At 65.6% G+C, this 94,752-nt stretch carries 94 protein-coding genes and 1 riboswitch (1 of these 95 cut by a window edge); of the genes, 43 read left to right on the plus strand and 51 right to left on the minus strand.

Annotated features, from left to right (window positions below):
* Positions 1 to 692: the 5' portion of a LysR substrate-binding domain-containing protein gene (locus KYC_RS00260; protein WP_081477962.1), read on the minus strand. Its footprint begins 241 nt before the window's first position; 692 of the gene's 933 nt are visible here — the first part of the coding sequence; the start codon lies at positions 690 to 692; its stop codon lies beyond the left edge, outside the window.
* A gap of 171 nt (positions 693 to 863) precedes the next feature.
* Between KYC_RS00260 and KYC_RS00265 the strand changes: the two genes are divergently transcribed.
* The 6 genes from KYC_RS00265 to KYC_RS00290 all read left to right on the plus strand — a co-directional run bounded on the left by KYC_RS00265 (position 864) and on the right by KYC_RS00290 (position 6,138).
* A complete protein-coding gene (locus tag KYC_RS00265; protein WP_008157546.1) occupies positions 864 to 1,775 on the plus strand; it encodes an amino acid ABC transporter substrate-binding protein in 912 nt (303 codons plus the stop codon).
* 97 nt (positions 1,776 to 1,872) lie between these two features.
* On the plus strand, positions 1,873 to 2,640 hold the full coding sequence (locus KYC_RS00270) for an amino acid ABC transporter permease (protein ID WP_008157548.1): 768 nt from the start codon (positions 1,873 to 1,875) through the stop codon (positions 2,638 to 2,640).
* A gap of 1 nt (position 2,641) precedes the next feature.
* Positions 2,642 to 3,331: an amino acid ABC transporter permease gene (locus tag KYC_RS00275; protein ID WP_008157552.1), complete on the plus strand. Its 690-nt coding sequence runs from the start codon at positions 2,642 to 2,644 to the stop codon at positions 3,329 to 3,331.
* A gap of 64 nt (positions 3,332 to 3,395) precedes the next feature.
* Positions 3,396 to 4,130, plus strand: a complete 735-nt coding sequence (locus KYC_RS00280) for an amino acid ABC transporter ATP-binding protein (protein WP_008157554.1) — start codon at positions 3,396 to 3,398, stop codon at positions 4,128 to 4,130.
* Between the two features lie 5 nt (positions 4,131 to 4,135).
* On the plus strand, positions 4,136 to 5,194 hold the full coding sequence (locus KYC_RS00285; RefSeq protein ID WP_008157555.1) for a threonine aldolase family protein: 1,059 nt from the start codon (positions 4,136 to 4,138) through the stop codon (positions 5,192 to 5,194).
* 38 nt (positions 5,195 to 5,232) lie between these two features.
* On the plus strand, positions 5,233 to 6,138 hold the full coding sequence (locus KYC_RS00290) for an EamA family transporter (protein ID WP_043517140.1): 906 nt from the start codon (positions 5,233 to 5,235) through the stop codon (positions 6,136 to 6,138).
* A 75-nt stretch (positions 6,139 to 6,213) separates the two neighbouring features.
* Here the strand turns inward: KYC_RS00290 and KYC_RS00295 are convergent, their stop codons facing one another.
* Positions 6,214 to 6,510: an acylphosphatase gene (locus tag KYC_RS00295; protein ID WP_008157559.1), complete on the minus strand. Its 297-nt coding sequence runs from the start codon at positions 6,508 to 6,510 to the stop codon at positions 6,214 to 6,216.
* A gap of 161 nt (positions 6,511 to 6,671) precedes the next feature.
* Between KYC_RS00295 and KYC_RS00300 the strand changes: the two genes are divergently transcribed.
* Together KYC_RS00300 and KYC_RS00305 are read left to right on the plus strand one after the other, a co-directional pair.
* Positions 6,672 to 7,568: a phytanoyl-CoA dioxygenase family protein gene (locus tag KYC_RS00300; RefSeq protein WP_008157561.1), complete on the plus strand. Its 897-nt coding sequence runs from the start codon at positions 6,672 to 6,674 to the stop codon at positions 7,566 to 7,568.
* Between the two features lie 207 nt (positions 7,569 to 7,775).
* The gene (locus KYC_RS00305; protein ID WP_008157562.1) at positions 7,776 to 8,939 is read left to right on the plus strand and encodes an alpha-hydroxy acid oxidase; all 1,164 of its coding nucleotides are present in this window, start codon (positions 7,776 to 7,778) and stop codon (positions 8,937 to 8,939) included.
* Between the two features lie 74 nt (positions 8,940 to 9,013).
* Here KYC_RS00305 and KYC_RS00310 read toward each other — a convergent pair whose 3' ends face one another.
* Positions 9,014 to 9,856 carry an IclR family transcriptional regulator gene (locus KYC_RS00310; RefSeq protein WP_008157563.1) on the minus strand — a complete coding sequence of 281 codons (843 nt, stop codon included), beginning with the start codon at positions 9,854 to 9,856 and terminating at the stop codon, positions 9,014 to 9,016.
* A 211-nt stretch (positions 9,857 to 10,067) separates the two neighbouring features.
* Here KYC_RS00310 and KYC_RS00315 point away from each other — a divergent pair, with 211 nt between their 5' ends.
* The 9 genes from KYC_RS00315 to KYC_RS00355 all read left to right on the plus strand — a co-directional run bounded on the left by KYC_RS00315 (position 10,068) and on the right by KYC_RS00355 (position 19,017).
* Positions 10,068 to 11,138, plus strand: coding sequence for an ABC transporter ATP-binding protein (locus KYC_RS00315; protein WP_043517143.1), 1,071 nt, complete (start codon positions 10,068 to 10,070; stop codon positions 11,136 to 11,138).
* Position 11,139: 1 nt separating this feature from the next.
* On the plus strand, positions 11,140 to 12,033 hold the full coding sequence (locus KYC_RS00320; protein ID WP_008157568.1) for an ABC transporter permease: 894 nt from the start codon (positions 11,140 to 11,142) through the stop codon (positions 12,031 to 12,033).
* Positions 12,034 to 12,052: 19 nt separating this feature from the next.
* Positions 12,053 to 12,847 (plus strand): ABC transporter permease, encoded by a 795-nt coding sequence (locus tag KYC_RS00325; RefSeq protein WP_008157571.1) that lies wholly within the window; start codon positions 12,053 to 12,055, stop codon positions 12,845 to 12,847.
* A 37-nt stretch (positions 12,848 to 12,884) separates the two neighbouring features.
* Positions 12,885 to 13,226, plus strand: coding sequence for a (2Fe-2S)-binding protein (locus tag KYC_RS00330; RefSeq protein WP_008157573.1), 342 nt, complete (start codon positions 12,885 to 12,887; stop codon positions 13,224 to 13,226).
* Entirely contained in the window at positions 13,223 to 14,608 is a 1,386-nt protein-coding gene (locus tag KYC_RS00335) for an FAD/NAD(P)-dependent oxidoreductase (protein ID WP_008157574.1), read from the plus strand. The genes KYC_RS00330 and KYC_RS00335 overlap by 4 nt, the downstream gene beginning before the upstream one ends.
* Positions 14,605 to 15,777: an NAD(P)/FAD-dependent oxidoreductase gene (locus KYC_RS00340; protein WP_008157576.1), complete on the plus strand. Its 1,173-nt coding sequence runs from the start codon at positions 14,605 to 14,607 to the stop codon at positions 15,775 to 15,777. The genes KYC_RS00335 and KYC_RS00340 overlap by 4 nt, the downstream gene beginning before the upstream one ends.
* Positions 15,774 to 16,844, plus strand: coding sequence for an ABC transporter substrate-binding protein (locus tag KYC_RS00345; protein WP_167310229.1), 1,071 nt, complete (start codon positions 15,774 to 15,776; stop codon positions 16,842 to 16,844). Before KYC_RS00340 ends, KYC_RS00345 begins: the two co-directional genes overlap by 4 nt.
* Before the next feature lie 89 nt (positions 16,845 to 16,933).
* A complete protein-coding gene (locus tag KYC_RS00350) occupies positions 16,934 to 17,869 on the plus strand; it encodes a 2-hydroxyacid dehydrogenase (protein ID WP_008157579.1) in 936 nt (311 codons plus the stop codon).
* Between the two features lie 314 nt (positions 17,870 to 18,183).
* Entirely contained in the window at positions 18,184 to 19,017 is an 834-nt protein-coding gene (locus tag KYC_RS00355) for an AraC family transcriptional regulator (protein WP_008157581.1), read from the plus strand.
* A 119-nt stretch (positions 19,018 to 19,136) separates the two neighbouring features.
* Here KYC_RS00355 and KYC_RS00360 read toward each other — a convergent pair whose 3' ends face one another.
* Genes KYC_RS00360 through KYC_RS00380 form a run of 5 tightly spaced genes read right to left on the minus strand, consistent with a single transcriptional unit; the run spans position 19,137 to position 25,076 of the window.
* Positions 19,137 to 20,417, minus strand: a complete 1,281-nt coding sequence (locus tag KYC_RS00360) for an amidohydrolase family protein (RefSeq protein WP_008157583.1) — start codon at positions 20,415 to 20,417, stop codon at positions 19,137 to 19,139.
* 17 nt (positions 20,418 to 20,434) lie between these two features.
* Positions 20,435 to 21,385 (minus strand): ABC transporter permease, encoded by a 951-nt coding sequence (locus KYC_RS00365; RefSeq protein ID WP_008157585.1) that lies wholly within the window; start codon positions 21,383 to 21,385, stop codon positions 20,435 to 20,437.
* Between the two features lie 10 nt (positions 21,386 to 21,395).
* Entirely contained in the window at positions 21,396 to 22,469 is a 1,074-nt protein-coding gene (locus KYC_RS00370) for an ABC transporter permease (RefSeq protein ID WP_008157587.1), read from the minus strand.
* Between the two features lie 49 nt (positions 22,470 to 22,518).
* Positions 22,519 to 24,048 (minus strand): ABC transporter ATP-binding protein, encoded by a 1,530-nt coding sequence (locus KYC_RS00375; protein WP_008157589.1) that lies wholly within the window; start codon positions 24,046 to 24,048, stop codon positions 22,519 to 22,521.
* The gene (locus KYC_RS00380) at positions 24,045 to 25,076 is read right to left on the minus strand and encodes a BMP family protein (protein ID WP_008157591.1); all 1,032 of its coding nucleotides are present in this window, start codon (positions 25,074 to 25,076) and stop codon (positions 24,045 to 24,047) included. The genes KYC_RS00375 and KYC_RS00380 overlap by 4 nt, the downstream gene beginning before the upstream one ends.
* 487 nt (positions 25,077 to 25,563) lie before the next feature.
* Between KYC_RS00380 and KYC_RS00385 the strand changes: the two genes are divergently transcribed.
* The 6 genes from KYC_RS00385 (at position 25,564) to KYC_RS00410 (ending at position 30,019) form a co-directional block, all read left to right on the plus strand.
* On the plus strand, positions 25,564 to 26,478 hold the full coding sequence (locus KYC_RS00385) for a DedA family protein/thiosulfate sulfurtransferase GlpE (protein WP_008157593.1): 915 nt from the start codon (positions 25,564 to 25,566) through the stop codon (positions 26,476 to 26,478).
* Between the two features lie 117 nt (positions 26,479 to 26,595).
* Positions 26,596 to 27,522: a 2-dehydropantoate 2-reductase gene (gene panE / locus KYC_RS00390; protein WP_008157595.1), complete on the plus strand. Its 927-nt coding sequence runs from the start codon at positions 26,596 to 26,598 to the stop codon at positions 27,520 to 27,522.
* Between the two features lie 260 nt (positions 27,523 to 27,782).
* Positions 27,783 to 28,394 (plus strand): NAD(P)-dependent oxidoreductase, encoded by a 612-nt coding sequence (locus tag KYC_RS00395; RefSeq protein ID WP_008157598.1) that lies wholly within the window; start codon positions 27,783 to 27,785, stop codon positions 28,392 to 28,394.
* An 82-nt stretch (positions 28,395 to 28,476) separates the two neighbouring features.
* Positions 28,477 to 28,935, plus strand: coding sequence for a nuclear transport factor 2 family protein (locus KYC_RS00400; protein WP_043517145.1), 459 nt, complete (start codon positions 28,477 to 28,479; stop codon positions 28,933 to 28,935).
* An 8-nt stretch (positions 28,936 to 28,943) separates the two neighbouring features.
* Complete coding sequence (locus tag KYC_RS00405; RefSeq protein WP_008157601.1) at positions 28,944 to 29,507, plus strand: flavin reductase family protein; 564 nt, start codon at positions 28,944 to 28,946, stop codon at positions 29,505 to 29,507.
* Positions 29,508 to 29,512: 5 nt separating this feature from the next.
* Positions 29,513 to 30,019, plus strand: coding sequence for a nucleoside 2-deoxyribosyltransferase (locus KYC_RS00410; RefSeq protein WP_008157603.1), 507 nt, complete (start codon positions 29,513 to 29,515; stop codon positions 30,017 to 30,019).
* A gap of 9 nt (positions 30,020 to 30,028) precedes the next feature.
* On the opposite strand, the gene KYC_RS00415 is transcribed toward KYC_RS00410, so the two are convergent.
* Positions 30,029 to 30,721, minus strand: a complete 693-nt coding sequence (locus tag KYC_RS00415; RefSeq protein ID WP_008157605.1) for a TetR/AcrR family transcriptional regulator — start codon at positions 30,719 to 30,721, stop codon at positions 30,029 to 30,031.
* Between the two features lie 230 nt (positions 30,722 to 30,951).
* Here KYC_RS00415 and KYC_RS00420 point away from each other — a divergent pair, with 230 nt between their 5' ends.
* Entirely contained in the window at positions 30,952 to 32,073 is a 1,122-nt protein-coding gene (locus tag KYC_RS00420; RefSeq protein ID WP_008157608.1) for an arabinose transporter, read from the plus strand.
* A 46-nt stretch (positions 32,074 to 32,119) separates the two neighbouring features.
* On the opposite strand, the gene ribB is transcribed toward KYC_RS00420, so the two are convergent.
* Together ribB and KYC_RS00430 are read right to left on the minus strand one after the other, a co-directional pair.
* Entirely contained in the window at positions 32,120 to 32,839 is a 720-nt protein-coding gene (ribB, locus tag KYC_RS00425) for a 3,4-dihydroxy-2-butanone-4-phosphate synthase (RefSeq protein ID WP_008157610.1), read from the minus strand.
* Positions 32,840 to 32,952: 113 nt separating this feature from the next.
* Positions 32,953 to 33,105, minus strand: a riboswitch (FMN riboswitch).
* A gap of 110 nt (positions 33,106 to 33,215) precedes the next feature.
* A complete protein-coding gene (locus KYC_RS00430) occupies positions 33,216 to 33,734 on the minus strand; it encodes an SET domain-containing protein (RefSeq protein WP_008157611.1) in 519 nt (172 codons plus the stop codon).
* A 107-nt stretch (positions 33,735 to 33,841) separates the two neighbouring features.
* Between KYC_RS00430 and KYC_RS00435 the strand changes: the two genes are divergently transcribed.
* Entirely contained in the window at positions 33,842 to 34,762 is a 921-nt protein-coding gene (locus KYC_RS00435; RefSeq protein ID WP_008157613.1) for a bestrophin family protein, read from the plus strand.
* 23 nt (positions 34,763 to 34,785) lie between these two features.
* Here the strand turns inward: KYC_RS00435 and KYC_RS00440 are convergent, their stop codons facing one another.
* Positions 34,786 to 35,256: an Lrp/AsnC family transcriptional regulator gene (locus tag KYC_RS00440; RefSeq protein WP_008157615.1), complete on the minus strand. Its 471-nt coding sequence runs from the start codon at positions 35,254 to 35,256 to the stop codon at positions 34,786 to 34,788.
* 93 nt (positions 35,257 to 35,349) lie between these two features.
* On the opposite strand from KYC_RS00440, the gene ilvB reads away from it, so the two are divergent.
* Positions 35,350 to 37,167: a biosynthetic-type acetolactate synthase large subunit gene (gene ilvB, locus KYC_RS00445; RefSeq protein WP_085945396.1), complete on the plus strand. Its 1,818-nt coding sequence runs from the start codon at positions 35,350 to 35,352 to the stop codon at positions 37,165 to 37,167.
* An 18-nt stretch (positions 37,168 to 37,185) separates the two neighbouring features.
* On the opposite strand, the gene KYC_RS00450 is transcribed toward ilvB, so the two are convergent.
* The 5 genes from KYC_RS00450 to KYC_RS00470 all read right to left on the minus strand — a co-directional run bounded on the left by KYC_RS00450 (position 37,186) and on the right by KYC_RS00470 (position 43,431).
* Positions 37,186 to 37,965, minus strand: a complete 780-nt coding sequence (locus KYC_RS00450; protein ID WP_008157618.1) for an SDR family oxidoreductase — start codon at positions 37,963 to 37,965, stop codon at positions 37,186 to 37,188.
* A gap of 14 nt (positions 37,966 to 37,979) precedes the next feature.
* Entirely contained in the window at positions 37,980 to 38,834 is an 855-nt protein-coding gene (locus KYC_RS00455) for an ABC transporter permease (RefSeq protein WP_008157620.1), read from the minus strand.
* A gap of 13 nt (positions 38,835 to 38,847) precedes the next feature.
* On the minus strand, positions 38,848 to 39,618 hold the full coding sequence (locus KYC_RS00460; RefSeq protein ID WP_008157623.1) for an ABC transporter ATP-binding protein: 771 nt from the start codon (positions 39,616 to 39,618) through the stop codon (positions 38,848 to 38,850).
* A complete protein-coding gene (locus KYC_RS00465; protein ID WP_008157625.1) occupies positions 39,618 to 40,676 on the minus strand; it encodes an ABC transporter substrate-binding protein in 1,059 nt (352 codons plus the stop codon). The genes KYC_RS00460 and KYC_RS00465 overlap by 1 nt, the downstream gene beginning before the upstream one ends.
* 118 nt (positions 40,677 to 40,794) lie before the next feature.
* The gene (locus KYC_RS00470; protein ID WP_008157627.1) at positions 40,795 to 43,431 is read right to left on the minus strand and encodes a DNA topoisomerase III; all 2,637 of its coding nucleotides are present in this window, start codon (positions 43,429 to 43,431) and stop codon (positions 40,795 to 40,797) included.
* 62 nt (positions 43,432 to 43,493) lie between these two features.
* Here KYC_RS00470 and KYC_RS00475 point away from each other — a divergent pair, with 62 nt between their 5' ends.
* Complete coding sequence (locus KYC_RS00475) at positions 43,494 to 46,121, plus strand: GDYXXLXY domain-containing protein (RefSeq protein WP_008157629.1); 2,628 nt, start codon at positions 43,494 to 43,496, stop codon at positions 46,119 to 46,121.
* Between the two features lie 12 nt (positions 46,122 to 46,133).
* On the opposite strand, the gene gluQRS is transcribed toward KYC_RS00475, so the two are convergent.
* From gluQRS to KYC_RS00495, 4 genes are all read right to left on the minus strand, one after another.
* Complete coding sequence (gene gluQRS, locus KYC_RS00480) at positions 46,134 to 47,012, minus strand: tRNA glutamyl-Q(34) synthetase GluQRS (protein ID WP_008157631.1); 879 nt, start codon at positions 47,010 to 47,012, stop codon at positions 46,134 to 46,136.
* Between the two features lie 72 nt (positions 47,013 to 47,084).
* Positions 47,085 to 47,543 (minus strand): Smg family protein, encoded by a 459-nt coding sequence (locus KYC_RS00485; protein ID WP_008157633.1) that lies wholly within the window; start codon positions 47,541 to 47,543, stop codon positions 47,085 to 47,087.
* 252 nt (positions 47,544 to 47,795) lie between these two features.
* Entirely contained in the window at positions 47,796 to 49,820 is a 2,025-nt protein-coding gene (locus KYC_RS00490; protein WP_008157635.1) for a TRAP transporter permease, read from the minus strand.
* A gap of 242 nt (positions 49,821 to 50,062) precedes the next feature.
* On the minus strand, positions 50,063 to 51,025 hold the full coding sequence (locus tag KYC_RS00495) for a TAXI family TRAP transporter solute-binding subunit (RefSeq protein WP_006216711.1): 963 nt from the start codon (positions 51,023 to 51,025) through the stop codon (positions 50,063 to 50,065).
* Between the two features lie 262 nt (positions 51,026 to 51,287).
* On the opposite strand from KYC_RS00495, the gene KYC_RS00500 reads away from it, so the two are divergent.
* Positions 51,288 to 52,427: a DSD1 family PLP-dependent enzyme gene (locus tag KYC_RS00500; protein WP_008157644.1), complete on the plus strand. Its 1,140-nt coding sequence runs from the start codon at positions 51,288 to 51,290 to the stop codon at positions 52,425 to 52,427.
* Positions 52,428 to 52,512: 85 nt separating this feature from the next.
* Here KYC_RS00500 and KYC_RS00505 read toward each other — a convergent pair whose 3' ends face one another.
* The 10 genes from KYC_RS00505 to KYC_RS00550 form a co-directional block, all read right to left on the minus strand.
* Positions 52,513 to 52,641: an entericidin A/B family lipoprotein gene (locus KYC_RS00505; protein WP_008157646.1), complete on the minus strand. Its 129-nt coding sequence runs from the start codon at positions 52,639 to 52,641 to the stop codon at positions 52,513 to 52,515.
* Positions 52,642 to 52,700: 59 nt separating this feature from the next.
* Entirely contained in the window at positions 52,701 to 52,883 is a 183-nt protein-coding gene (locus KYC_RS00510) for a CsbD family protein (protein WP_008157648.1), read from the minus strand.
* Positions 52,884 to 53,061: 178 nt separating this feature from the next.
* The gene (locus KYC_RS00515) at positions 53,062 to 53,799 is read right to left on the minus strand and encodes an amino acid ABC transporter ATP-binding protein (protein WP_008157649.1); all 738 of its coding nucleotides are present in this window, start codon (positions 53,797 to 53,799) and stop codon (positions 53,062 to 53,064) included.
* On the minus strand, positions 53,780 to 54,436 hold the full coding sequence (locus KYC_RS00520) for an amino acid ABC transporter permease (protein WP_008157652.1): 657 nt from the start codon (positions 54,434 to 54,436) through the stop codon (positions 53,780 to 53,782). The genes KYC_RS00515 and KYC_RS00520 overlap by 20 nt, the downstream gene beginning before the upstream one ends.
* On the minus strand, positions 54,433 to 55,101 hold the full coding sequence (locus KYC_RS00525; RefSeq protein WP_008157654.1) for an amino acid ABC transporter permease: 669 nt from the start codon (positions 55,099 to 55,101) through the stop codon (positions 54,433 to 54,435). The genes KYC_RS00520 and KYC_RS00525 overlap by 4 nt, the downstream gene beginning before the upstream one ends.
* A 16-nt stretch (positions 55,102 to 55,117) precedes the next feature.
* Complete coding sequence (locus KYC_RS00530; protein WP_008157656.1) at positions 55,118 to 55,900, minus strand: transporter substrate-binding domain-containing protein; 783 nt, start codon at positions 55,898 to 55,900, stop codon at positions 55,118 to 55,120.
* Positions 55,901 to 56,105: 205 nt separating this feature from the next.
* Positions 56,106 to 57,014 carry a LysR family transcriptional regulator gene (locus KYC_RS00535; RefSeq protein ID WP_008157657.1) on the minus strand — a complete coding sequence of 303 codons (909 nt, stop codon included), beginning with the start codon at positions 57,012 to 57,014 and terminating at the stop codon, positions 56,106 to 56,108.
* Positions 57,015 to 57,130: 116 nt separating this feature from the next.
* Entirely contained in the window at positions 57,131 to 57,394 is a 264-nt protein-coding gene (locus KYC_RS00540; protein WP_043517152.1) for a hypothetical protein, read from the minus strand.
* 42 nt (positions 57,395 to 57,436) lie between these two features.
* Positions 57,437 to 58,210, minus strand: coding sequence for an SDR family oxidoreductase (locus KYC_RS00545; protein WP_008157661.1), 774 nt, complete (start codon positions 58,208 to 58,210; stop codon positions 57,437 to 57,439).
* A 195-nt stretch (positions 58,211 to 58,405) separates the two neighbouring features.
* The gene (locus KYC_RS00550; protein ID WP_008157664.1) at positions 58,406 to 59,371 is read right to left on the minus strand and encodes a Bug family tripartite tricarboxylate transporter substrate binding protein; all 966 of its coding nucleotides are present in this window, start codon (positions 59,369 to 59,371) and stop codon (positions 58,406 to 58,408) included.
* A gap of 229 nt (positions 59,372 to 59,600) precedes the next feature.
* On the opposite strand from KYC_RS00550, the gene KYC_RS00555 reads away from it, so the two are divergent.
* The 5 genes from KYC_RS00555 (at position 59,601) to KYC_RS00575 (ending at position 62,838) form a co-directional block, all read left to right on the plus strand.
* Complete coding sequence (locus KYC_RS00555) at positions 59,601 to 60,794, plus strand: acetylornithine transaminase (RefSeq protein ID WP_008157666.1); 1,194 nt, start codon at positions 59,601 to 59,603, stop codon at positions 60,792 to 60,794.
* Positions 60,795 to 60,915: 121 nt separating this feature from the next.
* Entirely contained in the window at positions 60,916 to 61,242 is a 327-nt protein-coding gene (locus tag KYC_RS00560) for a hypothetical protein (protein ID WP_008157667.1), read from the plus strand.
* Positions 61,243 to 61,293: 51 nt separating this feature from the next.
* On the plus strand, positions 61,294 to 61,914 hold the full coding sequence (locus KYC_RS00565) for a class I SAM-dependent DNA methyltransferase (RefSeq protein ID WP_008157669.1): 621 nt from the start codon (positions 61,294 to 61,296) through the stop codon (positions 61,912 to 61,914).
* A 364-nt stretch (positions 61,915 to 62,278) separates the two neighbouring features.
* On the plus strand, positions 62,279 to 62,527 hold the full coding sequence (locus tag KYC_RS00570; protein WP_008157670.1) for a type II toxin-antitoxin system RelE/ParE family toxin: 249 nt from the start codon (positions 62,279 to 62,281) through the stop codon (positions 62,525 to 62,527).
* On the plus strand, positions 62,524 to 62,838 hold the full coding sequence (locus tag KYC_RS00575) for a helix-turn-helix domain-containing protein (RefSeq protein ID WP_008157672.1): 315 nt from the start codon (positions 62,524 to 62,526) through the stop codon (positions 62,836 to 62,838). The genes KYC_RS00570 and KYC_RS00575 overlap by 4 nt, the downstream gene beginning before the upstream one ends.
* A 159-nt stretch (positions 62,839 to 62,997) precedes the next feature.
* Here KYC_RS00575 and KYC_RS28350 read toward each other — a convergent pair whose 3' ends face one another.
* The 4 genes from KYC_RS28350 to KYC_RS00595 all read right to left on the minus strand — a co-directional run bounded on the left by KYC_RS28350 (position 62,998) and on the right by KYC_RS00595 (position 67,235).
* A complete protein-coding gene (locus tag KYC_RS28350; protein WP_008157675.1) occupies positions 62,998 to 63,288 on the minus strand; it encodes a hypothetical protein in 291 nt (96 codons plus the stop codon).
* 239 nt (positions 63,289 to 63,527) lie between these two features.
* Positions 63,528 to 65,477, minus strand: coding sequence for an ATP-binding protein (locus KYC_RS00585; RefSeq protein ID WP_008157677.1), 1,950 nt, complete (start codon positions 65,475 to 65,477; stop codon positions 63,528 to 63,530).
* Positions 65,465 to 65,989: a hypothetical protein gene (locus KYC_RS00590; RefSeq protein ID WP_043517154.1), complete on the minus strand. Its 525-nt coding sequence runs from the start codon at positions 65,987 to 65,989 to the stop codon at positions 65,465 to 65,467. The genes KYC_RS00585 and KYC_RS00590 overlap by 13 nt, the downstream gene beginning before the upstream one ends.
* Entirely contained in the window at positions 65,979 to 67,235 is a 1,257-nt protein-coding gene (locus tag KYC_RS00595; protein ID WP_008157679.1) for a hypothetical protein, read from the minus strand. The genes KYC_RS00590 and KYC_RS00595 overlap by 11 nt, the downstream gene beginning before the upstream one ends.
* Positions 67,236 to 67,787: 552 nt before the next feature.
* Between KYC_RS00595 and KYC_RS00600 the strand changes: the two genes are divergently transcribed.
* Positions 67,788 to 69,113: a hypothetical protein gene (locus KYC_RS00600; protein ID WP_043517155.1), complete on the plus strand. Its 1,326-nt coding sequence runs from the start codon at positions 67,788 to 67,790 to the stop codon at positions 69,111 to 69,113.
* A 416-nt stretch (positions 69,114 to 69,529) separates the two neighbouring features.
* On the plus strand, positions 69,530 to 69,862 hold the full coding sequence (locus tag KYC_RS00605) for a hypothetical protein (RefSeq protein WP_008157682.1): 333 nt from the start codon (positions 69,530 to 69,532) through the stop codon (positions 69,860 to 69,862).
* A 186-nt stretch (positions 69,863 to 70,048) separates the two neighbouring features.
* On the opposite strand, the gene KYC_RS00610 is transcribed toward KYC_RS00605, so the two are convergent.
* A complete protein-coding gene (locus tag KYC_RS00610) occupies positions 70,049 to 70,471 on the minus strand; it encodes a hypothetical protein (protein WP_008157684.1) in 423 nt (140 codons plus the stop codon).
* A 15-nt stretch (positions 70,472 to 70,486) separates the two neighbouring features.
* A complete protein-coding gene (locus tag KYC_RS00615; RefSeq protein WP_008157685.1) occupies positions 70,487 to 70,861 on the minus strand; it encodes a glutaredoxin family protein in 375 nt (124 codons plus the stop codon).
* A gap of 214 nt (positions 70,862 to 71,075) precedes the next feature.
* Here KYC_RS00615 and KYC_RS00620 point away from each other — a divergent pair, with 214 nt between their 5' ends.
* Complete coding sequence (locus tag KYC_RS00620; RefSeq protein WP_008157687.1) at positions 71,076 to 72,140, plus strand: hypothetical protein; 1,065 nt, start codon at positions 71,076 to 71,078, stop codon at positions 72,138 to 72,140.
* A gap of 297 nt (positions 72,141 to 72,437) precedes the next feature.
* Positions 72,438 to 72,719: a BrnA antitoxin family protein gene (locus tag KYC_RS00625; RefSeq protein ID WP_008157690.1), complete on the plus strand. Its 282-nt coding sequence runs from the start codon at positions 72,438 to 72,440 to the stop codon at positions 72,717 to 72,719.
* Between the two features lie 24 nt (positions 72,720 to 72,743).
* Here the strand turns inward: KYC_RS00625 and KYC_RS00630 are convergent, their stop codons facing one another.
* The gene (locus KYC_RS00630; RefSeq protein ID WP_008157692.1) at positions 72,744 to 73,619 is read right to left on the minus strand and encodes a LysR family transcriptional regulator; all 876 of its coding nucleotides are present in this window, start codon (positions 73,617 to 73,619) and stop codon (positions 72,744 to 72,746) included.
* Positions 73,620 to 73,695: 76 nt separating this feature from the next.
* On the opposite strand from KYC_RS00630, the gene KYC_RS00635 reads away from it, so the two are divergent.
* Positions 73,696 to 74,655 (plus strand): DMT family transporter, encoded by a 960-nt coding sequence (locus KYC_RS00635; RefSeq protein ID WP_100148234.1) that lies wholly within the window; start codon positions 73,696 to 73,698, stop codon positions 74,653 to 74,655.
* A gap of 25 nt (positions 74,656 to 74,680) precedes the next feature.
* On the opposite strand, the gene KYC_RS00640 is transcribed toward KYC_RS00635, so the two are convergent.
* The 6 genes from KYC_RS00640 to KYC_RS00665 form a co-directional block, all read right to left on the minus strand.
* Positions 74,681 to 75,910: an MFS transporter gene (locus KYC_RS00640; RefSeq protein ID WP_008157695.1), complete on the minus strand. Its 1,230-nt coding sequence runs from the start codon at positions 75,908 to 75,910 to the stop codon at positions 74,681 to 74,683.
* 152 nt (positions 75,911 to 76,062) lie between these two features.
* The gene (locus KYC_RS00645; protein ID WP_008157697.1) at positions 76,063 to 78,087 is read right to left on the minus strand and encodes an acetyl-CoA carboxylase biotin carboxylase subunit; all 2,025 of its coding nucleotides are present in this window, start codon (positions 78,085 to 78,087) and stop codon (positions 76,063 to 76,065) included.
* Positions 78,088 to 78,217: 130 nt separating this feature from the next.
* Positions 78,218 to 79,825, minus strand: coding sequence for a carboxyl transferase domain-containing protein (locus tag KYC_RS00650; RefSeq protein ID WP_008157698.1), 1,608 nt, complete (start codon positions 79,823 to 79,825; stop codon positions 78,218 to 78,220).
* A gap of 222 nt (positions 79,826 to 80,047) precedes the next feature.
* Positions 80,048 to 81,229, minus strand: coding sequence for an acetyl-CoA C-acetyltransferase (locus tag KYC_RS00655; RefSeq protein WP_008157700.1), 1,182 nt, complete (start codon positions 81,227 to 81,229; stop codon positions 80,048 to 80,050).
* A 35-nt stretch (positions 81,230 to 81,264) separates the two neighbouring features.
* Positions 81,265 to 83,139: a bifunctional isocitrate dehydrogenase kinase/phosphatase gene (gene aceK / locus KYC_RS00660; protein ID WP_008157702.1), complete on the minus strand. Its 1,875-nt coding sequence runs from the start codon at positions 83,137 to 83,139 to the stop codon at positions 81,265 to 81,267.
* Positions 83,140 to 83,161: 22 nt separating this feature from the next.
* On the minus strand, positions 83,162 to 84,340 hold the full coding sequence (locus KYC_RS00665; RefSeq protein ID WP_008157704.1) for an isovaleryl-CoA dehydrogenase: 1,179 nt from the start codon (positions 84,338 to 84,340) through the stop codon (positions 83,162 to 83,164).
* Positions 84,341 to 84,585: 245 nt separating this feature from the next.
* Between KYC_RS00665 and KYC_RS00670 the strand changes: the two genes are divergently transcribed.
* Positions 84,586 to 85,761: a M20 aminoacylase family protein gene (locus KYC_RS00670; RefSeq protein WP_008157706.1), complete on the plus strand. Its 1,176-nt coding sequence runs from the start codon at positions 84,586 to 84,588 to the stop codon at positions 85,759 to 85,761.
* Positions 85,762 to 85,819: 58 nt separating this feature from the next.
* Positions 85,820 to 86,791, plus strand: a complete 972-nt coding sequence (locus tag KYC_RS00675) for a Bug family tripartite tricarboxylate transporter substrate binding protein (RefSeq protein ID WP_043517156.1) — start codon at positions 85,820 to 85,822, stop codon at positions 86,789 to 86,791.
* Between the two features lie 74 nt (positions 86,792 to 86,865).
* On the opposite strand, the gene KYC_RS00680 is transcribed toward KYC_RS00675, so the two are convergent.
* Positions 86,866 to 87,198, minus strand: coding sequence for a YnfA family protein (locus tag KYC_RS00680; RefSeq protein ID WP_008157710.1), 333 nt, complete (start codon positions 87,196 to 87,198; stop codon positions 86,866 to 86,868).
* Positions 87,199 to 87,208: 10 nt separating this feature from the next.
* Positions 87,209 to 87,589 carry a MerR family transcriptional regulator gene (locus KYC_RS00685; RefSeq protein ID WP_008157713.1) on the minus strand — a complete coding sequence of 127 codons (381 nt, stop codon included), beginning with the start codon at positions 87,587 to 87,589 and terminating at the stop codon, positions 87,209 to 87,211.
* Positions 87,590 to 87,658: 69 nt separating this feature from the next.
* Between KYC_RS00685 and KYC_RS00690 the strand changes: the two genes are divergently transcribed.
* Positions 87,659 to 88,726, plus strand: a complete 1,068-nt coding sequence (locus KYC_RS00690; protein WP_008157716.1) for an MBL fold metallo-hydrolase — start codon at positions 87,659 to 87,661, stop codon at positions 88,724 to 88,726.
* 27 nt (positions 88,727 to 88,753) lie between these two features.
* Here the strand turns inward: KYC_RS00690 and KYC_RS00695 are convergent, their stop codons facing one another.
* Positions 88,754 to 89,380, minus strand: a complete 627-nt coding sequence (locus KYC_RS00695) for a LysE family translocator (protein WP_008157718.1) — start codon at positions 89,378 to 89,380, stop codon at positions 88,754 to 88,756.
* Between the two features lie 85 nt (positions 89,381 to 89,465).
* On the opposite strand from KYC_RS00695, the gene KYC_RS00700 reads away from it, so the two are divergent.
* Together KYC_RS00700 and metC are read left to right on the plus strand one after the other, a co-directional pair.
* Positions 89,466 to 90,191 (plus strand): nitroreductase, encoded by a 726-nt coding sequence (locus tag KYC_RS00700; protein ID WP_008157720.1) that lies wholly within the window; start codon positions 89,466 to 89,468, stop codon positions 90,189 to 90,191.
* Positions 90,192 to 90,249: 58 nt separating this feature from the next.
* Positions 90,250 to 91,467, plus strand: a complete 1,218-nt coding sequence (metC, locus tag KYC_RS00705) for a cystathionine beta-lyase (protein ID WP_043517168.1) — start codon at positions 90,250 to 90,252, stop codon at positions 91,465 to 91,467.
* A gap of 21 nt (positions 91,468 to 91,488) precedes the next feature.
* Here metC and KYC_RS00710 read toward each other — a convergent pair whose 3' ends face one another.
* From KYC_RS00710 to KYC_RS00725, 4 genes are all read right to left on the minus strand, one after another.
* Complete coding sequence (locus KYC_RS00710; protein WP_008157724.1) at positions 91,489 to 92,436, minus strand: alpha/beta hydrolase; 948 nt, start codon at positions 92,434 to 92,436, stop codon at positions 91,489 to 91,491.
* Entirely contained in the window at positions 92,433 to 93,656 is a 1,224-nt protein-coding gene (locus KYC_RS00715) for an ABC transporter substrate-binding protein (protein WP_008157726.1), read from the minus strand. Before KYC_RS00715 ends, KYC_RS00710 begins: the two co-directional genes overlap by 4 nt.
* Positions 93,657 to 93,809: 153 nt before the next feature.
* Positions 93,810 to 94,442, minus strand: a complete 633-nt coding sequence (locus KYC_RS00720) for a thiol:disulfide interchange protein DsbA/DsbL (protein WP_008157728.1) — start codon at positions 94,440 to 94,442, stop codon at positions 93,810 to 93,812.
* Between the two features lie 77 nt (positions 94,443 to 94,519).
* Positions 94,520 to 94,752: SPOR domain-containing protein (locus KYC_RS00725; protein ID WP_008157730.1), on the minus strand; the 233-nt coding region annotated here is incomplete at its 5' end.

Here is a 94,752-nt window from a genome sequence, read left to right on the forward strand (position 1 = left end):
GACGAGCCCAGGCCGGCCTCGGCCACCGTATGGCGTTCGACCTTGGCGGACTTGAAGACGGCGTCGATCCGCTCGCGCAGCGGCGTGCCGCTGGGAAAGGCGATGAAAGGCTCGCCAGCGAAGTCCGCGGGTTTGAGCTTCTTCAGTTTGGTCAGGCGGTGCCCGCGGGGCAGCACGGCCACGCAGTTCATCGTGAGGACGGGCTCGACCTGGATGCCGGGCGAGTCGCCGGACAGCATGGCCAGCCCCGTGTCGCAAAAGCCCGAGCTGATCCAGTTGTGGACCGTGCTGGCGTTTCCGGAATGGATGGCCACCATGACGTCGGGGTATTCCGTCTTGAACGCCGCGACGATGCGCGCCAGGAGCCCGCCGGCCAGCCGCGGCATGGCGGCCACGCTGAGACGGCTGGCGCTGAACGAACGGATGCTGGCGGCCGCCGATTCCAGGCCGGCCAGTCCGATGAAGGTCTTTTCCACTTCCTGGAAGAAGCGCGAGCCGTCCTGGGTGGGGCTCAGGCGGCTGCCATTGCGGTCGAACAAGGGGAACTGGGTGATTGCTTCCAATTGGGCGATTAAGCGGCTAACGTGCGGCTGCGAGGTATGCACGCGCCGCGCCGCCGCCGTCATCGAGCCGGTCATCATGACGGCGCGGAACGCCTCGATGTGTCTCAAGCCCATCCGTGGAATGGCCATATCAAATCCGTATAGAGGAATACCTGATTGGAACTGGATAAAACCATACTGCTAGTTGATACTTTTTGCCAGCCGCGGGGCTCATCGCGGGACGCGGCGGTTTCCAACCAGTCTGGAACCGCCGATCGTAAACATAAACACGCGCCGCACGTACGGCGTCAAGGGAATTACATGAAAGCACTTGCCGCGATTTCCGTCGCCGCCGCCCTGCTTGGCGGCGCCGCGTCCGCCCATGCCGAAGGCCCCAGCCGCCTCGACAAGATCCGCGAAACCGGCGTTCTGACTCTCGGCCACCCCGAAACCTCGGTGCCCTTCGCCTACCTGGACGGCAATCAGAAGCCGATCGGCTACACGGTGGAAATCTGCCAGGAAGTGGCCAACTACGTGAAGGCCGCGCTGAAGCTGCCCAAGCTGGAGGTCCGCTACAACCCGACGACGTCCGCCACGCGCATCCCGCTGCTGGCCAACGGCACGATCGACCTGGAATGCGGCAACACGACCAACAACGAAGCCCGCCACAAACTGGTGTCCTTCGCACCCACGACCTTCGTGGCCCAGGTGGTGCTGGTGGCGCGCAAGGACGGCGGCGTCAATCCGAACGACCTGGCTTCGTTCCGCGGCAAGACCATCGCGGCGCAGGCGGGCGGGCAGACGTTCAAGCTGATTTCGCAGCTCAACGCGCAGGGCAATCTGGGCATTTCCATGGCGCCCACCAAGGACACCGCCGAAACCATCCTGATGGTGGAATCGGGCCGTGCCGCGGGCTCGGCCAACGATGACGGCATCGCCTATGGCGCGGTGGCTTCGTCCAAGAATCCCGATGCCTTCGTGATCGGCACCAAGGGCCTGGAAATGGCGCCCTACGGCATCATGCAGCCCAAGGACGATCCGGCCTTCAAGAAGGTCGTGGATGACGCCGTGCTGGACCTGATCAAGAACGGCAAGGTCGCCGCGCTGTACGACAAGTACTTCAATGCGCCGATCCTGCCCAAACAGATCAACCTGAAGTACCCCATGAGCGACGCCCTGAAGCGCGCCCTGGCCAAGCCGACCGACTCGGGCGATCCCAAGGCCTACGAGTAAGCGGCATGCGCGCGGGACGCCGGCCGTTCCGCAGCGCGAATCGAAGTAATGACACCGGCCGCCAGGCGCGGCCGGCGTCGCGATCAAGGGCTTGGGCATGAATTACAACTGGAGTTGGAGCGTCTTCCTGGAGATGTCGCCGGATGGCGTGCATACCTTCCTGGAAACGATCCTGATCGGCGTGGGCTGGACGCTTGCGCTGGCGCTGACCGCGTGGGTTTTCTCGCTGCTGCTGGGGTCATGGCTGGGCGTGATGCGCACGGCGCAGTCGCGGCTGATGAACGCCATCGGCGCGACCTACGTGGAGATCTTCCGCAATATTCCGCTGCTGGTGCAGATGTTCCTGTGGTATTTCGTGCTGCCCGAACTGCTGCCGCACGCATGGGGCCTGGCCATGAAGCAGATGTCGCAGCCGTGGGGGCAGTTCGTGCCCGCCGTGCTGTGCCTGGGATTCTATGGATCGGCGCGGGTGGCCGAGCAGCTGCGCGCCGGCATCCAGTCGCTGCCGCGCGGCCAGTTCCAGGCGGGCACCGCGCTCGGGCTGACCGAAGCGCAGGTCTACCGCTACATCATCCTGCCCGAGGCCTATCGCATCGTGCTGCCCCCGCTGACGTCGGAGTTCATGGGCACGATCAAGTATTCGTCGGTGGCGCTGACCATCGGCCTGCTCGAACTGACCGGACAGGCGCGCTCCATGGCGGAGTTCAGCTTCCATATCTTCGAGGCGTTCTCGGCCGCGACGGTCATCTACCTGATCATCAACGGCATCGTGGTGCTGGGGATGCGCATGCTTGAACGCCATGTCGCCGTTCCCGGCCTGATCGGAACGGCGTCACGGAACGCTCCGGCGGGATTGGGGCGCTGACATGGGCAAATTCGATTTCGACGTCATCTGGGGCTCGCTGCCGTATCTGTTCCAGACCGGCATGACTTTCACGCTGACGCTGACCGTGCTGGCCGCCGTGATGGGGCTGGCGCTGGGCACCGTCCTGGCGATGATGCGGCTGTCGCGCCATAAATTCCTGTCGGTGCCGGCGGGCATCTATGTGAACGTGATGCGCTCGATCCCGCTGCTGCTGGTGATCTTCTGGTTCTACTTCCTGATGCCGTACATCGCCGCGTGGATCGTGGGTTCGTCCACGCCCCTGCGGGTGGGCGCCTTCAATTCGGCGGTGATCACGTTCACCTTGTTCGAGGCCGCGTACTTCTGCGAAATCATGCGCGCCGGCATCCAGTCGATCGCGCGCGGCCAGGTGTCGGCCAGCATGGCGCTGGGGCTGAACCATTGGCAGGGCATGCGCTATGTGGTGCTGCCGCAGGCCTTGCGCAACATGGTGCCGGCGCTGCTGACGCGCGTCATCATCCTGTTCCAGGATACGTCGCTGGTCTACGTGCTGTCGCTGACCGACTTCCTGGGGGCGGCGGCCAAGATCGGCCAGCGCGACGGGCGGCTGGTGGAGCTTTATCTCTTCGTGGCGGTGGTGTATTTCGTGATCTGCTTCACGGCATCGCGTCTGGTCAAGCGGCTGGAAAGGCGCACGCGGGTGCTGCGCTGAGCCTTCCGGCGCGGCCTCCTAGTTATCCACAGGTTCAACGATGCAACTTACTTCCAATCCCCCCATGATCGAAATCCGGCAGGTCAGCAAGTGGTACGGCGATTTCCAGGTGCTGGACGAATGCTCCACCACCGTGCGCCGCGGCGAGGTCGTGGTGGTGTGCGGCCCGTCTGGTTCGGGCAAGTCGACGCTGATCAAGACCGTCAACGCGCTGGAGCCCTTCCAGAAAGGCGAGATCGTGGTCAATGGCGTGTCGGTGGGCGATCCGCGCACTGATCTGCCCAAGCTGCGCGCCGTGGCCGGCATGGTGTTTCAGCACTTCGAGCTGTTCCCGCACCTGTCGGTGACCGAGAACCTGTGCCTGGGCCAGGTCAAGGTGCTCAAGCGCGGCAAGGACGAGGCCCGCCAGCGCGCGCTGGCGCTGCTGGAGCGCGTCGGCCTGTCGGCGCACAAGGACAAGCATCCCGGCGAGCTTTCGGGCGGCCAGCAGCAGCGCGTGGCGATCGCGCGCGCGCTGTCGATGGACCCGGTCGTGATGCTGTTCGACGAGCCGACCTCGGCGCTGGACCCCGAGATGGTCAACGAAGTGCTGGACGTGATGACCGACCTGGCCGGCGAAGGCATGACGATGATGGTGGTGACCCACGAGATGGGATTCGCCCGCCGCGTCGCCGACCGCGTGATTTTCATGGACGGCGGCAAGATCGTCGAAGACTGCGCCAAGGAGCAGTTCTTCGGCAACGTGGAGGAGCGTGCCCCGCGCACGCGCCAATTTCTTTCCAAAATTCTGCAGCATTGATAGCCATGACCCAGCGGACTCCCGCCGACCTTCCCAGCACGCCCGTCGACCTGCGCAGCGATACGGTTACCCACCCCACCGCGGCCATGTACGAGCGCATGCGCACGGCGCCGATCGGCGATGACGGACTGGACGGCGATCCCACCGTGCGCGAACTGGAATCCTATGTGGCGGCCAGCCTTGGCAAGGAAGCCGGGCTGTTCGTGCCCAGCTGCACCATGGCCAACCTGCTGGCCGTGCTGGCGCAGACGCAGCGCAGCGAGCAGGTGGTGCTGGAGTCGACCGCCCACATGTACACGTCGGAACGGGGGGCGGCCACGTTCACCGGCCTGTTCTACCAGGGCGTGTCCGGGACCGCCGGCGCGATGGACCTGAACCGGCTGGAAGAGGCGCTGCAGACCGGCGGCCACAAACTGAAGACTTCGCTGGTGGCGATGGAAACGTCGCACAACAACGCCGGGGGCGCGGTGCTGCCGCTGGATCACATGCAGGCGGTGCATGGCATGGCGCAGGCGGCCGGCGTGCCAGTGCACCTGGATGGCGCGCGCCTGTTCAACGCGGCGGTGGCGCTGGGCGTGACTGCCGCGGACATCACCCGGCATGCGGACACGGTGTCGCTGTGCCTGTCCAAGGGCTTGAGCGCGCCAGTGGGCGCGGTGCTGGCGGGAAGCCGGCCGATGGTCGCCAAGGCGCGCACGTTGCGCCGGATGCTCGGCGGCACGCAGCGCCAATCGGGAATCGTGGCGGCAGCGGGGCTGGAGGGCGTGCAGCACATGGGCGAGCGCCTGGCCGAGGACCACGTCCGCGCCCGGCGCCTGAGCGACGGCCTCAACCGGCTGGCGCCGGCGCTGTCCGCGACGGTTCCGCAGACCAACATCGTGCAGGTCGAGACGGCCGACACCGGCATGACCAACGCGGAATGGGTTTCGGCCCTGCAGGCGCAGGGCGTCCTGACCCGGCCGTGGGGCCGCACGAGGCTGCGCTGCGTGACGCACCGGCATATCGGCGACGACGATATCGACACCGCCGTGAAGGCTTTCGCAGCCGTCCTGAACGGCCGCTGATTCAGGCAATTTTGGGGTGGCCGATGCGATAATGCCGCATGTCCACCACCCATCTTTCCCGAAAAGACTATTTCTGCGCATTGGCGGTGGTGGTCATCTGGGGCCTGAATTTCGTCGTCATGAAGGTCGGCATGCGGGGCTTGTCCCCCATGATGCTGGGCGCGCTGCGGTTCGCGCTGGCGGCCTTCCCCCTCATTCTCTTTGTGCGCATGCCGCGGCTGCCGTGGCAGTGGATCGCGGCCTACGGGCTGGTCCAGGGCCTGGGCCAGTTCGGCCTGCTCTTCACCGCGCTGAAGTTCGGCATGCCGGCCGGCATGGCTTCCCTCGTCATCCAGACCCAGGCGTTCTTCACGCTGCTGCTTGCGGCCCCGGTGCTGCACGAGAGCGCACGGCGCCATCATTGGGTCGGCCTGTGCGTGGCCGCACTGGGACTGGCGATCATCGCCGGGGGGCGCGGCGACGGGCCGGGCCAGATGATGATGCTGGGCTTCGTGCTGACGTTGGGCGCCGCTTTCATGTGGGCCGTGTCCAACATGATCGTGCGGCTGGCCAGCCGCAAGGCGCCCGGCTACGACCCGTTCGCTTTCATTGCCTGGAGCAGCGCCGCGCCGGTGCTGCCCTTCCTGCTGCTGGCGATCCTGATCGACGGCTGGGAACCCGTGGTGGGCATGATTACCGGCATGGGCTGGGGCGAGGCGCTGTCGGTGATCTACCTGGCGGTGCTGGCGACGCTGCTGGCCTACACCCTGTGGACGCAGTTGCTCACGCGCCACGCGGCCGCGAAGGTCGCGCCGTTTTCCCTGCTGGTGCCGGTGGTGGGCCTGTGGGCGGCGTCGATGGCCTTTGGCGAGCGGCTCCAGCCGCTGCAATGGGCTGGCGCCGCGTGCGTACTGTGCGGCCTGGTCATCAACCAGGTCGGCGGTCGCTGGCTGCGTTCGCGCTGAGCGGCGCATTTCCGGCGTTCGGTCTCAGCCTGCTCGGCCGTCTGGATTACATCGTGCCGCCTAGGGCGGCGACCTCTAAAGTTGTTCGAAGCGGATGTAACGCTTTTCGGTGTACTCCCGGCGCGTGACCATTTCCTGCACCGCCGCGCCCGGCGGGCCCCGGCGCAGCCATTCCAGCATGTGATCAACCTGGTCGGGCGTGCCCTGCACCAGGGCTTCCACCGTGCCGTCCAGCATGTTCTGCACCCATCCCTTGACGCCAAGCATGTGGGCGCGCCGCACCGTGGCGTGCCGGTAGCCCACGCCTTGCACCGTGCCGCTGACGGTGACGTGGACGGTTTCGATATGGGAATCGGCCTTTGGGTCTTGCATTGAATTTCCTTCGGATGATGCGCCGTCCGGCTCAGGAAGCGTAGGCGGAATCGGCTACAGCGGATGGTCTATAGGCCCCACAGGCATCGAAGCGATACGTTAGAGCACATGTCAAAACGTGGCAGCGGAAATATCCACTATCAGAGCTTGGAGAAGCCATTATGGAAGAGACCAGTTTGTTGTCGGAAACCGAGACAGCGCGCTACAGGGATCAGGGCTATCTGGCCTTGAAGGAGATGTGCCCGCAGGATGAGGTGGGCTACATCCGCAGGACGCTGCTGGACCTGTTTGCCAACAAGACCGGATACAACGAAGGCGCTCAGTATGACTTCGTCAGCCGGGACGATCCGAGCAAGCCCGCCAAGTTTCCCAGCCTGCACGATCCGCGCCATTATGCCCCGGGCCTTCTGAAGACGGTTTACCACGAACGCACGCTGGAGCTTGCGCGCCAACTGCTGGGGCCGCAGGCCGCGCTGTATGGCGAGCACGCGCTGCTCAAGCCCGGGCCGCACGGACCGGAGACGCCCTGGCACCAGGACGAGGCCTTCCGTTCGCCGGACTTTGTCTACAACGAACTCAGCATCTGGCTGGCGCTGCAGCCGGCCACGGTCGAGAACGGCTGCATGCAGTTCCTGCCGGGGTCGAACAAATGGGATGTGCTGGAGCACCGTTCGCCGGGCGGCGACAAGACCCTGCATCCGCTGGAGTGCTGCGGCGACTTTCCGCGGGAGCAGGCGGTAGCCGAGCCGCTGGATCCGGGCGGCATCACCGTCCATGATGCGCGCACGCTGCATTTCACCGGGCCCAACACGTCGCAGACGCCGCGGCTGGCGTACATCCTGATCTACAACACGCCGCCGGTCTACAAGCCGGGGCGCCGGGAGTTTCCGTGGCTTGAAGGCCGCTGGACCGACAGCCAGACGCGCAAGAAGCAATGGCACAAGCGCGGCGGACTGGCGGTGGATGTGATGAGGCGCCTGCCGGGCGCAAGGCTGACGAGCCCGCGTTGGGTGGCGTGGGCGACGATCCGCGCGGTGACCAAGGTGTGGCCGCGATAGGGCTGGGCGTGCAGGGGCCGTAGAGTCCTTGCGCAGGGGGGCGAACGGGGCCGGCAAGCGACGCTTGCCGGCCTCGGCGCGTATACTGGGCGGCGCCGCGCGGCGTTTACGCCTGGCGCGGCGGCACGGCTGCCCACGGCTGGCGGCCCTGAAGCAAAAAAAAACGAGTCGCAGCTGGCGCACCCCTATCACTCCACAGACCACTCCATGACCGCTAACCTTTCTACGATCACCTGCATCGAAGATTTGCGCGTTGTCGCGCAGAAGCGCGTGCCGCGCATGTTCTATGACTACGCCGATTCCGGCGCCTGGACCGAAGGCACCTATCGCGCGAATGAAAGCGACTTCCAGAAGATCAAGCTGCGCCAGCGCGTGGCGGTGAACATGGAAGGCCGGTCGCTGCGCACCACCATGGTGGGCCAGGACGTGGTCATGCCGCTGGCGATTTCGCCCACGGGCCTGACGGGCATGCAGCATGCCGACGGCGAGATCCTGGCGGCCAAGGCGGCGGCCGATTTCGGCGTGCCGTTCACGTTGTCCACGATGAGCATCTGCTCGCTGGAGGACGTGGCCCAGGCCACCAAAAAGCCCTTCTGGTTCCAGCTCTACGTGATGCGCGACCGCGAATTCGTGGCCAACCTGATCGACCGCGCCAAAGCGGCCGGCTGCTCGGCGCTGGTTCTGACGCTGGACCTGCAGATCCTGGGCCAGCGCCACAAGGACATCAAGAACGGGCTGTCCACCCCGCCCAAACCCACGCTGCGCAACCTGATCAACCTGGCGACCAAACCGCGCTGGTGCATGAGCATGCTGGGCACGAAGCGCCGCACCTTCGGCAACATCGTGGGCCACGCCAAGGGCGTGAGCGACCTGTCGTCGCTGTCGTCCTGGACCGCGGAACAGTTCGACCCCCGCCTGAGCTGGGACGACGTGGAATGGATCAAGCAGCGCTGGGGCGGCAAGCTCATCATCAAGGGCATCCTTGACGTCGAAGACGCGCAACTGGCCGCCAATAGCGGCGCCGACGCGCTTATCGTCAGCAATCACGGCGGACGCCAGCTCGACGGCGCCATGTCGTCGATCGCAGCCCTGCCGTCGATCGCGGACGCCGTGGGCTCGAAGATCGAAGTGTGGATGGACGGCGGCGTGCGCTCCGGCCAGGACATCCTGAAGGCCGTGGCGCTGGGCGCGCGCGGCGCCATGATCGGCCGCGCCTTCCTGTATGGCCTGGGCGCCTACGGCCAGGCGGGCGTGACGCGCGTGCTGGAAATTCTGTACAAGGAAATGGACACGACGATGGCGCTGTGCGGCCGCCGCTCGATCGAGCCCGGCGACCGCAGCATCCTGCTGCCGGGCACCTACCCGACCTGAGCGCCGCTACGCGCCGCACCATCGCCCGGACAGGATCTGTCCGGGCTTTTTTTCTGAACGTGAGCCAGCGGCGTTCAGCCGCCGTTGCCGGTGCCCAGGTACTGGCTGGGGCGCCGCAGCGCCGGATCGAAGGGATTGATCTGCGCGCCGACGGCGTCGGCCTCGCGGCGCAGCATTTCCACGATCAGGGGCAGGCGTTCGTCGCTGATGCGTTCGATCGGCGCCGCCACGCTCAGCGCCGCGACCGTGACGCCGTTGGGATCGTAGACCGGCACCGCCAGCCCGGCGATGTTGGGGAACACGCCTTGCCCCTGGCTGCGCGCATAGCGCAGTTCCAGGCATTCCTTGATGCGCACCCGCATCGAAATCTCGTCCACGAATCCCAGGTGATGCAGCCGCGGGATGTTGAAGCGCATGACTTCTTCGCGCTCGGCTTCCGGCAGGCTTGCCAGCAGCACGAGCCCGCCCTGCCCCATGCCCAGCGGCACGCGTCCGCCGATGTCGCCCGTGTGCGAGCGCACCGGGAAGGCGCCGTCCACCCGGTCGACGCAGACGGCGTCAAAACCGCTGCGCACGAGCAGGAAGATGGTGTCGTTGAGCATTCCCGACAGGCGCAGCATGGCCGGCCGGTACAGGGTCCGCAGGCTGGATTGGTGTGTGCCGGCGGCCGCGGCCAGGGAGAAGAAGGCCACGCTCAACTGATAGCCCTTGCTTTGCGCCGGCTGCTCCACCACGCCTTCCTGCATCAATCCCTGCAGAACCCGGTGCACGGTGGCCTGCGCCTGGCCGGTGCGCGCGGCGATGTCGGTCAGGCGCAGCTTTTCCCCCTTGGCGTCAGCCAGTACGCGCAGCACCGCAAACGCGCGCTGCAACACGCCCTGGCCCGCGGCATCCTCCGGCGTTTCTGATTTCTTCATTCTTGAGTTCCGATAATCAAAATAGTCAGACGTATTTTTATCAGTAAATTCTATTCAATGGAAATTCTTTAAAGAAAATTCGATTGTTCGGAAAACCCTAATTGACCCTAGGTTTTGGCGACTCCTAGACTGCGCCATCAGATAAGCCGCCAGGGCGCCGCAAGCGGCGTGACGGGGGCGCAAGGCCCGCATGGGCTACGGGGTTTGGAATATGTCTTTTCTGCGGCTGGACAATGTCTCCAAGAACTACGGCGACCTGCGGGTCGTCTCCGACCTGAACCTGTCGGTCGACAAAGGCGAGTTCGTCTCCCTGCTCGGGCCGTCCGGCTGCGGCAAGACCACCACGCTGCAGATGATTGCCGGATTCGCCGACGTGACCTGCGGGTCGATCACGCTGGACGGCCGGGACATCACGCACGCCAAGCCGAACACGCGCGGCCTGGGCATCGTGTTCCAGAGCTATGCGCTGTTCCCCCACCTGACCGTGGCCGACAACGTCGCCTTCGGCCTGAAGATGCGCAAGGTGGAACGCGCCGAGCGTCTGGCCCGCGTGCGCGACGCGCTGGCGCTGGTCAAGCTGGACAAGCACGCTGACCGCTTTCCGCGCGAACTGTCCGGCGGGCAGCGGCAGCGCGTGGCGCTTGCCCGCGCGCTGGTGATCCGTCCGCCCGTGCTGTTGCTGGACGAGCCCCTGTCCAATCTGGACGCCAAGCTGCGCGAGGAAATGCAGTTCGAGCTGCGCAGCATCCAGCGCAAGATCGGCACCACCACCGTCATGGTGACGCACGACCAGGCCGAGGCGCTGTCCATCAGCGACCGCGTGGTCGTGATGCAGGACGGCCGGGCCACGCAGGTGGATGCGCCCTATCGCATGTACGAACACCCGCAGAGCGAATTCATTTCGCGCTTTGTGGGCAAGACCAATCTTCTGCCGGGCCGCGTGACGCGCTGCGGCGCGCAGGCGCAGGTCGAGACCGGCGCGTTGAGCCTGCTGGTCGATGGCGAAGGCCTGCGCCACGGCGACAGCGTGCAGCTGTCGCTGCGGCCGGAAAAGCTGGTGCCGGTGCCTGCCGGACAGGGCAAGCTGGCCTGCGTGGTCAACACGCGCTATTTCCTGGGCAGCCAGTGGATGTACGACCTGGATTCGCCGGTGGGCGCGCTGACCATCCTGACGCCCAACGACGGCCGCCGCCCGCACGACGACGGCGAGGCGATCGGCCTGGACTGGGCGGACGGCGTGCTGCGCGTCCTGCGCGCGCCCGCAGCCGCAACGGCGGGCTGACATGGCGACCCTGACGCAACGCGGCGGCGCCGCCGCCAGCCTGCCCAAGCCGCGCAACGATGGCTTGCTCGCCATCCTGGGTTCGATCCCGCTGGCCATTGTGTTTCTCACGCTGGTGCTGACGCCGCTGGCGCTGACCTTCGCGCTGTCCTTCCGGCCCTTCGACTACGCCGCGGGCATCCAGCCCGGCCATACGTTCGAACACTACCTGGCCGTGGTGACCGACAGCTACTTCCTGGAAATCTTCTGGCGCACGTTCTGGATCGCCGGCGTCACCACACTGATCTGCGTGCTGATCGGCGCGCCCGAGGCCTACATCCTGTCGCGCATGGGCAAGCCCTGGCGTTCCATCTTCCTGCTGGTGGTGCTGTCGCCGCTGCTGATCTCGCTGGTGGTGCGCGCCTTTGGCTGGAGCATGCTGCTGGGCCCCGGCGGCGCCATCGGCAAGGCCGCCGCCGCCCTGGGGCTGGGACCGCTGCTCTACACGCCCACTGCGGTCATCATCGGCCTGGTGCACGTCATGCTGCCCTTCATGGTCATTCCGGTATGGACGTCGCTGCAGAAGCTTGATCCCACGGTCGAGCACGCTGCGCTCTCGCTCAATGCGTCGCGCTTCCAGACGCTCACGCGCATTGTGCTGCCGCAGGCCATGCCGGGCATTCTTTCCGGCAGCCTGATCGTCTTCGGCCTGTCGGCCAGCTCCTTTGCCATCCCCGCGCTGCTGGGCGGTCGCCGTCTGAAGATGGTGGCCACGGTCGTGTACGACGAGTTCCTGACCGAGTTGAACTGGCCGCTGGGCGCGACCATCGCCATCGTGCTGCTGGTGGTCAACGTGATCATCATGATGGCGTACAACCGCGTCGTCGAACGCTCTTACCGCCGCAGCCTGGGCTGACCCGCGCAAGGAATCGAACATGCAGAAGAACGGTCCTTTCGCGCTGGCGTTCAACTTCCTGGTGGTGGCGTTCGTGCTGGCGCCGCTGGTCATCGTGTGCCTGGTGGCGTTCACGCCGGAATCCACGCTGACGGTGCCCACCAGCAGCTTCTCGCTGCGCTGGTTCTACGCGGTATTCGAGCACCCCAACTTCATGCAGGCGTTCAAGAACAGCCTGTGGCTGGCCTTTCTTTCGGCCAGCATCGCCGTGTGCCTGGCGGTGCCGGCGGCCATCGCCATCACCCGCTACCGCTTTCCCGGCCGGGACGCGCTGAACGGCCTGTTCCTGTCGCCCCTGATGATCCCGCATCTGGTGCTGGGCGTGGCCCTGCTGCGCTTCTTCGCGCTGATGGGCATGGCGGGCAGCTTTCCCTGGCTGGTTGCGAGCCACGTCGTCGTCATCACGCCGTATGTGATGCGCCTGGTCATCGGCGCGCTGGTCGGGTTCGACCGCTCCATCGAACACGCGGCCCTGTCGCTGGGTGCAAGCCGCGCCACGGTGTTCTTCCAGGTGACCCTGCCGCTCATCATTCCCGGCGTGTCCGGCGGCTGGCTGCTGGCCTTCATCAACAGCTTCGATGAACTGACGATGTCGGTGTTCATCACCGCGCCGTCCACCATCACGCTGCCGGTGCGCATGTACATGTACGCCACGGAATCCATCGACCCCATGATGGCCGCGGTGTCCGCGCTGGTGATCGGCCTGACAGCCGTGACCATGCTGCTGCTGGACCGCGTGTACGGGCTGGACCGTGTGCTGGTGGGTCAGAAATGAGATCGCTGCCGATAGCCGCAGAGGAGACGCGGACGCCATGGCAATACTGAAACGCCTGGCCGAAACCGGCCGGCCCGCTTTGACGTTCACCTTTGACGGGCAGTCCTGCACGGCGCTGGCGGGCGATACGGTGTTGACCGCCGTGCTGACGCAGGCCGACCGCCTGCGCGTGTCGGAATTCGGGGGAGGCCCGCGTGCGGGTTTCTGCATGATGGGCGCATGCCAGGACTGCTGGGTGCAGCTGGAGGACGGTGGCCGCGTGCGGGCCTGCTCCACCTATATCGAACCCGGCATGCGGCTGCAGAGCGCCGCGCTGGCGCCCGCGTCGGCGCCCGGCACGCTGTCGGCCACCGCCTGGCCCGAGGACGACGCCCTATGAGCATGCTGATGCCCGTCATTGTCGGCGCGGGCCCCGCCGGCATACGCGCCGCCCAGGCGCTGGCCGCGCAAGGCCTGCGGCCCGTGATCCTGGACGAAGGCCTGCGCCCCGGCGGCCAGATCTACCGGCAGCCGCCGCCCGGTTTCTCCCGTCCCAAATCCGCCCTTTACGGGTTCGAACACCGCAAGGCCGACGCCGTGCACCGAACCATGGAAGGCCTGCTCGCCTCGGTCGAGTACCGTCCCGGGTGCCTGGTGTGGAACGCGGAAGGCAAGACCCTGGACGTGCTGCGCGACGGCGTCAGCACCGCTGTGCCGTATACCCACCTGATCCTGGCCACCGGCGCCACCGACCGCGTGCTGCCGTTTCCCGGCTGGCTGACGCCGGGCGTGTACACGCTGGGCGGATCCCAGGTCGCGTTGAAACACCAGGGCTGCGCCATCGGCGAGCGCGTGGCGTTCATGGGCACCGGCCCCCTGCTGTACCTGGTGGCCTACCAGTATGCAAAGGCCGGCGCCAAGGTGGCGGCAGTGCTGGACACCTCGCGCTTCGGCGACCGCGCCGCGGCCTTGCCGGGCATGCTGCGCGCGCCGGCGCTGCTGGCCAAGGGCCTGTACTACATGGCATGGCTGCGCGCCCATGGCGTGCCGCTGCGCAGCGGTGTGCGCCCGGTCGCCGTGCAGGGCAATGAGCGCGTGACGGGCCTGACCTATCTGCAGGGCGGCCGCACCCGATCCGTGGACTGCGATGCGGTCGGTTTCGGCCTGTCGCTGCGTTCCGAGACGCAGCTTGCCAGCCTGGTGGGCTGCGAATTCGAATTCAACGAGCGCGACCGCAACTGGACGCCGCGGCGCGATGCCGCCGGGCGCAGCAGCGTGCCTGGCGTGTACGTGGCCGGCGACGGCGCGGCGATCGGCGGCGCCGATGCGGCCGAACTGGCGGGCGAGCGTGCGGCGCTGGCCCTGCTTGAAGACGCCGGCCTTGCGCACGACGTGCGGCGCGCGCAGGCGCTGGAAGTCCGCCTGGCCGCAAACGGCCGCGTGCGCGATGCGCTCGAACGCGCTTTCCCGTTTCCGAAGGACTGGGCCGCCGGCATCGCCGACGACACCGTCGTTTGCCGCTGTGAGGAAGTCACCGCGGGCACGATCCGCCTGGCCGCCCGCACGACCGCGGCGCATGAAATGAACCGGCTGAAGGCGCTGACGCGCGTGGGCATGGGCCGCTGCCAGGGCCGCATGTGCGGCGTCGCGGCAGGCGAGGTGCTGGCGCATGCCGTGGGTTGCTCGCCGGCGCTGGTCGGACGGCTGCGCAACCAGCCGCCGGTCAAGCCTGTTCCGGTCGCCGTGGTGTGCCTGGAACGGCCCAGACAGAAGGCGGCATGATGCAACGCATAGATACCGAAGTCGCCATCATCGGCGGCGGCATCGTCGGCGGCAGCGCCGCGCTGTTCCTGCGCCGCCAGGGCGTCCCCGTGGTGTTGCTGGAAGCCGCGCTGTGCGGAGCCAAGGCCAGCGGCGTGAACTACGGCGGTGTGCGCCGGCAGGGGCGCGGTCTGGAGCAGATGCCGCTCACGCGGCGGGCTCACGAACTGTGGGGCCAGTTGCCGGACCTGATCGGCATCGACGGCGAATACGTGCGTTCGGGCCACCTGAAGCTGGCCTGCTCGGAGGCGGACCTGGCCCTGCTGGAAGCCTACCGCGACCGCACACGCGGCTTCGGCATGAACCTGGAAATCCTGGGCCGCGGCGAGCTTGCGCGGCGCTTCGGCTGGCTGGGGCGCGACGTGGCCGGCGGTTCCTTCTGCCCGGAAGACGGCCACGCCAACCCGCGGCTGGTGTCGCCGGCCTTTGCGCGCGCGGCGGCCGCCCTGGGCGCTGACGTACGCGAGGGCGTGCGCGTCACGTCTGCGGAACATGACGGGGCGGGCTTCATCGTGCGCGCCGGCGACGCGCTGGAAGTGCGCTCGCGCTTCCTGCTCAATTGCGCGGGCGCCTGGGCGGGCCGCTTTGCTGAAGGATTCGGCGAGGCCGTGCCCGAGACCTCCATTCATCCGCTGATGATGGTGACCGAACCGCTGCCGGTGTTCATGGACGTGAGCCTGGGCGTGCAGGGCGGCGGCATCTACGCGCGCCAGGTCGCGCGCGGCAACTGCGTGATCGGAGGCGGGCGCGGCGTCTCGACGGACCCGGACTACGCGCGTCCCGGTCGCGCTGGCCTGGGCGCGCTGATGGCCAACGCCGCCAAGCTGTTGCCCGTGCTGCGCGGCGCCCAGGTCATTCGCTTCTGGACCGGCGTGGAAGGCAACATGCCCGACCACAACCCGGTGCTGGGGCCTAGCGCCACGACCCCCGGACTGTTTCATGCCTTCGGCCTGTCGGGCGCCGGTTTCCAGATCGGGCCGGCCGTGGGCGAAGTGCTTTCCGAACTGGTCGTGCGCGGCCGTTCCTCCATTCCTGTCGATGCCTTTCGCATTGAACGGTACGCGGCCGCCGCTCACGGCGCCGCGGCTCGGCCTGAGAGTGTTCGTGAGCAAACGCTGGAGTCACCATGATGGATAAGAAACAGGGCGCGATGCGCCTGACCAAGGGGAAGCAGCTTCTGGGCGCGACGATGCTGGCGCTGCTGTCGGCCGGCGCGATGGCGCAGCAGAAGACGCTGTACGTCGGCATGAACGGCGGCGACATGGAACGCGCGTTCACGCAGCACGTGTTCCCGGACTTTGAGAAGGCCAACAACGTCAAGATCGTCGTGGTGCCCGGCACCTCGACCGACGTGCTGGCCAAGGCTCAGGCCTTCAAGGACAAGCCGCAGATGCATGTCATGTTCCTGGACGACGGCATCATGGCCCGCGCTATTTCGATGGGCCTGTGCGAACAGCTCAACGACGATCCCGTGCTCAAGGAACTGTATCCGACCGCGGTGATGAAGGACCGAATGGCGGCCGGTATCGACATCGGCATGACTGGCCTGGGCTACAACACCAAGATGTTCGCGGACAAGGGCTGGGCGCCGCCGACCTCGTGGACGGACCTGGCGGATCCGAAATACAAGGGCAAGGTCGTGTTCCAGTCCGCGTCCGGCAGCACCTTCGGGCTGCACGGCTTCCTGATGTTCAACCGCATCGAAGGCGGCAACGACCAGAACTACGAGCCCGGCTTCAAGAAGTGGCCGACCACCATCGGCCCCAACGTGCTGGAGTACATCCCCAACTCCGCCAAGCTGGCCGAAATGATCCAGTCCAACGAGGCCGCGATCTTCCCGCTGACGCCCACCGCCATCGCCCGTCTCAAGAAGCGCGACATCCCGGTGGAATACGCCCAACCCAAGGAAGGCTCCGTCATCCTGATGGTGGGCGAATGCGTCATCGCCAAGAACAGCGAGCCGGAACTGGCGCAAAAGCTGGCGCTGTATCTCCTGTCCGCCAAGGCCCAGGCCAAGGCGCTGGAAATGGGCGGTCATTTCCCGTCGAACAAGAACGTTCAGGCGCCGGCCGACAACGCCGAAACGCTCAAGCGCTTCCAAGGCTACATGGCGAACGCTAAGATCCTGGACTGGGATCAGATCAACGCGGCCCGGCCGGCCTTCAACGCCCGCTGGAACCGCACGGTCGAACGTTGAAGACAGCGCGCGGCGCACCTGTGGATAAACCGCGGGCGCGCCGCGCGGCGGAACAGGGCGCACGCGCCCTCAGACAGCAAAGGACCAGCATGCGCCTCATCATCAACTCCGGCGGCCCCCAGGCCATAGATGAATGGCGCGCGCAATTCCGCGTCTTTGCGCCGGAACTGGACGTCGCAGGCTGGCAGGAAGATGTGGATCCGTCCTCCGTGGATTACGCGCTGGTCTGGGCCCCCGACGCGGGCCGCCTGGCCACCTTTCCCAACCTGAAGCTCATCATCAGCGCCGGCGCCGGCGTGGACCACATCCTGGCCGATCCGACGCTGCCGCGCCACCTGCCCATCGCGCGCATGGTCACCGCACGCACGCAGACCGAAATGGCGGAATTCGTCCTGACCAGCGCGCTCATGATCACGCGCGGCGTCAAACGGATTGTGGACAACCAGTCGCGCCGCCATTGGGAAATCTTCGACTCCCTGCGCGTCGCTGCCGACGTGCGCGTGGGCATCATGGGCCTGGGCCACCTGGGCGTCGCGTCCGCCCAGCTCCTGTCGCGCGTCGGCTTTCCCGTCAGCGGCTGGTCGCGCGGCGCCAGCACCCTGCCCGGCTTGCCTTCCTACGCAGGCCAAGAACAGTTCGGCGACTTCCTCGCCAACACCGACCTGCTCGTCTGCCTGCTGCCCGCCACCGACTCCACCCGCGGCATCCTCAATCGCGACACCCTGTCCCGCCTGCCCAAAGGCGCCAGCCTGATCAACGCCGGCCGCGGCTCGCACATGGTCACCCAGGACATCCTGGACGCGCTGGACAGCGGCCACCTGGACCAGGCCATCCTCGACGTCTTCGAACAGGAACCGCTGCCGCCGGAATCGCCCCTCTGGTCCCACCCCGGCGTCATCGTCACGCCGCACTGCGCCGCGATACCGGACCGCAAGGAACGCGCCCGCCACACCGCGCTGCTGATCGCAGCGAACGAGCGCGGCGAAGCCCTGCCGAACATCTACGATCCGCAGCGGGGCTACTGAGAACCGCAGCGCATAACGCCAAGCACACCACTCGTCCCAGCACCGGTGAAGCTCGAACCACCGGAGCACGGTGCGGCGGCGGCCGGGGCGTGTAGATGCGCCCGAGGGAATCTGAAGGAACCGCCGAAGGCTGTGACGAAGATGACGATGGGGCAGTCCGGAGCGAAGGCTCCGGACCGCAATCGTAGCCCCGCACGCCCCGGCCGCCGCCGCACCGTGCGCCTAAAGAACTCAAACAAACTACTCCAACCAAGACCAAAAAACCGCAAAATCTGCAAACCCCCAAAAGCTACATTGCCCTCCAAGGAGCAAGCATGAAGCCAGCAACGCGATCCCTCTACGCCCAACGCCTGGACCCCGTCCTGCGCTGGCTGGCGTCCCACCCCGACGCCGACCCCGACCTGCACCGGCTTGCCGACCTGGCCTGTCTGTCCCCGTACCACTTCCATCGCGTCTACCGCGCCATGATGGGAGAAACGGTCAACGCCACCGTCCAGCGCATCCGCATGCATCGCGCGGCCGTCGCGCTGGCGGGCACCGGGACACCGCTGCGGGACGTCGCGCAACGCGCCGGCTACGAATCCGACGCCGCCTTCAACCGCGCCTTCGGCGCCGCGTTCGGCATTCCGCCCGGCCGGTACCGGACCGCTCGCTCCCCATCGTCAACCTCCAAGGAGCCCGCCATGTACCCCATCGCAATCGAAAACTTCCCCGGCGCCACACTCGCCGGCCTGCCTCACCGCGGCAGCTACCAGGACATCGGTCCGGTCTTTTCCCGCGCCTTCATGCTGGCCATCGGACGCGGCATGGCTGCTCCCGAGACCATCGGCTTCGGCGTGTACTTCGACGACCCCGAACAGGTTCCCGAAGGCCAGCTCCGCTCGTTCGCCGGCATGCCGGTCGCACCCGACGCCGACCTGGGCGGCGAACTCGAACGCTTCGAAATTCCCGCCGGCCGCTGCGCCATCCTGACCTACACCGGGCCCTACAACGAAATGAAAAAGCCCTACGACTGGATGTTCTCGGAATGGCTGCCCGCCAGCGGCATGGCCCCCGCCGACTTCCCCATGTTCGAGCAATACCTGAACGACCCGCGCACCACCCCGCCCGCGCTGCTCCAGACCCGCATCTGCCTGCCGCTCAAATAAAAACCCCTACCCGAGCACGCCGGCAAGATACTGCCGCAGCCAGGCGTGCGCAAAGATCCCAGCCGGCGCCAATACCGCATGGCGATCCACGGCGAAACGGTCTACGCGGCCGGGGTATGTCAACGGGCCGGTGTCTGAAAGCTGACCTGGCCGGGACGGCCCGGCAGGTTCAGGGTGGCGGTGGCGGGCGGCGTGGTCGCCACCACCTGGCCGGCGCGCAGCACCATCAGGCGCGTGGCGCGCAGGCGTAGCGCCTCGACCGGATCGCGCGCCTGCAGCAGCACCAGGTCGGCGCGCTTGCCGACCGCCAGCCCGGTTTCGTCCAGGCCCAGGATCTTCGCTGGCGTGGTGGTGACGGCTTCGAAACAGGCGCGCATGGCGTCCTGGCCCGTCATCTGGCCCACATGCAGGCCCATGTGCGCCACTTCCAGCATGTCGCCCGAACCCAGGCTGTACCAGGGATCCATCACGCAGTCGTGACCGAAGGCCACGGGCACGCCCGCCGCCATCAACTCGGGCACGCGGGTCATGCCGCGGCGCTTGGGATAGGTGTCGTGGCGGCCCTGCAGCGTGATGTTGATCAGCGGATTCGCGATGGCGGACACGCCGGCTTCGCGGATCAGCGGGATCAGCTTGGACACGTAGTAGTTATCCATCGAATGCATGGACGTCAGGTGCGAACCCGTGACGCGGCCCTGCAGGCCCAGGCGCTGCGTGTGATAGGCCAGCGTCTCGATATGGCGCGACAGGGGATCGTCGCTTTCATCGCAATGCATGTCCACGCGCAGGCCGCGCTCGGCGGCCAGTTCGCACAGGATGCGCACGGACTCGGCGCCGTCCTGCATGGTGCGCTCGAAATGCGGAATCCCGCCCACCACGTCCACGCCCATGTCGAGCGCGCGCTTCAGGTTGTCCAGGGCGCCGGGAGCGCGCAGCACGCCGTCTTGCGGGAAGGCGACCAGCTGCAGGTCGAGGTACGGCTTGACCTTCTCGCGCACGTGCAGCAGCGCTTCGGTGGCCAACAGGCGCGGATCGCACACGTCCACGTGCGAGCGGATGGCCAGCAGGCCGCGCGCTACCGCCCAGTCGCAATAGGCCAGCGCGCGCTCCACCAGCGCTTCCTGCGTCAAGAGCGGTTTGAGCTCGCCCCACAGCGCGATGCCTTCGAGCAGCGTGCCCGACTGGTTCACGCGCGGCAGTCCGAAGGACAGCGTGGAATCCATGTGGAAATGCGCGTCGACGAAAGGCGAGGTCACCAGCTGTCCGGCGGCGTCCACCGTCTGCGCGGCCTGGGCCTTCAGCGCGGGTTCCATGGCCACGATGCGGCCTTGCGCCACGCCGATGTCGATGTTCTTGCGGCCGTCGGGCAGCGTGCAGTTATTGATGATCAGATCGAGCATGTTGTCTTCTCAGCGGATTAGCGTTCGCCCTTGCGGTAGGGCTTCATCAGGGCCTGCGGGTAGGCGGCGCGGCGCGCCATGAACACCAGGGCCAGAATGGACAGGATATACGGCAGCATCAGGTAGACCTGGTACGGCAGTTCGGGCAAGCCCGGCAGCGCCGCCCCGCCTTGCTGCAGGCGCAGCTGCAGCGCGTCGAAGAATGCGAAGATCAGCGCGCCCAGCAGCGCCTTGCCGGGCCGCCACGATGCAAACACGACCAGCGCCACGCAGACCCAGCCGCGGCCGTTGACCATGTTGAAGAAGAACGCGTTGAAGGCCGCCAGCGTCAGGAAGCTGCCGGCGACGCCCATCAGCGCCGATCCGGCGACGATGGCGCCGATGCGCAGGCGCGTCACCGACAGGCCCTGCCCTTCGGCGGCCGCGGGGTTTTCGCCCACCATGCGGATCGCCAGGCCGACCGGCGTGCGGTTCAGCACCCAGGCAAGAATCGGCACTGCGGCCAGCGCGATCAGCGTCATGGGCGTCTGCCCCGCCAGCACGGGGCCGATGAGCGGTATGCCGTCCAGGAACTTCATTTCGGCAAACGGCGTGATGGTGGGCGGCGTGCTCACGCTGGGAAAGGTCACGCGGTACGCGAAATAACTGATGCTGGTGGCCAGCAGGGTCACGCCCAGGCCCGAGACGTGTTGCGACAGTCCTAGCGGCACCGTCAGCACGGCGTGCAGCAGGCCGAACACGGCGCCGGCCAGCGCCGCCGCCAGCACGCCCACGTACAGCGGCGCGCCCAGGTAGACGACCAGCCAGCCGGTGAAGGCGCCGGCCACCATGATGCCTTCGATGCCCAGGTTCAGCACCCCGGCGCGCTCGCACAGCAGCACGCCCAGCGTGCCCAGTATCAGCGGCGTCGCCAGGCGCAGCACGGCCACCCAGAAGGCCGAGGAGCTCATCAGATCCATCCATTCCATGTCGTGCTCCTCAAGCCCGGTTGCGGCGCAGCCGGTACTGCGCAAATAGCGTCGCGACCAGCATGGCGAGCAACGAGGTGGCGACAATGACGTCGGCGATGTAGTTAGGCACGGCGATCGCGCGGCTCATGCTGTCCGCGCCCACGAGCATGCCCGCGACGAAGATGCTGGCCAGAATCACGCCCAGCGGATGCAGGCCGGCCAGCATGGCGACCACCACGCCGGTGTAGCCGTAGCCGGGCGACATATCGAGCGTGACGTAGCTGGTGCGGCCCGCCACTTCGATGGCGCCGGCCAGACCGGCCAGCGCGCCGGACAGCATGGCGGTGCCCAGCATGACGCGGTTCACCGGCAGGCCCAGGAAGCGCGAGGCGTGGGCGTTGGCGCCCACCGCGCGCATCTGGAAGCCGAACACCGTGTAGCGGTTGAGCAGCCACAGGCCCAGCGCCAGGCCCGCGGCCCAGAGCAGGCCGGTGTGGGCGCGGGTGCGCTCGATCAGCTTGCCCAGTTCGAGGTCGCCGTTGAGCGCGACGGACTGCGGCCAGCCCATCGCCATGGGGTCCTTCATGGGGCCGTCCAGCATCATGGACACGAACAGCAGCACGATGAAGTTGCCCAGCAGCGTGGTGACGACCTCGTCGACGCCCAGGCGCGTTTTCAGGATGGCGGGGATCAGCAGCAGCAAGGCGCCGGCCAGCGCGGCCGCCAGCATCATGCCGCCGAACAGCATGGGCACCGGCAGGTCGAAGCCCGTGCCGTCGTGCAGGCCGCCCACGGCCACGGCCGCCAGCGCGCCCAGGTAGAGCTGGCCCTCGGCGCCGATGTTGTAGAACCGGGCGCGGAACGCCACGGCGCAGGCCAGGCCGGTCAGCATCAGCGGCGTCGCGCGGGTCAGGGTTTCGGACAGCGCGAACCGCGTGCCGAAGGCGCCTTCGAACAGCAGCGCGTAGGTGCGGCCCACGGGGGCGCCGGCCCAGGCCACCAGCAGGGTGCAGACCGCCAGGGTGAACAGGATGGCCGCGATGGGAGCCAGAGCCAGCGCCAGGCGGCTGGGCTCGGGGCGGCGTTCCAGGATCAGTTTCATGCGAGTGATGCTCAATAGTGAAGGAAGCCGCGCGCGGCGGCATGGGCCGTCATGTGCGGGTGCCTGTCATGGCCAGGCCGACGGTGGCGGGCGTCCATTCGGCCACCGGCTTGACCGCGACAAGCTTGCCGCCGCACAGCACGGCGATGCGGTCGGCCAGCGCGAAGATCTCTTCCAGGTCCTCGGACACCAGCAGCACGCCCGCGCCGCGCGCGCGGGCCGCCAGCAGTTGCTCGCGCACATACGCGACCGCGCCGATGTCCAGGCCCCAGGTAGGCTGGTCGGCCACGATGAAGCGCGGCTCGCGCGCTAGCGTGCGGCCCAGGATCAGCTTCTGCATGTTGCCGCCGGACAGGCTGCGCGTGCGCACGTCGAGCGAGGCGGCGCGCACGTCGAACTGCTTGGCGAGCGACGCCGCATACGCCTTGCCGGCGCGGGCGCGGATCAGGCCGTAGCGCGCGAAGCGCTTGTCCTTCAGGTCTTCGACGATGGCGTTTTCCCACAAGGGGCTGTCGCCGATCATGCCTTCGCCGTGGCGGTCTTCGGGAATGCGGCCCACGCGCGCCGCCGTCCAGCCGGCCGGCGTGGTCGGGGCGGCGGCGTGTTCCGGGCCCAGGCGGATCGTGCCGTCTGAAGGCTGGCGCAGGCCGGTCAGGACCGACACCAGCGCTTGCTGGCCGTTGCCGGCCACGCCGGCGATGGCCACGATTTCGTGCTTGTGCACCACCAGGTCCAGGCTGTCCAGGCGCGGCGCGCCGTCGCGTCCGTCGCGCACGGTCACTTGGGACAGGGTGACGACGGGGGCCGCCTGTTCCGCGGCCGCCACGGCCTCGACGCGCGGCATGACGACCTTGCGGCCCACCATCAGCTCGGCCAGTTCGGCGGGGCTGGTGCCGGCGGTGTCGCGTTCGGCCACCAGCTTGCCTTGCCGCAGCACCGCTACGCGGCGCGACACGGCCATCACTTCGTCCAGCTTGTGCGAGATGAAGATCACCGCCAGGCCCTCGTCGACGAAGCCGCGCAGGGTGGCGAACAGGTCCTGCACTTCCTGCGGCGTGAGCACGGCGGTGGGTTCGTCCAGGATCAGGACGCGGGCGCCGCGGTACAGCGCCTTCAGGATTTCGACGCGCTGCTTTTCACCGACGGACAGCGTGCCGACGCGCGCGTCTGGGTCCACGCCCAGGCCGAAGCGCTGGCCCAGTTCGACCAGGCGGCGGCGCGCCTGGCCGCGGCCCGAGGCCAGCTTCCAGAGCGATTCTGTGCCGACCATGATGTTGTCCAGCACGGTCAGGTTGTCGGCCAGCGTGAAGTGCTGGTGCACCATGCCGACGCCCGCCGCCAGCGCGGCGTCGGGCCGGCCGGCGGGCAGGGGTTTGCCGAAGACTTCGATACTGCCGGCGTCGGCCACATAGTGGCCGAACAGGATCGACACCAGGGTCGATTTGCCGGCGCCGTTCTCGCCCAGCAAGGCCAACACTTCGCCCTGCCGGAGCGTAAGCGATACATCATCGTTGGCCGTCAGGCTGCCAAAGCGTTTTGTGATCCCCGTCAGCTGCAGGGCGAGAGGCGCTTGGTTCATCGTGCCGAGGACTTGGGTTCTTTGTCGTTGACCTTCACGGTGAAGCTGCCATCCAGGATGGCCTTCTGCTTGGCTTGCACCTTGGCGATCAGGTCGGCGGGAACCTTCTGCTCGAAGGTGCCCAGGGGCGCCAGCGACGAGCCCTTGTGCTTCATCAGCGAGTACTGGCCGAAGTCATCGGCCTTGAACGTGCCGGCCTTGACCTGCTTGAGCGCTTCCTCGATGGTGGGCTCCATGCTCCACAGGGCCGAGGCGACGACCGTCTCGGGATACTGCGGCTGCGTGTCGATCACGTTGCCGATGGCGAGCTTGCCGCGTTCCTTGGCGGCGTCCGACACGCCGAAGCGCTCGGCGTACAGCACGTCCGCGCCCTTGTCGATCATGGCGAAGGCGGCTTCCTTGGCCTTCGGGGGATCGAACCAGGAGCCGATGAAGGTCACGGTGAATTCAGCCTTCGGGTTCACTTCCTTGGCGCCTTCGATGAAGGCCTGCATCAGGCGGTTCACTTCGGGGATGGGGTAGCCGCCGACCAGGCCGATCTTGCCGGTCTTGCTCATGCCGCCGGCGATCATGCCGGTCAGGTAGGCCGGTTCCTGGATGTAGTTGTCGAACACCGAGAAATTCGGCTGTTGCGGCTTGCCCGAGGAGCCCATCAGGAAGGCGGTCTGCGGGTAGTCCTTGGCGACCTTGCGGGCCGCGGCTTCAACCGCGAAGGCCTCGCCCACGATCAGCTTGTTGCCCTGCTCGGCGTACTGGCGCATGACGCGCTCGTAGTCGGCATTGGTGACGTTTTCCGAGAACGTGTAGTCGATCTCGCCGCGGTTGCGCGCGGCGGAGAGCGCAAGATGGATGCGCGACACCCATTGCTGCTCGACCGGCACCGTGTAGATGGCGGCGACCTTGATCTTGGCGGGGGCCTGGGCCTGCGCCGCGCCCGTGAACAGCAGCGCGCCGGCGGCCGCGGCAGCCAGCTTGAGCAGGCCGCGGCGGGCGATGCCGCCAACAGACGACGAGGAAAGGGATTTCATGCGGGTGACTCCTACGCGGGGAAGGAAAGGTAAGTGAGAGGTCGGAGACGGGGCGGCCGCGGCAGCGGCGCGGGCCGGGCCCGGAAAGACGCGAACGCCGTGGACGCCGGTTTCATGGTTGCGGCCGCCGGCAGACATGCCGGGGCGAGCAATCGGAAACGAGGGCGTGGGATCGGTCATCGGATGGAAGCGCCAGGAGGCGCACCCGTCCGAATGGTCGGATTCGCAGCCAGTCCTGGCGAAGCAATTTGTATGCCACGGGGCATTCCTGCGACAAGTCGGGGAAACCTGATGGACGGGCAGGATTATAGGCACCCCGCCGGGGAATCGTGGCACCAGCTTGGTGCGCGCCGTCCCGATACGTGGACAGCTGGCGGATGGACCGGTCCGTTGCCGTGCAGCCGGCAGGGTCTATGGCCCCGGCGCCAGGCCGCGCGCCTAAAATTCCGCCCATGAGCCGCGCCGTGCGCGGCAAGCGGGAAACCCCATGCAAGATATTCAATTGCTGCTCGAACAGTACGGCGGGTGGCTGGTGTTCGCCAACGTCCTGATCGAGCAGGCCGGCCTGCCGGTGCCCGCCTACCCCATGATCATCGCGGCGGGCGCGCTGGGCGGCGCTTCCGGGTGGCTCGTGCCCCTGCTGGCCGCCACGGCCGCGTGCATCCTGGCCGACAGCCTCTGGTACTGCGCCGGACGGCGCTATGGCTCGCGGCTACTGGGCGTGGTTTGCAAGCTGTCCCTGTCGCAGGACTCGTGCATCCGGCAGACGCAGCGCCTGTACCTGCGGATCGGCGTGCGGGCGCTGCTGGTGTGCAAGTTCCTGCCCGGCGCCGGCGCGCTGTCCACGGTCATGGCGGGCCTGACCGGCACCCCGTATCGCCGCTTCTTCCTGTACGACCTGGCCGGCGCCCTGATCTGGGTAGGCTCCGCGCTGCTGCTGGGCGGGCTGTTTCACAGCGTGGTCAACGATGTGCTGGAGATCCTGGGCACCTACGGGGCGATGGGCCTGGGCGTGCTGGCGGCCGTGCTGGCCCTGTACATCGCGGCGCGCTACCTGCGGCGCCGGATCCTGCTGCGCAGTCTGCGCGTCATCCCGCGGCTGTCGGTCGACGAACTGATGCAGTGGCGCCAGGACGGGCGCGACGCGCTGGTCTTCGACGTGCGGCCGGAGGCCATGCGGGACGCCGCGCGTATCCCGGGCGCGGTGCCCGTGGACCTGAAACAGCCCCTGCCCCCGCTGGATCCGGGCGCGCTGGATTCCGACATCGTGGTGTATTGCGCCTGCCCGAACGAGGTGTCCGCCGCGCTCCTGGCCTCCCGCCTGCGCGCCGCCGGGTATCGCAAGACCTGGGCGCTGCGGGGCGGCTACGAGGCCTGGGCCGAACGCAAGCCGCAGGCCTGAACCGGGGGCGTCCGGCGCGTGGGCGCCGCGGCCTTCGGCGGTGGGCCACGCGCGGCCCAGGGCGCATAATTCCCCCATCGGCCCGCGCCCGACGCGGGCAGCCAACAGGAGACAGGCATGCGGTTGTTGTTCTTGGGCGCCGGCGGCACCGGCGGGTATTTTGGCGGACGCGCCGCACAGGCGGGCGCGGACGTGACGTTTCTGGTGCGCGAGCCGCGCGCCGCGCGGATCCGCGAACAGGGGCTGCGCATTCAGAGCCCGCTGGGCGACGCCACGCTGCATCCCAAGCTGGTCACGCGCGAAACCCTGCAGGATAGCTACGACGTGGTCGTGCTCAGCTGCAAGGCCTATGACCTGGACAGCGCCATCGAAGCCATCCGCCCCGCCGTGGGGCCCGATACCGCGGTGCTGCCGATCATGAACGGCGTGCTGCAGTACGACGTGCTGGACCGGGAATTCGAGCCGCACCGCGTGCTGGGCGGCCTGTGCCAGATCAATGCGACGCTTGGCCCGGAAGGCCAGGTGGTCCACTTGGGCAAGCACGCCAATATCGTCTTCGGCGAACGCGCCGGCCCGGCCCGCAGCGAGCGCTGCGTCGCGCTGGAGCAGGCGCTGGCCGGCGGCGAATACGTCAGCCGCCTCAGCGAAAACATCCACCAGGACATCTGGGAAAAGTACGTCATGCTGACCACGCTGGCGGCCGCCACCTGCCTGATGCGCGGCGCCATCGGCCAGATCGCTTCCACCGACGACGGCACGGACATCCTGCTCAGCCTGCTGCAGGAGTCGCAGGCCGTCGCGGCGGCGTCCGGGCATGCGGTGCGGCCCGAGGCGGACGCCACCGTGCAGAAGCTGCTGACCGACCGCAGCCAGCCCATGACCGCGTCCATGTTCCGCGACCTGCGCCAGGGCCTGCCGGTGGAAGCGGACCACATCGTGGGCGATATGGTCCGGCGCGCCCGCACGCTGGGCGTCGACGCCACCTACCTGCGCGTGGCCTATTCGCACCTGCAGGTCTATCAGGCGCAGCGCGCTGCCGCTTGAACGGTCGCCCGCGGCCCTGTTCAAGCGGGGCCGCCGGGCGCACACTGGCGAGACGGGCCACTCGGGGGGCATGCGCTTGCCCCGGTCCGCATCCCGGTCCGATATCCGGTCTATTGGTGCATAAATTGCAAAAAACTCTTCCGGTTTAATGGGTTTTTTGATCGGATTCGACCGAATAGTATGGCTTTGCCTGAGCCGGAAGCCGCGCCGCCGCAATGGGCGGCGGGTCATTCCGGCCCAATCCTTCAAGGAGCAAGACCATGAAAATCGCATTGATCGGAATCACTGGCCGCGTGGGTTCGCGCGTGGCGGACGAATTGCTCAAGCGCGGCCACCAGGTGACCGGCATTGCGCGCAATCCGGCCGAGGTGAACGCCCAGCCGGGCCTGACCATCAAACAGGGCGACGCCACCGATCCCGAAGGGCTGACCCCGCTGCTGGCCGGTCACGATGCCGTGATCAGCGCCACGCGCTTTGTCTCGACCGACGCCAAGCCGCTGCTGGCCGCCGTGAAGAACGCCGGCGTGCCGCGCCTGCTGGTGGTGGGCGGCGCGGGCAGCTTGCTGGTGGCCCCGGGCAAGATGCTGATCGACACCCCCGAATTCCCCGACGCCTACAAGCCCGAGGCGCGGGCCGGCGTCGTGTTCCTGGACACGCTGCGCCACGAAAAGGTGCTGAACTGGACCTTCCTGTCGCCGTCCGCGATGTTCGAGCCGGGCGAGCGCACGGCCAGCTTCCGGGTGGGCGACGACCATCTGCTGGCGGACGAGGAAGGCAAGAGCTGGATCTCGATGGAAGACTACGCCATTGCGTTGGCCGACGAGGTCGACACCCCCAAGCATTCGCGCCGCCGCTATACGGTGGGCTACTGACAGCGCGGGCTCCGGCGCCGGAATCCCTTGTTTGTTTGTAAACTGGCAGGCCGCCAGCCGGCGTCATTGTGAGTCGTTCCGTATGCGTATGAAGTGGAAATCATTGGCCGCCTGTGTGCTGGTCGCCTCCAGTTGCCTGGCGGCCGCGCCGGCGCTTGCGGCCGCGCCCCAGTCGAACAAGGAAGTCGCCGTGGCGTTCTTCCAGATGATGTTCCAGGAACGCGACGTCGAAGAGGCCGTGCGCCGCTACGTCGGCCCGAACTACACGCAGCACAACCCGTACATGCGCGACGGCGTCGGGCCCATGCTGGACTTCTTTCCGCGCTATTTCGAACAGCACCCGCAGGCCATCGTCGACATCAAGTGCGTGATCGCGGAGGGCGATCTGGTGATGATCCACAACCTGTGGCGCGATTCGCCGGAAGACCGCGGCCAGGCCGTGGTCGACATCTTCCGCGTCGAAAACGGCAAGATCGTCGAGCACTGGGACGTAAGCCAGGAAATTCCCGAGAACCCCGCCAACAAAAACGGCATGTTCTGAGCGCGCCCATGATCGAACCCGTCGACCTGCCCCGCGCCTACCTGCTCCTCAATCACGGTCCCACCGTGCTGGTCACCAGCGCGCACGGCGATGCGCGCAACGTCATGGCGGCGGCCTGGGCCATGCCGCTGGATTTCAGTCCGCCCAAGATGCTGGTGGTGGTGGACAAAAACACCTACACGCGCGAACTTATCGAAGCGTCGGGCGAGTTCGCGTTGTGCATTCCGTCGCGGGCGCAGGCGCGCGCAACGATGCTGGTGGGGTCGCATTCCGGGCGCGACGAAGACAAGTTCCAGGCCAGCGGCCTGTCCACCTTCGCGGCCAGCAAGATCGGCGCGCCGCTCATCAGCGACTGCCTCGGGTGGCTGGAATGCAAGGTCGTGCCCGAGCCGCACAACCAGCAGGCTTATGACCTGTTCATCGGCGAAGTCGTGGCCGCCTGGGCGGCGCCGGAAGTGTTCTCCAGCAACCGCTGGCACTTCCCCGACGACCAGCGCCGTTCGGTGCATTACCTGGCCGGCGGATCCTTCTTCGCCACCGGCGAAGCCTTCAACGTTTCCGAACCTGAGTAAGTCCCATGCGCAGCGTCTATCTGGCCGGTTTCGATGTTTTTATGCCCGATGCCGCGGCGCACGGCGAACGGCTCAAGACGCTGTGCGCGACCTACGGATTCGAGGGTCTGTATCCGCTGGACAACGCGGCGCCGGAAGGCCTGTCGGGCCAGGCGCTCGCGCAGTGGATCTATCGCGCGAATGTGGCGTTGATCCGTCGCGCCGATATGGTGATGGCCAACCTCAACCCCTTTCGCGGCGCCGAACCCGATTCGGGCACGGCCTTTGAAGTTGGCTACGCCATCGCCTGCGGCAAGCCCGTCTGGGGCTACACCGGGCAGGCGGGTTCGCTGATTGACCAAGTGGCCGTGGGGGCGGCGGCGGACGATGGCGTGTCGCGCATGGTCGATGCGCAGGGCTACACCGTCGAAGACTTTGGCCTGAGCCTGAACCTGATGCTGGCGTGCAGCGCGCGCATCGTAACCGGCGGGCCCGCCAACTGCCTGGCCAGCATGGCCCGCGCGCCCGCCTGACGCCTGACGCTAGGCGCCTGCCGGCTTGGCCTTTTTCGCGCGGCTGGCGGCCCCAACGGCCCCGGCGGCCTTGCGCGGCGCCGCATTGCCCGGTGCGCCCAGATATCCCATCACCGCATCCACCACGGCTGCTTCCAGCTGCTTGGGAGTGAAGCCCGCCGGCGGCTCCAGCGCTGCCGCATGCACCAGCGATTCCATGATGCGCAGCACCACGTAGGTCGCCAGGTCGCGGTCCTGCTGCGCGATCTCGGCGCGGTGCAGTTCCAGCAGATGCCGCATCCGGCGGTGGATGTCCTGGTCGGCGCGGCTGTGCTCGTGCGGCTGGTCAAAGAGCGGAAACTCCCTTTCCAGCACCCGGTGCAGCGCGGGCTCCAGCAGATGGGCGTGCAGCATGGCCTGGACGATCGCGCCCACGCGTTCGCGCAGGGTGGCCGCGGGATTTCCGTTCAGCACGTCGTCGATGACGTCCAGCATCTGGTTGTCGTGCCGGTCGTGCAGCGCCGCGATCAGCGCGTTCTTGTTGGGGAAGTACTGATAGAGCGATCCCACGCTGACGCCTGCCGTTTCCGCGATCAGGTTGGTGTTGGTGCCGGCGTAGCCGTGTGTGGCCAAAACGCGAGCCGTGGCTTGCAGGATGGTGTCGACGGTGTGCTGGGACCTGAGCTGGCGCGGCGATTTCCGGGGCTGTGGGATGGCGGTCATGAGTGTGGCGAAAGGCGAGTATCAAACGTGAGCAACGGCTCATAAAATTTGCGGCAGGCAGTCTGATTCATTTCCCCCGCTTTGGGCGGATTATGCCATCGCCGCATTGCGCGACGGCGCCGGGCTGCCCTTCACGCTTTCAAGGAATCACCATGTCGAACTCTTCGGCGGCCGGGGCAATGCCCGCGGCCAGCGGAGCCGTGCGCTCCGTATTCTTGACGACGCTGCCATTGACGCTGGCGGTGTTCATCGGATTTTTCATGATCGGCCTGCCCATGCCCGTACTGCCCTTGTATGTGGACGGCGTGCTGGCGTTGGGCGCGCTTGCGGTCGGCGTCGTCGCGGGTCTGCAATTCGCCGCGGCGCTGTTGTCGAGGGCTGGCGCGGGGGCGGTGGCCGACCGCCGGGGCCCCAAGCGCGCGATGATTTTGGGACTTGTCCTGGGCTCGGCAGCGGGCCTGTTCTATCTCCTGGCAGCCGGCATGGCGGCCCGGCCGTCAGCCGCGTATGCCGCGCTTCTGGCAGGCCGCGCGGCGATGGGATGCGCGGAAAGCCTGATCGTCACAGGGGCGCTGAGCTGGGGCGTGGCCTTGGTGGGGCCGCAGAACGCGGGCCGCGTCATGGCCTGGGTGGGTGTGGCCATCTACGCCGCCTTCGCGCTGGGCGCGCCCGCCGGGATGCGGCTGTATTCCGTCACCGGGTTCGCGGGCATCGCATCGGCCACCGTGCTGATTCCCCTGGCCGCGTTGGCGCTGGTTCTGCCGCAACGCGCGCCGCAAGCGGCTGGCGGCGTGCGTCCGCCCTTCTACCGCGTCCTCGGCATGGTCTGGCTGCCCGGCCTGGGGCTGGCTTTGTCCAGCGTGGGATTCGGCATGATCACGGCCTTCGTGAGCCTGCTCTTCCAGGATCGCGGTTGGGACGGCGCGGCGTGGATGTTCACGGCGTTCGGGGCCGGCTTCATTCTGGCGCGCGTGTTCTTTGCGGGGCTGCCGGACAGGCTGGGCGGCGCACGGGTGGCGACGGCCTGCGTGTTGTTCGAAGCCGCCGGCCAGTGGCTGATATGGGGTGGCGGCTCGCCTGGCTGGGCATTCGCGGGCGCCGTGCTGACCGGCGCGGGCTATTCGCTGGCGTTTCCAGCTTTCGGCGTGGAGGCGGTGCGCCGCGCGCCGCCGGCAAGCCGCGGGACAGCCATGGGCGCGTATGTGGCCTTCCTGGACGTGGCCTTGGGCCTGGGCAGCCCGGCGGCGGGATGGCTGGCCGGCTTTCGCGGGTATGGCGCGGTATTCGCGCTGGGCGGAACCTGCGCGCTGGCCGCCGTGGCCGTGGGCGTGGCGTTGCGGGGCAAGCGCTGAAGACTGCGCCCGCGGATTTCGCGAGCGCAGTCCCGCCAGGTCATGGTCAGACGGTGGCCGCCATTTCCAGGACTTCGTCGTCGATGGCTTCGGCCTGGCCGTCTTTCAGCTGTTGCAGATGATCAGCCAGTTCGGCGATGGTCAGCGCCACCAGGCCGTGCTGCGCGGCGTAACGCTCAAGCGACGCGCCGCGCATCATCGTGCCGTCGGCGTTCATGAGTTCGCACAGCACGCCAGCGGGACGCAGGCCGGCCAGGACGGCCAGGTCGACCGACCCCTCCGTGTGGCCGCGGCGCGTCAGCACGCCGCCGGGTTGGGCGCGCAGCGGGAACACGTGGCCCGGGCTGACGATGTCGTCGGCCTGCGCCGTCGGCGCGATGGCGGCGCGGATGGTGGTGACGCGATCGACGGCGGACACGCCGGTGCTCACGCCCTCGCGCGCTTCGATCGACACCGTGAAGGCGGTGGCGTAGCGGCTCTGGTTGCGCTGGACCATGGGGGCCAGTTCCAGACGGTCGAGGGTTTCTCCAGGCAGGCAGAGGCAGACGATGCCGCTGCCGTCGCGGATCAGCTGGGCCATGACGGGCACGGTCAGCTTGTCGGCCGCGACGATCAGGTCCGCTTCGTTTTCGCGGTCGAAATCGTCCATGAGGATAATGGGCCGGCCCAGGCGCAGATGATGCAGGGCGCGCTGCAAACGGGCGGCGAAGGGCTGCGACGCAAGGCTGGGGATGGGGGACTGCTGGGTAAGGGCAACGTTGGACATTGAAACGCTCTCGCAAATGAAAGGGGCGAAAAACGTTTCAGGGCTAATCGACAGCCGAACGCAATACGGCCAAGTCGGGCGCAAGCGCGCCCGGGGCAGCCGTGTGTGTGCCGGCACATCTTCTCTTATCCGGACTATGACCGTCGGCCCTGGCATCTCACCAGATCTGCTGACCCCGGATCCTTGCGGAATCCGGGCGCTCGCGGGCTCGCCACATTGCATGGCATACCGCCGGTGGGGAATTGCACCCCGCCCTGAAGACGTACTGCATATCGTGTTAACGACCGGTCGATTGTACGCCTGTCCGGACGGACGGATTGAATATGCCTATTGCAGTTGTGGTTTTCGGAAAATGGAAGCCTGGCCCCGGTTTCCGTCAGGCCGCTGCGTCGGCCTTGGCCGCGCCGGCCTTCTTGGCCTTCTTCGCGGGCAGGGCGAGCATCGTGCCGCGGCAGGGCGGCGTGCCGCACAGGCAGCGGTAGCCGTCCTTGAGCGCCTTGGTGATGCGCCCGTCCAGGACCAGGCCGTAGTCGTACGACAGTTCCGTGCCGCGCGGGATGTCTTGCAGCGCGACAATGTAGACGCGCTTGCCGTGCTTGCCTTCCTGGGCTTCGCAGTTGGGCTCGCAGGAATGGTTGATCCAGCGCGCGTCGTTGCCCTGATCGCCGCCGTCGATGACGCGGCCGGTGCTGAGCGCGAAGAAGAACGTGTGGAAGGGATCGTCCGGATTGGTGGGATGGCGGCGGTCGGCTTCCTTGGCGCTGATGCGTTCGCCGCCGTACTCGATGATGCGCGTGCCTGCGGGGATCTTGCGGGCGGCGAAGACGCCGTTGCCGTGCAGCTTGGAACGGCGGACGACATGCCAGGGCTTGATCGGGGTGTCTTCGTTGGTCATTGAGCGAGGAGTGTGGCGGTGAGACGAAACAGAATTATATCGGCGGCTTTTTTGCGCGATGACAGGCGTATAGTGTGCGCCGCCTCGTCCCTCTCTTGATATCTATCATGATCGTCCGTCCGCGTCCCTCCGCGCTGGCCTTGTTCTTTGTATTGCGCGGTTCCATCATCCCGCGCATCCTCAGCAGGATCATCGTCATCACGCTGCTCTCCTGCGTGGTGGTGTGGATGTACCACCACCAATGGTTCTCGCCCGCGCACCTGACCGCAGTGCCGTTTTCGCTCTTCGGACTGGCTTTGTCGGTCTTCATGGGCTTTCGCAACAACGTCTGCTACGACCGCTGGTGGGAGGCCCGCAAGCAGTGGGGCGACCTGATCGTGCAGGCGCGCAGCCTGGCGCGCGAAAGCGCGGTGCTGCTGGCGGCCAGCACCGCCAATCCCGTGCAGGAACGGCTGGTGCGGCGCTGCATCGGCTTTGGCTACGGCCTGGCGGCGCGCCTGCGCGGGCAGGACATGGTCGAGGCCGTGCGGCCCTGGGTGCAGCAGGACGAGCTGGACACGCTGGCCGGCTGCCGCAACGTGCCCGACGCCCTGCTCATGGCGATCAACCGCGACCTGGCGGCCTGCCTGCGCCGCGGCGAAATCAGCGACATCCTTTATCAGGGCCTGACCCAGCGCGTGGCGCAGTGCGCCGCGATCCAGGCCGCCTGTGAACGCATCAAGTTCACGCCCTGTCCCTTCGCCTATTCCCTGCTGCTGCACCGCACGGCGTGGCTGTTCTGTCTGCTGCTGCCCTTCGGCCTGGTGGGCACGCTGGAATTCCTGACGCCGGTGGCGGTCACCATCGTCGCGTACACCTTCTTCGGCCTGGACGCGCTGGGCGACGAGCTGGAAGATCCTTTCGGCATGGATGAGAACGACCTGCCGCTGACGGCGCTGGCCCGGGTGATCGAGATCGACCTGCTGGAAGGCCTGGGCGTGCGGCCCCTGCCGGAAGCCGCCGTGCCGGTGGACTACGTGTTGCGCTAGTGCGCTCGGCGGCCCGGCTTGGCTCAGCCCTGCGGGCCGGTCAGCGGCAGCTTGGTTTCCTTCAGCCGGCGCAGCACGAAGCAGGATTTGCTGTGCCGGATGCCCGGGATCCGATAAAGCTGTTCGCGCAGCAGGCGTTCGTAGTCCCGGGTGTCGCGCACGGCGATGCGGATGTAATAGTCGTAGTCGCCCGACACCAGGAACGCCTCCAGCACCTCGGGAATCTGCGCCAGCGCCCGGCCGAATTCGTAGAGCGTTTCCTCGCTGTGGCTTTCCAGGGTCACATGGACGATGACGGTGTCCATGAACCCCAGGCTGGCCGGGTCGATGTCCACGGTGTAGCCGCGGATCACCCCGGCGCCCTCCATGCGCTTGATGCGGTTCCAGCACGGCGTGGACGACAGCCCGACCGCCGCGCCGATGTCGTTCAGGCTGGCGCGGGCGTTGTCCTGCAGCACCTTCAGGATGGCCAGATCAAACTTGTCTAGGTTCATTTTCTTTGATTCCTCAAAATCAAAGACGAATTTACTGCTTCCAGCGGGAATTCGTGGAAAAGAAGATAAAAATTCTTCGGGTCTACGAATAAGATGGATAGCATGAACGATCGCCTGCACTCCACCGCCGCCGCCGCGCTTGCCGCCACCGAATGTCCTCCTGAAAACGGGGCCAAGATCCTGCTCGACACGCTGATTGCGCACGGCGTGGATACGGTTTTCGGGTATCCGGGGGGCGCCGTCCTGCCGCTGTACGACGCGCTGTACGCCGAGCCGCGCCTGCGTCACGTGCTGGTGCGGCACGAACAGGCCGCCGTCCATGCCGCCGAAGGCTATGCCCGCACCACCGGCCGCACGGGCGTGGTGTTCGTCACCTCGGGCCCCGGCATGGCCAACACCACGTCGGGCCTGCTGGACGCCATGTGCGATTCGATCCCGGTGCTCTGCATCAGCGGCCAGGTCGCTACCGCGGCCATCGGCACCGACGCCTTCCAGGAATGCGACGCCATTGGCATCTCGCGCTCCGTGACCAAGTGGAACACCCAGATCCGCGCCGTCGACGACGTGGCCGGCGTGGTGTCGCGCGCCTTTGAACTGACTCGCCAGGGCCGTCCGGGCCCGGTGCTGGTGGACTTCCCCAAGGATGTGCAACTGGCCTCGCCGCGCGAGGACGACGACGGGCTGCCCTCGCAGCAGAAGCTGGCCGCGCTGCGCGCCCGCCGCCAGTCGGGCAAGCTGGCCGCCAAGCTGCCGCAGTCTGCCGTGCGCCGCGCCGCCGCGCTGATCGCCCAGGCCAAGCGTCCCATCTTCTATGGCGGCGGCGGGCTGGTGAACGCGGGCCCCGAGGCATGCGCCGCCTTCACGGACCTGGTGCGGCATACGGGCGCGCCCTGCACGCTGACGCTGATGGGCCTGGGGGCGTTCCCCGCGTCCGACCCGCAATTCGTGGGCATGCTGGGCATGCACGGCACCGTCGAGGCCAACCTGGCGATGCACAACTCCGACCTGGTGGTCTGCATCGGCGCCCGCTTCGACGACCGCATCACCGGCAAGCTGTCCGAATTCTGCCCGCACGCCCGCAAGATCCATATCGACATTGATCCCGCGTCGATCAACAAGGTGGTGCGCGTGGACGTGGCGCTGGTGGGCGATTGCCTGCCGCTGGTGCGCGCGCTGCGCGCCGAGCTGGGCGACACGCCGCTGGATCCGGCGCGGCTGGCGCCGTGGTTCAAGCGCATCGACGCCTGGCGCGCGCAGGACTGCCTGGGCTACGAGCCCGCGGCCGACGCCATCCTGCCCCAGCACCTGATGTCGCGCCTGAACGCCGCGCTGGCGGGCCGGGACGCCATCGTCTCCACCGACGTCGGCCAGCACCAGATGTGGGCCGCGCAGTATCTGCGCTTCGACCGGCCGAACCGCTGGCTGACTTCAGGCGGCGCGGGCACCATGGGATATGGCGTGCCTGCCGCCATCGGCGCGCAGGTCGCGCATCCCGACAAGACCGTGGTCTGCGTCAGCGGCGACGCGTCGGTGCTGATGAACATCCAGGAACTGTCCACCGCCATGCAGCACCAGACGCCCGTGAAGGTCGTGCTGTGCAACAACGGCTACATGGGCATGGTGCGGCAATGGCAGGAATTGATCCACGGCGGCCGCTACAGCCACAGCTACAACGCGTCGCTGCCGGATTTCGTGGCGCTGGCCCGCGCCTTCGGCTGGGGCGCGGCGCGGGTGGAAGACCCGGCCAAGCTGGATGCCGCGCTGGCCGAGTGCCTGGCGCATGACGGGCCGTATTTCCTGGACGTGGCCGTTACCGCGCAGGAAAACTGCTTCCCGATGATGCCCGCCGGGCACGGGCATCAGAAGATGATGCTGGCTGAAGGCGTCTGGTATCAGGACGAGACGACCTGAGCGAAGCTGGCGCGGCGCTCAGAACTGGATGGACAATCCGCCGTCCACGACCAGCACGTGACCATTGACGTATGACGCCGCGGGCGACGCCAGGAACACGGCGGCGCCCGCGATTTCTTCGGGTTCGCCCCAGCGGCCGGTCGGGTTGCGCGCGGCGATGCGCGGACCGAACTGCGGATCCGCGACCATTTCCGCGTTGGTTTCGGTGGCGAAGGTGCCCGGCGCGATGGCGTTGCTGGTGATGTGGTGGCCCCCGAATTCCGCCGCCAGCGCGCGCACCATGCCGGTCAGGCCCTGCTTGGCGGCCGGATAGACCGCGTCGCCCGCGCGCGCCAGTTCTCCCACCACCGATGTGATCGCGATCAGGCGTCCGCCGCCCTGGCGCATCATGCGTTCGGCCGCGTACTTGGCCAGCAGCATGCCGGCCACGAGGTCGGTGTCGATGAGCTCGCGGATTTCAGCGGGGCTGGTGTTGCGCAGGGTCTTGCGGTTGCGCGCGCCCACGTTATTGACCAGGACGTCCAGGCGGCCGTGCTCGTCGTCGATGCGCCGGTAGGCCGCTTCCATGGCCGCGTCGTCGCTCACGTCAAACGGCAGCGGGTGCGCATCCAGGCCGGCGCCGGCCAGTTCCGCCACGGCGCTGTTGACGGCATCGGCGTTGCGTCCGTTGATCAGCACGCGTGCGCCGCAGCCCGCCAGCGCCCGCGCGATGCAGAAGCCCAGCCCGCGGGCCGAGCCGGTCACCAGCGCCACCTGTCCCGTCAGGTCGAAGTTGCGCAGATACGGTAGTGTCGTCATCAATCCAGTTCCGTTCATTCCCTGAACTCCGGCGCCCAGTGCAGGAGCCGCCGTTCCAGCCATGTCACACAATAAACCAGCGCGATGCCGACGATCGACAGCAGCGTCACCGCCGCGAACATGTCGGTGGCGTTCAGGGTCGCCAGCGCGGTGATCATCAGATAGCCCATGCCGGTGGTGGAGCCCACGAATTCCGCCAGCACCACGCCGATCAGCGCGAAGCTGATGGCATTGGGCAGCGCCGCGAAGGTCCAGGCTGCGGCCGTGGGGATGCGCACGCGCCACAGGATCTGGCGCGGCGATCCGCCCAGCGTGCGGCAGAAGTCGACGAGCTCGCGCTCCACGCTGCGCCCGCCCTTGTAGGTGTTGAAGAACACCAGGAAGAACACCACGAACCAAGACGTGACCACCTTGGACGCCAGGCCCAGCCCGAAGAACATGGTGATGAGCGGCACGAAGGCGATCCGCGGCATGGAGTTGAATGCCACGATGAACGGGTTGAACACATCGGCCAGGAAGCGGCTGCGGCTGAGCGTCATGCCGACCACGAAGCCGCTGCCCACGCCCACCACCAGGCCGACCATCGTGGCCTGCAGCGTCAGCCACAAATGGGGCCACACGGAGCGCGGCCCGGGCTGCAGCCATTCCCACAGCCGGACGGCCACGCGCGAGGGCTGGCTGATGAAGAAGGGATCGAACAGCGTGTTCTGGGTGAACCAGGGAATGCGCGTGAGCGTCTCCCAGGAGCCCAGAATGGCCGCCAGGATCAGGACCTGCCACAGGGTGATGCGCAGCCGGCGGGCGACGGCGGCGCGGCGGTCCAGGCGCAGCTGGTCCTGCAGGGAATCAGAAGTTTCAGTCGGAATCATGACGCGTAGGGATTCAGGCGGCGGCGCGGAACTGCTGGCCCAGCACGCTCCAGAGGCTTTGCACGTGGGAGACGAACTGCGGCGTTTCACGCAGCGTGAAGACATCGCGCGGATGCGGAATCCGGATGCGCTCGTCCAGCAGCACACGGCTGGGCGGACCGGACAGCACCACCACGCGGTCGGACAGCAGGATGGCTTCGTCCAGGTCGTGCGTGACCATGACGACGGTCTGGCCCAGCTTGCGCCAGATTTCCATGAGTTCGCGGTGCAGGTGGGTCTTGGTGTGCGTGTCCAGCGCGCCGAAGGGTTCGTCCAGCAGCAGGATGCGCGGCTCCACCGCCAGGCTCATCAGCAGCGCCACGCGCCGCCGCATGCCCCCGGACAACTGGTGCGGATAGGCGTCGGCAAAGGCGCTGAGATGGCCAAGTTCCAGCAATTCGGCAACGCGGCGCTCGATCCTGTCGGCGGGCACGCCCTGGAATTTCAGGCCCAGCGCCACGTTCTTCCTGACGCTGAACCAGGGCAGCAGCGTGTCCTTCTGGAAGATGTAGCCCAGCGCGGGCGGCACCTGACCGTCCACGACGCGGCCGTCCACGACGATGGATCCCGTGGTCGGGCGCAGAAAGCCGGCGATCATGTTCAGCAGCGTGCTCTTGCCGCAGCCCGAGGGGCCGACGATGGAGACGAACTCGCCCTCCTGGATCGCGAGGCTGACCTCGCCCACCGCGTGCGTCGTGCCCTGGCGCGACTGGTACGCCTTGCCTACCTTGTCCAGCGTGATCATCAGAGGCCCCGGGCCTTGCGCACGAAGCTCATGTTCACGCAGCGGGAATAAGGCACGGTCTTGATCTCGTCATTCGAGAACTGACGGCCGTCGCCCATGATGGCCGTCATGCGGTTGTACGCGTCCTCGGTGATGAGGTTGTCTTTGAGGAACACCGTTTCCTTGTAGACGCCCAGGGTTTTTTCGATGGCCGCGCGCGGGAACGCGCTGAGGTAGTCGTCAAAAATGACGTCGGTGATTGCCGCCGCGCTGTTGGCGGTGATGAAGTCCTGCGCCTTGACCATGGCGGTGACGAAGGCCTGCACGACCTCGGGGCGCTTCTGGATGGTGTCTTCCAGCGTCAGCGCGGCGATGCCCGGCACGTCGCCGCCCATGAACTCGTTCCACGAGCTTTCCGTGGTGGCGTCGAAGATGGGCACGCCCCAGCCTTCCTGGCGCGCCTGTTCCATCATGGACATGGTGGCCATGCTGGCGGCCACCGAGCCGGTCTTGAGCGCGCCCAGCATGGTCGCCAGGTCGCCCAGCGGGCGGATGTCGACCTTGTCCGCCACGCCGGCCTTCTGCATCAGATACAGCGCCATCAGCCACGTGCTGGACTGCGGCTGGGTGGCGCCGACGCGCTTGCCGGCCAGGTCCTTCAGCGACTTGATCTTGCCGCTTTCGAAGTCTTCGCGGCGCACGATGACGTTTGCGTAGGTGAGCTTGCGGTCAAAGCCGAACACCAGCGCGGCGGGCTTGCCCGCGATGGTCAGTGCCGGCGCGGCGGTGGCCGCGGTGGCGCCGAACGCGATCTGGCCGGCGGCCAGCAGCTGGTTGGTGCGCGGGCCGCTCTGCGAATTCAGGTACTCGACCTCCAGGCCGCCTTCACCGAAAAATCCCTTCTTCAGCGCGACATAGCCGGCAGCGAAAAAAGGGTCGATGCTGCCCTGGCCATAGACCACCTTGCCCAGCTTGGGCTGAGCGAACGCAACGCGGCCAGGGAGCAGGCCGATGCCGGCGAAGGCGGACGCGGCGGCCAGCACGCGGCGGCGGGTGGCGAATTCGGAGCTACGGGTCATGTCATCCTCGGTGTGATTGGATTGCAGCTGTTTGGCGTAAACAATACCCCAGCGCCTGCAGCCCAACAATGGAAAACGCCCGGTTTCCCGGGCGTTGAGAATTGCGGCGCGAATCAGGCTATGCCGCGGTCTTCTTCGGCGCGGCCTTCTTCACAGCCTTCTTGGCGGCCGTTTTCGTGGCGGTCTTCGTGGCCGTCTTGGTTGCGGTTTTCTTTACCGCCGCCTTCTTGGCCGGCGCCTTTTTCGCGGCGGTCTTGGTAGCGGTTTTTGCCGCTGTCTTGGACGGCGCGCGGCCGGGCTTTTCCGGACGCGGCTCGAACTCGAAGCCGATCTTGCCGTCGGGCTGGCGCACCAGGAACGCCTTGAACTTGCGGTTGGTGCGGCTGGAGACGAAGCCGTCGAGCAGGTCGGTGCGGCCGTTGGTCAGCAGCTTTTCCATCTGCTCGCGCGAGATCTCCTGCTGCAGGATGACCTTGCCCGAACGGAAATCGCAGCTCTTTTCGGGGCCGACGGACTTTTCGCAGACGTAGCTCATGCCGTGCTCGAACACGCGCGACTGGCACTTCGGGCAGGACCCCACCGGCGTGTGGCCGGAGAAGTCGACGGCTTCGTTGTCGTCCTCGTCGTTCTGGCCGAAGTCGAATTCCAGCTTGTATTCGTTGCTGATGCGCAGGATAGCCGCGAAAGGCCGGCCCATCTTGCTGATGAAGCCCTGCAGCGGACCGATCTCGCGCTTGGCCAGCAGCTCTTCGACTTCCGGCAGTTCGAACGTGCGGCCGCCCGGATGCTTGCCGATCGAGAAGTCGCAGGCCGTGCAGGCGTAGCGGCGGTAGTTTTCCTTGACGACGGCGCCGCACTTGGGACACGGCGTCTGCAACGTGGCGTAGTCGCCCGGCACCGTGTCGCGCTCGTATTCCTTGGCGCGCTTGACGATGACCTGGGTCATCTGCGCGATCTCGCGCATGAACGCTTCGCGTCCCAGCCCGCCCTGCTCGATCTGCTTGAGCTTGTGCTCCCATTCGCCGGTAAGTTCGGGCGAGGTCAGTTCGGTGACGTCCAGGCCCGACAGCAGGGTCATGAGCTGGCGCGCCTTGGCGGTGGGAACCAGGTCGCGCCCTTCGCGGCGCAGGTAGACCTCGTTGAGCAGGCCTTCGATGATGGCCGCGCGCGTGGCCGGGGTGCCCAGGCCGCGCTCGGACATGGCTTCGCGCAGTTCTTCGTCGTCCACCAGCTTGCCGGCGCCTTCCATGGCCGACAGCAGCGTGCCTTCGTTGAAGCGCGCAGGCGGCTTGGTCGACAGGCCGACGGCTTCCACGTCCTCGGTGCGCACGGTTTCGCCGTCCGCCACGGGCACCAGGTTGGCGTCCTCGCCCTGCGCTTCCTTGCCGTACACGGCCAGCCAGCCCGGGGCGACCAGCACCTTGCCGTCGGTGCGGAAGCGATGTCCCTGCACTTCGGTCATGCGCGTGGTGACGCGGTATTCGGCGGGCGGGAAGAACACCGCCAAAAAGCGCTTGAGCACCAGGTCGTAGAGCTTGGCCTCGGCTTCGCTGAGGTCGTGCGGGATCTGCAGCGTGGGGATGATGGCAAAGTGATCCGACACCTTCTTGTTGTCGAAGATGCGGCGGTTCGGCTTGACCCACTGTTGGCTGACGACGGTTTCCGCGTGGCGCGACAGGCCGCCCACGGCGTTGGAGCCGCCCTTGGCCAGCGCCCGCATGGTTTCCTGGACCGTGCCGATGTAGTCCTCGGGCAGATAGCGGGAATCGGTACGCGGGTAGGTCAGCGCCTTGTGGCGTTCGTACAGGGTCTGCGCCAGCGCCAGCGTGGTCTTGGCGGAAAAGCCGAAGCGGCCGTTGGCTTCGCGCTGCAGGGACGTCAGGTCGTACAGGGCCGGCGACATCTGGGTCGACGGCTTGGATTCCTCGGTGACGCTGCCGGGCTGTTCGCGGCAGGCGGCCACCACGCTTTGCGCGGCGGCTGCCGACCACAGGCGGGATTCGCGTTTTTCAGGGTCGCGGTCGTCTTTCTTGAATTGGGGGTCGATCCAGCGGCCTTCATAGAGGCCGGCGGCCGCGACGAAGGTGGCGCGGACTTCCCAGTAGTCGCGCGGCACGAAGCGGCGGATGCGCTCTTCGCGCTCGGCCACAATGGCCAGCGTGGGCGTCTGCACCCGGCCGACAGGCGTCTTGAAGAAGCCGCCGTCCTTGCTGTTGAAGGCGGTCATGGCGCGCGTGCCGTTGATGCCCACCAGCCAGTCGGCCTCGGCGCGCGACCGCGCGGCCGCTTCCAGCGGCTTCATCTGGGTGTCGTCGCGCAGGTTGGCGAACGCTTCGCGGATGGCCGCCTGCGTCATGGACTGCAGCCACAGGCGCTGGATGGGCTTCTTCACGCCGGCGTACTGAATGATGTAGCGGAAGATCAGTTCGCCTTCGCGCCCCGCGTCACAGGCGTTGATGATGGCGTCCACGTCCTTGCGCTTGGCCAGTCGGACCAGCAGCTTAAGGCGTTCGGCGGACTTCTTGTCGGTAGGGCCCAGTTCGAATTCCGGCGGAATCACGGGCAGGTGCGTAAAGCTCCACTTCCCCTTGACCGGATCGTTGGGTGCGACCAAGCTGAGCAAATGGCCGATGCTGGAAGCGAGCACGTAACGTTCGCTTTCAAAATAGTCGCCCTCGCGCGCGAAGCCTCCCAAGGCGCGTGATATATCAAGGGCCACCGAGGGCTTCTCGGCAATAATCAGCGTTTTATTCATGTGTATCCAGTGGCGGTAGTCCCGCCTTAGTAGCGCGGATAATAAGATCGGAGATTCGCCAGATGCAAGTCGGCACTGAAAGACAAGCGGGATCCGAACTGCACGCCTGGCGTCAATTTTTGGCGCGAAGCACCCTGTGGCTAGGCGTTTTGCTGCTGGGCAGCGCCGCCGTCTGCTGGGTCGCCGCCAACTGGCAAGACATGACAAAAATGCAGCGCTTCGCTGGCGCGGAAGGGCTTTTGGCCATCTGTGCGCTGGCCGCCGCATGGGCCGGACTGCGTCTGCGGGACCGTCCCGGGGTGCGGCGCAGCATCCCCGGCGCGCTGCTGGCGCTGGCCGGCATCCTGCTGGGCGCCCTGCTCGCGCTGCTAGGCCAAACTTACCAGACCGGCGCCGATACCTGGGAATTGTTCGCCTGGTGGGCGCTGTTGCTGCTGCCCTGGGCGCTGGCCGCGGGCAGCCAGGCCGTGTGGCTGCTTTGGGCGCTGGTCCTGAACCTTGCCGCCGCGCTGTGGCTGGGCGAACGCGTGTTCAGCTGGATGATGATTTTCGGCGGTCCGGGTGTGCCCAGCCTGTTCATGGCGGCTCTGAACCTGCTTCTGCTGCTGGGCTGGGAGCTGGCCGCGCGGCGCTGGCGGGCCAGCACGGTCTTTGGCCCGCGCATCCTGGCGGCGATCGCGATCAGCGTGCTGGTGCTGGCCCTGATGTTCGGCGACTTCATCCTGCGCGGACTGGGCACCTACAACGGCATCGCCTGGGTGGCCGCCACCCTGGGCCTGGGTTTTTATTATCAGCGGGGCCGGCGCGACCTGGTCATCCTGGCCATGCTCGCCGCCGGTGTCATCTGCGTGTCGCTGCGGGTGGTGGGCGAATGGCTGTGGCGGCTGGAGCCCGGCGTCTGGGCCGCGCTGCCCTTGGCCGCGCTGCTCATGGCCGAGGCGGTCCTGGCGGCGCGCTGGCTGCGCGGCCTGGGCGATGAAGCCTCGCCCGTCGCGCTGCCGGCCGACGCCGAACCGGCCGGCGCGTCGGCCGGCAATGCGGTCGATCCTGCGGATTCCGGCGCGCCGGTGGCGCAACTGGCGCCCGCCGGAGTGCCGCGGGCTGAACCGCCCTGGTACGTGCAGTGCCTGCTGGGCCTGAGCGCCTGGCTGGCGACGCTGCTGCTGCTGGTGTTCGTGGCGTTTTCGGGGTTCATCACGTCTGAAGGCGGCGCGCTGGTGGCCGGGCTGGTGCTCTGCGCGGCCGGCGTGGCGGTGCTGCGCAGCGACGCGGGCCCCTTCTGGCGGCAATGCGGAACGGCCATGGCGTTCGCCGGGCAGATCCTCATCATCTTCGGCCTGTCCAGTTCCACCTCGTTCGCCAGCGCCAGCTTCTTCGTGCTGCTGATGGCGGCCGTGGTCTACGCGCTGGGGCCCGACGCGATCCTGCGCTTTCTCAGCGGCCTCCTGATCGCCCTGGCGGGTGCGGCCCTGATCTGGCGGGGGCTGTCCCCCGACCTCATGCAGGACGACCTGATGGACGCCTGGATGCGTTTCGACGCGACGCGCGCCACGTTCCTGTGGCTGCCCATCGGCGTCATCGGCGCCTGGGCTACCGCCGTCATCATCACTGTTAGCCATCGCGTGGGCGCCCGGCGCGGACACGCGCTGCAGCCGCTCGCCTGGGCGTTCCTGTTGTCCGTCCAGGGCATGGTGTGGCTGGCCAGCGGCATTTCCGCGACGCAGTTGCCCGCCATCTGGCAGCTTACGCCGCACACCACCATCCTGATCGTGGCTGGCGCGCTGCTGCCGGCGGCGGCGGCGCTGGCCGTGCTGTGGCCGCGCCGCCACGTGCTGACGGGTGGCGTGACCTGGGGCGTGCCGATCGGCCTGCTGCTGCTGTCGCTGTTCTGGCTGCCCAGCCCGGGGGTGGCGTTTGCGCTGGCGTGGCTGCTGCTGGGCTTCGGGCTGAACCAGTCGCGCATCATGGTTTTCGGCGTCGCCAGCCTGCTGGCCTATCTGGGCGTCTATTACTACCAGCTGGAGCTGCCGCTCCTGCAGAAGGCGCTTTGGCTGGGCGGCGCCGCGCTGCTGCTCTTCGTGCTGCGGGCCGCGGTGTGGCTGGTGCCGCGCCTGATGCGCACGCAGCCGCCGGCCAAGCCGCGCGTGATGCCGCCGGTGTCCAGCGCCCTGCGCTGGCGCACGCTGGCGATCCTGGGCGGGCTGGCGCTGGTCCTGGTGGTGGCCAACGGCGGCATCTGGCAACGCGAGAAGCTGCTGGCTTCCGGCAAGGTCGTCATCCTGGAACTGGCGCCGGTGGATCCCCGATCGCTCATGCAAGGCGACTACATGGCCCTGAACTTCGCGGCGGGCCGCGAAGTGACGCGCCTGCGCCTGGGCGGCGGGAATGCGGCCGAACAGGAATCCGTCATGGGCTATGAGCCCGACGGCTACGTGCTGCTGGCGCCGGACGCGCGCGGGGTGGCGCAGCCCTTGCGCATCCAGCCCGAGGTCCATCCGCACGCAGAAGGCGAAGTGCCGCTGCGATACCGCGTCCGCGACAACGGCGTGCGCATCGTCACCAATGCCTATTTCTTCCCCGAGGGCCAGGCAGAGCGCTACCAGGTCGCGAAGTACGGCGAACTGCGCGTGGCGGAAAACGGCGAGGCGCTGCTTGTCAGGATGCTGGGCGCCAATCTGGAGCCCCTATAGGGAAACGCGCAGTCAGCGGGGAAACCTGGCGGCCCATCGCGAGGTCGCCTCGCTCAGGAACGGCGCAATGCCGTCGGCGGATAAAGGCGTGAACCCCAAAGCGCTCCAGGCGGCCTCCAGAGCCTGCAGGGGCGCGCCGGTGTCGATGGGCGGGGCGCCGTTCTGCTTGGACAGTTTGAGGCCGCTGGCGGGGTCCAGGATCAGCGGCACGTGCATGTAGCGCAGGTCGGGCAGGCCTAGCAGTCGGCCCAGTACCCGCTGGCGGGCCGTCGAACTGAGCAGGTCCGCGCCCCGCACCACGTCCGTTACGCCCTGCGCCGCGTCGTCCACGACCACGGCCAGCTGATAGGCCCACAGCCCATCCGCCCGCCTCAGCGCAAAATCGCCCACCGCCTGCGCCACATCCTGCTCCTGGGGGCCCAGCCAGCGGTCTTCGAATCGTTCCACGCCGTCCGGCACGCGCAGGCGCCAGGCCCGCGCCTGGCGGCCTTCCGGCAGGCCGTGGCGGCAGGTGCCGGGATAAGGCCTTTCGCCGTCGGCGCCGGGCGCGGTCTGGCCGCGCAGCGCGGAATCGGCGATTTCCCGGCGCGTACAGCCGCAGCCATAGATCAGGCCCTGCGCGGCAAGCGAGTCGAACGCGGCCTGGTAGGCGTCGCCACGCCGGGACTGCCAGATGATGTCGCCGTCCCATAGCAGGCCCAGCGCCTGCAGCTGTCCCATGATGACCTGCGCCGCGCCGGGCACTGTCCGCGGCGTGTCCACGTCTTCAATGCGCAGCAGCCAGCGTCCGCCCTGCGCGCGCGCGTCTAGCCAGCTTGCCAGGGCGGTCGCAAGCGAGCCCGCATGCAGCGGGCCGCTGGGACTGGGGGCGAAGCGGCCGACGTAATTCAAGGGATGGCGTGGAAAACTAAGCCCGCGCGTTGCGCGGGCATGGAGGTGGATGCCTGAACGGAAGGCGTGCGTTTAATGCAGCAGGCGCGCGCCGTCTTCGTCGAGCAGCTCTTCAAGCACCAGATTGTCGATCTCGGCTTCCTGGCTCCAGAGCACCATGAGGGCGATGATCTTGATCTTGGAGAGCGGCACGGGCGTTTCCGGCGACGCCAGGCCCCGGTCGATGACGATTTCGCGCAGGGGCGCGGGCAGCACGCCGGCCGATTCCAGGAAGGCGATGAAGCCGATGGACTCGCTGCCGAGCTGCTGGTATTCGTTGTCGGTGTAGATCCGGGTGCCGGACGAGGGAGCCTGGGCAAGGTCGACGCACCGTTCGGTGGTTTCAGCCAGCCCGTACAGCCAGCCTAGCGCGTCGTCGATGTCTTCGTGCTCGAAACCGGCGGCGGCAAGCCGCTTGGCGAGCACATCGGCAGCAGGACAGGCCTGAGGCGTGTAGTAATTCTCGAACAGATAAACCAGGATATCGAACATATGGCGCAGTTTTGTGCCTGTTTGCACAGTCGGCCCGCATATCGGCAGACCAGCAAACATGAATTTTACTTTACGCTGATTTATTTTGCCGGGCAACCGGCCAATGGGGGGAATGTTGTATGACGTCACCTGGCGGCAACAGGCGTCCATTTCCGCCCGAAATGCTGACAAAATGCATGGTTCAGGAAACAGGGGCGGGCCTTGCAGGCTCCGCCCCTATTTTTGTCCCGCGATGCTGTGCGGCCCGGGCCGTCAGGCCGATTTGGGCGCGTTTTCCAGCTTGAGCCCGGCCAGCTGCCGGATGAATACCGGGATGCAGATCGCCAGGCCGACCAGCCCGCTGGTCAGCCCCGGCAGGATCGTCAGCAGCGCGCCGATGGTGCACACCCAGCGTTCCCAGCTCTTCATGCCGACCAGCATGTAGCGCGAGAACGCCGCCGACAGCAGCACCAGCCCGACCATGCAGCCGAACAGGGTCACGAAGAAGTCGTACCACGTGAAGCCCTGCACCGAGATCAGCAATGACGGCGAAAACACGAACACGAACGGCACGATGAGCTTGGTGATGCCCAGCCTGAACGCCGTATTCCCGGTCTTGAAGGGGTCGCTGCCCGCCATGCCCGCCGCCGCGTAGGCCGCCAGCGCCACCGGCGGCGTGATGTCCGCCAGGATGCCGAAATAGAACACGAAAAAGTGCGCCGCGATGGGCTGCACGCCCAGCTGCACCAGCGTGGGGGCGGCCACGGCCACCATGATCAGGTAGTTGGCGGTCGTGGGAATGCCGCAGCCCATCAGGATGCAGACCAGGCCGGTCATGATGAGCGCGGCGATCAGCGTCAGCGACTGCATGTTGGCGACGGCGTCGGGTATCACCATCGCCGCGCCGCCGGCAATCGCCTGCGCCGCCGAAATCACGATGTACGAGATCTTGAAGCCCACGCCGGTAAGCGTTACGACGCCGATCACGATGCCTACCGTGCCGGCGGCCGCGCCCACGGCCAGCGCGTACTTCGCGCCGGTTTCAAAGGCTTCGTACAGGTCGCGCCAGCGCAGCCGCTGGAACGGATTCAGCAGGCCCACGATGATGCAGCCCGTGATGCCGGCAAAGGCCGCCAGGTACGGGGTGCGGCCGCTGGCCAGCACGCCGATCAGCAGGACCAGCGGGATCAGCGTGGGCCAGCGCATCTTGAACGACTGCTTCAGCTTGGGCATTTCCTCGGGGGTCAGACCGCGCAGGCCTTCGCGCTTGGCTTCGAAGTGCACCTGCATGAACATGCCGAAGAAGTACAGGAACGCCGGGAAGATGCCCGCAATGGCGATCTGCTGGTACGGGATGCCCAGGAATTCGATCATCAGGAAGGCCGCCGCGCCCATGATGGGGGGCGTGATCTGGCCGCCCGTGCTGCTGGCGGCTTCGACGCCCGCCGCGAAATGCCGCGGATAGCCGATGCGGATCATGGCGGGAATGGTCAGCGATCCCACCGTCACCGCATTGGCCACGGACGAGCCGGACAGCATGCCGAACATGGCCGAGCCGAACACCGACACCTTGGCCGGCCCGCCGGCGTAGCGGCCGGCGATGGTCGACGCGACATCCAGGAACAGCTGGCCCAGCCCGATCCGGGTGGCCAGGACGCCGAACAGCACGAAGTGGAACACGTAGGTCGCCACCACGCCCACCGCCACGCCGTATACGCCCTGGCTGGTCAGATACATGTGGTTGACGATCTGGGACCAGTTATTGCCCGCGTGCTGCAGCAGCCCCGGGAAGTACGGGCCGAACATGGCGTAGGCCATGAACACCAGCGCAATGATCGGCAACGGCCACCCCATGGCGCGGCGCGTGGCCTCCAGCAGGCCGATCAGCAGGATCGAGCCCATGAAGACGTCGATGGGCAGCGGGTTGCCCACGCGGAACGCCAGGTCTTCAAAGATGTAGGGGATGTAGAGCACCGACAGGGCCAGCGCGATGGCGATGATCCAGTCGTACAGGGGAATGCCGCCGGGCGCGTACCAGGTGGACCGGGGTTCGCGCTGGTAGTGCGATTTGGAGAACCCGAAAACCAGGAAGATCAGGCTGAGCACGAAAGCCAGATGCACGCCGCGGTGCGTGGCTTCGCGCAGCAGCCCGAAGCCGGCGGTGTAGTAGTGAAAGATCGAAAGCGTGACCAGCAGGCCCGACACGATCCAGGTGGCGGTCTTGTCCAGCGGGCGGAAGCGGATTTCCGAGTCGTACTTCTCCGCCAGCTGCTGGGTTTTCTCGTGATCAATTTCCATCGCGGTAATTCTCAAGGTGATTCAACAAGCAGGGCCGCACATCGGCGGCCCTGCTCAAACGCGGCGCAACCAGCAAACGCCGCGGACATAACGAACTGCCAGTACTACTCAGGCAAATGCCCAGCCAACCAAGCGGCCAAAAGAACCCAATCTCCCAAGCGGGGCCGCGCGGAGCCGGGCTCCGCCGGTCCGCATCGGCGCCCCCTCGAGGGGGAAGCGCCGCAGGCGCTTCGGGGGTGGGCTTATTTCAGCAGGCCGATTTCCTTATAGAACTTCTCGGCGCCCGGGTGGAACGGAATGCCGGCGCCCTTGATGGCGTTGTCGCGGGTGATCAGCTTGCCCTTGGCGTGGCCGTTGTCCAGCGTCTTGCGCGTGGCGTCGCTGTACAGCGCCTTGGTCACGTCGTAGACGACCTGTTCCGGCAGCTTGGCCGAAGTGACCATCTGCGCGTTGACCGAAATGGTCTTCACTTCGCCGACGTTCTGATACGTGTTGGCGGCAATGGTGTCCGGCGTGAAGAACTCCTGCTTGGCCCGCAGGGCGTCGATTTCCGGGCCGACCAGCGGCACGATTTCGATTCCGGCGCCGCTGGAAGCCAGTTCGGCGATGGCGCCGGCGGGAGCGCCGCCCACGAAGAAGAACGCGTCCAGGCCGCCGTCCTTGAGCTTGTCGCCGGCCTGGTTGGGCTTGAGGTATTCGGCCTTGATGTCCTTGTCGGTCATGCCGTAGGCGCCCAGGATCAGGCGCACGTCGACCAGGGTGCCGGAACCCGGCTCGTCCATGGACACGCGCTTGCCCTTCAGGTCGGCCACGCTCTTGATGCCCGCGCCCTTGCGCGTGACCAGGTGGATGCTTTCCGGATACAGGGTGGCGATCAGGCGCAGGTCCTGGGCCTTGGGCTTGCCTTCGAAGGTGCCGGTGCCGCTATAGGCCCAGTACGCCACGTCCGATTGCGTGAAGCCCGCTTCGAACGAGCCGCCCAGGATGCCGTTGATGTTGGCCACGGAGCCGTTGGAGGCGACCGCGGTGGCGACCAGCTTGCCGGGTTGCGACACGGCGTTGGCGATGATGCCGCCGATCGGGTAGTAGGTGCCCGCGGTGCCGCCCGTGCCGATGCGGAAGAACTGCTGGGCTTGTGCGGAACCCGTGGCGCCGACGGCGGCGACCGCGACGGTCAGGGCGGTAATCCAGTGCTTGAGTTTCATGCGGGCTTCTCCGGTATTTGTTGACGGATGTATCAAGTGACGCGGCGCGTCTTCTCATTCCTGCGGCGGCGATGCGACGCTGCGGAAGGGCCTCCCCTTGGGGGCCATTTTCATGATGAAATTCTGTCATGTAGACCTCTCGTAGCCAATGGTTACGGGGCTATCGTTTACCTGGGGGTGAGCACCCCCTTTGGTTATGGGTGGTCCCGTTTTGGTTATGCGTGCGCCTGCTTCCCACGCGGTCAGACAACGGAGTCACAGGATGTCCCAGGAAGTCATACGCGGCATAGCGCTGCCCCCGCCCGCACAGCCGGGCGATCCCTTGTCCCGCGTCGATACGCCCAGCCTGGCGCTGGACCTGGCGCCGTTCGAGGCCAACCTGCGCGCGATGCAGGCCTGGGCCGACCGCCATGATGTAGCCCTGCGCCCGCACGCCAAGGCGCACAAGTGCCCGGAAATCGCGCTGCGCCAGCTCGCCCTGGGCGCGCGCGGCATCTGCTGCCAGAAGGTCAGCGAAGCCCTGCCCTTCGTGGCGGCCGGCATCCGCGACATCCACATCAGCAACGAAGTCGTCGGCCCGGCCAAGCTGGCGCTGCTGGGGCAGCTGGCGCGCGTCGCCAAGATGAGCGTGTGCGTGGACAACGCGCAGAACCTGGCGCAGGTGTCGCAGGCCATGACCCAGGCCGGCGCACAGATCGACATTCTGGTCGAGGTGGACGTGGGCCAGGGCCGTTGCGGCGTGTCGGACGACGCCCTGGTGCTGGCGCTGGCGCAGCAGGCGCGCGACCTGCCGGGCGTGAACTTCGCGGGCCTGCAGGCCTATCACGGTTCCGTCCAGCACTACCGCACGCGCGAAGAGCGCGCCCAGGTGTGCCGCCAGGCGGCGCGCATCGCCGCGTCCCATGCGCAGCTGCTGCGCGAAAGCGGCATCGCGTGCGACACGATCACGGGCGGCGGCACGGGCAGCGCCGAATTCGACGCGGCCAGCGGCGTCTACACCGAATTGCAGGCAGGCTCGTACGCGTTCATGGACGGCGACTACGGCGCGAACGAATGGGATGGCCCGCTATCGTTCCAGAACAGCCTGTTTGTCCTGGCCACGGTCATGAGCGCGCCCGCGTCCGACCGCGTGATCCTGGACGCCGGGCTGAAGTCCACCACGGCGGAATGCGGCCCGCCCGCCATCTACGACGCGCAGGGGCTGACCTACATCGCCATCAACGACGAGCACGGCGTTGTGCGCGTGGAGCCGGGGGCGCAGGCGCCCGCGCTGGGATCGGTGCTGCGGCTGGTGCCTTCGCACGTGGACCCCACCTTCAACCTGCATGACGGGCTGGTGGTGGTGCGCGACGGCGTCGTAGAAGATATCTGGGAAATCGCGGCGCGCGGTTTTTCGCGCTGATCCGCGCCGCCGGCCCGGGCACGTTCAGGACGAAAAAGGCCAGCGGGGCGCAGCCCCGCCAGCCTCGAATCCAGGTGTACAGCGCCTACTTGGCCTGGTTCTGGATCTTTTCCCCACCACGTTCGATGTCTTTGCCGGCACCTTCCATCGTGTTGCAACCGGCGGTCACGGCGGCAATCGCCAGCATCAGCGCAAGCCAAATTCGATGGGTCATTTTTTTCTCCTTCGGGCGTTCATTGGACATAGCGGGGTCCTGCCTGACGGCAGCCGCGCCTACTTGTCCAGCAAGTCGCGTGCCTGATCCTTGGCTTCGCCCACATTGCGCTGCACTTTGCCCACTGTCTTTTCCGCCTTGCCTTCGGCCTCCGTCCTGGGGTTGCCGGTCACTTTGCCGGCGGTTTCCTTGATCGCGCCCTTGACTTCCTTGGCGGCGCCCTTGATTCGGTCCTTGTCCATGTCATCGCTCCTTGCGCTTCCGGTTGGGTGAAACCGCGCCGGGAGGATCCATCGGCCCAATGTCCCGGCTACGGACGAAACCACTATAGGAACCGCAGCCTGCGCGCGAAAGAAGCGCACGCACCGGACCGCATGGTGCTTTTTTACCGATGGCCTTAAGGCCCGGATTGGGGGCGGCTCAGGCCGCCAGGTTGGTCATCCCCAGGAATTGCCGAAGTTCGGGCGTGGCGGGCGTTGTGAAAAGCTCTTCCGGCGGCCCGATCTCATGCACCCTGCCCTGGTGCATGAACACCACGCGGTCGCAGACTTCGCGCGCGAAGCGCATTTCGTGCGTGACCATCAGCAGGGTCATGCCGTCGGCCGCCAGTTCGCGCACCACGGCCAGCACTTCGTTGACCAGTTCCGGATCCAGTGCCGAGGTAATTTCGTCGCACAGCAGCGCCAGCGGCTGCATCGCCAGGGCGCGCGCGATCGCCACGCGCTGCTGCTGGCCGCCGGACAGTTCTTCCGGCCAGGCGTCGAACTTGTGGGCCAGCCCCACCCGGGTCAGCATCACGCGCGCCATGTCGGCCGCCTCGCGTTCGGGCATGCGCTTGGCCACCATCGGCGACAGCATCACGTTGCGTCCCACGGTCAGGTGCGGGAACAGATTGAACTGCTGAAAGATCATTCCGACCTTCAGCCGCAGCGCGCGCAGCCGCAGCTCGTCGTCGCCCAGCTGCGCATCGGCCACCATGATCGCGCCGCCGTCGATCTGCTCCAGGCCGTTGATGCACCGCAATAGCGTGCTCTTGCCCGAGCCGCTCTTGCCGATGATGGCAATTACCTCGCCGGGATCGACGCGTAAGGTCACCCCTTTGAGGACTTCGTTGTCGCCGAATTTCTTGCGTACGTCTTCAAGGGCGATGAGGGGCATGCAACTTCCTTTCCAGCCTGAGGCTGAGGCGCGACAGGGGCCAGCACAGCGCGAAGTAGATCAGCGCGGCGCAGGCATAGACGGTGAAGGGACTGAAGGTGGCGTTGGTGATCACCGTGGCCGCCTTCGACAATTCCGTGAAGCCGATGATCGAGGTCAGCGCAGTGCTCTTGACGATCTGCACCGCAAAGCCCACGGTGGGCGCGACCGCGATGCGCAGCGCCTGCGGCAGCACGACGTAGCGCATCTGCTGCACGTATCCCAGCGCCAGGCTGGCCGACGCTTCCCATTGTCCCTTCGGCACGGCTTCCACGCAGCCGCGCCAGATCTCCGCCAGGAACGCGCCCGACCACAACGTCAGCGCCGCGCCCGCCGCCAACCACGGCGGCACCTCCACGCCGATCAGCGACAGGCCGAAGAACGCCAGGAACAGTTGCATGAGCAGCGGCGTTCCCTGGAACAGTTCGATATAGGCCCAGCTTGCGCGGCGCAGCGCCGCCACGCGCGACGTGCGCATCATCAGGGTCAGCAGGCCCATCAGCGCGCCGCCCGCGAAGGCCGCAAGCGAGAGCACGATGGTCCAGCGCGCCGCCAGCAGCAGATTGCGCACGATGTCCCAGGTCGAGAATTCAATCATCTTGCCGCCTTGCGGAACAGGCGCCTGCCGGCCATGCGCAAGAGCTGGCGCAGCAGCACGGCCAGCGCCAGATAGATGCCGGTGGTCACGAAATAGACTTCGAACGCGCGGAAGTTGCGCGACTGGATGAAGTTGGCGGCGAAGGTCAGGTCTTCCGCCGCGATCTGCGAGCACACCGCCGACCCCAGCATCACGATGACGATCTGCGACGACAGCGCGGGCCAGATGCGCATGAGCGCCGGCTTCAGCACCACGTGCCGGAAGACCTGCAGGCGCGACATGGCCAGGCTGGCGCCGGCCTCGTACTGGCCCTTGGGCGTGGCGTCGATACCTGCGCGGATGATCTCGGCGCTGTAGGCGCCCAGGTTCAACGCCATCGCCAGGCAGGCGGCCTGCATTTCGCCAAGCTGGATGCCCAGCGACGGCAGGCCGAAGAACACGAAGAAGAGCTGGATCAGGAAGGGGGTGTTGCGGATCAGCTCTACATAGGCCGTGACCGGCGCGCGCAGCCAGGCCGGGCCCTGCGTGCGCGCCCAGGCGCAGGCGATGCCCAGCGCCACGCCCGCCACGGCGCCGAACGCGATCAGTTCGATGGTGACGCCGATGCCCTTGAGCAGCACCGGCGTGTACTCGAACACCGAGGCGAAATCGTACTGGTAAGCCATGACGGCCGGCCCGGGCTTACAGGTCCTTGGGCAATTCCGCGCCCAGCCATTTCTGCGAGATCGCCGACAGCGAGCCGTCGCGCTTGGCCGCGGCCAGGATGTCGTTGACGCGGGCGCGCAGCTTGGGCTCGTCCTTGTTCATGCCGATGTAGCAGGGCGAATTCTTGATCAGGAACTTCGTCTCGGGTTTCTTGGCCGGATTGCGCGCCAGGATGGCGGCGGCGACCACGTTGCCCGTGGCGATCAGCGGCACCTGGCCCGACAGGAAGGCGGTGATGGTGCCGTTGTTGTCCTCGTAGCGCTTGAGCGTGGCGGATTCGGGCGCGATCTTGGACAGCTCGATGTCTTCCACCGCGCCGCGCGTCACGCCGATGGTCTTGCCGGCCAGGTCGGCGGCGGTCGCCACCTTCAGGTCGGCCGGACCGAACACGCCGTTGAAGAACGGCGCATAGGCGTCAGAGAAATCAATGGCCTTCTCGCGCTCGGCGTTCTTGCCCAGACTGGAGATCACCAGGTCCACCTTCTTGGTCTGCAGGTAGGGCACGCGGTTGGCGCTGGTGACGGGCACCAGTTCCAGCTTCACGCCCAGCTGCTTGGCGATGAGCTGGGCGGTGTCGATGTCGTAGCCCAGCGGCTTCATATCGGCGCCCACGGACCCGAACGGCGGAAAGTCCTGCGGCACGGCGATCTTGATGGTGCCCGCCTTGACGATATCGTCCAGCGCGTCGGCATGCGAAAGCGGCGCGGCCAGGATGCTGGCGGCGGCGCAAAGGGACAGCAACAGGGTTCTGCGTTTCATAAGGAACTCTCCAGGGCCCGCACTGCCCGGCCGGGTCAATGCGTTGCACACCAAGTCGGTATACAAAGAGAGGCAACGCAAGTTCCATGCCATGTGCAAGCGCCCGGGCGGCATCGCCGGACCGTCCAGGCTGCGCCCTTTCTTGGTGCGGCGCATGCGCCGCAATCGGGCGCGACCGGCACCGGATTGGACCCGGCCGCCCTGTTCAGGCGTCTACGCAGGAAGCCATCAAGCCCTCAAACCACTCCTGGAAGACTGCCAGCCGCCGCGAACGCTGGCGGCGGTGTGGGTAAAGCAGCGACACCGGCATGGACGCGGCGCGCGCGGCGGGCATCACTTCCACCAGTTCGCCAGCGTCCAGCAGGTGCTGTACGTCGAAGCGGGGAATCTGGATCAGGCCCAGTCCTGCCAGGCAGCAGGCGATATAGCTTTCGGCATTGTTCACGACCACCCTGCTGCGCAGCTGGAGCTGCTGCGCGCCGCCATCATCGGCCAGGAACTCCCAGGGCAGCTCCCGCCCCGTCCTGGGGGACGCATAGCCCACGGCCCAGTGCCCGCCGGCCAGGTCCCCGGGCTGCAACGGCTCTCCGTGTTCGCGCAGATAGGCCGGGCTGGCGCAGTTGATCAAGGAAATGCTGCCCAGCGGCCGCACCACCAGGCTGCTGTCGTGCAGCGCGCCGATGCGCACCGCGCAGTCCACGCCCTCCTGCACCAGGTCGATGGCGCGGTCGGTGGAACTCAGCATCACCTGCAGGCGCGGATGGCGGCGCAGCAGGCCGGGCAACTGCGGCGCGACCAGCCGGCGCGCCACGCGGCTGGGCACGTCGATGCTGAGCCGGCCGGACACCTGGCGCTCGCTGGCCTGGAACAACTGGTCAATGTCTTCCACCTCGGCCAGCAGGGGGCGCACGCGTTCCAGCAGTTGCTCCCCGTCGGCCGTCAGCCGCACCTGCCGCGTCGTCCGGTGCAGCAGCCGCACGCCAAGTTGGGACTCAAGCTGCTGAATGGCGGCGGACACCGACGCGCGCGGCGCATCCAGGGCATTGGCCGCCTTGATGAAGCTGCCCATTTCCGCCACCTGTGCGAACACGCGGTACTGGTCGAATCGGTCCATGTGCGGCCTGTCGAAATGGAAAATGGAAACGCGCGCCGTCACATTGCCCGGGCGCGCGCAAGGCACCAAAAGCATAGCCGCAATCAAATGGGCCGATGGGTTTCGACCCGCCCGCGTCAGGAGGCGCGCCAGATCGCCAGGCAGGCAAGCGCCGCCGGAACCAGGAACACGATGACCAGGATCGGCAGTTCCTCGCGCACGCTGTATCCGGCGTGGCTGACGCCCACCCACATATTGATCCCAGACACCACCAGCCAGACGGGAATGAACGCCTTGGCCGCGAGCGCCAGGGCGGCCGCGTCCGTGCCCCATAGCTTGCCGAATAGCAGGAATACGCCCAACAGCACCACGCCGCCCGCGATCACCATTGCCACATGCATGTCCGTCCCCTTGGTCTGACGCCGCCCCGGGCGGGCCGGCGCTTACTTGGTCGTGTAGCCGCCGTTGATAAGAATGGTCTGCCCCGTGATCCACCAGCCGTCGCTGACCAGATGGCGGATAAAGGGCACGACGTCCTCGATATCGGTCAGCCCGGTCTTGCTGAACGGCGACAGCGCCGCCGCCGTCTTGTGATACGCCACCGCATCCGCGCCTTCAGCCGGATAGAAGAAAGGCGTATCCATCGGACCGGGCCCCACCGCCGTCACCGAAATCCCGCGCGCCCCGAATTCCTTGGCCGCCGCCCGCGTGTAATGCTCCACCGGCGCCTTGGTGCCGGCATAGGCGGCATAGAACGGCGTGAAAGCGCCCAGCAGCGAGGTCACCAGCGTGCACACCTTGCCGTTGTCGTTCACGTGCCGGCCCGCTTCGCGCAGGAAGAAGAACGCCGTCTTGGAATTTACCGCCGTCATCTCGTCGTACTCGTCTTCGCTGATCTCGGTGAAGGGCTTCTTCAGCACCTTGCCCACCGTATTGATCGCGATATCCGGCCGGCCCAGCGCCGCCACGGCGTCGGCAAACAGCTTCTCCATCGCCGAGGCCGTCGTCAGATCCCCCTGCAGCGCGACCGCCTTGGCGCCCGCGGCCTCGATCGCCGCCACCGTCGCGTCCGCATCGGCCTTGGACGCGGCGCTGTTGTAGTGAATGGCGACCGCGCGGGCGCCCTGCTCCGCCAGGTCGCGCGCAATCAGCCCGCCCAGGTTTTTGGCCCCGCCCGCGATGATCGCGACCTTGCCCTTGATCGAATGGTCCGCCATGGAAAATCTCCCGCATGTGTCGATGGAGATACGAGCTTAGGCAAGCGCACCCGCGCGATAAACCACTGCAGCCTGGATGAATAATCCAGAAAATCCACCCAATCGCAGCCGACGCGGCGGCCAGCATCCAGCAACCGCCAACAAAAAAGCCGCCCCTTTTCAGGGACGGCTTGCCGGGGCAGCAGCGGGTGGTGCTCAGTCCACCTGCGCGCCGGATTGCTTGACGGCCTTGCCCCACTTGTCGACTTCGCCGGCAATGAACGTGCCGGTGGCTTCAGGCGTGAGCGGCATCGGTTCCGCCCCGCGGTCGCGGAAGAACTTCTGCATCTCCGGCGTATTCAACACCTGCCCGATCTGCTTGCTCAGTGCGCCGGTAATCTCGGCGGGCGTGTCCTTGGGTGCCAGCACCGCTGCCCAGCCGATGGCCTCGAAGCCGGGGTAGCCCGATTCCGCCACCGTCGGCACATTGGGCAGTTGCGGCAGCCGCTTGGCCGTCGTCACCGCCAGCGCCACCGCCTTCTTGCTCTGCACGTGCGGCAGGCCCGCCGTCACCGAATCCACCATCAGCGGCACCTGGTGGCCCAGGAAATCCGCCTGGGCGGGGCCGCTGCCCTTGTACGGGATGTGGCGGATGTCGATATTGGCCGCCGCCTTGAACATCTCGGCCGACAAGTGCTGCGTGCCGCCGATGCCGGCGCTGGCGTAGGCCAGTTCGCCCGGATTGGCGCGCGCCTGCGTCACCAGCTGCTGCAGCGACGTAATGCCCGAGGCCGGCGTGGCCAGGAACATCAGCGGCACCGAGAACACGCCCGACACCGGCGCAAAATCCTTGGTCAGGCTGTAATTGATGTTCTTGTACAGCGTCTGGTTCACCGCCGCGGCGCTGCCGGCGATGACCAGCGTATAGCCGTCGGGCGCGGCGCGCGTAGCCTGCTCCATGCCGATATTGCTGCCGGCGCCAGCGCGGTTCTCCACCACGATGGGTTGCTTGACCGCCGTGCCCAGCTTTTCAGCCAGCGCGCGGGCGAAGATATCTGTGGCCTGCCCGGGCGGGAACGGCACGATCAGGCGGATGGGACGGTCGGGAAACTCGGCGTGGGCCGGGGCGCCGGCCGCAGCCAGCGCCAGGCCGGCGGCAAGACTGGAAAGAATACGTTTCATGATTGGTCAGTAAAAAGCGATGGCGATGCCGCGCCGGGGGGCGCGCAGCCTGCATAAAATAGAGCGCCCGCGCTGGCAGCCCTTGTGAGGCCGGCCCGGGGCAGATCGGGGGGGTAGCGTCACGATAGCATCCCCCCGTCGGTGCTACATTTGCCTTTTCGCGCTTCCCCCGGGGAAGCTCCCCGAAGTTTCCTTCACCACCCTGTCCTTACATCCCGCAGGAACCGCCATGGAATTCAGCCAGTTCAACGTCGACACCCTCATGGAGATCACCTCCCGCCCGGACCTCGTGTTCGTCAGCGGCAAGGGATCCTGGCTGGAGGATCACGCGGGCAAGCGATACCTGGACTTCGTGCAGGGCTGGGCAGTCAACACCCTGGGCCACTCCGCGCCCGAAATGCAGCGCGCGCTGGTCGAACAGTCGCAAAAGCTGATGAACCCGTCGCCGGCGTTCTACAACATCCCCTCCATCGAGCTGGCCCAGCGCCTGACCGGCGCGTCCGACTTCGACCGCGTCTTCTTCGCCAACAGCGGCGGCGAAGCCAACGAAGGCGCCATCAAGCTCGCCCGCAAATGGGGCCAGGTCAAAAAGAACGGCGCCTACAAAATCATCACCATGAACCACGGCTTCCACGGCCGCACCCTGGCCACCATGTCCGCATCGGGCAAGCCGGGCTGGGACAAGATGTTCGCCCCGCAGGTCGAAGGCTTCCCCAAGGCCGAACTGAACGACCTGGAATCCGTGCGCAAGCTGATCGACGACAAGACCGTCGCCATCATGCTCGAACCCGTCCAGGGCGAAGGCGGCGTGCTGCCCGCCACCAAGGAATTCATGCAAGGCCTGCGCAAGCTGGCCGATGAAAACCAGCTGCTGCTGATCGTCGACGAAGTCCAGACCGGCATGGGCCGCACCGGCAAGATGTTCGCCTACCAGCATTCCGACGTCATCCCCGACATCATGACCCTGGCCAAGGGCATCGGCGGCGGCGTGCCGCTGGCGGCCCTCTTGGCCCGCCAGGAAGTCTGCGTGTTCCAACACGGCGACCAGGGCGGCACCTACAACGGCAACCCCCTGACCACCGCCGTCGGCGTCGCGGTCTTCGATGCGCTGGTCGCGCCGGGCTTCATGGACGCAGTCAACGCTCGCGCCAAGCAACTGTCCGAAGGCCTGCTGGCCCTGTCGGCCAAGTACGGCATGAAGGGCGAACGCGGCATGGGTCTGCTGCGCGCGCTGATCATGGACCGCGATGACGGCCCCGCCATCGTCGAAGCCGCCCGCAACCTGGCTCCCCAAGGCCTGCTGCTGAACGCGCCGCGTCCCAATCTGCTGCGCTTCATGCCCGCGCTGAACGTGACGGCTGAGGAAGTGGACACGATGCTCAAGCAGCTGGATGGGCTGATTGCGCAGGTGCGTAAGGCTTGATGGGGTTTAGAAGGTAGTGAATGCAGGGGCCGCGATATGCGGCCCTTGTTTTTTTTGGTCGGGCGGTTCGCGGTTCGGATCGTTATTGCGGCCGTGGCTTGGGACACGTTAAGGGAATCGAATGGACGCGAAGGAATTTGTCGGCAACTGGAACGCGCTGCGGGGTGAGCTGTTGGAGACATTCATGACGGCGGATGGCGGAAGCGCGGTCGCGGCCAAGGTACGGGGGCTGGGGTTGTCGGCGGCGCAGCTTGAGGGTGTGCGTGGGGTGCTGGATCTGGCGCTGCGGGACACGATGTATTCGCTGCTGCTGGGGTTGGATGGGGCGGCGAGTATTGGAGATAGCCAAGAGCAGTTCACCATCGCGGGTGAGGATGGGGTGGTGATTGAGGATATTGAGTCGGAGGCTTGGGAGTGTTTCCATGGGGACTCGGGCGTTTGCGGTTGATACGCGCGCCACGGGTCTGGGCTTTTCGGTCGCGGTTACGGGAGTTTGAAGATGTCCAAGTCGCCTGCTGATGACGTGGTGTCGATCTATCGGGAGCACGCCGACGCGTTTGTGCGGCTGCGTGGGACGGGGCTGATCGAGCGCGCGTGGTTGGATGCGTTTCTGGCGTTGCTGCCGGGGGCGAGTCCGCGGGTGCTGGATATTGGGTGCGGGTTTGGGGTGCCGATTGCTCAGTATCTGATTGAGTGTGGGTGCCAGATCACGGGGGTGGATACGTCGGTGCCGTTACTGAATCGGGCGAAGGCGGCGTTTCCTGAGCATCAGTGGATTGCTGCGGATATGCGGAGGATGGTGGTCGCGGGGCCGTTTGATGGGTTGATCGCTTGGCATAGCTTCTTTCATTTGTCGCCTGTGGATCAGCGGGGGATGTTTGGGGAGTTTGGGCGGCTGGCTGAGCCGGGGGCGGTGTTGATGTTTACGAGCGGGCCGGGGTTGGGTGAGGCGATTGGGGAGTTTGAAGGGAGGGCGCTGTATCACGGGAGTTTGGAGGGGGAGGAGTATCGGGAGTTGTTGAGGGTGAAGGGGTTTGAGGTGGTGCGGCATGTGGTGGAGGATGCCGGGTGTGGGGGGGCGACGGTGTGGTTGGCGAAGCAGGCTGGGAATAAGGCGTGACTTGCCCGCAATGTAGCGAGGTCTGAATCGGGATCAAGCAGGGTCGCGCATAAACGGACGAATTGAGCGGGCAGCGCAGTTACGTCGTCTGATATTGGGCCTACAGAACCCATCAATGAAAGGGGGCTCGCCACAATGAGCGGCTCATTGCCGCTGCCCTGAGCCAGGGCGTGTTTCGCAGGAAGTCCATCGCGAGCACTCAGCAGGTCCGGGCATGGTGGCCAACCTCAACGCAGTTGCTATTTATACGTAACTTACGTACATTGATGAAAGCCCTGTTCATAGAATTGCGCGCGTTCTCGCGTTCTCGCGCTATCGGGCCGAGTATCTGGATGACGACGCCTTTCTTGACCTGCAACACGCGATGATGAAGCACCCCGCAGCGGGTGACGTCATTGAGGGCACAGGGGGACTGCGCAAGCTGCGCCACGGTGATCCCCGCCGCGGCAAAGGTAAGCGCGGCGGTCTGAGAGTCATCTACTACTGGTGGGACGGCGGATCGCAGTTTTGGCTGTTCACTCTGTTCGACAAGGACGAGATGAAGGATCTGTCCGCCAGAGCTAAACAGGCGCTCAAGGGGATGCTCGAACACGAAAGGACGATTAGGCTATGAAGAAGCGAGACTTGTACTCGGAGATCGCGGAAGGGTTTGAGGCGCTAGCGGAGGCGCGGGAAGGCAAGCGGACCCTGCGCACGCATAAGATTGAACTCAAGCCTGCTCCGGAAGTGACTGCAGAAGATTTGTTGGCGTTGCGTGAACGGTTGAAGTTGTCGAGGCAAGTGTTTGCGCACTATCTTCGTACCAATCCTCGGACCGTCGAGAATTGGGAACAAGGCCGGGCAAAGCCGAACGCGCAGGCGGCGCTTCTGATTCGCCTAGTCGAGAAGTTTCCGGATACGGTGAAGCGTCTCGCGGAGGTTTAGCGCGCGGAGAACCGCCACGGTCGTAAAAGTCGTTCTAAAGGTGTCAAGGCCGTGTTGTCTAGCGCCAGCATTCGCCCCGGAGTTGCCGCGGACGGTATTAAGAAGCAAGCACCTAACTTGCGACATGTGCTGCAAGAAGTTGTTCGCCCAATAAAAGACTTAGTCCGCAAGCTCCCGATCCAGTGACGCGTTGATAGATTGTTTAACCCCTAGGTCGATGGCGGCCATTCGAAGCAACGCGGCTTCTGGCTGCAGGCGCTCGACATCGGGAAAACGTGCTTCCAGCGGACTAGGTCCTACACAGACTAACGGATGCTCGTACTCTGCGAACTGGTGAGCAGTAGCATCAACGATGAAGCCATCAATGTCCACCCAGAAGTGCCATTCGTTGCTCGCTCTCTTGTATGCCATGACCACCGCAACGGTAGAACGGCTGTACTTTTTTTGCATGGCAATTGCTAGAAAAGCCGAAACTACCTCGCACGAACCCCGAGGGAATCTATGAACGAAAGGAACGCTGTTGACCTGTTCTGGGCGGCAGAAAAAAGCTCCAGCCCTAATTGCATCGCTTTGCAATGAAGTAAGTGTTGGGCTTAATTGGGGCCTAATGTTAGATATGATGGAGTTGGACATCTACGCCTCCCTCTGGTCGAGCTTCGGTCTTTTCAATAATCGTGATCAAAATCTCCTCAATGGTCATTAGCGACCTCTTCCCGCTTAGTGAGCAAACGAGCCGATTCTGTTAATTTCATAACCACATTATCTTCAAATTCTGGTGGATACTTTTTCACGCCGGTAGAGAACAGTATTTGAAAGTTCCGCGAGTTCGGATTTTCAAGCAACTCTATCTGTCTGAGCATTTTAATAAGACGCTCAAAGTCGATTCCGGCCGTCTCTGGAGTATCGACCAACAGCAAGCGCGGAAATGGTATTTCGGACAATAGGCTCAATTGCAGCAGCGCCAAATAATACAAGAACCGCTTTGGAACTTTCGCGCTGTGTTCTCTGTATTCGCCGCTGTTGATTAAAGGAAGATATGTTTGTGAGTCGATGCACGCATGCCTACACTCGGCCACAACGGAGGTCATTGAATCATTGTAGACGCGGTCGAACGCTTCAATTTGATTATGAAGCTCGGTGGCGGACTCACCGTCGAGTCGGGCAACCTCTGCTTTGGCCAAGTCGAATGCCGTCTTCTTATTGTTGTACCGTTTCAAAAGCTCGGCGAGCTTCGCTTCTAAACGATAAGCCTCTGTAGCCTTGGCGAGGCGATCGCGGGCATCTAGGAGCTTCGCGTCTAACTCCTCTATCGCGTGTTCGACGCTCGCTGGCGACGCGTTCGCCTCTTGAACGCGAATACGGTGAAGTTGAAGCCGATCTTGTACCTCTGCGCGCTCCAAATTCCAACGAGCCGAATCTTCCCTGACGCCTGCGATGGCAAGTCGTAACGTCTCAAGGCTCTTGGATTTCGTCTTGAGGATATCTAGATATTCTGCGGGGCTATAGAAGAATCTTTGAAAATCCAACTCTTCGACCGTGTTGCCGCATACGCAGTGCCCTGGCGTCCGCGCGACGTCATTCAGGCAATATGGGCAGGTGTCACTCGAGAATAAGTTCAATTGCCCATGTGCGTAAATGACTTTGTTTATGCGCTCAATATCGGCTTGAAGGGAACGTTCAACGTCAATCAACCGACTCGCTTCCCGAACTAATTTTTCCCTCTCTTCATCCAATTCATGCTTCCGAACCTCCAGCGCTCGGATATTTGTTAAGTCGGCCGCGAGCGTTTGCTGGGCTTCAGCGGTGCCCAGTTCGCCACGTGCGAAGCCTTTCCGAGTAGCCAGAAGCGCCTCGATTTGCGCTTCTAATTCTCGTATTCGTTCGGCCAGAGCTTTGGTGTTGGCGATATCTGTAATACCGCTCGCCTTCAATAGCTGTTCGACGATGTTTTGATACTCTTGGTGAACGGATCTAGCCGTAGCTGCGTCCCGCTCGGCTATTTTTTGGCGGCCGATCGCATTATATAAGTCGAGTAAGGTTTTCCCGACCAATATCTGAAAAATTGCCCTTCGAATCTCGAGCGAGTCAGAAATATAATTGCCTACCTCGGCAGGCTTGTAAATGCCGTTCGGATCTGGGCTTTGGTTGTGATAAATCAATCTCGCCAAATCTGAGAAATTTAACTTGAACTGCTTGCCAGCTTGAAAAATATCGACAACAGGGATATTCAAGCGATCAAGCAGCCAATCAGAGAATGTCTTGACGTCTTCCCGTCGTTGGATGGGAAGCGTAACCGACTCAAATGTTGTGGCAACGTCATCTACCGCTGTAGATGCCTTCACCACCGTAATGCTGTTGTCACGAAAACGTCTGTTTAGCGTGAACAACTCGCCATCAATCTCGATGACGAGGCGCACCATGTTATTTGAGTCTCCGATTATTTCTTTATGCGTCTCGGGCGAGCTAGGATTAAATTCATCAACCCTTCCGCCCAAGCCATAGTAGATCAAATTAAAAAACGTCGATTTGCCAGTCCCGTTCGGGCCTTCAATGATAGAAAGACCATTTTCGAAAGTGGGAGACTCGAAATAGTATTGATCGCCGGTGTAGACAACCTTCCTTATGGCTAGGCTGCCCATACGTGAACTCCTCTATCCATATATAGACGCTCCACGAGGGTGTCGAAATTAAGTGCTGATATGCGCGGGACTATTCGTTTTAGGTCGGCCGCATTAGCGCGTTCTTCGATAAAATTTTCGGACTTCAAGAAGCCCTGCGGCAAAGACGCAACTTCGAGGGTGACATCCAACACTTCCGCCGTGTCAGTGCGCTCGACAGACACAAAACCTCTTCGCTTCAATGAAAAAATTATTTTGAAGACCTCTCTCTTATGCAGTTCCGCGTTAGTGAAACTTGAAAATAGTAATTCTCGATCCACGGGATTCGCTGGACGCATATTTTGCGTTCGGTCCAAAATATCAATTAACCGGCGATCATTCAGAAGCTGGATAAGGTACACGATTTTGCGATGGTCCTTTATTCGCTTGAGCGAGCCCCCGAGCAAATCCAGTGTCAAAAGGACGGAATACGCAATGAAATAAAAATCTTCCCCTGAGATGAAATATAGGGGGCGTTTGTTTCTAATTTCCATCGGGCACCTCATCAAGCGCTAAGAAACAATCGTCGAATAGCGTGAGTACCGCTCCCTTGATCGAATGGTTGTCCCTTTGCTTGTATCTATATGTCGTTCGCAGGCTCGTGACATGCTGCTCGGCCACGCTTGTCAAGTGGTCAATTGCATCGAGGACCTGACGTTCGGTCATAACCTGGGTGGCCGGCATCCCCAACAATTCTGCTTCACACACATCGAGTATTCGCCGTAGTAGGCCCTTCATTTCTCGTTGGCCTTCTTGTTCAACAGTGCGTGCGAGACCGCAGATCCGGGCTAACACTTTCAACTTCGATAGGCTGAAGGTGGGGCAGACGGACAAGATCTTCTCTTGCAGATTTCTGAAATCGTTCGCCGCAAGCTCGTCCCACTCCGCTACCGCCGGATCTTCCACGCGAAAGTCAGCACCGGACCCGAGAAGAATCTCGCTAAATATATTTCTGAGTGTGTCGGTATTCAGGATGCGATCAGAAGGTACAGGCTTTCCGGACCTCTTTTCCAACTCATTTAACAGGCTGGACAGTAAAAAACTTTCAAGATTGGCATGTCGGTGGGTGAAGTAACGGGACGTTCTAATAGCATCAAGAGCTGATTGCTCCAAATCTTCGTTTGACTCTTCCGAGATGGACCAATCTATGCCTTCAAGGAATTTTCGAAATTCCTCGTTCGTCATCCCTTCTAACAATGCAAGAAAGCCAGTGCTCTTTTTGTTCTTGTATTGAGCAACATATTCTTCAGTGGTCAGGGATCGCGCAATTGCGAGTTCCTCTGAGGACAAGCACTTTCCTTCGACGAGGTGCTTGAGAATCTCGTAGAAGGATTGTCTGCAAGTTATGTTGAGCACTTTGCGAATTTCTACTGAGATACGCTCTTGCGCGATCGTGGCGGACGCATACACCCCGAGCTTTAGATCGCTTGTTCTACCAAAAGAGAAATAAAGGTCAAGGAAGGCCACGATCGTGTTTTTGATTGCCGATGAATTAAAACTTAGGCTTGAGCCGTAATACTTGTTTTCTTCACCGCTAATCTTTGCACCGCTGCTGCCATCTATTAGAACGGAGTCCTCTAGCAATTCCATCGCGCAATGTACCAACCCATCTTTGTTGGCATCTATGCGCTGAAGAAATCGTATGGCAGCCCTGAGTTTCTGGAACCTAAACCCCTTCGTCTTGTCGCCCGCCTCCCGACAAATGACACTAGGGGCATCTACGCCACTGCTCACTGTCATCTCCGCTCCTTAGCCACACGTTCATTTCGAGTTGTTACCGGAAATGTAGCACCTGTGGGTTCTCAACAAAAGTCACGCGCTCTAGACACCGGCAATGAAGACTTTTGGCAGTTCACCGCGTCCGCCTTGCCTGTCCGCGCAGTTTGGTCGCCGCGAAGCTGGTGTCGTCCGGAGGTCATCGTGGCAGCGCGCTACCGAAATTTCTTGCCACACACGCGTGTGACCGTTCCGCTCGATCAGTCTCTATCGTCGCGTCAGTGTCCAACCTAGTTAGAAAGAACGACGCGCCCTTGGCATCGCAGTAAGCGGCGCGCTGAAAGTACTAGAGCAGACAGAAGCGAGATGTTTTGCTTACAATCCCACAGCGCATCAGATCAATTGGTCGCTGTCAGCCAAGATCCAATAGCCCTTTCATCTGTAGATTTTGAAGTTTGTCTAAAGGACTGTGGACGGGTTGGGCCAAGAGGTTCGACTAGTTCAATGTATCTAGGCGATCACCCCCCAGCGGCTTGTCGTCTATCTTTAGATTGCCTTCTCTTTGGAGACTCATGCATGTCGGCGATAATTCCAAGCCCAAATGAGCCGGTGCTGCCGGCACTACCTGCCACAGTTTTACCCGCAATCGCGGCACTTACTGCTTCGCTGGGTATCCCTAGAACTGTGCTGGCGAGTGACGAAGAGATTGCGTACGCATGGAGGGATTTGCCGCGAGAGCTTCGCGAGATCCCCGCAGACCTTCGCGATGCGCTAATTGCTCGGATGTGCGTTGCGGTTAGTACGGGATTGTTTGACGGCGCGATCAACTACGCTTGGAACGCTGCAATTATTCAGCTTAGGAACAAAGTCAAGAACTTTGGCTTGCCAATAGTTGCGCAGATCCTGCAAGCTGATTTTGAAGAGAAGCACTTGCTTGAGCTGCAAGACAGCCGGCTATTGGATCTCTGCCTTAAGCTAAATCTAATTACCGAAGACGGGTTCTTTTTTCTCGATCAGTGCCGAGACATCAGAAACAACTATTCTGCTGCTCATCCGACGATTGGTTCGGTAAACGACAGAGAGTTTGTCACCTTCCTAAATAGATGTGTGCGTTATGCGCTTGCTGACACATCTTCACCGCGTGGGGTGGATATTGGTGCATTTATCTCGGCTCTTAAAGGCGCAAGATTCACATCTAACCAGTTCGACGTCTGGGTCCAGCGTCTTAATGACACACATGACGCCCAGAGGCAACTTCTTGTGGGCATGGTTCACGGCATTTACTGCGATCCAAATGCTTCCGAGCCATCACGGCTCAACTCTCTTGACATCTGCGAGAGCCTGAAGACCGCATTCAACGCAGCAACGCGTTCGGATCTGGTAATTAAGCACAGTGAATATGCAGCGAAAGGCGACGAGCAACGCCACACTGCGTCACTTCAGTTTTTCGAGAAACTTGGACTACTTTCGCTCCTCAACGAGTCGGAGCAACATGCTGTTTTCTATCGCGCCACGGAACGCCTGTGGAACGCTCACAACGGTATGAACAACTTCTATAACGAGCCTGCCTTCGCAGAGCGGCTTTACGAAATCTCACAACAGGGGGCGGTTCCGGAGACAGTACAGGAGCACTTCGTCCAAACCATTTGCTGCGCCTACGTTGGTAATGGCTATGGCGTTTCGTGGGCTGCCGCAGCAACATACGAGAAGCTTATCCAATCGTTCTCTCCTAGGGAGATTGCCACGATGATTAGGTTGGCGGCGTCGAGTCACACTGTTCTTGGGCGCCGGGTCGCCAGCCTTGCATCATGTCGGCAGCGGTTCAAGCAAGCTCTTCAGCTCATTGATGCTGCTAGCGTGCCGAGTGGTGTCAAAGCATGGTACGACCATCTCATGGCTTGAGTAGGCTACAAATTCAGTCAAGCCGACGCAGCCTCGCGGCACTGCTCTACTCAATCGTCAGATTTCGAGGCTTTTCTCAAGAAGACTGCTGACCGCGTTAGACCGGAAGCAAAAGTAGGCTGACGACCGCCCCAATTCTCAGTCGCCAATTTATCCCTCCCTTTTCACCTAGGATCGCTCCACACCGTATACTCCCCCGACTACCGCCACCAACGGTAGCCCGGTGTGGAAGCCGGTAAATTCGTCGGTGTTGACCTCCCAGTCAGCACGCCTTCGCACGTCCAATGGGCGGGCTTTGGCAGGGGTGCGCTAGTCGCACGCCGGTTCCGACGATCCGGTCTTCCAACCTTGTCCTGTGCCCGCCCGCCTCATTTGGAAGTGGGGCAGCGGGATTTCCACATCGTCGGAGGAAGTCCATGCAATCCCATCCCCTCACCGATAACCCCTGGGCCGTCGACACCAACCCCGAACACGGCCTGGTTCCCCTCTCCCACCTCTACAACATCGACCGCGCTCGCTATGCGATCGCGTCGATCGCACGCCTTGTCGGCAACAGCGCCTCCGAACCTGACGCCACCGGCACGCAGCCGCTGGACGCATGGACGGTGGCCGCGTTGATGGGCGGCGTGGAAGGCCTGTGTGAGCACATGGGCGTCATGACCGAGGCCATGCTGGAAACGGCACGAGCCTGCGCGCAAGATGCCGATTGCGCCGATCCCACGCACGACGCGCCCGCGTCGATTCAATAAGCGCAAAAAGGGCTCGGCCCCGCCGCGATGTGCTACCGGCTGGCTGCAGTGTTGTTTCACGGTTGGATACGGCGGGATGGCGTGCTGGAAGCGATGACGTGGGAGCATCCGGTGTAATCGCGCCGATGCAAGAAATCGGCCACGCGCGGGCATCATGTTGGCCCGCGCAATCCAGATGCGATGGCCTCAGTTCGGCTTCCAGTTCACGCCGTCGGAGGTACGGTGCCTGGGCGTTCCCACGCAGCACCCGCCCGCGCCCAACGCCTGCCGCCCGATGAATGCCGTCACGCCACCCTTCTCTGCCGTAAGCGATTGGCTCAAGCATGAGGTGGGCAGCGGGTAGAGATCGCCTTCCAGCACCAATGACCAGCTGACGTTCCCGCCACCGGCATCGTCAACCCGATACACCTTGCAATTGTGGGCGAGCAGGTGAATGGGTTTGCCCGCTAGCACGCCTTTGAATTGATGTTCGGGCGGCGCGTCGCGGGTGGCGATGGTTTCGGCGGTGAGCTTGGATCCGGGCGGTGGCGGCGGCAGTGAGGGTTCGCAGCCCGCGAGCACGCTGGCTGCGCACAGCGTGAGGGTTGTGCGGATTACGGTGGGCGTCATGAGCAAGCGGCCCTGTCAGGCGACGTTGGCAAAACGCTTTTCAAGGTACGCAATGATGTCGTTGGATTCATACATCCAGCGCGTGCCGCCCGCTTCTTCGATGCGCAAACACGGCACTTTCACTTTGCCGCCACCCGTCTGCAACGCGGCGCGCGCCTCGGGGTCGCCCTTGGCGTCCTTCAACGCGATAGGCACGTTGAGCCGATGCATGGCGCGGCGTGTCTTCACGCAAAATGGGCAGGCCTGAAACTGATACAGCGAGAGCGAAGCCGCGTCGGCGTTGACGGCGGCCTGGCCTTGCGGCGAGCGCTTCTGCGGACGCGGACGGGTTAGTGCGTCGCCCAGGACAATGATTTGACCCAGGCCGACACGCAGGGCTTTGACGAGCATGAATGTGGACTCGGAATGTTGAAAGAGGCTGCCAGTCTACTCTGTGCGGCGGCGCTTGCGCCCGCGGGGCGCGGTCAGGACGCGGATGGGGATTGGCGCAGTCCATGAACGATCGCTGCGATATCATGCCCAGGCGCCCTCGCCCCACGCACGCTCAGCGGGATGGCAGGCGCCGCTTTGCCCAACATCTGAACTCATAAAGGAACGAAGACCGATGACGCTGTCTCGCCGCGTGCTTGCCCTTGTATGCGTGTCTGCCCTGTCCGCCCCGGTTGCTGCCTGGGCACAGTCGACAAACGATGGAAAGCTGGACGCGGAAGCGGCAGCCATGCGAGAGCGGCATCTTGCGAACACCGACAAGCTGTTTGATGAAGCCCGCAAGGACATGGCGCTGGTGGTGATCCCGACCGTCAATTTCGATGCCGGGCCGCCGCGCAATTTCGACGACGCGGCCACGCGGGACCAATTCACCCGGCAGAGCAGCACGCTGTTGCATTGGCAGCATAAGACCGAGAAGGGATACGCGATGACGGTCGGGCAAGGCAAGCACAAGTTTGACTTCTCCGATACGGGTCCGCTGTTCCAGACGACGCGCGGCGCGTTGGCGTATCAGGTGCTTCCGGTGTGGCCTGGAGAGTACCGGCTTAATCGGATTACCTACCACCAGCCGCGGACGGAGCTGCCGGATTCGACGGCGCGCGCGAAGTCGATGGATTATCAGAAGGATCTCGGCATGGCGACGCTGACCGAGACGGCGGATATCGACTTCAAGAAGGAAGGGCCGTGGACGCCGCTTTCACCCAGCGAGGATGGGCTGGGTTCAGGCTGCGAGGTTACGTTGCGTTTCGGGGAAGGCTGCAACGAGGCTGCCCGCGAGTATCGCTGGGTGGAGGGGGCCAGGCGCGCATTCCACAATCGAGAGGCAGAGATGTTGCCGGTTGCCGGCGTTGACACGGAACTGCTCTTTACGCCCTTGGCCACGATTACGCTGAAGGCGGGCGACGTGGTGCTGATGGACGGGTTCAAGTTGCCGGATGACCAGCCCGCCATCGCCAAGGATTCGTGCGGGGTGTTGGCCCGGGAATGGGTGTGTACGGTGGATTCGATGACCCTGGAGCGCCTGCCTGCCAGCCTTGAGGATTTTCGGAAGGCGGCTACTGCCGGCAGTTTCCAATTGCCCAAGCTGGACGCCGCGCTGCGGGATCTGGTTTATGTGGAACCCAAGTACTACTTCGAACCGGCGGCTGGGGCGCCGAATCGGTTTGATATGAAGAAGTAAGGGCCTAACGCAAGGAAGCTGCCGGGTGATTGGGGCCGGTGGTTCTTGCTGCAGCTTCTGCACCTGAGACTGCGCGCGTTCTGCCGCAGATTCACGCATCAAATCCGAAGTAGTCATTTCGGCGAAGAGACTCGCCGCGCTTCTCTTCGTCTGATCTTCGCCTCCGCAAAGGGGACGGCCGGATCAACGTCATCACAATATTGGCCCGCGGGGAGGTAGTGCTCCTGATGGTGTACGCCAAAGCCAAGTTCGACAACGTGCCCGCCTCGTTCCTAGCCAAACTCAAGGAGTGCTTTGATGGCCAAGAAACCTGATCCCGAGATGGCCGAATTTGAGGCAGCTTTGCTGCGTAGCGCGAAGCAGGCTGCAAAAGGCCAATACGCCCGTGTGCACAAGCCTGAGGAGATTGTGCGTCGCCGTGGCCGGCCCCTGGGCAGCACTGCCGCAACCCGGAAGTCCGCAACAACCATTCGTCTTGATGAGGAGATCCTGTCTGCTTTCAAGGCCACAGGACAGGGTTGGCAGACGCGCATCAACAATGCGCTGAGGGACTGGTTGAAGACGCATCGCTTGACGTGAGAAGGGAGCAAACGACGGCCCACTTCATGCGCTGTCGGCCAGCCTTAGCGTGTTGACCAACAGGCTATACAGGCTGTCCACCGCTTTCGATCCCCGCGACCCCTTGCTTCGATAGACGGCTACCTGCATGGGTTCCAGCGGGCCCAGCCCATGCTGGCTGCCCAGTATCTGCAAGTGTGGCGGGACGCTGCATTGCGTCAGGACGGCGACCGCCAGGCCGCTTTCGACTGCGGCGATCTGTCCGGCGAGGCTTGAGCTGTTGTAGACCAGCCTGTGTTTGCGCCCTTGCAGCGCCAGCGCGTTGAGGGCGCTGCGGCGCGCCAGGCTGGATTCCTCGTACATGGCGATGGGCAAGGGATCGCGGCGCCATAGCGCAAACTCTTCTGATCCGATCCACACCATGGGCTCATGGAACAGCAAGGTGCCGCGGCGGGCGTGGTCGCGCGACACCAGGGCCAGGTCCAGGTCGCCTGACGCCACGCGCGGGATGAGCGAGGTCGACTGTTCGCAGCTCAGGACGATCTCCACGCCGCTGTGGCGCGGCGCGAAGCGCTTGAGCACCGGCGTCAGGTATTTCGCGGCGTAGTCGTCGGGTACGCCCAGGCGCACCACGCCGCGCAGTTCCTCGCCGCTCAGCGCGATGTGGGCCTCGGCCTGCAGGTCCAGGATGCGGCGGGCGTAGCCCAGCAGTTTTTGCCCTTCGGTGGTGAGTTCCAGCGTGCGGGTGTCGCGTTCGACCAGCCGGTGGCCCAGCGCGGCTTCGAGTTTCTTGAGCTGCATGCTGACGGCCGATTGGGACCGGTGCACTTCGCCCGCCGCGCGCGACAGGGATCCCGCGTCGATCACGGCAACGAATGATCGCAACCAGTCCATCTGGAGATCGCGCGTCGAAAAGCTCATGATGTTTCGATTTTCGAATGGAAGATAGAAGAATTATGCGCTTTTCGCCCGGTTGATTGGGCGGCACACTGGCTGCATGAACACGAATCAGCCCATGCATCCCGCCTTCACGGCACAAGCCACATCCGCTGCGCGCGCGGACAAGTACGTGGGCGCCCTGCCGTTTTTGCTGGGTTCGGGCCTGCTGGGGACTATCGGGGTGTTCGTGCACATGGCGGGCGCCGGCGCGCTGACGACGGCGTGGTTTCGATGTGTGTTCGGCCTTGCCGGCCTTACCGTGTGGATGCTGGCCCGAGGACAGGGCCGCGCGTTGGTCCTGTCCCGGTCCACCGCGCCGCTGGCGCTGGCTGCGGGTTCGCTGATCGTGCTGAGCTGGGTGCTGTTCTTTGCCGCGATAGAACGGACTTCCGCGGGCATGGCGGTGGTGCTGTTCCATATTCAGCCCATGTGGGTGCTGCTGCTGGGCGCGGTATGGCTGCACGAGCGCAGCAGCCGGCAACGTCTTGTCTCGATCCTCTTCGCGATGGGTGGGCTGGTGCTGGCGACAGGCGTGCTGGAGCACAATGCTTCCGCGTCTTCGCCTGCGGCGCAGGCGGGCTATTGGTGGGGCGTGGCGTTCTGTCTGATCGGGTCGATTTGCACCGCCTTCGCAACGGTCATGACGCGGCGGCTGGGCCCTATGCCCACGGGCGTCCTGGCATGGTGGCAATGCGCAGTGGGCGCGGCGGTGTTGTGGGTGTGGCCGATGCAGCAGGGCTGGCCCGCGTGGGGGGCTTCCTGGTTCTGGCTGGCAGGCCTGGGGCTGATACACACCGCCCTGGCCTACTCGCTGATATACGCGGGTATGGCGCGCCTGCCGACGGGGCGGATCGCCGTTTTCCAGTTTGTCTATCCGGCGGTGGCGATCCTGATCGACTGGCTGTACTTTGATCGGCGCCTAGGCAGCCTGCAACTGGTGGGGATCGTAATCATGGGCGTGGCGATCTGGACCGCGGAACGCGACGGCAGACCTTGGCGCCAGCAGAAGGCGCGGTGACCAGGGCGCGGATGCCCGTTGCCAGCTAGGTCTGCGCGACCTCGTTCCCCTGCAGCGTCCGCAACCGCCTCAGTTCGGGGAACCATCGCATCCACAATCCCGCCACCGCAATCGTTCCGATCCCGCCGATCACCACGGCGGGCACGGCGCCGAACAGGTGCGCCGTCAGGCCGGATTCGAATTCGCCAAGCTGATTGGACGCGCCGATGAAGAGCGTATTTACCGCGCTGACCCGTCCCAGCATGTGGTCGGGCGTATTCAGCTGCACCAGCGATGAACGCACGACGACGCTGACGGCGTCCGCCGCGCCCAGCACGACCAGCGCGGCGACTGACAGCGGGATCGAGGTCGACAAGCCGAACACGGTGGTCGCCAGGCCGAAGACGATGAGCGAGCCGAACAGCAGCCGTCCGACGTTTTCGCCCAGGCTCAGCCTGGCCAGCGTCAACGACATCAGCGCCGCCCCGCAGGCGGGCGCGGCGCGCAGTGCGCCCAGCGCCCAGGGGCCGGCGTTCAGGATGTCCTTGGCGAAGATGGGCAGCAGGGCCGTCGCGCCACCCAGCAGCACGGCGAAGAGGTCCAGCGACAGCGTGCCCAGCAGCAGGCGGCGCTGGAAGATGAAGGTGATGCCGCCGAACAGGGTGCGCCACGTCGTGGGCTCCTTGCGGGGCGGCGCGCGGTCGATGACCAGGGTGGCGATGGACGCAAACGCCGTCAGGTACAGCGCCGCGGCCACGCAGTAGATCCACCCCGCGCCCAGTCCGTAGCCGACGCCGCCCAGCGCGGGGCCGGCGATCTGCGCGATTTGGCCTCCCGAAGACGACAGGGCGGTGGCGCGGGGCAGCCATTCGCGTGGAACTACGGCGGGGATCAGCGTGGACAGGGTTGGCGCCTCGAAGGCGCGCGCCGAGCTCATGATGATGATCGTGGCGTAGATCAGCGTCTTGCCGCCCACGCCGTGCAGCGCGGCGATGGCCAGCACCAGTGTGGCCAGGGCTTCCAGCGCCATGCAGACGGCAACGATCTTGCGGCGGTCGTAGCGGTCGGCCACGTGGCCGACGACCAGCGTCAGCGCGGCCATGGGCAGGAACTGCGCCAGGCCGATCAGGCCCAGGTCGATGGCGCTGCCCGACAGCGCGTAGATCTGCCAGCCCACCGCCACGGACACGATCTGGAATGCCAGCGACGCGCTGACGCGCGCAAAGAGGAAATGCAGGAATGGGGGACGGGAAAGCGGACTGGGAGAGTCGGGCATGGGGGAAGCGTGACGCGCGGGGAACGTCCGATTCTAGGCGGCGTGGGCTGACGCGCAGCTAAACCCCGCCGCAAGCGGCATGGCCAAATAAACAGCGGCTCGGGACGCGAACGTCCGGAGCCGCCGGGAGCGCGGTTTGGCGCCGCGCGCGTTTATTCGATCGACACCAGTTCTGCGCCTTCCGTCACCTGGTCGCCTACGCCGTAGAACACTTCGGCCACGGTGCCGTCCGCGGTGGCGGAGATGGTGTGCTCCATCTTCATGGCTTCCATGACCAGCAGGGGCTGGCCTTTCTCGACGGTGTCGCCCGCTTTGACCGCGATGGAGATGATTTTGCCGGGCATGGGCGCGGCCAGGCCGGCGCCGTGGTCGCCCTGCGTGTCCTGCGAGTGCGTCAGCGCGTCATAGAGGTCCAGGACGTGCGCGCCGTCTTCACGGAATACGTAGGCGCGGTCGGCGTGCAGAACGACCGTGCCGGCGCTCTCGTGGCCTTGCAGGGTGATGCGCAGGCCGTAGGCCAGGTTGGGGTTGGCGCTGGCGTGGGAGCGCCACAGGAAGGGCCGCGGGCCGTCGCCGGTGTCCAGCGTCCAGGCGCCGCCCTGCCGGGCCACGGTGACGCGGCGGGTCTCGCCGTTGTCGATCCATTGCAGGTGGCGGTGGTACTGGCCGCCCAGGCGCCAGCCGTCGCGCGCGTCCCAGGGATCGGCCGGTCCCTTGCCGGCGCCTTGCGATCCGGGCTGGGCCAGGCCCTGGCGCACCAGCACGGCGGCAGACGCCAGCGCCAGGATGTCGGCGCTGGCGGCTTGGGGTTCGGGCAGCAGTGTGGCGCGCTGGCGCTCGATGAGACCCGTGTCCAGGTCCGCCGCGGCAAAGGCGCTGTCCTTCATGAGGCGGGACAGGAAGGCCACGTTGGTCTGCACGCCCACGGCCTGCGTCTGCGCCAGGGCCTGCAGCATGCGGGCGCGGGCCTGGTCGCGGTCGGCGCCGTGCACGATGAGCTTGGCGATCATCGGGTCGTAGAACGGCGTGATGGTGTCGCCCATGCGCACCCCGCCGTCGACGCGGATATCGCCGTTGGCGAACGCGGTGTGGGCAGGCAGGCCCAGGTAGGCCAGCGTGCCGATCGACGGCAGGAAGCCCTTCTCGGGGTTCTCGGCGTAGATGCGGGCCTCGATGGCGTGGCCGTTGATGCGCAGGTCTTCCTGGCGCGCCGGCAGCGGCTGGCCGGCGGCCACGCGCAGCTGCCATTCGACCAGGTCGTGGCCGGTGATCATTTCGGTCACCGGATGCTCGACCTGCAGCCGGGTGTTCATTTCCATGAAGTAGAAGCGGCCGTCGGGCTCGGCGATGAATTCCACCGTGCCCGCGCCCACGTAGCCCACGGCGCGCGCGGCGGCGACCGCGGCTTCGCCCATGGCGCGGCGGCGCTCTTCGGTCATGCCGGGCGCGGGCGCTTCTTCGATCACCTTCTGGTGGCGGCGCTGCACCGAGCAGTCGCGTTCGAACAGGTAGACGCAGTTGCCGTGCGTGTCGGCGAACACTTGGATTTCAATGTGGCGCGGCTTTTGCAGGTAGCGTTCGATCAGCACGCGGTCGTCGCCGAAGCTGGACGCCGCTTCACGCTGGCACGAGGCCAGCGCGTCCAGGAAGGCGCCGGACGAGTCCACGACGCGCATGCCCTTGCCGCCGCCGCCCGCGCTGGCCTTGATCAGCACGGGGTAGCCGATGGCGTCGGCCTGCGACTTGAGAAACTGCGGATCCTGGTTGTCGCCGTGATAGCCGGGCACCAGCGGCACGCCGGCCTTTTCCATCAGGGTTTTGGCGGCGGACTTGCTGCCCATGGCGGCGATGGCGGACGCCGGCGGGCCGACGAAGGCGATGCCGGCTTCTTCAGCGGCCTGCGCGAAGGCTTCGTTTTCCGACAGAAAGCCGTAGCCGGGGTGGATGGCGCCGGCGCCGGTGTCGCGCGCGGCCTGCAGGATGGCGTCGGCGCGCAGGTAGCTGGCGCGCGGCTCGGAGCCGCCGATGTAAACGGCCTGGTCGCAGGCGGCGACGTGGCGCGCGTTGGCGTCTGCGTCGGAATAGACGGCGACGGTGCGCAGGCCCATGCGGCGGGCGGTGGCGGCGACGCGGCAGGCGATTTCGCCGCGGTTGGCAATCAGCAGAGTGTCGAACATAGCGTTATCCAAGCTGAAGGTGTTTGGTGGAGCGCCAGCCCAATCGGGGGCGCCGCGGATCCGGCTTCGCCGGTCCGCCGGTGCCGCTCCCTTGAGGGGGCGCGCGAAGCGCGTAGGGGGTGGGTCCCATTCACATGCGGAAGACGCCGAATTTCGTGTCTTCAATCGGAGCGTTCAGCGCCGCCGACAGCGCCAGCCCCAGCACACGGCGCGTGTCCGCCGGCGCGATGATGCCGTCGTCCCACAGCCGCGCGGTGGCGTAATACGGATGACCTTCGCGTTCGTATTGTTCGCGGATCGGCGCCTTGAAGGCATTCTCTTCATCCGCCGACCACTGGCCGCCGCGCGCCTCGATGCCGTCGCGCTTGACCGTGGCCAGCACGCTTGCGGCCTGTTCGCCGCCCATGACCGAGATACGGGCGTTGGGCCACATGAAGAGCATGCGCGGCGAATAGGCGCGGCCGCACATGCCGTAATTGCCTGCGCCGAACGAGCCGCCGATCAGCACGGTGAACTTCGGCACGTTGGCCGTAGCCACGGCCGTCACCATCTTGGCGCCGTGGCGCGCGATGCCTTCGTTTTCGTACTTGCGGCCGACCATGAAGCCGGTGATGTTCTGCAGGAACACCAGCGGAATCTTGCGCTGCGCGCACAGTTCGATGAAGTGCGCGCCCTTCTGCGCGGACTCGGAAAACAGGATGCCGTTGTTCGCGACGATGCCGACGGGCATGCCGTGAATGTGCGCAAAGCCGGTGACCAGCGTGGGGCCGAAGCGCGCCTTGAACTCGTCGAACTCCGAGCCGTCCACGATGCGCGCGATGACCTCGCGCACGTCGTAGGGCTTGCGGGTGTCGGCGGGGATGATGCCGTTCAGTTCGCTGGGGTCGTAGCGCGGCTCGCGCACGGGGATCGTGGCCAGCGGCTGGGGCTTCTTGCGGTTCAGCCGCGCCACGGCGTTGCGCGCCAGTTGCAGCGCGTGCATGTCGTTGGCGGCCAGGTGGTCCACCACGCCGGACAGGCGCGTGTGCACGTCGCCGCCGCCCAGGTCTTCGGCGCTGACTTCCTCGCCCGTGGCGGCCTTTACGAGAGGCGGGCCGCCCAGGAAGATGGTGCCCTGGTTCTTGACGATGATGGACTCGTCGCTCATGGCGGGCACATAGGCGCCGCCGGCAGTGCAAGATCCCATCACCACGGCGATCTGCGAGATGCCCTGCGAGGACATCTGCGCCTGGTTGTAGAAGATGCGGCCGAAGTGTTCGCGGTCGGGAAAGACTTCATCCTGCTGCGGCAGGTTGGCGCCGCCGGAGTCCACCAGGTACACGCAGGGCAGATGGTTCTGCGCAGCGATTTCCTGCGCGCGCAGATGCTTTTTGACCGTCATCGGATAGTAGGTGCCGCCCTTGACCGTGGCGTCGTTGCATACGATGACGCATTCGGTGCCCGACACGCGGCCGATGCCGGTGATGACGCCCGCGCCGGGCGCGTCGCCGTCGTACATGCCGTGCGCCGCCATGGGCGACAGTTCCAGGAACGGCGTGCCCGGGTCGATCAGGTTTTCCACGCGCTCGCGCGGCAGCAGCTTGCCGCGCGCCACGTGCTTGGCGCGCGCGGATTCGCTGCCGCCCAGCGCGGTCTGCGCCAGCTTCTGGTTCAGGTCATCCAGCTGCGCCTGCATGGCGCTTGCATTGTCGGTGTAATCCTGCGACCGCGGATTGATGCGGGATTCGATGATGGGCATGGGGTACCACCCGTCCTGCTTGATTGGAATTTGTGGGCGCTCGAAGAGCGGTTTGTCTCGCTGCCCGGTGGTCCGGGAGTTTTTGTCGATTTGGAATTCTGGATTTCGTTGCGCCTTTCCTGCATGGCCCGCGACCGACCCGTCGCGGTGTGTGCAATGCCGAAAAGGCGCAGCGGAATCCTGCTCGGGAAGCGGGCTTTCGCCCGCGTCCCGAACAAGGGCTTAGATCATTTCGATGGCCATCGCGACGGCTTCACCGCCGCCGATGCACAGCGTGGCCACGCCGCGCTTGCCGCCGGTCTTGCGCAGCGCGCCGATCAGCGTGGCCATCAGGCGGGCGCCCGAGGCGCCGATCGGGTGGCCCAGCGCGGTGGCGCCGCCGTGGACGTTGACCTTTTCGTGCGGAAGCTTGAAGTCGGTCATGGCGGCCATGGTGACCACCGCGAAGGCTTCGTTGATCTCGTACAGGTCCACGTCCTCGGCCTTCCAGCCGGTCTTGGCGAACAGGTTCTTCAGCGCGCCGACGGGGGCGGTGGTGAACCAGTTGGGCTCTTGCGAGTGCTGGCTGTGGGCGACGATGCGGGCCAGCGGCTTGACGCCAAGCTTTTCGGCGGTGGACGCGCGCATCAGCACCATGGCGGCCGCGCCGTCGGAAATCGACGACGAGTTGGCGGCCGTGACCGTGCCGTCCTTCTTGAACGCGGGCTTCAGGGTGGGGATCTTTTCCGGCATGGCCTTGGTGGGGGCTTCGTCGGTGTCGATCACGGTGTCGCCCTTGCGGCCGGCTACGGTGACGGGGGCGATTTCCCACTTGAAGCTGCCGTCTTCCGATGCGGCGCGGGCGCGGCGCAGCGATTCCAGCGAGAACTCGTCCTGCTGTTCGCGCGTGAACAAATACTTCGACGCGCAGTCCTCGGCGAACACGCCCATGGCCTTGCCCTTGTCGTAGGCGTCTTCCAGGCCGTCCAGGGCCATGTGGTCGTACACGGTGTTGTGGCCGTAGCGGTAGCCCTGGCGGCCCTTGAGCAGCAGGTAGGGCGCGTTGCTCATGCTTTCCTGGCCGCCGGCGACAACGATGTTGGCGCTGCCCGAGGCCAGCAGGTCATGGCCGAACATGGCCGCCTTCAGGCCGGAACCGCAGACCTTGTGGATCGTGGTGCACGCGACGCCCAGCGGCAGGCCGGCGCCCAGCGCGGCCTGGCGGGCGGGCGCCTGGCCCTGGCCGGCTTGCAGCACGTTGCCCATGATGACTTCGTCGACTTGCTCGGCCTTGATGCCGGCGCGCTCGACCGCGGCCTTGATGGCCACCGAGCCCAGCTCGTGCGCGGCCAGGCCGGACAGGTTGCCCAGCATGCCGCCCATGGGCGTGCGGGCGACGGAAACGATAACGATGGGATCTGACATGACTAGCTCCTGTGAGGGTCGGGACAGCGTTTCGGTTACAACACCGCGTTGCCGCTTGAAGGGCGTTCTTGGCGCAGGCGTCTGTCCGTATCGTAAGGGAAAAATTCTTCAATCCGGCCCTGCGCCACATGGGCGCGGCAGGCCTGCCACCACTCCGGTTCCAGCAGGTCGGAATGGTGACGCATGAAGGCGCCGCGCACGCGCGCGTCGCCCAGCAGAAAGCGGCCGAACTCCTCGGGGAAAACGTCGTTCGGGCCGATCGCGTACCAGGGCTCGGAAGCCAGTTCCGCTTCTTCGTTCGGGGCCGGCGGTATGCGCCGGAAGTTCATTTCGGTCATGCGCTGGATTTCGTCGTAGTCGTAAAAGACGACCCGGCCCAGGCGCGTGACGCCGAAGTTCTTGTAAAGCATGTCGCCGGGGAAGATATTGGCGGCGGCCAGCTGCCGGATGGCGTCCCCGTATTCGCGCACGGCCGGGTCCAGCAGGGCGTCCGGCGCCTGGCGCAGATAGATGTTCAACGGCGTCATCCGGCGTTCGATGTAGACGTGGCGGATGACCACCGTGTCGGCGGTTTCTTCCAGCAGGCTGGGCACCAGCCGGCGCAGTTCGTCCAGCAGCGCGGGCGCGAAGCGCGCGCGCGGCAGCGCCACCTGCGAATACTCCCAGGTGTCGGCCATGCGGCCCACGCGGTCGTGCAGCTTCACCATCTGGTACTTGCGCCGCACGGTGGCGTGGTCCATGCCGTCCTTGTCGATGTGGTCTTTGATCAGCTTGAACACATAGGGGTAGGACGGAAGCGTGAACACGCACATCACCATGCCCTTGATGCCGGGGGCGATGTCGAAGGCATCGCGCGAATGGGCCAGGTGATGCAGGAAGTCGCGGTAGAACAGCGTCTTGCCCTGCTTTTGCAGGCCGATCATGGTGTAGAGCTCGGCTTTGGGCTTGCGCGGCAGGAGGCTCGACAGGAAGTTCACCACCGCGGCGGGCGTTTCCATGTCCACCAGGAAATAGGCGCGCGTGAAGCTGAACAGCGTGCTCAGGTCGTCCGCGCCCAGCAGCAGCGCGTCCAGCACGACCTGCCCCGCCGGGTTGCGCGTGAGCGCCACGGCAAAGGGATAGACGGTGGTCTGGTTGATCAGCCGCCCGACGATGTAGGCGCCTTTGTTGCGGAAGAACAGCGAGCCCAGCGCGTGGATCTGGCAGTCGCTGGCGATGCGCCGGCCCACGTGGCGCGGCAGAATCGCGCGCAGCTGCGACACGGCGGCGCGCGCCAGCAGCCGGGTGTCGCGCGGCAGGTCCTCGAACGGCAGGGCCAGGCCGAAGTCAGCCACCATGCGGATCAGGCTTTTTTCCAGTCCGTCCGTCGCCGGGTAGTACACGCGGTACGACGGCACGCTGCTGTCCAGGTAGTCGGTGGCGACCGCCGGCCGGACAAACAGGAAATCATTGTGGAAGTAGTCCCGGTGCAGCAGGCGGCACGACACCGAGTTGAAGAAGGTTTCGGCGCATTCGGGCTGGCGGTGTTCTCCCAGCAGGCCCACGAATTCCTGCTTGATCTGTTGCCAGAACGCGGTCTGGGCTTCGGTCAGGGACGGCGCGGCGGCGCCGTTGCCCGCGCCGTTCGTGGCGCTGCCGACGGCGCCTTCCGGCCGCCCGCGCAGCACGCCTTCAAGCTGGGTGGCGCATTCGCGCACCCGCATGTCGTAGTACTCGATCCGTTCGCGCGACAGGTGCTGGATGCCGTGCCAGTCGCCGGATTCGAACAGCGCCTTGGCGCGCTGCGCGCTGTAGCGGAACAGCGCATAGTGGCGGTCGAAGCCTGCCAGGATCAGGCGCGCGACGTCCAGCGGCGCGGGCCCCGGTGCGGGCGCCTGCTCGATGTGCTGGACGTCGGACATGCGGATCATGGCGGCGCGGCCTGCTGGTCCGTCAGGCGGTTTCGTTGAACAGTTCGCGGCCGATCAGCATGCGGCGGATCTCGCTGGTGCCGGCGCCGATTTCATACAGCTTGGCGTCGCGCCACAGGCGGCCCACCGGGTATTCGTTGATGTAGCCGTTTCCGCCCAGGATCTGCACGCCCTCGCCGGCCATCCACGTGGCTTTTTCCGCCGTGTACAGGATCAGCGCCGCGCAGTCCTTGCGCACCTGGCGCACGTGTTCCGAGCCCAGCTTGTCCAGGTTCTTGCCCACTTGGTAGCAGAAGGCGCGGCTGGCCTGCAGGGTGGTGTACAGGTCGGCGACCTTGCCCTGGATGAGCTGGAATTCGCCGATGGCCTGGCCGAACTGCTTGCGGTCATGGATGTAGGGCACCACGACGTCCATTACGGCCTGCATGATGCCCAGCGGGCCGCCGGACAGCACGGCGCGTTCGTAGTCCAGGCCGCTCATCAGCACTTTGACGCCGCCATTGACCTGGCCCAGCACGTTTTCCTCGGGGATCTCGCAGTCCTGGAACACCAGTTCGCCGGTGTGGCTGCCGCGCATGCCCAGCTTGTCCAGCTTCTGCGCCACCGAGAAGCCCTTAAAGCCCTTTTCCACCAGGAAGGCGGTGATGCCGCGCTGGTGGGCTTCGGGGTCGGTCTTGGCGTAGACGACCAGCGTGTCGGCGTCGGGGCCGTTGGTGATCCACATCTTGGTGCCGTTCAGCACGTAGCGGTCGCCTTTCTTGTCCGCGCGCAGCTTCATGCTGACGACGTCGGAGCCCGCGCCGGGCTCGCTCATGGCCAGGGCGCCCACGTGTTCGCCGGAGATCAGCTTGGGCAGGTACTTCGCCTTCTGGGCGGCCGTGCCGTTGCGGTTGATCTGGTTCACGCACAGGTTGGAGTGGGCGCCGTAGGACAGGCCCACCGAGGCGCTGGCGCGCGAGATTTCCTCCATCACGACCATGTGGGCCAGGTAGCCCAGGTTGGCGCCGCCGTATTCTTCGTCGGCGGTCATGCCCAGGACGCCGAGTTCACCGAATTTGCGCCAGAGGTCCATGGGGAACTGGTCGCTGCGATCGACTTCCGCGGCGCGCGGCGCGATCTCGGCCTGCGCGAAATTGCGTACGGCGTCGCGCAGCATGTCCAGGTCTTCGCCCAGGTCGAAGTTCAGGCCGGGAAGGTTCATCAGTGTCTCCGTGATAGTGGGTACTTACATTCTTGTCGGCGCCCGTTGCTTCGCCTGGTAGCCGGGTGAGGCTCATGATGCGCCGATCACTCGACGCCGCGCAATGATGCAGTGCAAATATTACGTTTACGTAAACGTAAATTGGATTCGGGTTATCCCTAGCGCCTCATGACCGTCCCGGGGAGTAGCGGTGAGTAATATTCCTGCCGATCCTTGAATCCTGAATCACCTCGATGGAGTAAGCCGTGCTCGAACTTTCCAACCTGGACGACATTGTGGCGCTGCGCCGCGACATCCATATGCATCCCGAGCTTTGCTACGAGGAGCACCGCACGGCCAAGGTGGTGGCGGACGCGCTGCGCGGCTGGGGCATCGAGACGCATACCGGCATCGCCAAGACCGGCGTCGTGGGCGTGATCAAGCGCGGCACGTCGGACCGGGCCATCATGCTGCGCGCCGACATGGACGCCCTGCCCATGCAGGAGGAAAACCAGTTCGAACACCGCTCGCGCCACGACGGCAAGATGCACGGCTGCGGCCATGACGGGCATACGGCCATGCTGCTGGCCGCCGCGCAGCACCTGCAGACGGCGGGCGGCTTCGACGGCACGGTGTACCTGTGCTTCCAGCCGGCCGAAGAAGGCGGCGCGGGCGGCCGCGCCATGATCCAGGACGGCCTGTTCACGCGCTTCCCGTGCGAAGCCGTGTTCGGCATGCACAACTGGCCGGGCCTGCCGGCCGGTTCGTTCGGCGTCTGTTCCGGCCCCATGATGGCGGCCGCCAACGGCTTCAAGATCACGGTCAAGGGCAAGGGCGGCCATGCCGCCGCGCCGCAGGACTGCAATGACCCGGTGCCCGCGCTGTTCGCCATCGGCCAGTCGCTGCAGACCATCCTGACGCGCAGCAAGCGCCCGCTGGACGCCGCCGTGCTGTCGATCACCCAGGTGCAGGCGGGCGGCAGCGTCATCAACGTGATCCCGAACACGGCGTGGCTGGGCGGCTCGGTGCGGGCCTACAGCACCGACGTGGTCGACCTGATCGAACGCCGGATGAAGGAGATCGCCGGCAACATCGCCGCCGCGCACGGCTGCGAGGCCGACGTTTTCTTCGAGCGCCGCTACCCGGCGCTGGTCAACACCGTGGCCGAGACCGAGTTCTGCATGGGCGTCATGCGCGAGGTCGTGGGCGAGGACCGCGCGCTGACGATCGAACCGGCCATGGCGTCGGAAGACTTTGCCTTCCTGCTGCAGGAAAAGCCTGGCTGCTACGTGTTCCTGGGCAACGGCGACGGCGAACACCGCATGGCGGGCCACGGCCTGGGCCCCTGCATGCTGCACAACGCCAGCTATGACTTCAATGATTCTCTGATTCCGGCGGGCGCGTCGTACTGGGTTCGCCTGGCGCAACGCTACCTTGCGTGATGTGCTTTACCGCTATCCGTTTTACCAACGCAGTGCTACGCAACATCACTAGGACGATATGAAAAAGAAGACATTGCTGATCAAGGCCGCGGGGGCGGCCCTGGCAATCATGGCAAGCGGCGCAATGGCCCAGACCTGGCCGGCCAAGCCTGTCACCGTGGTCGTGCCCTACACCGCAGGCGGCAGCGCCGATGCGATCGGGCGCCGCCTGGGCGACGCGCTGCGCAAGGAAGCGAACGTGACCGTCATCGTCGAGAACAAGCCTGGCGCGGGCGCTTCCGTGGGCACGGACTACGTGGCGCGGGCGCAGCCGGACGGCACCACGCTGCTGTTGGCCTCGACCAGCCCGCTGACCATCTTCCCGCACCTGGCCAAGACCAACTACGACCCGATGAAAGACCTGACGCCGGTGGCCAGCGTGGCCGTGGCGCCGGTCGCCATCGTGGCGACCAAGGCGTTGCCGGTGAAGGATTTCGCGGGCCTGGTCGAATACGCCAAGTCGCATCCGGAAGGCGTGCGCTACGGCACGCCGGGCCAGGGCACCGTGGCCCACATCGGCATGGCCGCCGTGACGACCCAGACCGGCACCAAGATGCTGCACGTGCCCTATCGCGGCAACAGCCAGGCGCTGACCGACGGGCTGGGCGGCGTGGTGGAACTGCTGGTGGTCAACAGCGATGTCGTGTTGCCGCACGTCGCCAACGGCGCGCTCAAGCCGCTGGCCGTGATGGCGCCGCAGCGTCTGGCCGCGTGGCCGGACGTGCCGACGATGGCCGAGCTGAAGCTGCCGCAGGCGCAGTACTACTCGAACTTCGGCGTGTTCGCGCCCGCCAACCTGCCGCCGGCGGTGTCGCAGCCGCTGCAGGCCGCGTTGACCAAGGCCGTGGCCAGCGCGGAGTTCCAGGACCTGCTGGCCAAGTCGTTCCTGCAGCCGGGCACGGCCTCGGGCGAGGCCTTCGCCAAGCAGGTGCAGGCCGAGTTCACGAACAACGCCCGCATCATCAAGGAAGGCAACATCAAGGCCGAGTAAACGGCGGCGTATGAAAAAAAAGCGCGCGACCCTTGGGGTTCGCGCGCTTTTTTTGTAGGTGCGAGCAAGCCGGACTACGCGCTGCGCGGCCCGAACATGATCACCAGCATGCCCGCCAGGCACAGACCCACGCCGATCCAGTCGCTGGCGCTGGGGCGCACGCCGTCCACGGCCCAGAGCCACAGCAGCGCCATGCCGATATAGACGCCGCCATAGGCGGCATAGACCCGGCCCGACGCGGTGGGGTGCAGCGTCAGCAGCCACGCGAACAGCGCCAGGCTGAGCGCGGCGGGCGCCAATAGCCAGATGGAATGGCCTTTACGCAGCCACAGGTAAGGCAGGTAGCAGCCGATGATCTCGGCCAGCGCGGTCAAGATGAACAGCGCGACGGTCTGCAGGGCGGCCATGCGCGGGGCCCTAGGGTTTCTGCGCCAGCAGGACGCGGCACTGGCGCTCCTGTTCGGCGATTTCGTGCAGGGTGTCGTCAATGTCGCGACGCTGCTGTTCCAGCGTGGCGCGGTGCTGTTCCAGCACGCTCAGGTACTGTCGCAACTGCACCTCGGTGTCGCCCGGTCCGTCGTACATGTCGATGAGCGTCAGGATTTCGGACAGCTGCAGGCCCAGCCGCTTGCCCCGCAGGGCCAGTTTCAGGCGCGTGCGGTCGCGTGGCCCGAAGATACGGTTGCGGCCCTCGCGCGCCGGGCTGACGATCCCCTGGTCTTCATAGAAGCGAATCGTGCGGGGCGTGACGTCGAACTCGCGCGAGAGTTCAGAGATGGTCCAGGTTGACGGGGGCATGCGACGTGTGGCAGTTTACGTAAACGTAAATTATGATGACTTGACCGGATCGTCAAGCGTGGAGAGGCAATGAACCCCAACGAACAGAAGCTTCAGTACCCCTGGGCCGATTTCCAGCCCGAAGCCGGCCGCGCGCATGTGGTGGCGGAAGGGGTCAAATGGATCCGGATGCCGCTGCCGTTCGCGCTGGATCATATCAACCTCTGGCTGCTGCGCGACAACATTGACGGCAAGGACGGCTGGACCATCGTCGACTGCGGCATCTCGCGCGACGAAGTGAAGACGCTGTGGGAAGACGTGTTCAAGAACGAACTGGACGGCCTGCCCGTGCTGCGCGTGCTGGTCACCCACATGCATCCTGACCACATCGGCCTGGCCTATTGGCTGTGCGAACGCTGGAATGCGCGGCTGTGGATGACGATGACCGACTACATGGTGGCCTCGCTCTGGTCGTCGCGCCGCAATGACGCTGGCGTAGGGCCGGGCGGACAATCGGCGGTCGAGCATTTCGCCCGTCATGGTCTGACCGACCCGGATGCGCAGGAACAGATCCGCCAGCGCGCCAGCTACTACCCCAACCTGGTTCCCGCGGTGCCCTCCCGCTACACCCGCATCATGCACGGCGACCAGGTCCGCATCGGCGGGCGCGACTGGCGCGTCATCGTCGGCTATGGCCACGCGCCCGAGCATGCGTCGCTGTTCTCGCCGGACCTGGGCGTGCTGATTTCCGGGGACATGGTGTTGCCGCGCATTTCCACCAACGTCAGCGTGTTTGACTACGAACCCGACGCCAATTCCCTGCCCCTGTACTTGCGGTCGCTGGACGGCTATGACGGCCTGCCGGACGACACGCTGGTGCTGCCGTCGCACGGCCGCCCGTTCAAGGGCCTGCACGAACGCATCGCCCAGCAGCACGAGCATCACCGCGACCGGCTGGCGGAGGTGCTGGAAGCCTGTGCAGTCGCGCCGCAGTCCACGTCCGACATCGTGCCCGTGCTGTTCAAGCGCAAACTGGATCTGCACCAGCTCACCTTCGCCATGGGCGAGGCGCTGGCGCACCTGCACGCGCTGTACTTCGAAGGAAAACTGACGCGCGCCCTGGATGCGGACGGCATCGTGCGCTTCAAGGCCGCCTGAGCGGGGCCGGACAGGCGGCGCGGGGCTTTAGCGCGTCGCCGTCGCCAGCCGGACCGCCAGCCCCACGAACACCAGCGCGGCGATGCGGTTCAGCCAGCGCTTGGCGGTGACCGAGCGCTGCAGTAGTTCGCCGAACGCGCCCGAAAAGAAGGCGATGGCGCCGAACACCAGCAGCGTCGACACCATGAAGACCGCGCCCAGCTGCATGGTCTGCAGGCCCACCGGACCCAGCCGGGGCGAGGTGAACTGCGGCAGGAAGGCGAAGAAGAACAGCAGCACCTTGGGATTCGTCAGGTTCATGACGATGCCGCGGCGATACAGGGCGCCGGGCCGCATTGGCTCGGGACGCTTGCCGGCTTCGGATTCCACCGGCGCGCGCAGGATCTGCCACGCCAGCCAGGCCAGGTAGGCCGCGCCCGCAAGCTTGAGCACGGTGAACGCCATGGGCGAGGCCGCGAACACCGCGGCCAGCCCCACCGCCACGGCAGCGGTATGTCCCAGCAGCCCCGTGCACAGGCCCAGCACGACGAACATGCCCGCCTTGCGGCCCCAGATCGCCGACTGCATCAGCACGAACAGGTTGTCGGGCCCGGGAGTCAGGGCCAGCAGCACGGCAATGCCGAAGAATGCGATCAGGGTGTCGAGGGGCAGCATGGGGTCTCGTCGGAAGCGGGGCCGGCCGGCGCCGGACAGTGGCATCATAAGGGCAAAGCCGATCAGACCAGGAGACAGACCGACCATGACCGCCGCCGCACATCCCGACACGCAAACTGAAACCGCGGCATCGGCCGCCGCGGCGGCCGATGCCGCGCTCGAAACCTGGCTGCTTGCGCGCCATAGCTGCCGCGCGTTTCTCCCCGATCCCGTGCCGCGCGCCACCATCGAACGCATCCTGGCCCTGGCGCAGCGCACCGCGTCCTGGTGCAACTGCCAGCCCTGGCAGGTGGCCATCACCGAAGGCGACGGCACGCGGCGGCTCAGCGACGCGCTGCAGCGCCGTGCGCAGCGTGACGGATTCACGCCCGACTTCCCCTTCCCGCGCGAATACCGGGGCGACTACCTGGCCCGCCGCCGCGAATCGGGCTTCCAGCTGTACGGCGCCGTGGGCGTGCCGCGCGGCGACCGCGAGGCCTACCGGCGCCAGGAAATGCGCAACTTTGCGCTGTTCGACGCGCCGCACGTCGCCATCGTCACCACCGACGAGGCCCTGGGCGAATACGGCGCCATGGACTGCGGCGGCTATGTCGCCAATTTCCTGCTGGCGGCCCAGGCCAATGGCGTGGCCACCGTGGCCCAGGCGTCGCTGGCCATGTATCCGGAAATCCTGCGCGAGGTCCTGGGCATCGGGTCCGACCGGCGCGTGGTCTGCGGCATCTCCTTCGGCTATGCGGACGCCGCGCATCCGGCCAACAGCTACCGCACCCGGCGGGCGGAATTGGAAGAAACGGTCAGCTGGATACGCTGAAATTCTTCCCGCCTCCTGATATGGTTTGGTTTCCCCGGTTTTGTCGCACCCTTTGAAGATGCCTACCAAACACATTGATACGGTTCTCCAGCACGCGGGCACCGCCCCGTTCAATCCCGAGACCGGCACGGCGCCGGTGCCGCTGCCCCCCATGCGGGCCAGCACGGTGCGCTTCGCCAACATCGCCGCCCTGGAAAACGCGCAGCGCAGCAAGGCGGCCGGCGGCCGGGCCACCACTTACGGCCGCATGGGCATGGACACCCATGCCGCGCTCGAAGCCGTGTTCACGCAACTGGAAGGCGGCACGCACTGCTACCTGGCGCCCTCGGGCCTGTCGGCCATGACCATGGTCATGATGGCGCTGTGCTCGGCGGGCGACCACGCCCTGATCTCCGACTGCGTGTATGGCCCAATGCGCGAACTGGACGACGCTGTCCTCAAGCGCATGAACATCTCCATCACGTATTTCTCGGCGGACGACGACCTGGAAGCGCTGGTGCAGCCGAACACCACGCTGCTGTATGTGGAATCGCCCGGTTCGCTGCTCTTCGAAATGCTGGACATGGGCGCCATGGCCGCGTTCGCCAAGGACCACGGCCTGGTGCTGGCCACCGACAACACCTGGGGATCCGGCTACATCTACCGTCCGCTGACCCTGGGCGCGCAAGTCTCCGTCATCGCTGGCACCAAGTACGTGGGCGGCCATTCCGACCTGATGCTGGGCGCCGTGGTCACCAACGACGAAGCCATCGCCCGCAAGCTGAACCGCACGCAATACGCCATGGGCTACTCCATCAGCGCGGACGATGCCTGGCTGGCGCTGCGCGGCGTGCGCACCCTGCCCATCCGCATGGCCCAGCACGCGCGCCACGCCATGCAGGTCTGCGAATTCCTCAACAGCCGCCCCGAGACCGTACGCCTGTTCCATCCCGCATGGCCCGCGGATCCAGGCCATGCGCTGTGGCAGCGCGACTGCACCGGGTCCAACGGCATGCTCTCCGTGGAACTGCGCCTGTCGCCGGACGCCGCGCGCGCCTTTGTCGACGCGCTGACCCTGTTCGGCATCGGCTTTTCGTGGGGCGGCTATGAAAGCCTGGTGCAGCTCGTATCGCCCAAGGACCTGTCCAAGCACCGGTACTGGGGCGAAGGCGACAACGCGCTGGTCCGCCTGCACATCGGGCTGGAATCGCCAGAAGACATCATCGCCGACCTGACCCAGGCCCTGGAAAAGGCCGCGGCATTCCAGGCGCAAGCCCAGGCCCAGGTCCAGCCCTGAGGCCTTCGCGGCGCGGCGCCGTCAGGCCGCTGCGCCGCGGATCCACGCGCCGATGCGCGCCGCGATGCCGTCGCTGTTGTCGTCCATCATGGGCATGTGCGAATTGCCCGCTATGCCCATGTCGGCCAGGCGCCACGTGTCCACGCGCGCGCCATTGCGCGCCAGCTCCTCGGCGTAGGCCGCGCCGCTTGCGCACAGCTTGCTCCACAGCGGCGTGGCGTCCAGGTAGTCGCCATAGACGAACAAAAACGGCTTGCCTGCAACGCTGGCCGCCACGACCTCGCTGGAAAACCCGGACGGTTCGATGCCGATCACGCCGCGCACAAGGTCCGGGCGCGCATGCAGCGCGCGGTAGGCCACTTCTCCGCCATGGCTGTGCGCCAGCACCAGGCAGGGGCCCACGCGGTCCAGCACGGCGCAAAAGCCCTGCAGCGCGGCGTCGTTGTTGCCCAGCCAGCGCGGCACCGCGTGGCGGATGAAGCTGTCGAAGGCGGCTACCGGGAAGCGCTGGCCCGCGAAAGCGCGCCGCGCCTCGAAGTCCTCGGCCCGGCCGAAGCGGAACAGCGACCAGCTTTCCTCGGCGTTGCGGATGATGGGCGGTTCCGGCCACACCTGCGCGAACGGCGCCCAGCCGGCGCGCCCGCGCTCCACGTTGTCCACCACATAGACCGCATGCCCCTGCCGCAGGAAGTGCTGCACCCAGCCCTGCCGGCCGTCCGGCGTCTGCTCCCACATCGCGCCGGTCATCCCGCCGCCGTGCAGCAGCACGATGGGCAGCGGATGCGCCAATTGCGCCGGGATGAAGTACTGCACGTAGGCCTGCTCGAAGTGGTAAAGGCCGTTGGGGTCATAGGCCAGCGACGCGGTCTGCGTGAAGGCGATGTCGCGGGTGGGCTGGCCTTCTATGCGCACGGGCCTGCCGCCCGCATAGAAGCTGCCGAAGTCCGCCAGGGCCAGTTCCTTCGTCATTGCTTGACCATGGGGCATTGGCTTTCGGACAGCGGCCAGGCCAGCGTGTCGCCGGGAATCGTGCGCACAACGTTGTAGTAGTCCCACGGCGCCTTGGACTGCTCGGGCGTCTTCACCTGCGCCAGCATCATGTCGCGCACCACAAGGCCGTCGGCGCGGATGTGCGCGTTCAGGCTGAAGGGATCGTCGATGGGCAGCGATTTCATCTTGGCCATCACGACGTCCGAGTCCACCGTGCCCGCGGCCTTCACCGCCTGCAGGTAGTGGCGCACCGAGCTGTAGACGCCGGCCTGCAGGAAGGTGGGCGGACGGCCCACGCGGGCCTCGAACTTCTTGGTGAAGGCGCGCGTGCCGTCGTTCATGTCCCAATAGGACGGCACGGTCAGGTAGGTCTTCTGCGCGGCCGCCAGGCCCAGGCTGTGCACGTCGGTCAGGAGCAGCAGCATCGCCGCCAGCTGCTGCGTGCCGCCAATGCCGAATTCCGCCGCCTGCTTGATCGCCGAGATGGTGTCGCCGCCCGCGTTGGCGATGGCGATGATCTGCGCCTTGGAGCCTTGCGCCTGCAGCAGGAACGATGCGAAGTCCGATGCGTTCAGGGGATGGAAGACCGTGCCGGCCACCTCTCCGCCGTTCGCCTTGACCACCGTTTCGGTGTCGGCGGCAAGCTGCTTGCCGAAGGCGTAGTCGGACGCCAGGATGAACCAGCGCTTGCCGCCTTCCTTGACGACGGCGGTGGCCGTTCCACGCGACAGCGCGTAGGTGGTGTAGGTCCATTGCACGCCGTAGGGCGAGCACTGCGCCTGCGTCAGCGCGGTCGTGCCGGGGCTGGAAAACAGCACCAGCTTTTTCTTTTCCCGCGCGATGCCCTGCACCGCCAGCGCGACCGAAGAGTTGGGCACGTCCACCACGACGTCCACGCCGTCCGTGTCGTACCACTTGCGGACCATGCTGCTGCCGATGTCCGGCCGGTGCTGGTGGTCGCCAGACACCAGCGAGATGGGTTTGCCGAGTACGGAGCCGCCCATTTCCTCGATGGCCAGCCGGGCGGCTTCCACGGAGCCCTTGCCGGTGGCGTCGGCGGTGACGCCCGCCATGTCCGTCAGGACGCCGATCTTGACGCCGTCGGCGGCGCTGGCATGGGCCAGCGGTGCGCCCGACGCGAAACACAGGCCCAGGGCCAGGCTCAACGCCGCGCGGCTGCGCAGGAATTGTCTGTTCATTTGTCTTCCACCCGTTTGATGCCGTCGATGCGGCGAATTCTTGTGGCGAAAGTGTAGCGCGGCCCCCTGAACGCAGGCCTAAAGAAGCGCGCCAAAAACAAAACGCCCCGGCCGTGAGGCTCGGGGCGTCTGGCGGCGATGCCGCGGCGCGGTTTACTTGGCGCGCGCCATCGGGATCAGCTTGTCGACTTCCTTCAAGGCGCCTTCGTAGCTGTTGCCGGCCATGACCGGCGACGTCATGAACTTGCCGCCGATGGCGAACGACGGGGTGCCTTCGATGTTGTAGGCCTGGGCCAGCTGGTTGGCGCGCTGCACTTGGGCCTGCACGCTGAACGAGTCGAACACGGAGTCGAACTTGGCGCGGTCCACGCCTTGGGTCGCGATCCAGTCGCCCATCGCCTTCTTGTCGAACAGGCGCTTGTGTTCGCCGTGGATGGCGGTGAAGACCTTGGGATGCAGGTCGGGGCGGTCCAGGGCCAGCAGGGCGTAGTAGAGCTGCTGCAGCGGCTTCATGCCGGCGTTGAAGGCGATCGGCACCTGCTTGAGCACCACGTCCGACGGAGCGGTCTTGGCCCAGTCTTCGACCATGGGTTCCATGGCGGCGCAATGCGGGCAGGTGTAGGCGAAGAATTCCAGGACCTCGACCTTGCCCGGGGTGTCCGAGGGCAGCGGCGGGTTGATCGGCACGTACTGCTGGGCGCCTTGCGCGTGGCTGACCGGGCTGAAGAACGCCGTGGCGGTCAGCGCGGCGGCTGCCAGGATGCGGATGAGCTTGGGGGACAGCATGGATGAGGTTCCTGGATAAAAAGCTACAGACAGGCCCGGGGCCGGATTAGTTCAACGTAAACGATCCGCCGACGCCCCTATTGGCGCACCACGGCGGTTTCGATCTTGTTCTCGCCCAGCCGGCCGCGCGCCCGGTTCATGTCGTCCAGGCGGGCAAACGGGCCCACGCGCACGCGGTTGATGGGTTTGCCGTTCAATTCGGCCTTCTGGACCGCCACCGGCAGGCCCAGGAGGATGATGCGGGCCTTCAGCGATTCCGCGTCGTTCTCGCCGCGGAAAGCGCCCGCCTGCAGGTAGTACGTGCCCGTGG

The organism is Achromobacter arsenitoxydans SY8 (assembly GCF_000236785.1).
GTDB classification, from domain to species: Bacteria; Pseudomonadota; Gammaproteobacteria; order Burkholderiales; family Burkholderiaceae_B; genus Achromobacter; species Achromobacter arsenitoxydans.

Bases quoted from the DNA above. Each gene is read 5' to 3' on its own strand.
- KYC_RS00265 (WP_008157546.1), top strand. From the start codon at position 864: ATGAAAGCACTTGCCGCGATTTCCGTCGCCGCCGCCCTGCTTGGCGGC.
- KYC_RS00270 (WP_008157548.1), top strand. From the start codon at position 1,873: ATGAATTACAACTGGAGTTGGAGCGTCTTCCTGGAGATGTCGCCGGAT.
- KYC_RS00275 (WP_008157552.1), top strand. From the start codon at position 2,642: ATGGGCAAATTCGATTTCGACGTCATCTGGGGCTCGCTGCCGTATCTG.
- KYC_RS00280 (WP_008157554.1), top strand. From the start codon at position 3,396: ATGATCGAAATCCGGCAGGTCAGCAAGTGGTACGGCGATTTCCAGGTG.
- KYC_RS00285 (WP_008157555.1), top strand. From the start codon at position 4,136: ATGACCCAGCGGACTCCCGCCGACCTTCCCAGCACGCCCGTCGACCTG.
- KYC_RS00290 (WP_043517140.1), top strand. From the start codon at position 5,233: ATGTCCACCACCCATCTTTCCCGAAAAGACTATTTCTGCGCATTGGCG.
- KYC_RS00295 (WP_008157559.1), bottom strand. From the start codon at position 6,510: ATGCAAGACCCAAAGGCCGATTCCCATATCGAAACCGTCCACGTCACC.
- KYC_RS00300 (WP_008157561.1), top strand. From the start codon at position 6,672: ATGGAAGAGACCAGTTTGTTGTCGGAAACCGAGACAGCGCGCTACAGG.
- KYC_RS00305 (WP_008157562.1), top strand. From the start codon at position 7,776: ATGACCGCTAACCTTTCTACGATCACCTGCATCGAAGATTTGCGCGTT.
- KYC_RS00310 (WP_008157563.1), bottom strand. From the start codon at position 9,856: ATGAAGAAATCAGAAACGCCGGAGGATGCCGCGGGCCAGGGCGTGTTG.
- KYC_RS00315 (WP_043517143.1), top strand. From the start codon at position 10,068: ATGTCTTTTCTGCGGCTGGACAATGTCTCCAAGAACTACGGCGACCTG.
- KYC_RS00320 (WP_008157568.1), top strand. From the start codon at position 11,140: ATGGCGACCCTGACGCAACGCGGCGGCGCCGCCGCCAGCCTGCCCAAG.
- KYC_RS00325 (WP_008157571.1), top strand. From the start codon at position 12,053: ATGCAGAAGAACGGTCCTTTCGCGCTGGCGTTCAACTTCCTGGTGGTG.
- KYC_RS00330 (WP_008157573.1), top strand. From the start codon at position 12,885: ATGGCAATACTGAAACGCCTGGCCGAAACCGGCCGGCCCGCTTTGACG.
- KYC_RS00335 (WP_008157574.1), top strand. From the start codon at position 13,223: ATGAGCATGCTGATGCCCGTCATTGTCGGCGCGGGCCCCGCCGGCATA.
- KYC_RS00340 (WP_008157576.1), top strand. From the start codon at position 14,605: ATGATGCAACGCATAGATACCGAAGTCGCCATCATCGGCGGCGGCATC.
- KYC_RS00345 (WP_167310229.1), top strand. From the start codon at position 15,774: ATGATGGATAAGAAACAGGGCGCGATGCGCCTGACCAAGGGGAAGCAG.
- KYC_RS00350 (WP_008157579.1), top strand. From the start codon at position 16,934: ATGCGCCTCATCATCAACTCCGGCGGCCCCCAGGCCATAGATGAATGG.
- KYC_RS00355 (WP_008157581.1), top strand. From the start codon at position 18,184: ATGAAGCCAGCAACGCGATCCCTCTACGCCCAACGCCTGGACCCCGTC.
- KYC_RS00360 (WP_008157583.1), bottom strand. From the start codon at position 20,417: ATGCTCGATCTGATCATCAATAACTGCACGCTGCCCGACGGCCGCAAG.
- KYC_RS00365 (WP_008157585.1), bottom strand. From the start codon at position 21,385: ATGGAATGGATGGATCTGATGAGCTCCTCGGCCTTCTGGGTGGCCGTG.
- KYC_RS00370 (WP_008157587.1), bottom strand. From the start codon at position 22,469: ATGAAACTGATCCTGGAACGCCGCCCCGAGCCCAGCCGCCTGGCGCTG.
- KYC_RS00375 (WP_008157589.1), bottom strand. From the start codon at position 24,048: ATGAACCAAGCGCCTCTCGCCCTGCAGCTGACGGGGATCACAAAACGC.
- KYC_RS00380 (WP_008157591.1), bottom strand. From the start codon at position 25,076: ATGAAATCCCTTTCCTCGTCGTCTGTTGGCGGCATCGCCCGCCGCGGC.
- KYC_RS00385 (WP_008157593.1), top strand. From the start codon at position 25,564: ATGCAAGATATTCAATTGCTGCTCGAACAGTACGGCGGGTGGCTGGTG.
- panE (WP_008157595.1), top strand. From the start codon at position 26,596: ATGCGGTTGTTGTTCTTGGGCGCCGGCGGCACCGGCGGGTATTTTGGC.
- KYC_RS00395 (WP_008157598.1), top strand. From the start codon at position 27,783: ATGAAAATCGCATTGATCGGAATCACTGGCCGCGTGGGTTCGCGCGTG.
- KYC_RS00400 (WP_043517145.1), top strand. From the start codon at position 28,477: ATGCGTATGAAGTGGAAATCATTGGCCGCCTGTGTGCTGGTCGCCTCC.
- KYC_RS00405 (WP_008157601.1), top strand. From the start codon at position 28,944: ATGATCGAACCCGTCGACCTGCCCCGCGCCTACCTGCTCCTCAATCAC.
- KYC_RS00410 (WP_008157603.1), top strand. From the start codon at position 29,513: ATGCGCAGCGTCTATCTGGCCGGTTTCGATGTTTTTATGCCCGATGCC.
- KYC_RS00415 (WP_008157605.1), bottom strand. From the start codon at position 30,721: ATGACCGCCATCCCACAGCCCCGGAAATCGCCGCGCCAGCTCAGGTCC.
- ribB (WP_008157610.1), bottom strand. From the start codon at position 32,839: ATGTCCAACGTTGCCCTTACCCAGCAGTCCCCCATCCCCAGCCTTGCG.
- KYC_RS00430 (WP_008157611.1), bottom strand. From the start codon at position 33,734: ATGACCAACGAAGACACCCCGATCAAGCCCTGGCATGTCGTCCGCCGT.
- KYC_RS00435 (WP_008157613.1), top strand. From the start codon at position 33,842: ATGATCGTCCGTCCGCGTCCCTCCGCGCTGGCCTTGTTCTTTGTATTG.
- KYC_RS00440 (WP_008157615.1), bottom strand. From the start codon at position 35,256: ATGAACCTAGACAAGTTTGATCTGGCCATCCTGAAGGTGCTGCAGGAC.
- ilvB (WP_085945396.1), top strand. From the start codon at position 35,350: ATGGATAGCATGAACGATCGCCTGCACTCCACCGCCGCCGCCGCGCTT.
- KYC_RS00450 (WP_008157618.1), bottom strand. From the start codon at position 37,965: ATGACGACACTACCGTATCTGCGCAACTTCGACCTGACGGGACAGGTG.
- KYC_RS00455 (WP_008157620.1), bottom strand. From the start codon at position 38,834: ATGATTCCGACTGAAACTTCTGATTCCCTGCAGGACCAGCTGCGCCTG.
- KYC_RS00460 (WP_008157623.1), bottom strand. From the start codon at position 39,618: ATGATCACGCTGGACAAGGTAGGCAAGGCGTACCAGTCGCGCCAGGGC.
- KYC_RS00465 (WP_008157625.1), bottom strand. From the start codon at position 40,676: ATGACCCGTAGCTCCGAATTCGCCACCCGCCGCCGCGTGCTGGCCGCC.
- KYC_RS00470 (WP_008157627.1), bottom strand. From the start codon at position 43,431: ATGAATAAAACGCTGATTATTGCCGAGAAGCCCTCGGTGGCCCTTGAT.
- KYC_RS00475 (WP_008157629.1), top strand. From the start codon at position 43,494: ATGCAAGTCGGCACTGAAAGACAAGCGGGATCCGAACTGCACGCCTGG.
- KYC_RS00485 (WP_008157633.1), bottom strand. From the start codon at position 47,543: ATGTTCGATATCCTGGTTTATCTGTTCGAGAATTACTACACGCCTCAG.
- KYC_RS00490 (WP_008157635.1), bottom strand. From the start codon at position 49,820: ATGGAAATTGATCACGAGAAAACCCAGCAGCTGGCGGAGAAGTACGAC.
- KYC_RS00495 (WP_006216711.1), bottom strand. From the start codon at position 51,025: ATGAAACTCAAGCACTGGATTACCGCCCTGACCGTCGCGGTCGCCGCC.
- KYC_RS00500 (WP_008157644.1), top strand. From the start codon at position 51,288: ATGTCCCAGGAAGTCATACGCGGCATAGCGCTGCCCCCGCCCGCACAG.
- KYC_RS00505 (WP_008157646.1), bottom strand. From the start codon at position 52,641: ATGACCCATCGAATTTGGCTTGCGCTGATGCTGGCGATTGCCGCCGTG.
- KYC_RS00510 (WP_008157648.1), bottom strand. From the start codon at position 52,883: ATGGACAAGGACCGAATCAAGGGCGCCGCCAAGGAAGTCAAGGGCGCG.
- KYC_RS00515 (WP_008157649.1), bottom strand. From the start codon at position 53,799: ATGCCCCTCATCGCCCTTGAAGACGTACGCAAGAAATTCGGCGACAAC.
- KYC_RS00520 (WP_008157652.1), bottom strand. From the start codon at position 54,436: ATGATTGAATTCTCGACCTGGGACATCGTGCGCAATCTGCTGCTGGCG.
- KYC_RS00525 (WP_008157654.1), bottom strand. From the start codon at position 55,101: ATGGCTTACCAGTACGATTTCGCCTCGGTGTTCGAGTACACGCCGGTG.
- KYC_RS00530 (WP_008157656.1), bottom strand. From the start codon at position 55,900: ATGAAACGCAGAACCCTGTTGCTGTCCCTTTGCGCCGCCGCCAGCATC.
- KYC_RS00535 (WP_008157657.1), bottom strand. From the start codon at position 57,014: ATGGACCGATTCGACCAGTACCGCGTGTTCGCACAGGTGGCGGAAATG.
- KYC_RS00540 (WP_043517152.1), bottom strand. From the start codon at position 57,394: ATGCATGTGGCAATGGTGATCGCGGGCGGCGTGGTGCTGTTGGGCGTA.
- KYC_RS00545 (WP_008157661.1), bottom strand. From the start codon at position 58,210: ATGGCGGACCATTCGATCAAGGGCAAGGTCGCGATCATCGCGGGCGGG.
- KYC_RS00550 (WP_008157664.1), bottom strand. From the start codon at position 59,371: ATGAAACGTATTCTTTCCAGTCTTGCCGCCGGCCTGGCGCTGGCTGCG.
- KYC_RS00555 (WP_008157666.1), top strand. From the start codon at position 59,601: ATGGAATTCAGCCAGTTCAACGTCGACACCCTCATGGAGATCACCTCC.
- KYC_RS00560 (WP_008157667.1), top strand. From the start codon at position 60,916: ATGGACGCGAAGGAATTTGTCGGCAACTGGAACGCGCTGCGGGGTGAG.
- KYC_RS00565 (WP_008157669.1), top strand. From the start codon at position 61,294: ATGTCCAAGTCGCCTGCTGATGACGTGGTGTCGATCTATCGGGAGCAC.
- KYC_RS00570 (WP_008157670.1), top strand. From the start codon at position 62,279: ATGATGAAGCACCCCGCAGCGGGTGACGTCATTGAGGGCACAGGGGGA.
- KYC_RS00575 (WP_008157672.1), top strand. From the start codon at position 62,524: ATGAAGAAGCGAGACTTGTACTCGGAGATCGCGGAAGGGTTTGAGGCG.
- KYC_RS28350 (WP_008157675.1), bottom strand. From the start codon at position 63,288: ATGCAAAAAAAGTACAGCCGTTCTACCGTTGCGGTGGTCATGGCATAC.
- KYC_RS00585 (WP_008157677.1), bottom strand. From the start codon at position 65,477: ATGGGCAGCCTAGCCATAAGGAAGGTTGTCTACACCGGCGATCAATAC.
- KYC_RS00590 (WP_043517154.1), bottom strand. From the start codon at position 65,989: ATGGAAATTAGAAACAAACGCCCCCTATATTTCATCTCAGGGGAAGAT.
- KYC_RS00595 (WP_008157679.1), bottom strand. From the start codon at position 67,235: ATGACAGTGAGCAGTGGCGTAGATGCCCCTAGTGTCATTTGTCGGGAG.
- KYC_RS00600 (WP_043517155.1), top strand. From the start codon at position 67,788: ATGTCGGCGATAATTCCAAGCCCAAATGAGCCGGTGCTGCCGGCACTA.
- KYC_RS00605 (WP_008157682.1), top strand. From the start codon at position 69,530: ATGCAATCCCATCCCCTCACCGATAACCCCTGGGCCGTCGACACCAAC.
- KYC_RS00610 (WP_008157684.1), bottom strand. From the start codon at position 70,471: ATGACGCCCACCGTAATCCGCACAACCCTCACGCTGTGCGCAGCCAGC.
- KYC_RS00615 (WP_008157685.1), bottom strand. From the start codon at position 70,861: ATGCTCGTCAAAGCCCTGCGTGTCGGCCTGGGTCAAATCATTGTCCTG.
- KYC_RS00620 (WP_008157687.1), top strand. From the start codon at position 71,076: ATGACGCTGTCTCGCCGCGTGCTTGCCCTTGTATGCGTGTCTGCCCTG.
- KYC_RS00625 (WP_008157690.1), top strand. From the start codon at position 72,438: ATGGCCAAGAAACCTGATCCCGAGATGGCCGAATTTGAGGCAGCTTTG.
- KYC_RS00630 (WP_008157692.1), bottom strand. From the start codon at position 73,619: ATGAGCTTTTCGACGCGCGATCTCCAGATGGACTGGTTGCGATCATTC.
- KYC_RS00635 (WP_100148234.1), top strand. From the start codon at position 73,696: ATGAACACGAATCAGCCCATGCATCCCGCCTTCACGGCACAAGCCACA.
- KYC_RS00640 (WP_008157695.1), bottom strand. From the start codon at position 75,910: ATGCCCGACTCTCCCAGTCCGCTTTCCCGTCCCCCATTCCTGCATTTC.
- KYC_RS00645 (WP_008157697.1), bottom strand. From the start codon at position 78,087: ATGTTCGACACTCTGCTGATTGCCAACCGCGGCGAAATCGCCTGCCGC.
- KYC_RS00650 (WP_008157698.1), bottom strand. From the start codon at position 79,825: ATGCCCATCATCGAATCCCGCATCAATCCGCGGTCGCAGGATTACACC.
- KYC_RS00655 (WP_008157700.1), bottom strand. From the start codon at position 81,229: ATGTCAGATCCCATCGTTATCGTTTCCGTCGCCCGCACGCCCATGGGC.
- aceK (WP_008157702.1), bottom strand. From the start codon at position 83,139: ATGATCCGCATGTCCGACGTCCAGCACATCGAGCAGGCGCCCGCACCG.
- KYC_RS00665 (WP_008157704.1), bottom strand. From the start codon at position 84,340: ATGAACCTTCCCGGCCTGAACTTCGACCTGGGCGAAGACCTGGACATG.
- KYC_RS00675 (WP_043517156.1), top strand. From the start codon at position 85,820: ATGAAAAAGAAGACATTGCTGATCAAGGCCGCGGGGGCGGCCCTGGCA.
- KYC_RS00680 (WP_008157710.1), bottom strand. From the start codon at position 87,198: ATGGCCGCCCTGCAGACCGTCGCGCTGTTCATCTTGACCGCGCTGGCC.
- KYC_RS00685 (WP_008157713.1), bottom strand. From the start codon at position 87,589: ATGCCCCCGTCAACCTGGACCATCTCTGAACTCTCGCGCGAGTTCGAC.
- KYC_RS00690 (WP_008157716.1), top strand. From the start codon at position 87,659: ATGAACCCCAACGAACAGAAGCTTCAGTACCCCTGGGCCGATTTCCAG.
- KYC_RS00695 (WP_008157718.1), bottom strand. From the start codon at position 89,380: ATGCTGCCCCTCGACACCCTGATCGCATTCTTCGGCATTGCCGTGCTG.
- KYC_RS00700 (WP_008157720.1), top strand. From the start codon at position 89,466: ATGACCGCCGCCGCACATCCCGACACGCAAACTGAAACCGCGGCATCG.
- metC (WP_043517168.1), top strand. From the start codon at position 90,250: ATGCCTACCAAACACATTGATACGGTTCTCCAGCACGCGGGCACCGCC.
- KYC_RS00710 (WP_008157724.1), bottom strand. From the start codon at position 92,436: ATGACGAAGGAACTGGCCCTGGCGGACTTCGGCAGCTTCTATGCGGGC.
- KYC_RS00715 (WP_008157726.1), bottom strand. From the start codon at position 93,656: ATGAACAGACAATTCCTGCGCAGCCGCGCGGCGTTGAGCCTGGCCCTG.
- KYC_RS00720 (WP_008157728.1), bottom strand. From the start codon at position 94,442: ATGCTGTCCCCCAAGCTCATCCGCATCCTGGCAGCCGCCGCGCTGACC.